Raw genomic sequence first — 115,343 nt, 5'->3', positions numbered from 1 at the left:
CTTCGGCCGAAGCAACCTGTCCTGCAATTGCTAAAACTGGTGCACCATCTGCTTTTGCATCATATAGTCCATTTAATAAGTGGACAGCACCCGGTCCAGCGATTGATAAGCAGACACCGAGTTTACCTGTTAGTTTGGCATCAGCCGCCGCTGAAAGTGCTGCCACTTCTTCATGTCTCGTTTGTATAAATTGTATTTGGCTTGATTCATGTCTAAGTTCTTCAATCAATTCGTTTATGCTGTCGCCGGGCATTCCATAAATATGTTTCACGCCCCACTCTTCCAGTAGCGCTGTTACTTCTTTTCCTGCGGTTCTTTGCGGCATGTGAGAAAACTCCTTTTTTCTTACTCCATACCACCGCATCCTTTTGATCAAACGTTTCAACTTGCTTTTGCTACTTTTTAAAATGATATGGAAGGGTCGCCACCACAATATCACGCTTCCATAATAGGCGGAATCTTAATAAAAAGGCAGATTGATTATGCAAAATGGTGTGCCATCTTTTTTTCGGGATAAATTGAGGCACGAGCACCATCACTTTATATTGATGCGCATTTGCTTTTGCCTCAATGGTTTCAAGAAATTTATCAAGCGGGTGAATGAGGCTTCGATAGGAAGAATGCAGCATCACAAGCCGTACACCGCTGTTTAGTTTTTCCCAATCCTCTTCAATTTTCTTATCCTTTTCTTTATCAAAGGATACATGAACCGCTATGACTTGATCTGACAAAGACCTTGCATATTGGACAGATTGTTCGACGACACGTGTTACACCTGCTATCGGTACGATGACCACATTCCCTTTAATCTCAACAGGCTCTGTTTCATTCAATAAACGCAGTTGTTCTCCAACAGACAGGTAATGCTTTTTAATGGAATGAAAGATAAATAGAACAATAGGCATGAAAACAAATACTGGCCATACGAGATGGAACTTGGTCAAAATGAGTATCATGAAAACTGTAAAAGAAATCAGTGCTCCGACTATATTGATTGGCATTTTCGTTTTCCAGCCCTGCGGTTTTTCTCGAATCCACTTCACACACATGCCGGTCTGCGACAGGGTAAATGGAATGAACACACCGACAGCATATAGCGGGATGAGGTGTTCTGTTTTCCCATCAAACAACCAAATGAGCAGCATAGAGGCTACGCCTAAAAAGATAATGCCATTGGAGTAACCAAGCCGATCTCCTCTTACAGTAAACATACGCGGCATATATTTATCCTTTGCTAAATTGACAGCCAATAAAGGAAAGGCTGAAAAGCCGGTATTTGCCGCTAATATTAAGATTAGCGCTGTGACAGCCTGAATCACGTAATAGAAAAACGTACGTCCAAAAGTGTCTGATGCAATTTGTGATACAACCGTTTCTTCTGGCTTTGGCGAGATGCCGAAACCAAACGCAAGCAATGTGACTCCCACAAATAAAACGGCTAGTAATCCACCCATCATCAATAATGTTCTTGCTGCATTTTGAGCAGCTGGTTTTTTAAAGGATGGAATGGTATTTGAAATGGCTTCTACTCCAGTCAGAGCAGAACAGCCAGATGAAAAAGCTTTTAATAACAGAAATAATGTAATGCCTTGTACGTGTGTGCCTACCGCTGCATGCTCAGGTGCTGGCGGTACGCCGCCTGTTAACAATTTAAATCCGCCGACTCCAATTAATATAAGGAGTGAAAATACAAACAAGTAGACAGGATAAGCCAAAATAGATGCCGATTCTGTCAATCCACGAAGGTTGAGCACCATAATCACGATGACCAATACAATTGAGATCAAGACATGATATGGATATAGTGCTGGAAAAGCCGATGTGATGGCATCAGTACCCGCTGATATGCTCACTGCTACAGTCAAAATATAGTCTACAAGCAATGATCCACCAGCGATCAATCCTTGTTTTTCACCTAGGTTTCTGCTAGAGACAACATATGCCCCTCCGCCTTCTGGATAAGCATAAATGATCTGGCGGTAAGATAGAATTAACGCCATTAAAAGAATTAATACGCAACCTGCAATCGGGAGTGAGTACCAAAATGCTGCTGCACTAACCACGGAAAGAACAATTAAAATTTGTTCTGTACCGTATGCAACTGATGACAATGCGTCTGATGACAATAATGCCAACGCTTTGATTTTTGATAGTTTTTGTTCTCCTGCTGCCTGTGATTTTAATGGTTTACCAATTAAAATACGCTTCATCAAACTGTACATGTGATGCCCGCTCCTTTAGTGTCAAACGATTTAAATTACAAAAGATGGATCGCCAAAAAGACACAGAGGCAATAGAATGCCCCTGTGCCTATTGTTTAGATCACAGGTTGGTCTTTGCTCTCTTTAACGCTTACGAGGTTAGCTGACGGATTCGGGCGCATGAGACTTTGCCCTACCTAAAAAGGATTCACCCCACGTGGTGCTTTCCACCACAATTGGTTCCCCCGCTCATCGAAATGATTCAGCGATTGGTCTTTTATAAAAGAGATCATACTCCCGTTTGACACCAAAGTAAAGAGATTTTTTCAAGGTCTTTTGACCGTTTATCACTCAGTTTTTTTGCGATTTTTTCGTACGAAATAAACAATCATCATCACCACAAAAATGATCAGTACAGCGATACACGCAAAGTAAATCCAAGACTCACCACCGCCTTGCTTTTTACCTTTTTTCAGATCATTTGTTGTGCTGCTGACTGTTTGGTGATTAGAGAACATCTCTTTGTTTTTGCTTTCTATTGCAACTGTTGCGGTCTCCGTATTTGTTTGAAGGAAACGTATCATATCATTTGAAACATCAGCGTCAGCTGCCGTCATTCCTGCAAAAACGGTCATGGTTTGTTCTTTATTCCATACAGATGGCTGCGTCCATACAATACGAGCTGTGGTTTCGTTGATCATGCCAAATGAGGATACATCATATTGACCCTTTTTCGCTGGAACGATGAGATCGTCTGCTTTTTCTTTTAAAAGAGAGAATGTCTGGATGCCCCCGATGAAAATGAGAGAGTTCTTTTTCAATTGTTCATTTGTCACATTCGATGCTTTGATCAAATGATATTGAGCAGCTTCCGGCTGACTAAATGATTCTGTCAGCATCGCCACTTGATTGATCGTTGCTTGCTTGATTTGATCTGGCATGATGATCAATGTGTTTCCTTGCTGTGTTTTTGAAGTGTAAGGAAGCGGCCATGCGGCTAAATCCGGTGTATCACTATTTGTTCCTTCTGGTATTTGAAGAGAGCTGTTCTTGTCAATGTAAATCCAGCCTTCTTCATCCGTATGTCTGCACGATTCCATGCTTTTAAAACCCGTTGTGACAAATTGCAAGTCCACATACTCGTTCTTTTGAAGTACTTGCGAGTCTACTGGAATGGACACATGATAGAATCCATTCTCATCTTTGTTTCCTAGTTTTGTTAACGGTATGTCGTGCGGTTCGTTATTGATCATCACTGTTAGACGTTCCGCTTTGTTCGCTGGATCCGATTTTTTAAATGATAGATTTAGTTTTGCACCTGATTTTTGTTGAGCGATTAATGCTTTCGGATAATAGTAGTGATCAGATGCCGTCTTTTTGGTTCCAACTGTGACATCATCTCCGCCAAAATCTATTAAACGAATATGATGCGATGGCTTAGAAGCATTAGCTGTCACCTTTTGCAGCAGCAGGTCGGTACCAGTGAGCTGACCCGTCAGTTCAGGTTGAGTCAGGACACTGATTTTTTCAGCAATTGTCCTTGGCTGTTCAGCAGAGACAAATAAAATGGGCTGTTCTTTTTTCTTTGCTGTCAGGGTTCTCACCGCTAACGTAAGTTGATTGCTTTCTGTTTTAATCCCCGCAGCTTGCTCGATCGATTTCATACGTCCTTTCCAGCTTCCTTTTGCTCCCACAGCAATGGTTGGATGCGCAATTTGCTTGAGGTCCTTTTCTTGAACGAGTTTGAGGTCTGCTAGACGGTCTTTGTTTTTCAACGTACGATAGATTTTCATAGCCGCTTCTAATTCAGCCGCTTCCGGTGTATTTGGAATCACAATATCTGTTTGTTCTTTCTGCTCACCTGATGGAATAAAAGGTGAAGGGAAGCTGTCTAACGTCACGTCTTTCGTTTGAGCTCCTTTAAACGCCAGCTCACTTTCAGGATATACTTTCAGCCAATTGGCAGGTGTCTCTTGGTTGATACACACACCTTCTTTTAACACACCATAAAATGCGAGCTGAATTTGATGAGATCCTTTTTTCAATTGCGCTTTGTTCAATTTGATTTGAATCGATTTTTTTTGGTTTTTCCCTGATACAGGGATTGTCTTTTCAATCTCTCCATCGATCATCACTGTGAAAGACGATGGCGAAATGAGTAATGGTGAAGCCTCTATATTTAATGTAAGAGTGCTAGACTCTACTTTTTCTTTCTCCATTTGATAGGAAAATTCAGTGCGGTCTTCTTGTCCATACAAGGTCACCACATCTTCTGATAGATGTTGCGTTTCTGTTTGACTTCCTTTTGATGAGCGAACCCAATCGTCTTTCACTTGTACTCGATTGGATTGCGCCATTGCTTGACTTGCCATGAAAAAAGGCTGAATAGCAAGGGATAGCGCTAATATAAAAATCATCCATTTGACCGATTTCAATTTGTCACCCGCTTTTCTTTTGTTGTTGATCGTAACGCTCCGTTTTGTACCATTTCACTTCTTGTTTCAATAATCGGCTCTTCACCTCTACATATAAGGAGTACACGACAAGCGCAATCCATACTTGAGAATAGGTGAAGTACATGAGGACCACAATGAGAATGTTTTGTTTGGTGAGCTCTGTTTTCTCAATACTTAATGTAATCATCACTTCTGTTAGAAAGAGGAAGAAGGCTAATCCCCACAGGATCAGTGCGACAGCCCCTACAGATAAGTGAAGGTCAACAAATAGGTTCACAATAAAGATGCCATTTGAGAGCAGAACACCGAAGAAAAATAAGAAATACGTAAAGAAGAAATAAAACAAATCGAAAATCATTCGTTTTCGTTTCAGCTTCATAAACTGCCTTAAAAATTTGAGTACAACATATTGATTCCCTCTAGCCCAGCGCGTTCTTTGCCGCCACCAGACCTTCCATGTCTCAGGCTCTTGTTCCCATGTGATCGCAGCTGGGAAAAATCGAATCACATATCCAAGGTTATACACACGGATCGTTAATTCGGTGTCCTCGGCCAAAGCTTGGACATCCCAGCCGCCGAGCTCTTCTAAAATGTGCCGGCGGATGGCGAAGTTGGTGCCTGGTATTGTCGCAATCCCAAACCACTTCCATCTCCCGCCCTGCGCCATCCATTGGAAGCAGATGGTCTCAATATTAATAAATTTGGTCAGCAAATTTTTGGCTGCATTGATCACTCTGAATTTCCCGACAACAGCGCCTGCTTTTGGGTCATTCAATAACCCAAGAACCAAATGATAGACAGCCTTTTGTTCCGGCATGTTATCTGCATCGTATACGCAAATCACTTCTCCTGTCGAAGCCTTCAAGCCTTCATTCAGTGCAGTGGATTTTCCCTTCCCTGCAAATGGCGGCTTTGTTTCAACCATATGGACATGATCATATTGCTCACTGAATGATTGCACAATATCTCCTGTGCGATCAGAGGAATTGTCATTAATCACAATGATTTCAAGGAGGTGTTTAGGATAAGATAGCTGGACCATCGCTTTTAACGTCTGCCGAATGACAACTTCTTCATTATGAGCAGGAATCAGGATACTGATGGTTGGCAGCTCTTTCCCTTGTTTTGTCCATTTAGGCAGCACTTTTTCATAGGTGAGGTAATGCTGAAAGCCGCCCTGCATGAGAAACATGTGGTATAGGAGCATAGTCCAAATCAGTAGTAATGAAAGATAAAATAAGACATCAGCCACCTAATTTTCTCTCCTTAAAAATTCGTTTTTTCATTGTCAGTCTTAAATACAATGTGTATAAAGCAAATGCCGCAATAAATAGCATCACCACGACTGTAAGAATTCGCAGCATATTTTCTATGCCGCTTCGTTTGACTGTTTTTGTTTCGGCTATGTCGGATTGCTCTACTTGAATATGTCCATTCCCTGATGTTTGGATTTTTACATGTGCAGTTTGGATCGTCTGTTTTGTTTTCTTTAAATCCAGCCATTCACTAGAAGGGATTGCCTCCATCTGTGTTATCAGCTCCTGTAATCCGGCTATTCCTGATTCTACATCATAGGACAGTCCGATTGCGGCTGATTGAAGATGCTGCATGGATTGAATCGTCTGTTCAGTTAAAACATTTGAATATTCTTGGTCAGACGCTGTCTCTACTGGTCGCTGAGGATATAGGGTCATTCCATGTAACATGGCAGGAGACGTCACCAGCGGCGGTGCACCGACTGTTTTCCAAGTGCGGTCTGACAGCTGCACCTGTCCAAATAGACTGGACACATGCCTTGAAATCACTTCATAACCTTGTTGAGATATGGTATCATGCGGCACCTCGAATGCAAGTGGATATAGACCTTGCTGGGCAAGAAGCTCGATGCCCTTTGTCAGTTTTTCTTCTGTATAGGCGGTTTCTTGCTGCTGATTCGATCTGGTATAACCATTAAAGTCTTTTTCATTTGGGAACTGACTTTTACTCCGTTTCTTCTCAGTTTTTTTGGGATCATTTGACGTGATGGACTGATCATACTTTGCATCCCAGAACTCAAAGCTCTGACCAGATTCCTCCGTTCGATACGTACGGCTAAAGCCATGAAGAATGATACTCGCTCCATTGCCTTGCAATTGTTTTAACACATTCACGAGCTTCGGGCGGTCACTCAGTGTGACTTCATCACCTGTTTCTCGATCCATCCAAACAGGAGTCACTGCGATCTGAAAAGGAATATGCCGTGCGGATACGTATTGTCCAAGTTCAAGCAGCTTCTTCTCGTCACTTGCTGGACTGATGTTCCCGAGCATTAAGTATTTTGTCGTCATTTGCACAGAAGTTGGCATGTATTTTTCTAGCACTTCTGCAAGAAGCTTGTTGTGCTGCACGACATCTAAGATTCCGATATATGCCGCACCTTCTTTTGTTTGAATCACAAATGGCAGATCAGATTGACGTTTCTTCACTAGAAATTCATTTTGCAAGTCTGCCCCTTGAACCGTTAACGCATTGATACTTCTTTCTAGCTGACGGTATGTCTGATCATGTGTATGTTTCATTTGACTGGTATGATCTTGTTTGTGAAAAGTAAGCTTGGAGAATGGGCGAAGCTGTTCCGCATTGTATCCAATGGCGATGAATTGCTGTGATTCGTTCAACGCACGAATGGTTTGTTTTGGCAAGGTTCTCTTTATTTCACCGAGATAAATGACTTGCTGAAATTCATTGATCCTCTTTTCAGCCAAATGTTCATCGGATACAATCGTCGTCTGTTTGGAAAAATGACCGGCGAGTAGATCCAGCATATGAACGGCTGCAGTCACTTCATCCGATTGTGTGGAATAAACGATCAGGGTATTTGGCTGCGTGACAAGAGCATCGGCTGAAGCCATGTGTTTCAACGAAAGAATCGAAAAAAGCGCGATCATCAAACAACATTTCATCAAAGAATTAAAGTTCATTCATCATCATCTCGTTTTCTAGTTCTTCTAAAAATTGCTCTGGCGTTCGATAATCCGAGCTGCTTGTTAAATGACAGACAAGAAATGTCAAGGTCACTTCACGACCGTTTAACAGGACATGCGGTTGCAGTTTATTCTTTAGCTTATCAAGGACAACTGACACGTTTTCTTCTGGTGTGTGAGTTAGCAGCAAGCCCATTCGCTCTTCGGATAATCGAAATTTCTTATCGGTTTCTCTTACGCTTTCGCGGATCTTGAGACTTAATTGCTGAAATAGGTGCTGCATTTCTTTTTCTCCATATAACGATTTGAATTCCGCTGCGTAATTCATATGAAGAAGAATAAAGACAAATGGCTGTTTGTACCGTTCTGCCCGTTTCATTTCCTCGGACAATTCGAGCTTCATCCGCTCAGCATTGTCAAATCCTGTTGTCGAGTCAATCGCCACAAATTGTTTGATGGCCTGCTTTTGTTGTTCAATGGTGTGACGCAGCATCTTGATCCGTTCATGCAAGCTTCCCGCTGAAATAGCGAAAAAAAGAAGTGCTACGCCCCAAATCACTACATCTTGCAATGTTTGATTTGAAAAAAGGGGATTTTCATGACCAAGCTCTGTAAAGAACATGGCGCTTCCTATAAAGAACAAAATAAGCAAGGTGAAAATTAATGCTGGTAGGATACCAAATAAAATACCGCAGCCTAACACGACAAATGTCAGTGCGATGATCATAAAGCTCTCCGCATCTTGTACGTTGAGATAGCCCATAAACAAAATAAGGCCTGCAAACGTGAGGAGCAGAGAATAGTACAAGCGATACGTGTTACTGAACAACCGATTCATTTAGAAGCTCCCTTTCTGCAATCAGAGGCAATAAGTTATCAAATGAGTGTGTGTCTTTTTCGTTCATATATCCTCCGTAATAAGGCTTGAGAGGATCTTGGGTTTGTAATTCTTTCATGCGGTGATAAACAGCCTTTGCAAATTCAAGCTCGTTTTGTTTAAGGGCATACAATAGGACAAGTGCATATACCGAAGGCGATTCATACGTCACAGATGGCTGCAATGTGCTCAGCTTATATCTCCCGTACAGTTTTCCTTCTTGTTTAAAAGTCGTTTTAAGCCATTTCATGATCGCAGACGTATTAACCTTTGCATGATGGGCATATAGAGCCGTATAGAGTTGATCGATCATATTGATTTCTCGATCAAACGAATAGGTTTTTTTCTTTATGTCATAGGATTTAGGAAAGAATCCTTTTTTTCTCGGTGCTTGTTTTAGAATGGCTAATTGGTTACTGGTCATTTGTTTCGTGAATATTTTGAGGGATTCCAATTCTTTGATTGCTTTTGGGTCTATATAAGAGAGTGTGATTGTGTGTGAAGTTCGATTTGTTGATGCATCATAATAATCGGACAATATGCCTTTGAACATGTTTTTTTCTTTTAACGCTTGAGCGATTTCTTTTGCTGTCGTTTGATACGCTGACTTCTTCCACAAACGATTTGCCTTTTGAAGTGCCGCCACTACACGTAAATCATCAACTAAAGCATTGGCCTTACTTTTTTGCTCAGATTCAATTTGCCAGCTGAGAAGATGATGGTCTAGTAAAAATTGATCTTGTAGAACACCCAACTGTTGGTCAAATAAATTTTGATCTTTTTTTCGAACAAGATAATCCATCCAAAGTCCGAGTGATTCAGATAAGTAGATGTGCTGCTCTGCAAAAGAGGTACGAATCAAGCCTTGATCTGTCATTAAGTGGTGAGTGATAAAATATTCTCCAGGCAATACAGGCTGTGGCGATACTGGATCAGCTGATTCTTTCTGCTGCTTCCAGGTACATCCGCCTAGTAGAATGACAATGAGTAAAACAATTGCTGTACGATATATGCGTGTATGCATTCGTGTCCCCTTTCAACTCCCCGTTCTCTAAGCATCTAACGATTTATTATAGAGCGTTTTTGTTTAAATTTAAATAAATATTTTATACCAAATTACGAGTCTTTTCGCATATTTATTCCCATTTTCAGAAAAACAATATGTCGATATGCTTGAGAACACTGAAAAACCCATGCGTTTCCGCACGGGTTTTTACACAACTATTGATCTAATTTTAGTTTCTTTAATTGTTCAGCTAGTGCATTATTAATTGGTTCTTCCACTTTCTTTTGTTTCTTCAAATATTTAGACACATCGTGCTTACTGGCTTTCTTTTGATTGGATTGAGATTTGCGTTTTTCGAAGACAGACAGTTTTTCTCTATGGCCGCACACACAAGCAAAGATTTTGCCATCGCCTTCTCCGCGCAGCTCGAGCTTTTTATGACAGTTCGGGCAGCGTGCGTTTGTTTTCTTCGCCACATTTTTACGATGGCCGCATTCCCGGTCCTGGCAAACAAGCATCGTTCCATGTTTTCCATTCACTTTCAGCATCAGTTTTCCGCAGTCTGGACAATGGGTGCCAGTGACATTGTCATGCTTAAAGGTCTGGTTCGTCTGTTTGATTTCAGATACGGCTTGTTTCGCATATAATTTCATTTCACTCATGAATTGAGAAGCTTTCAATTGCCCTTTTGCGATTTTAGAAAGCTTTTGTTCCCATTCCGCTGTTAACGCAGGAGACTTTAAGTCTTCAGGCACTAAAGAGAGCAGCTGCTTTCCTTTCGATGTGATGAAGATGTCTTTGCCCTTTTTCTCGATTAGGAAGCTATTGAACAGCTTTTCAATAATATCTGCTCTTGTTGCTACTGTCCCTAGACCACCTGTTTCACCAAGGGTTTTCACTAAGTCTTTTTCCTCTTTCTGCATAAATGCCGCTGGGTTTTCCATGGCAGATAATAGGGTCGCTTCATTAAAACGTGCAGGAGGTTTCGTTTCTCCTCTTGTTTCTTTCAGCTGTCGTACGTCTAGTGACTGTCCTTCTGAAAGCAGCGGCAATTGTTGATCCACCTCGGCTGATTCCTCTTCTTCATAGGAATCATCGTACACGGCTTTCCAGCCAGCTGATTGCACGATTTTCCCTTTTGCTGTGAACGTTTCACTGCCTATTTTGGCGATAACCGTTGTTTCTTCGTACTCAAAAGGATTCATGAGTACCGCAAGGAATCGTTTGGCAATAAGGTCATATAATTTACGCTCTTTATCACTTAATGCACCTGGATACAGCTCTTCCTCGGTTGGAATGATCGCATGGTGATCTGACACTTTTGCATCATTGACGAAGCCTTTGTGCGCTTTTACACCTGATTGTAAAATCCGGTTCACATGCTGCGCGTATGGTCTGACGTTCATTCCTTTTAATCGGTCTTTTAATGTGGGAACGATATCCGCTGAAATAAATCTTGAATCTGTACGTGGATATGTCACGAGCTTATGCTGCTCATACAATCGCTGAAGTGTAGATAATGTTTCTTTTGCTGAGAAGCCATAGCGTTTATGCGCATCACGCTGCAATTCAGTCAGATCGTACAGTCCCGGCGCAAAAGCTTTTTTCGCTGTTTTTTTCAACGCATCAACCACTGCTGGTTTTTCTTCGCATGCTGCCACGCGCTCTTTGATCACATTCTCTTGGAAGGTACGGTTTTGCTTTGTTTTGGCATCCTGCCAGGTCAAAGTCAGTCCATCTACTTGTGCAGTCAATCCATAGAACGGCTTCGGCTGAAATTGCTGAATGTCTTCTTCTCGTTTGGCGATCATGGCAATCGTTGGTGTTTGCACCCGTCCGCAGGAAAGCTGTGCATTGAACTTGGTTGTCAGCGCTCTTGTTGCGTTGATGCCGACAATCCAGTCTGCTTCTGCACGTGCAACTGCTGAGCGATACAGGTTATCGTATTCTCTGCCGTCTTTTAATCGTTTGAAGCCTTCTTGAATGGCTTTGTCCGTGACAGATGAGATCCATAGTCGTTTCAAGGGCTTTTTCACATGTGCTTTTTCAAGAATCCATCTTGCGACAAGCTCCCCTTCACGTCCAGCATCTGTTGCAATGACAATGTCTTTGACATCTTTTCTCGCAAGCTGCGCTTTCACTGCTTGGAATTGTTTGCCTGTCTTTTTCATCACCACAAGCTTAAGCGGCTCTGGAATGATTGGTAAATCCTCTAAACGCCAGGATTGAAATTCTTTTCCGTAGCCTTCTGGATCAGCCAGTGTGACCAAATGGCCAAGCGCCCATGTCACAATGTATTGATCTCCTTCTAAAAAACCATTTCCTTTTTTATGACACTTCAGCACACGCGCAAGGTCACGTCCTACTGAAGGTTTCTCTGCTAATACAACTGTTTTTGACACTAGATTTCACATCTCTTTCTTCTATCCATCCTTTTATTATAGCAGACGTGGAGATGCGGTTCTAATGACGGATTATTTCTTCAATCGTTTGATGATTTCGTTTGTGACTTCTTGTGTTTGATAGGGTCCGCCGATGTCCGCTGTTAAAAAGCCGTCTGCTGTGACTGATTCGATGGTGCTGAGAAGGTGCGTACCCAGCTCTTCTTCTCCGAAATGATCAAGCATCAGTTTAGCGGTCCAAATTTGACCGATTGGGTTGGCGATTCCTTTTCCCGCAATGTCTGGAGCTGATCCGTGTACAGGCTCAAACATGGATGGGTATTTGCCATTTACATTGATGTTGGCGGCAGGCGCTACGCCAATACTTCCCATAATGGCTGCCCCAAGATCTGTCAAAATATCACCAAACAAATTACTGGCCACAATCACATCGAATTTTTCTGGTCTTGTTACAAAGAAGGCTGAGAGCGCATCAATGTGCTGAGAGTCTGCTGCCACCTCTGGATAATCCTTTGCTACGTCTTGAAACACTTCATCCCAAAAAGGCATGGTATGAACGATGCCATTTGATTTTGTTGCACTCGTCACATGCTTTCGCCTTTTTTCTGCTAATTGAAAGGCAAAACGCATCGCACGCTCTGTCCCTTTTCTTGAGAACACCGCATTTTGAACAGCAAGCTGATCTTCCCCTTGATAAATACGGCCTCCAATTTCACTATATTCACCTTCACCGTTTTCTCTGACAACTAGAAGGTCGAAATCCTTTGGCTGAGCAAGCGGTGAACGTATACCATTCAGCTGTTTTGCAGGTCTAACGTTAATCACTTGCTCAAATTCACGTCTAATCTTAATGAGCAATCCCCAAAGCGATACGTGATCCGGCACTAAATTGGCATCTCCGACAGCCCCTAAGAAAATGCTGTTAAAGGCTTTCAGTTGATGTAATCCATCCTTTGGCATCATCTCGCCATGCTCTAAATAATATTCACAGCTCCACGGAAAATCCTGAAAGGTAAAAGACAGACCACCATGTAATTCTGACACCGCTTTCAATACTCGTATGGCTTCAGGTACAACTTCCTTCCCAACCCCGTCACCTGGTATCGCCGCAATTGAAACATGCTTCATTCATTTTTCCCCCTTCATTATCGGTCGACCGTCGACCACTTAAGCTTGAGTTTACTAGACCGTCCACGTTCTTTCAATGGACAAAAGGCGCTTTTTTGATCAAAGCGCCTGTTTATCCTGGAAAAGCATCGAGGGTTTCTGTTTCTTCCTCCCCGCATCTTTTTTATCTGAAAGCAGCAGTCCTCCTAAGGTCAGTGCCGTTCCAAGTACAGACATGAGGGTCAATCTCTCATGAAGAACGATCATTGAAATGACCATCGTAATAATAGGAACGCCATAAATATACACACTCGATTTCACCACACCGAGCGTTTTCACCGAAAAGCTCCATGTCAGAAAACAAATGGCAGATGCGAACAGGCCTAAAAACAGCAAGTGAAAGGCAAACGACGGATTCGTCAATCGCTCCCAGTCTAAACGAATCTTAAAATGCCAGATCAGGGGAAGCATCCAAAGCAAGCCGTAAAAAAAGACACGCCTCGTCACTTGAATGAGATGGTATCCATATTGATTGATCATTTTCGATAAAATAGAATAGAAGGCCCAGACAATGGTCGCCGTTAATGCTAGCGCATCACCGATTGGATTCAATTGGAACGTCGTCATTCCATTAAAGCTAATCAGTACAATTCCTGTCATCGCGATGAAAAAGCCTATGAAAAACCGGCGGTGCAAAGGCTCATCTTTCAATAAAAAATAAGCCAATAAAAATGAGAAGAATGGTACAACTGAGCTGATGACACCTGCATTCGAAGCGAACGTATAGGTGAGTGCGACATTTTCTAAAAAATAGTATAAGACCACACCGCATAATCCTGCGAGCGCAAACATCGCTTCATGCTTTTTACGCTGCACCTTCATGGTGACCGGGTAGATCATCATCAGAGCCAGATATCCAATAAAAAAGCGAAAAAATAATATTTCTGTTGGAGAAAAAGCCGTTAACAATATTTTGGTTGAGATAAAGGTCGAGCCCCATAGAAAAATAGTGAACATGGCCGCTAGATGACCAAGCAGCTGTTTATTTTTCATCTGCTGTTACCTGCTTTGCAAAAATTTGCTGATATTGCCCTGGGGTGAGCCCAATAAATTCTGAAAAGAAATGACTCAAGTGACTTTGATCAGAAAAACCAGCGGAGACTGCCGCATCTACAGGCTTCACTCCTTGGGCGAGAAGCTCCTTCGCATAGTTCACTCTCACTGTCTGTAAATAACGATACGGCGTGATCCCTCTGTACTTTGTAAAAGCACGAAGAAGGGAGTATTTGTTCATAGACACAAGCTCTCCTAAGTCGTCTAACGAAATATTTTCCGTGCGGTATGTTTCAATATATTGCTGTACAGCTTGGACTTTCTGTTCGGCGGCATGCGCTGCTGACGCTTTTTCCTCTGATGTATCAGCATAGGCTTCAATCAGCTGCTTCATAAAGAAATAAAACGTTTCCTGTTTATTCAAAGCTGGAGCTTCTTCTGTGATCATTTGATGAAGATCATATAATGGCTTTGTCAGTTCACTTTGTGAAAACACAGGGGCTTTAAAATGCGGCTTGTGCTGAAACATTTTCTCTATGACATCTGCTTCTATATTTAAACAACGATAATCTAGTGTCCTGTGATCAATCTGCTCGCATGCGTGATTGTCATATGGATTGAAAAGAAGGATGTCTCCCTTTTCAATGATGTATTCTTCATTTTGGCAGATCAAACGTCTTTGACCGTCCTCAATAAATCCAATCACATAGTATGTATGAAAATGATTCGGGAACTTTTGCATGATGCCATGAAAGCGATACGCCTCTATTTGCAAGTCCTGATCAAAATGTACCGTTCGTTCTTCTTGTGTTTTCATGTCGATCCCCTCTTTCACTGAACTGATCATTAGTGTAGCACACCCTTTTTCTCTTGAATTGTACGATATTGACTTTTCCGATGCAGGCTTGCCTAGAGGGAAAAACTTGGATAACATGAGACAAAAGATGATGTGTAAATGAGGGAATGACGGGATGAATTCATTCGAGATGGAAAGACCAGCACCATACCATATGCAATTTTATGAACAGCTGAAGCAAATGATATTTGATGGGCAGTTTCAGCCAGGGGAACGCATCAATGAGACACAGCTTGCCAAACAATTTGGTGTAAGCCGATCACCGGTTAGAGAGGCGATGAGGCTTTTAGAAAAAGATGAACTCTTGATCGCTGATCATCGGTCAGGCTACTCTGTCTATACGTTAACGGAAAAAGATGTCGAGGAGCTTTATCAAGTTCGAATCGCCCTAGAAACGCTAGCTGTTGAGCTTGCATGCAAGGAAGCCGCGCAAAGAGAGCTGGATGATATTGAGCAGGTCCTCAAGCAGGCAGACGGAGCAATCAAGCAGCAGCTGCCATCTAAAGAGATCGTCCAGTTACATGAAGCCTTTCATCAAAAAATTATTCTAGCGAGTCACAATCACCGCTTATGTAAACAATTGAATCATGTGAATGCACTCATTCATTTTTGCCGTATCTTTCATTTTAGCGGCGGAGCGCGTGCTGAAACGATTCAAAAAGAGCATGCTGCCATTTATTCTGAAATGAAAGAGCGCCGCTCCACAGAAGCCGTTCAAGCGATGACGAATCATTTGTTACATGATGTGATGCACTTAAAGCAAGTACTCTCTGAAACAAACAAGGATTAAGTGATTTTCCCTTTTTTCCATTTTTTAAGCATTACATGAACATATTTTGAATTTTTCGTAGATTTCAGCATGTCCAGACGATCTTTCGTTTATATTAGAAGATGAGAAACTAGCTCTTATACAGGAGGATTTGTATATGCATACAAGTATTAGCCGTCTTCGACAGGCGGGTTTTATTGAGGGTATGTCTCTTTTAACCCTTCTTTTAATTGCCATGCCTCTGAAATATTTTGCGGATATTCCGATGGCAGTCACCATTGTAGGCTCTCTTCATGGCGCATTGTTTGTCATCTATATGCTTGTTTTGGCATATGTGACTTTTAAAGTTCGCTGGCATTTGAAATGGTCCATCGCTGGTTTTTTTGCGGCGTTCATTCCTTTCGGCAACTTCGCCTATGATAAGGTGCTCCGCCAGTATGATACAAAAGCTTAATCAAAAAGGGCTAAAACGAATGTCGTTTTAGCCCTTTTTCTACACGCTGAATCCTTTTCATTAAACGGATCGCTTGCTGTGGTCCATTCACTGATTCTTTTTCCTGAATGAGGATCATACATTGCAAAATGGAGCTGCTGGTCTTTTGATACAGCACTCACCACTTGTTTTCCTTCATCAAATGTAAAAATTCGTTTGACGTCATACTCTGTTACTTTCCCATCCGACAAATCATCTTGGTAATGGTTCCACACCATGAAACTGATAATGATAGCTGGAATAAAGAAGACAATATATCGTAGAAAAATCACTGGTATTCTTTTCACTTGATCGCTTCCTTTCATGAGGTTCCTTTATCTTATACGTCAGTGCAGCGAAAATGTTCTATGCTAGAAGAATACCAATCCAGCCTTCCAGTTCCATATTTTACAAACTTTGTTGTTTGCGATAAAATCCAATCAGATTAAAAAAAGGAGTTTTTCTCATTGGATAAGCTATCTTCTATGCTTCTAGCGGCTTGGCTGCGTGTTCCACGTTGGTTCAAGCAATGGGTGCTCGTATCCATTTCCATTTTCTTTTTTTATATGTGTTTTGTAAAGGGCTGACTAGCTGGCATACCTTACCGCCCATCACTTTGCTTACGTGTGTCATTGCTTCCTTCTTCATTTGGATGTTGTGGCTAAAAGGTCAAAAAAATAAGTGAAATGGGGAAAATCATGAAAGAATCCATCAGTTATTTTGCTATCTCTTTTGTTCTGCAATGGGTTTGGTTTGGCATTGTGCACCCTGATAGAGGCGTGACACTCCTGGACATGTTCATCTTTTCTATTTTGTTTGCGGTGATGTTCTTTTTTATCCAGAAAATTTGGCGGTATCAGAAGAAAGGGCGAAGTGAGTGATCATGAAATTAACTCAATGAAAAAGGCTGCCAAATAGATGGCAGCCTTTTCCTTGCTCTTTTCATGCAAATAAATAATCAATGTGTGATCTCCGTTACGGAGTGTATGAATTAAGATTCGATCATATCAGTGTGTCATATGTGTTCCGAGTGAACCTACGTTTGAAAGTAAACGCCATGGAAGTTCTGGATAACAAGACAACGAAAGCCCTACCTCTCATTCGTCCTTACGGCTCCGAAGCCGTGCCAGTGTGAATTGTAAATCAAAACGTCTTTTTTCCACTCTTCCGCTTTTATAGGGGGCGGGTGCAGAAGGAAAAGAATAAGTTTGTTCGCTTTGACAGCGTCTCGTTCTTATCAAGTAGAAGCTCTATTGCTTCTCATTATGTCATAGAAAAAAGAAAGTTTACTTTCTTTATTTATTTGCTTATTTCAACACTTAATATAAAACTATAACACATTCCCCCAGCTTACGCAAGTGTTAAAGTGATAATTCTGCCGGCGTACGGCTTCCTTCATTCATGTAACGAATGGAGGTTGGATCAATCTTCAGAATCACTAGGTTCGGATCATCTTTTCCTTTAAACCATTTCTCCATCTCCTCAGACCAAAGGCGGTCGATCAGTTCTGGATCATCAGTTAATGTTGCGGTACCTGCGATTTCTGCATACGTGTCACCGAATCCTTCACCTGAATAACCAATGAGAATATGGACATTCGGGTTTTTTTCAATTTCGTCTGCTTTATGTGTTTCTTTGCTCGTTGGTGTATATAATGTCAGCCCTTCATGGAAAAAAGTCATGTAGCGGGTATGCGGCTTATCCTGTTCAACGGTCGCCAGTGTTCCGACCTTTTGTTCATCTAATAGGCTGAGTACCTTTTGTTTTAATTCTTCTTGTGACATATCGTTTCACTCCTTCAAATTTCATCCGTACTCTTAGGTTTCCACGACAATCCATTCATTAAACAAAGAAATGTGTTTTTCATAAAAAGAGATCTTCTGGCTGATGCTATAGAAAACAGGCTCAATGAAGGGAGAAGTTGAACATGCATCATGAAACGATGTTCCATTTGAGTTCACTTGTCATTGCGGCAGTTGTGGTGGGCATTATCGTATGGTCTGTCTTATCTGTGCAGAAGAATCGCAAGAAATACTAAACACACCGCCCAATCAATGCTGGGCGGTGGCGCTATTGATCATGTATTCATAAAGGAACCGCCGTTGACGTGAAGTGTTTGTCCTGTCATATAAGACGATTCGTCAGAAGCAAGCAGCACATAGCAGCCGACATGCTCTACAGGCTGTCCTGGTCTTCCCATTGGGGTTTCTGCCCCGAAGCTTTCCACACTATCCTCATCAAATGTAGATGGAATGAGCGGCGTCCAAATTGGACCTGGCGCTACACCGTTCACCCGAATCCCATCTTTCACAAGCGACTGTGCCATAGAACGCGTAAAGCCGTTGATGGCCCCTTTTGTCGCCGTATAATCAATCAGCACTTTGTTGCCTCGATATGGGTTAATGGATGTTGTATTAATAATTGTACTTCCCGGTTTTAAGTAATCCAGTGCTTTCTTCGTAAAATAAAAATAAGAATAGAAGTTGGTTCTAAAGGTTTGGTGAAGCTGTTCACTAGAAATATCTTGAATCCGTTCTTTCGGATGCTGTTCAGCCGCATTATTCACTAAAATATCTAATTGCCCAAAGGCTTCAACTGTTTTTTCTACCGCTTTCTCGCAAAAGGCTTCGTCACCGACATCTCCTGCAATCGTTAAACATTTAACGCCTTCCTGTTCTACGCGCTTTTGCGTATCCTTTGCATCCTCATGTTCATTTAAGTACACAATGGCGACGTGTGCACCTTCTTTTGCATAGGCAACAGATACAGCACGTCCAATTCCACTATCTCCGCCTGTAATCAGTGCGACTTTCCCTTTGAGCTTGCCAGATCCTTGATATGATTCATCCTCAAAGATCGGCGCAGGATTCATTTCTCTTTCACTGCCTGGCTGCTGATCCTGTGTTTGGCGCGGAATGCCATTTGTTAAGTATTCACGTAAATCCATGTGTAAGCTCCTCCTTGATTTGTTGATGTATCCTTTCATTACCACCTCTTTTTTTTACTCAAACATCCCTAAACTGCACAGATGCGTTTTGTAAATTGGCATGTTTCAAGATGGGAAAAATCGGTTACATGATCATTAAAAAGGAGCGTTCTCAAATGCTGTCAACCATTTCGAAAACCTTTAGCAGACCAAAAGGCTGGCTCGGAAGCATCGCAGGCTTCATTATGGCAAATGAAAATAAAGCATTGAATCAGTGGGCCATCCAGCACTTAGATCTGACAGATAGTGAAAACATTTTGGAAATCGGCTATGGGCCCGGCTACAGCATCAAACATATGCTTAAGCATTATGAAGATCTTCACATTGATGGTCTAGATGCCTCCGCCACCATGCAGGAGCAAGCACAGTCCCGCGTCAGCAAACGGTCAAAAGACAAACAGGTCCGGCTGTATGTAGGGAAAATCGAGAAAACACGCTTGCCCGGAGAGCAGTATGACAAAGTACTGTCTGTCAACAACTTTACGATTTGGGATGATCCAAAGACTGGCCTACTCAACCTTTATCACACGTTGAAACCAGGCGGAAAACTCGTCATTGTGATGCAGCCAAGAGAAAAAGGTGCTGATGCGAGCCGGACAAAAGAGATGGGTGAAAACATATTGAATGACTTACAGTTTGCGGGGTTTGACCATTTTTCTGTTGAGTATGAGGAAATTCGTCCAACACTTGCTGTCTGTGTCACAGCCAAAAAGCCGAGAAGCGAATAAGCTCTCGGCTTTTTTTCTTACCATTTTGCTTCTTTTACAAATTGATAGAACAGCTGATGCAATTTCTGTTCAATCTCTTCCTTTGATCCCTGTCCATAAAGCACCATGCTTTCCTCACTTTCAATGATGGATGAACTGATCAGACTAAACATTTCAGACCCTTCCTTGCCAAGCTTTTGCGGCGCCAGCATCATAAGCATTCGTGACATCATTTGCTGCCCGCCGTCCATGCTTTTCACCTCGTATGCCTGATCAAGATCGTAAATATGAAAGATTGGTTCCTTGATGAATTCATGCTTTAAATGAAAAAGAGCAAACTCGGTACCAGGTATGCCTAAACCGCCTTGCTGTTCACGTTCCAGTAAGCCGCTCGCTACATCATCCGCATGTGTGATAGATCCTTCTTCTTCAAGCTGACGAAGCAGCTGTCTGATTGTTGCCTCATGCTGCGGCAGCGTCTCTCTATTTTCGATGGTAAAATGGGACAAGATGCTGCGAATCACAGACATATAATTCGTCACCTGCTCTGCAACCGCCATCATATCAACCGTTTCTTGCACAGATTCTTTAACAGCTTCTTTTGTTCTTTTTTTCTCGATCATATAAGGGATCTTCCGTTTAATATGAGCTTTCACACGCATGGCGTCATCCTCGTTTAGGAGCGGACTGACCATGATGTAATCGATATGGTCATATGGGATCGGAACAGTCGATACAATCATGTCATAGCTCGATGCATCAATTTCCTTTAGCTCCATTAAGGAGGATAAATCGAATTTGGCGATCTCCGGTAATTCTTTTTTTAGCCGCGAGGCGAGCATTTTGGAGGAACCAATCCCGCTTGAACAAACGACTAGTGCATGAATGTTTGTTTCTTCTTTTTTGATTTCAAGCACTGAGCCAAAGTGAAGCACTATAAAGGCAATTTCATCCTCTGGAAATTCAATCTCTGGAAAGAAACGCTCGACTCCTTCTTCAATCGCCATGAACAGCAAAAAGTAGTCTTTTTTTATTTGTTGTGTGAGCGGATTATAGATTCTCATCTTTTCCTTTAAACGGTTCATGGCAGGTTCAAGATGAGACACGAGTCCCTCATACAATGAATCATTCTCATTTAAATGATAGCCGGTTTTATTTGAAATAAAATCAATGAGCTTCTTCGTTCTAATTGCAATATCCAGCTCGATTTCATCAATACGGTATTCTGCCCCAAAGCTGCGATTTGCACTGCGCAGGTGGATGGTCATATAACCGACCTCTGCTTCAGGGATCTCCACATTAAACATGCGCTCAAGTGCTCTTGCGATTCGCAGTGATGATTCAAATTCTTTCGTCCGCTTTAGTTCAAGCAGCTCTTCCTCTTCCATTCGAATGGTTTCACCAAGCTGAATCCGTTCAATGGCATAGGTTAAGTGAACGACAAGCGCAATATAGGCACTATCAGATAAGGAGAGTGACAGTCTATTTTTCAAATGAAAGAGCAGTCTTTCTACCTTAAGCAGCTGCCCTCTGCTGACAACGCCAAACACCTTTTCCGTCGCTTTCGTTCGATGTTTGATATTCATTTCAATTGTTTCTAAAAATAATTGAATATCGAGCCGGTCAACAATAAGGTTCCCGACAATCTTTCGTTTTGCTTCTTCCGGTCCTTTTAATTCAATGCCATACCCGCGTTTTCGGATCAGCTGCAAACCGTAAGGAGCGATCCACTCTGTCAGTTCATCTAAGTCATAGCTGATGGTCGCATTTGTTACCTGCAAATCGGCTGCGAGTGTATATAATTTCACCGGTTCCTTTGCTTCAAGCAGGGCACATAATATTAAGAGCTTCCGTTCGTCAGAGCTATATTCAATTTGATCCTCATTTGACATATGAGCAAGAAGCCGCTGTTTATCCTCCTGTTCACCGACTGCCTTCAAGCCTTTCCCCGGCTGTTTATCTAGTGAAAGATCATAATTCTTTAATATGGGCTTAATCGATTTTAGTTCTCTATGAATCGTTCTTGTACTCACCTGAACAGAATCGGCTATCTCACGAATGGTGACATAACGATTTTGCTGAATGATGTATTTGATGATCTTCTGTTCTCGTGCCGTTATGTACATGAAATGCCTCCTTCTGCAAAAATAGGTCTATTGTCACACCTTAATATAAAACGCTTTCAACAAACGATGCAATCTTAAGTTGATCTGACTTTGGCAAATGGACTGTGACAAAATTAAATACAACGTCCGATCATACGTTTCTCCAAAATGACGGTCCATGATCCTTTTGATGAAATTGAACCTTTTGTTCATGAAAAGGCAGTGAACCCCCAGCTTTTAAAGAATACGTCGGGTTGTATACTGGAGAGCCAAAGCAATAATCCATCGTTCCTTCCTCCGGGCGGAAGATGACGGTTCGCATCGTCCCAAACAGCTCCTCATAATTGTGCACAGTCAGACCATCTGGAAATTCTGTCTTGAACAGCTTAGCAAGAGAATCACTTGATCGTTGTTCTTCTAAAGCCTCCATTAACATGTCGTATCTGACAATAGAATGATGTTTGGTCATCCCTTTTCCTGTTTGATCAGCAATCGGATGATTTGTGGCTGCAATATAACCTGCCTCCGGTCTTCTGACCATTTTGCGACCATCAATGATTTCAATCACAGCCGCTTCTCCTTTTCGATCGGCAAGCATGAGGTGAACATTTGAGGCAACGGGCATTTCCTGAATAGAGTGAATGGCTTCCTCAACCGTTCTACAGTTTTCCAGAACAGATCGAATCACATGATACACTTGCAAGCCGGCAACTGCTGGCGGCTTTAAACCAGGTTCATTTCCAACCGGCGGACCACAAGCAGAGAATGTGACAGAAAGACCATGCTCATTCATCCCATCAGATCTGCCAAACAAGAGCAGCGACGAGCCTGTATGAGATGCCAAGCTCTTCACATGTGTCGTTACAAGACGCATATCATCAAATATCGGGGAGAAATCATAGTTACGCAGCATGACCGTTTGTTGACCGGCCGCCATATTCCCCTGCCTCACGCAGTGGGAACAGCCTGGCTGAAGATGAGATGAATAGAAAAAGGTCAAATAACGCTCATCTAATTGCAGTTCATCACAAAATCCAGCAATCTCTTCTTCTAACTGAGGAAGATGAGGGCGCATCAGCTGCTTCGTTTCCTTCACAGCCTCTTTTTCTAGCGGTTCTGTTCGAATATATTGTGTCTGTAGCAACGGGTTCTCCTTAAACCAGACAGCCTGCTGTTTTCCCACTTCATAAGCGGTTCCTGTCATTTCATGAAAATATGCACTGATTTCCTCCATGCCTGCACACCTCTTTCGCCTTCGTTTCTTTTATCATATCGAAACCGTCATTTATTGAAAAGGATGAAAAAAACTGCAACCCCAACGGATTACAGCTGTTTCCAGGATTGTTGAAACAATGCTTTTGCCATTGCTTCATATCCTTTATGGTTCGGATGAAATTGATCAATCGATAAGTAATCTCTTTCATGTCCCTCAAACGCCCGGTACACATCCACAACCTCTACATGCGGATTTGCAGCAAGCAAGCGAAGCTGATGATTGTATTGCTGAAGCCACCGCCCCGCTATTGGTATTTGTGGAAAAGGATTATATAAATTCATGAGATACACGCAATAGGGCTGCTGCCCTCTTTTGATATGAGCGATTTCTTGAATCATCTTGCTAAAATTCGCTTGGCAATGCAAGGTCGCTTGCAGCAATTTCTTTTCATCTTCACCCTCTTCATACTGCTGAACAGCTTGAACAAGGTCATTCCCGCAGCCTGTGATGGTGATGATGTCAGCTGGTGCAATAGCACGCCTCACATCAGATCGTTTGAACAGCTGTAAAATCTGATCCGTCGTTAACCCTGACTTTGCAAATACGGACAGCTCGACTGACGCCTGTGTCTTTTTTTCAAGCATCCATTGATACCGCTCAGCGAAGCCTCCGCCAAATAAACGTGCCCCCACTCCCACTGTTAAGGAATCTCCAATCGCAACATAGGATCGTCCCACTCTTATCCCTCACTCTCTCCTGCCTTCTCTTATATATACGAAATCGGAGAACAGATGCTTGTAGCAGATGGCTTAGGGGCATTCATCTTTTTTTTCATGAGACGTCTTTATAAACTCTTTACTTGCGAGATCGACTGTTTTTTTGTTCAATAGGAGTAGGTTTTTATGATGAAATCCGTATCTCCAAGCGTTTCAGAAAAATTTACAAACTTTTTATCTTGATTTCGAGACTTTATACCTTGACTTCAAACTACATTGTGATTACAATGAAAATATCAGTTTTTATGTAACTGTACTTGTTACATCTTTTTCGTAGCATTCCAATATGATTAAAGATGCCACATATTCAGTGTATCTTTGGGATACGCTAAAAAAATCACTGAAACAGAAAGGATTGAATGAACATGGCAAAAGTTTTATACATCACTGCACATCCGCATGATGAAACAGTTTCTTACAGTATGGCTACTGCTAAAGCATTTATCGAATCTTATAAGGAAGCAAACCCAAGTGACGAGGTTGTACATATCGATTTGTACAAAGAAAACATCCCTCACATTGATGCAGATGTATTCGCTGGCTGGGGCAAGCTGCAATCAGGTGCTGGCTTCGATACACTTTCAGCTGAAGAGCAAGCGAAAGTTGCTCGCCTAAACGAATTAAGCGATCAATTCGTTTCTGCTGACAAATATGTATTTGTTTCACCACTTTGGAACTTCTCATTCCCACCAGTTCTTAAAGCATACATCGACTCTGTTGCTGTAGCTGGTAAAACATTCAAATACACTGAGCAAGGTCCTGTTGGATTATTAACAGACAAAAAAGCTCTACACATCCAAGCACGTGGCGGATACTATTCTGAAGGTCCTGCTGCTGAACTTGAAGCAGGCCACCGTTACCTTGGTACAATTGCGAGCTTCTTCGGAATTCCTTCCTTCGAAGGTCTTATCGTTGAAGGTCACAATGCTGAACCTGCGAAAGCAGAGCAAATTAAAGCAGATGCGATCGAACGTGCAAAAGCTTTAGGAAAAACTTTCTAATAAACTGAACGCGAAAAGCCAATGATCTTAACGGTCATTGGCTTTTTATTTGTTTAGATGAAAGCCTAATTCTCTGGAGATACCGATCGCGGCTTTTTTGACCTGCTCAATTAAATATGGAAGGCGTTCCTTTTGATAGCCTGCTTCAAACCCTGCAATGCTAATACCTGCTGCGACTTCTCCAAGGTGATTGAAAATAGGGGCTCCAACCGCAGCGGTATAGTTTTCAAGCTCCGAATAGCTTAACGTATAGCCCCTTTCATTTGATTCATCCAGTATGTTTCGAAGAACCTCTTTATCTGTAATGGTCCCGATTCCGATTTTCCCTAGCTCAATCGAATCAATATAAGCGAGTCTCTCGCGCTCTGGTAAAAAGGAGAGAATACTTCTTGCACAAGCACCCGCATATAGGGGAGAGCGCCTGCCGACGGCGGTGTAGAGACGAACAGGCTGCGTCCCTTCGATTTTATCCACGTAAATGGCTTCGTCTCCTTCACGAACGATGAGCTGTACAGCTTCTCCCACTTCATCCCGCAAGCCTTCCATAAATGGTCTTGCAATTCTCCGAATATCAAGGCGGTCCGCCACAAGCTGACCGTATTCTAGAAACATCAGACCTAACCGATAAACACCTGAATCATGTTTTTCTAATAATCCCATATCGGCTAACGAGCTCGCCATGCGGTGCACAGACGTTTTCGGCATGCCGGAGAGCTCGATCATTTCATTTAACGTTAATTGGTCACGAGCGATAAACAGCCGCAAAATCTCCATTGATTTCACCACGGTTTTATTTGTATTTTGCATGTCCATCCCCTTTTCTAAACGAATGCTTCCAGCTTGATTCTGGCAGCCAGCTCCTTCAATTCTGCTTCTTGCTTAAATAGCGCCTGCTCTGCGTCCTGATGATCGATTCGCTTAAAATACAGATTCGCCCCAGGCATCGCTTGTGCAATGAGCGGCAGATCGACCGTCGCTACTTCTCCAATACGCGGGTATCCGCCTGTTGTTTGCCGATCTGCCAGCAGAATAATCGGCTGGCCGTCAGGAGGAATTTGAATAGAACCAAAGGCAACCGCTTCTGAAATCAATTCAAGCTTTTCTTTTAAATGAACCGGCTCCCCCTTCAAGCGGCAGCCCATGCGATCTGATTGAGGCGTGACTTGGTAAGGCTGTTCGAAAAAGGTGTGTTGAGATATTTCTTGAAAAAAAGAAAGGTGTCTCCCTGGCAGCACCCGAATCACGGGCGATTTCCGCAGCGGCAAAAAATGCGTATGACTTACAGTCCAATCGGGTGCGCTGTACGCCGCCTGTTTCACTTCGCTTTTGAGCCTATCAGACAATCGATCCGCTACGATTGAAGGCTTTCCAATGGACAGGACGTCTCCTTTTTCAAGCGGACGTCCGTTCAGTCCACCTATTCCTGCTCTCACATAGGTGCTTTTGCTCTGCATGACCGGCTCCACATCGAATCCACCTGCCACAGCAAGGTAAGCGCGGCAGCCTCTCTTACAAGGACCAAAGGTGATCGTGCTTCCTGATCGAACAAAGAGCGGCTTCCATAAAGGGGCTGGCTCTCCATCGATGTCGATTTCCACGTCAGCGCCAGTCACTGCAATAAGCTCATCCTTTTGACACGTCAACACAGGACCCGGCCCCATTAAAGTTATTTCCAGTACGGCTTCGTTTTCCTCGTTGCCTGTGAGAATGTTGGCAATTCTAAGTGAGAGCGGATCCATGCCGCCGCTCGTTAAGACGCCATACTTTTGATAGCCTTTCCGACCTTTATCTTGAATGGTTGTGAACATTCCTGACTTGATGACATGAATACTCAACGTTCTGCCTCCTTCATGCTGAAAAATTCCTTTTCAGACATTTGGACAAATCTGACCTCGTCCCCTGCTCTCAATAGACTTGGGACTTTCTCGTCTGGGTAAAAGAGTGGCAGCGGGGTTTGTCCAATGAGCTGCCAGCCGCCGGGTGTGGAAATGGGGTAAACGCCGGTCTGCTTTCCCGCAATGCCGACAGATCCTTTTGGAATGGACATTCTCGGTGTTTCCCTGCGCGGGGCTGCGATCTTTTCAGACAGCCCGCCTAAAAATGGAAACCCCGGGGCAAATCCAATCATATAAACAAGATACGTCCCTGCGGTGTGAATACGCACGACTTCCTCAGGTGTTAAACGATTGATCCGGGCGACTTCTTCTAAATCAGGTCCCACCTCTCCCCCGTAGCAGACTGGAATATCGACGATGCGGCGCTTCGACTGAACCCCCTCCTGCCATTTCTCTTCAAGAAGTGTTTCAATATAGTTTTTCACCCATTCATACGGAGACAAGTCCTTTTTTTGAAGGTGGGCAGATTGATGAACAGTATAAGGCTCGTAAAAAACAGTCAAGTTTGTAAAGGCTTGAACAGCTTCCACATATCCAGCAAATGGATGCTGCTCAATACACGAAAACAGCTGCACAACACGCTCATGAATCTCTTCACATATGTCTGCTCCTGCTTGGATAACGATCGCTGCATCTCCTAGCGGGTGGAAGGTGATAAAATCTTTTATCGTTGAAAATGCCACTTGAGGATCCCTCTCTTTCTAAAGCACACCGAGCTGTTGATCTCTTTGATCTGTGATGAACATATGCCCAGGTGCATGGGTAATCGCAATGTCTGGTTTTGTATGCATGACAATGGCCTGCGGCGTCACACCACATGCCCAAAACACCGGAACTTCTCCTTCTTTGATCACAGATGGTTCTCCAAAGTCCGGCTGATCCACATTGGCAATTCCAATCATCGCTGGGTCGCCTATATGGATGGGGCCGCCATGAACTGACGGGAATCTAGACGTCACTTGTACACTTCTTGTAATCTGATGCGCCGGAATGGGCCTCATGCTGACAACCATCGGGCCATGAAACACCCCTGCTCTTTCACAAGAGATATTCGTTTGATACATCGGAACGTTATGACCGTTTTCAATATGGCGAACAGGGATATCATTCAGCATGAGCGCATGCTCAAACGTAAAACTGCAACCGATGAGAAAGGCAACCATATCATCCTCCCAATAAGCAGAGATATCTGAAACCTCTTCTTGAAGAATCCCTTTTCGGTAAATACGGTATTTAGGAAAGTCCGTACGAATATCCGCTTGGGGTGCCGACCGTCTCGGCACTGGATCACCCGGCTCCAGTACATCAAGCAAGGGGCATGCAGCCGGATTGCGCTGACAAAACAAAAGAAAGTCAAAGGCAAGTTCCTTTTTAACGATCATTAAATTGGCTTGAGCATATCCCTCTGCTAAACCCGCCGTTGGTCCTGTGATTTCTTTTTTACGAATCAACTCTCTGATCTGTGAAGGCTCATATGTTTGATCAATACTCATTCAAATCAACTCCATAGTTTCGGGATTTCAGTCATAATGGTATATCCGCCCATCAAAGCCATGATGATGACAACCAATGCACCTGACGCTGTCAAAAAGAATGGATGACGGTAATCGCCGACAATTTCTTTCTTATAGGCCGCAACCAGCAAGGTGCCAAGTGCGAGAGGTAAAATCAATGCATTGATCGCCCCAACTAAAACTAATATGTTTACAGGTCGTCCGATCGTAATAAAACAAATAGTAGAGAGGGCAATAAAGCCGATGATAATGCCACGTTGATTTTGCTCAATTTTTGGCGAGAAGGTTTTAAAGAAAGAAACAGATGTGTAAGCCGCTCCAATAACCGATGTAATCGCCGCAGCCCACATAATGATCCCGAACATTTTATATCCAACATTTCCAGACGCTAACTGGAATACAGAAGCAGGCGGATTCGCTGGATCAATCTGTAAACCCTTTGAGACCACTCCTAGCACGGCTAAAAATAAAGCGACACGCATCACAGATGTAATCAGGATGCCGAAAACAGAGCTTTTTGTCACTTGAGGAAGTGCATCTTTCCCTTTAATTCCAGCATCCAATAGACGATGTCCGCCAGCAAAAACGATATAGCCGCCAACTGTCCCCCCGACAAGTGTCACAATCGATAGAATATCAATTTCTTCTGGGACAAATGTTCTGAGTGCTGCTTCCCCAACGGGCGGCGCTGTTGAAATCGCCACATACAGCATCAGGCCGATCATGACAAAGCCTGCTACCTGTGTGAAACGGTCCATCGCTTTTCCAGCCTCTTTGATCACAAAGATCAGAATGGCAATGACAGCACTGACCCCTGCTCCGATTCGCGGATCGACTCCGAAGATGACCTGAAAACCGAGACCAGCACCAGCGATATTTCCGATGTTAAAGGCAAGTCCCCCAATGACAATCAAAAAGGCCAGCACATAACCGAGCCCCGGCAGAACCATATTCGCAATATCCTGACCTCGCTTTTCTGACACGGCGATGATGCGCCATACATTCGTTTGTGCAAAAATATCCAACAAAATAGAGATGAGAATGACAAACCCAAAGCTAGCCGCAAGCTGCTGTGTAAAGACAGTCGTTTGTGTTAAAAATCCCGGTCCTATTGCGGACGTCGCCATTAAAAAGGCTGCGCCCATCAGCATAGAACGATTCCCCTTTGGTGCCTTCGTGTGCTTGACTTCCTCTTTTTTCATGCTGTTTCCCCCTTTGATGACGATTTTTATTGAAAGGCTTTGAGATGAATACTCGCTTCTTTTAGTTTTGATGTAATGATTTTGGCAAATTGAAGCGCATGGCTGCCGTCTCCGTGAATACAGACCGTATCTGCTTTAAGCGAAATGTCTTCCCCTTGAACGGTATGTACCTTCCCTTCTCTCACCATACGAACGACCTGCTGAACGGCCCGTTCATCATCTTCAATGAGTGCATGTGGTTCGCGGCGGGATGTCAGCGTCCCGTCTGCTTGATAGGTCCGATCAGAAAATACTTCATGAGCCACTTGAAGGCCAATTCTCTCACCTGCTAACGCAAGTTCACTGCCTGAGAGACCGAATAACACAAGACTTGGATCGACATGATACACAGCCTTTGCAATCGATTCAGATAATTCAGTATTTTTAGCCGCCATGTTGTAAAGGGCGCCGTGCGGCTTGACATGCTGCATCGTGCCGCCTTCTGCCTTGAGAAAGGCTGATAGAGCGCCAATTTGATAGACGACGAGATCATAGGCTTCCTCTGCCGAGATCGCCATTGGACGTCTGCCAAAGCCGACCAAATCTTGCAAACCTGGATGCGCACCAATTTGGACCCCTTTATCCAGCGCCATTCTGACCGTTTTTCTCATGACCGTTGGATCTCCTGCATGAAAACCGCAAGCAATGTTGGCTGACGTGACATATTCAAGAATTTGTTCGTCCGCACCGATTGTGTATTGACCAAAGCTTTCTCCCAAATCACAGTTGATATCTACTTGAAACATAGGATCCCTCCTTGTCGTTCCGAATAACGGAATATAAAGTCCGAATATTCGAATTTATATTGATTATATCAATTTTGGATAGATTGCACATGACATTGTCAGAAAACATAACAATAGAACTAGGAGAAATTAAAAAAGCGAGAGGATATCGCCTCTCGCTTTTTCATCATGTTCTTCATTTAGATAGCACCCAATGTTGGATGGCTTTTGCTACACCGTGTTCTGTGTTAGGAGCTGTAATCCAATCAGCGGCTTCTTTCACCACTTCTTGCGCATTTCCCATCGCAATTCCTAATCCGGCTTCTTGAATCATGGCCATATCATTTAGGCTGTCGCCAAGTGACATGACATTGTCCATCGTACAGCCAATGCGTTCTGCTACCTTTGCAAGAGCCGCAGCTTTGTTAATCCCTGCCGCATTGACTTCGATATTGGTCGGACTTGAATTTGTGATCTCTAGATGCTCATTTGCTTTCAATGTATTAAGTACTTCCTCACGAACGTCATCATCATGAATATCAAAGCCAAATTTCAACCATTCATGGTCATGAATTCGTTCTGGGAATTCACCTCTCCACACTTTCTCCACAGTGGAAGCCCAGTAATCGGTTTCGAACCTATTTTTTAGATCCCACATCATTTGGACGTGATCAGGATGCAGCAGATCTCGTTCGATCAGTTGGAAGTTTGAATCCCAGATTTCACTTCCATTTGCTGTCACAAGGTAAGAAGACAGCTTAAGCGGCTCAACCAGCTCTCGGCATGTCATCAGCGTCCGCCCTGTGCTAATGACCACATGGACCCCTTTTGCTTCAGCATCTTTAATGGCTTGTTTATTTTCCTCTGGAATGACGTGTTCACTGTTTAACAGCGTGCCATCCATATCAATGGCAATCAATCGGATGTCTTTCTTATCAGCTTGTATGGACAAATTGAGTACCCCACTTTGTATCATTTTTTGTAACTATCTTTATTTTAATATAAAGAGGAAGCTGGCACAAAGGGACGAGTTTGATCCCATAGAAAAAAGACCTTGTTACAGGTCTCTTTGCATTGGCTTAGCGTTCACACGCAATGCCGTCTTTATCACGGTCAAGTCGCATATTTTTTTGGTAAAGTGCTTTTGACACATACGGCTTGTACTTTGTTTTGCCGCCTTTGTTTTTCGTGTTTTTGCTTTTTGCCACGCCGCCTTTATAGACTTTGTTCAGTGCTTTGCAGTTTTTGTAGGACTTGACCGTTTTTGCATCTGCAGTGTGGGTGTCGACTTGTGTAAAGCTTAGTAAAAGACCTAATGACAAGACAGCCACCATGATTTTTTTCAACATGTATGATCCCCCTATTTTTTCTATTTTTACATTTTTATCATATGTCACCACTTTTTGTTTTTCAAGACTATTGTGCTTATAAAATAGATTTTTTTGGAATATAATATGCTTTATCTCCTATATGGTACAATGAGTGGGAAACCTTTCCGTTTTTGACACGTATATGAAGAGAGGAGTTTTTCACATGAAAATGAAATATACCATTCTATATGTAAACGATGTTGAGGCAAGTATTCATTTCTATCAACATGTACTTGGCTTTCCTATGAAACTCAGGGTTGAATCCTATGTTGAGTTTGATACTGGAGATGTGACATTGTCAATTAACTCACGTCAGGATGTCAAAGATGCACTTGGATTGCCTGTCCCTGAAGCAAATCAATCCTCTCAAACGTTTGAGATAGGGTTTGTTGTGGATGACGTGGATCAAACCATTGCATCAATGAAGGAAAAAGGGGTTCCGATCATCAAAGAACCTGCAAAGAAACCATGGGGTCAAACCGTCGCTTATGTCGCTGATCCTGATGGTCATTTCATTGAAATATGTGATGCCATCTCCTAATCTCCTTTGAAGGAAGTGAATCAGCATGAGAAAAAAACATGCCTTTTTCGCCGGAGTTTGCTCAATGATTGTGATTTGCAGTGCCGCTATTGTTTTGCAGCACCATGAGTGGATAGGGTGGATCAGTGGTGGAATCTCTATTATTGGCGTCATGATGTCTGGACTTCTAATGGGGGCTTGGACAAGCGGAGAAGAAACGCGGGCAGCCTATCATTCTGAAACAAAGGAACACCGCATGTGGCGTCTTGATACGGCTTTTCTTTTGATGATTTTTGCAGTTCCGCACATGGCTGCATCGGTCTTATATGTTTTGATGTAATCACTTGTTAAAGGAGTTAGCAATATGGCTGTTTTTGTCTTATTGATTGTATTCGGCTTTCCCATTATTTCCGTGCTGATTGGCATTTTTGGCACAATGCTCTTGAAGAATGTTTGGATGCCAACTTTGATTGTACTATTAGCAAGCATGATTCTCATGTTCACATATATTGACGGGAATAAATCCTTTCTCATTTGGGTCATCATCTACACCGTCTTTACGTTTATCGCCGCATGGATGACAAAGCGGTTTCGGTTCAAGTAAAAAAGAACAGTTTGCACTGTTCTTTCAGATTGTTGACAAAGGGCTAAAATGATGTTTATTTTAGCCTTTTGTCTTATTTTCAGCGTGATAGAAAACCTTTGCAGTCTAGGAAGGACGAGTACTGGCGCGGAGCGAATTTGACATTCGTGAGCACCGGCACGCAGACCTGACACCGAATGCGAGGGTTTGTCTATACGCTGAAAGAACAGTTTGCACTGTTCTTTTTTTGGTTCATATATCGGCGCACCATAGCTCAATTTCAATTTTCAGCTCAGGCCATCCTAAAGCTGATACATAAGCAACCGTCATTGATGGATAAGCTGTTTTAAAGATCGTATCCCACTGAGGATATAGATGATCCCAGTCGATTTCTTCCGTTGCCCATATATTGACCTTGATGACATGCTCTTCATTCAATCCTTCTGATTCAAGGATTTTTTTAATATTTTCAAATGTATTGGTTACTTGGTCGTTTAAACTTGATGGGACCTGTCCATCCATATCTGTTCCGACTTGACCCGATGTAACAAATAATCCCGCGCCCTTTGGTACTCTTGTGATATGACTATAGCTGCCAACGGGCTTCGGCATACTTTCTGGGTTTTTTCTCGTAATTTTTTCCATGTTATATCCCTCACTCACTTTGATTTTCCTGCTAGATTCTTCCTCATGTAGACAGACTTCACCAATTTCTATCTATTCTAAAAGAAAACAGCAGTGGAGTATCCATAGCCACAGGGTAAGAACATCAATATCTTCTTTTTCATGACCGAAACACTCCTTTTTATTGCGTGAGCAAGGTTTTGATTAACTATATAGTACCTGATACGAGACACACAGTCAAAATGATCTATAGACGATAACGCGCAATGTCTTGATTCAATCTCATGCTTAATTCATTAAGCCTTTCTGCTGCTTTTGCCACATTGGAGATGGCTGTCACTTGTTCATCTGTAGATGCTGTGATTTCTTCAATAGCAGCAGCATTTTCTTGAGAAATATGTGCCGCTCCATGCATCGCTTTTGTGATGAGATCGTTTTGCTCCAGCAATGCATTCAGCTCTTTTGCCATTGCGTCTGTTTCGACGATGGTTTGTGAAATCGACGCAGAGATGGCATTGAATTCATGTTCTGTGGCATGTACCGCTTTATCTAACTCAGCAAAACGATCCATTGTGCTCGACATCATACCGGCTGTTGCCGTCGTTTCTTCTTTAATGCCTTGTACCATTTGCTGAATTTGAACGGCTGATTGCTTTGTCTGCTCAGCTAAATTCCGCACTTCACTCGCCACAACCGAGAAGCCTTTGCCTTGCTCTCCTGCGCGTGCTGCTTCAATGCTTGCATTCAGCGCTAGTAAATTCGTCTCATTTGAAATGCTTTCAATCGTATCAGTGATTTTAGAGATATCCTGTACTTTTATACTTAACTGCTCGATTCCTGTTCTAATACCTTTAGACGCCTGAATTGATTGTTCATTTGATTGTTTTAATTGCTGAACAATTTGCTGGCCCTGCTGCGATGATTGACTCGATTGGTCAGAGATTCGTTTAATTTGGTCGCTTTGTTCTTTGACATTTTCGATGGATTGATTGAACTGGGTCATTTGTTGATTGGCTGCATCAAGGTCAGATGCCTGATGAAGCGTTCCGGTCGATATGTCGCCAATGGCTCGGCCAATTTCTTCACTGCTGGCTGAGGTTTCTTCAGATATCGCCGATAAATCTGTCGCTGATTCAACAAGCTGGCTGCTCGTTTCCTGTAGACCGCTCACAAGTGTCCTGAGTTCTTCTGACATATGATTAAAGCCTTTTGCCAGCTGTCCAATTTCATCTGTTGTTTCTTTTAAACTCGTGCGTTCAAGATTCCCCGCCGCAATTTCTTTTGAAGCAGCAGTGACTTGCTTGAGCAGTCTGACTTTTCCTCGAGCAGCTAAATAAAAGACGCCAAGACCGAGAAGAGCGACACCTGCTGTAATGAGCATCATATAGAGCTTCATCTGCTCTAATTCTTTATAAAATTCGTCCTGGAAGACGGCGATGCCGACACTCCAATTCCAGGGCGTGAACTGGCTCATATAGGCAAGCTTTTGCTTTTCTTCCCCGGTGGCATCGTCCTTATCTAAATAGGTCACATAGTGTGCATCTTCGCCTTCTGATTTGGCTCCAGCGACCATTTTTTCACGATTGGTCGTGTTATCTGGAATGACGCCAATGTCGTTGACAGGATGGACTTGAGAGGAATAATCTGCTCCATATGCGACGAGATAGCCTTCATTTTTATATATAAAATCTGATTTTTGAAATTGGTACCCTTTCCCGTTGTCATTTTTAGGCCCGCTCAAGTAAATACGGGCTTGTTCCTGCGCCTGTTCAAGCGTCAGTTCTTTTTTCTCTACACGATCATTCAACTGTTCAAGTGTGGCCATTGCTCCGCTGACGATGTGCTTTAAATCTGCTTTCCCCGCATCAATTAAGACATGTTTCGCTAACAAATACCCCGTTGTCCCAACAAGTCCGCCGGTTAAGATCGTGATCACGATAATGGCAGACATTAATTGAAAAAAGACACTTCTTGACGCAAACGTTTTCTTTTTCATATACAAATTCCCCCTTACATCATATATCGTCAAGCGGGGAAAACTATTAAAAAAGTCATAAAAAAATCCCTTTCACTCGTTGGAAAGGGATTTTCTGATTATCGAGCTGTTTCTTTCAGAATGGCTTGATAGAGATCGTCTGTTGGCGTGAGGCCACATACTTCTTCCAGCACATCTTCAATGCCTTTTTCTTTTCTTAATGCCTGCAAACGAACCGCTTCTTCGTCTTCGGCAAAGTCATAAGCGAGAGCTGCAGCGATACCTTTGATTAAGTACACTGGCTGTTTGATCTTTTTCGCTGGACCGATTAAACGGTCGTCTGCTCCCAGCTTTCTAAGAGGAGATCGTGCGACACGAGTGACTTCGTCGGAGATAAAAGCATTTTCGAATCGTTTGATGATTTTTTGAATATAGGCATCATGTTCTTCTTTCTGAAAGCCATATGTGTCGATTAAATAACTGCCTGTTTCATGAAGTGCTCCTTCAATAACTCGGCGAATCTCTGGTGTATCGACGGCTTCTTTAATCGTTTGAACGCCTTGCTGATACCCGACATAAGCAGCTAGTGCATGCCCTGTGTTGACAGTAAAGAGTTTGCGCTCAATATACGGCGTCAAATCTTGTACAAAGGTTGCTCCTTCAATCTGAGGAACGTCACCAATAAAGCCAGTCTCATCAATGACCCACTCGAAAAAAGGCTCGACTGATACTTTCAGAATGTCCTCATGGTGCTGAATCGGAACAATGCGGTCCACAGCAGCGTTTGGAAAACCAACTGTTTGTGACAACGCTTCTTGTTCCTCTTCTGTTAAATGAGAGAAAACGGCTTCTTTTAAATGAGAGCTGCCTCCAATCATATTTTCACATGCCACGATGTTGATGATATGGTCAGGTTTTTTCTCTTTTAATCCTTCAGCAATCGATGAAGCTATGATCTTCAAAACGGCTGGTCCAACAGCTGTTGTAATTAAATCGGCTGATGCGACGGCCTCTGTTAATGCCGCTGTGTCTTGTGCAGAATTGATCGCTCTCACTGGGCCGACTACTTCTTGTTTTTGACCCGGCGATGCGAGTTCAACCGTGTATTCTCCTCTTTCATTCAGCTCGTTGATGACCGCTTCATTTACATCGGTAAAGACAAGCTCAAAGCCTGATGTTTTTAACAAAGATCCGATAAACCCTCTGCCAATATTTCCTGCTCCAAAATGAAGTGCCTTCATGTTAGTTCACCTCGTTAAAGATGGCGATCAGTTCATCCTGATCCTTTGCATGGATGATGCGTTCTACATTTTCTTCTTCTGAACAGACAATCGCAATTTGAGAAAGAATATCGAGGTGTTCGTTGTTTTTACCAGCGATGCCAAAGACAACTTTGGCGATATTTCCTTCTCCGTATTCAACACCTTCTGGAATTTGAATGATGGAAATCCCAGAATGAAGGACAGCCGCTTTAGCATCCTCTGTTCCATGAGGAATCGCAATCCCGTTGCCCATAAATGTAGATGAGATATTTTCTCTTTCAAACATTTTGTCAACATAATCACTTGTGACATAGCCGTTTGCCACTAGGACCTCGCCCGCTTTTTTAATGGCTTCTTCTTTTGAGCCTGCTTGTTCGTTTAGAAAAATATTGTCTTTTGAAAGTACTTGTTTCATGAATGATCACACACCTTTTTTTAGAATGGAAAATCAGAAAAACAAACCAAAACGGGGAGTTCAATAAAGAAAAATTGAACTCAACCCGTTTCGTCATGTTATTTTTTCAATTTCTCAATCAGCTCATCGTATTTCGGGCTGTTTAAGAAATTATCAACTGAGATATGCACAGCGCCCGGCAGTTTCGCCTTGGCTCTGTCTGTTAAATCTTTATGAGTAAAGACCACATCGGCGTCATCTGGGATGTTGCTGATGGATGTGTTTGTCACATCAATATCAAGCTCTGCCTTTTTGACTTTATTCTTTAAGATGGATGCGCCCATCGCACTTGAGCCCATTCCTGCATCGCAGGCAAAGATGATTTTGTTCACGTCATCTGGATTGACATCACTTGGAGATGCTGCTTGCTCATTTGCTTCAGCATCTTCTTTTTGAGCTGTGAGAGCAGCAGCTGCTGCGCTTTTCTTCCCTTTCATGTCCTGCATCTTTTCTGTTGCTGCTGTTAGATCCTCATCAACAGCTTTTGAAGCCTTCAAAATCACAGAAGCGACAAGGAATGATACGACGGCTGCCACGACAACACCTGCAAGAACGGCAAGGTGTCCGCCTTTTGGTGACATCAGCATGAGGGCGATAATACTTCCTGGTGACGGCACAGCCTTTAATCCTGCATTTAACAGGGTAAAGGTCAGAACGCCGCTTGCTCCCCCTGCAATAACCGCCAAAATGAGCTTTGGTTTCATTAAGATGTACGGGAAGTAAATCTCATGAATTCCTCCTAAGAATTGAATGACAATCGCACCCGGTGCAGACTGTTTCGCATTTCCTCTACCAAAGAACATGTACGCAAGTAGAACACCTAACCCTGGTCCTGGGTTTGTTTCAAGCAAGAACAGAACGGACTGCCCTGTCTTTGCCGCTTGCTCCACCCCTAAAGGACCTAAAATTCCTTGGTTAATCGCATTGTTTAAGAACAAGACTTTCGCTGGTTCAATGAAAATACTTGCCAGCGGAAGCAAATGTGCATTCACAATGATATCTACACCAGCTGCAAGGGCTTTATTTAGACCAAGTACCACTGGGCCGATGGCGTAGAAGGCAATCGCGACAAGAATGGCACCTAGAATCCCTGCCGTAAAGTTATTCACAAGCATCTCAAAGCCCGATTTGATTCGATCTTTGAACAGCTGATCAATTTTCTTAATCAAGTAACCGCCAAGTGGTCCCATGATCATGGCACCTAAAAACATTGGAATGTCCGAACCGACAATGACCCCAATCGTCGCGGTTGCACCGAGTACCCCGCCTCGATGGTCGTATACGAGCTTACCGCCTGTGTAACCGATTAAGAGCGGCAGTAAGTAGTTGATCATTGGACCAACAAGTGAAGCTAATTGTTCATTTGGCAAATAGCCACTCGGAATGAACAATGCCGTAATGAGTCCCCAAGCGATAAATGCTCCAATATTCGGCATAATCATGCCGCTTAAATAGCTTCCAAAGCGCTGTACTTTTACGCGGAATCCGCTTTTTTCCTGCATCTATGAAAACTCCTTTCTTCTCTCCCTTTATTCAGGCCTTTATAGGTCAAAAGATATAATAACAAGTGTCAGTGGAGCCCTTAACCCTATCGTAAAACGCTTTCACTTTCCCTTCAATTGAAACTAAATGTCACTTTGTCACTTAGTGTGTGACAAAATTGAAATATGATGTGAATTCTCTGTCAGAGCATAGGACAAATGGAGTAAAAAGGTTGACGTGCCGTGGTTTTGATGCAAAATTCATTGTAATTTCACAACTTTCAAATAGTCACTTCTTGTTTCCTCTTCTTAAATCGACTAGGCTTATACATGATCAAACCTATTCAATCAAGAAATGTCTGCGCAGACATGACACAGAAAAAGTGAACCATCTTGCTGTTTGTTTCGTTTACCTTTTAGAGTGAGCGGCACAATAGGAGGAGCGGTTTTTTCTGTGACTCACAGTTTACTGCCGCTTTCTTTCTGATACATGAGACATTTTCATAGGTAGAAAGGCGGTTATACACTTGTTGAAACATAGTAAGTGGCTTCTGCTCCTTATCGTCATGTTCGCTTTTTTCATTCCAAAGGAAGCATTTGCTCACGCATACGTCGTCAGCTCAAATCCAGCGGCAAATGAAGAGCTTGATAAGCAGCCTCCTTCGGTCTCTATCACATTTAGTGAAGGAATCGAAAGCGGATTTCATGCCATTAAGGTGCTCAATGCAAAAGGTGATCGTGTGGATAAAGGAGATACGGTCATTAAAGATCAAAAAATCATGGAAGCTGCTTTAAAAAAGGATTTACCAAAAGGAATTTATACCATTCAGTGGAATGCGGTATCAGCAGACGGTCACTCTGTCTCTGGCATGATCCCGTTTAGTATTGGCAAAGCGGATGGCGGCTTTGACCAATTAGATCAAGGTCAAACGAATGAATCCATCGATGTTGCCTCGACCATTGATAAAGCCTTTCTTTATACGTCGTTTAGCTTATTTCTCGGGACCATTTTATTTGGACTGTTTTGGTTTAAAACAGCCATTTCTCCTGTATTAGTGAAACGAATGAAACGGCTTTTGACTTTGTCACTGATCATGATGGGCGGAGCACTCGTGTTCCAGCTGCCAATTCAAACAAAATCAGCGGCAGACGTGTCCTTTTTGGGGGCATTTCAACCATCGCTCTTACAAGAAACCATTGCGTCGACTTCTGGCGGCAGTTTGTGGATGATGCTCATGGTGTCATTTGTTCTTCTGACCATTTGGAGCATAGTCGCGATGAAAAAAGGGGTTTTTACTTCTTTTCGGGTATGGTTGTTTCCACTGCTCCTATTCGCAGTGCTTCTCTGGCTGAAAGCACAAATCGGACATCCAGCAGCAACCGATAATAAAATACTGACAACGTCACTTGATTTCATCCATCTCGTTTCTGCATCGATCTGGGTCGGTGGTTTAACAGCCATTGTGCTTTTATTGTTGAAGAAGCTGCCAAATGAAGATCAGCCGCTCATCCGAAATACATTAAATGCGTTTCACCCTTGGGCACTGCTCTCTGTTGGACTCATTGTGTTTTCAGGATTTGTGAATGCCATCTTCATTTTGCAATCGTTTGATGCTCTTTTCCAATCAGCGTACGGAAGAACCTTTTTAATCAAGCTTGGTTTATTTATCATGATGGGCCTTCTAGGACTTGTCCATTACTTGATGCTGAGATGGGAAAAGAAACAGAAACAAAACGTTTCGTTACGAGCTGAGTGGATCATCGGAATCGCCATTTTGTTATTAACGGCTGTGTTCACCAATATTCCGAGCCCTCCTCCGCCTGCACCTGAGCCATTCTTTGGCGCAAACCAGGTCGAGCATCGTGACATTGTGTCCATGAGCATTACCCCGAATGCCCCGGGGAAAAACACATTCGAGGTCGCATTTACGAAGAAGGATGGACAAACGATTACAGATATTCAATCTGTATCAGCCAAGATCCATAAAGTCGCCTTATTCGGGGAAGAGAAACCGAGTGAATTTCAGCTGAAACGATTAAAAAATGGTCATTTCTCTGCTGAAAACCTCTTGTTAAATGAAAAAGGTACTTGGAAAATTGAAATCCATGCGTTAACTGGTTCTTTTGAAAATATCGATACCACATTTATTAGAAGAAACTAAAAGGAGTTCATACCATATGAAAAAATACGTTAAAGCTTTATTACCAATGCTTCTCACTTCATTTTTATTGGCGATTCCTGTGAGTGCTCATGTCACAGTCAAGCCTGATACGTCTGCGACAAATGCGTGGGAAACCTATACGTTAAAAGTTCCTTCTGAGAGTGACAGTCCAACGACTAAGGTTGTCGTGACAATACCTAAAGGCGTAGAATTCCAGCAATATGAGCCAGTCCCTGGATGGAAAACGTCAACTGAAGAAAAAGATGGCAAGGTGACAAGAGTGACTTGGGAAGCAACGGGTAAAGGCGTGCTTGCCGGACAGTTCCAGCAATTCGTTTTTGTAGCGAAAAACCCTGAAAAAGCAGGTGAAGCTGCATGGGATGCATATCAATATTATAAGGATGGAACGGTCGTTGAATGGACAGGCGATAAAGATGCTGATAAGCCGCATTCGATCACAAACATTGTGGCATCTAATACGGTAACGGATTCACATGGACAAGAAAAACCAAAAGAAGAAAAGGCATCTGAAACAGCCTCCAACTCTTCCTCACCACTTGTAATAGGGTTGTCCATTGCTGCTCTAGTCGTAGCACTGATTGCGCTTGGGCTTGCTTTTAGAAAGAAATAATTGATTCGTAAGCGATCGTTTTCACGGAAACGATCGCTTTGTTTCTTTCCACCTTGAACACGAGATCATTTTTCCAACCTATTATTACCAATATAGGATTGAATAGGATGGTGACGCGTGCCATAATGAGACACATGACCACCTAGGAGGCTATGAGATGAACCATTTAATTATATTTGCTCATCCCCAGCAAAGCTTAAATCAAACCTTATTAGATCTTGTTGTCAGCACTCTTTTGAACAATGGTCATGAAGTGACTATTCGTGATGTCTATGCTCTTGGTTTTTCGCCAGAGCTAAGCATGTTGGAAAAGGCTGCGATCAAACGGGGTGATGTCCCAATTGCCATTCAAACAGAGCAGAAGCTGATTCAGCAAGCAGATGTCCTAACGTTTATTTTTCCCATTTGGTGGACAGGCTTACCCGCTATGCTAAAGGGCTATGTAGAACGCGTTTTTTCTGAGGGCTTCGCTTATCAAATCAATGAGCATGGGGCTATTGAAAACCTGCTTCGGCACAAAAAGGGTGTCATTATCAACACGCACGATGCTCCAAGGACCTTTCTTGACTCTAACCGGATCGTTTCCGCCTCCCATCGCATGACAACAGATACAGAAGTCTTCAATTTTATTGGTGTTGAGCCTGTTGAACGACTTTTGTTCAGCAGCATGGAGCAGGCACCAGCAGATTACATCCACGAAATTCTGAAAGAAACAAAAGAAACGGTGGAGCAGCTTTTTCCGCCGGCTGTTTAACATAAAAAAGACTGCCGAGATTCCTTCTTCGGACAGTCTTTTTCACGTTTATTCGTCTAAACCAATGGATACATATTTGGTTTCTAAATACGGTTCGATCCCTTCGATGCCGCCTTCACGGCCAATTCCGCTTTCTTTCATTCCTCCGAATGGTGCTTGAACAGCCGATGGGCCGCCATCATTCCAGCCGATTATCCCGTAATCAAGATTCTCTGAGATGTAGAGGCCGTTTCGATAATTCTCTGTAAAGAAATAAGCTGCAAGACCAAAAGGTGTATCGTTCGCTAATTCAATCGCTTCATCTAGCGTTTTGAACGTCGTAATCGGTGCCACTGGTCCAAAGGTTTCTTCATGCATGATGTTCATGGAAGGGTCTACATGTGTGAGAACCGTTGGCTGGACAAAATAATATGACTTGTCATCATCAAAATGCGTATCACCGCCGACAAGGATTTTCGCCCCTTTATCGACTGCATCTTGAATTTGGCTGACAATTTTATCAAAGCCGCGCTTGTTGATAATTGGGCCGATGGATGTGCCTTCTTCAAAGCCATTTCCCACTTTCAGCTTTTCTACTTCTTTGCTGAAGCCTTGAGCAAATGCTTCATGAATGTCTTCATGCACAATTAAGCGGTTGGCACAGACACAGGTTTGTCCTGCATTACGGAACTTAGACGCCACTGCTTGTTTGACAGCTAGTTCAAGATTGGCATCTTTGTCTACGATGAGCGGAGCATGACCGCCAAGCTCCATTGATACGTGCTTGACTGTACTCGCACTGTTTTTGATCAGATGCTTTCCGACTGGCGTTGAGCCTGTGAACGTGATTTTGCGAATCAATGGACTATCTGTGAATATTTCACCGACTTCTTTTCCATCTCCAACCACCCATTGCAGGGCATCCTCTGGAATTCCAGCTTCGTGGCCTAATTTCACAAGTTCAATAGCCGTCAGCGGCGTGTCTTCAGCAGGCTTCACAATAAACGTACAGCCCGCTGCAAGTGCTGGTGCAGCCTTTCTCGTGATCATGGCTGCTGGGAAATTCCACGGTGTAATGGCCGCAACAGGGCCCACTGGCTGCTTTGTGACAAAAAGGCGTTTGTTCGTCGTATGTGACGGAATGGTTCTGCCGTATATCCGTTTGGCTTCCTCTGCGTACCATTCAATGTATCCAGCCGCATAGACGATTTCGCCTAATGCTTCTTGATACGGCTTCCCGTTTTCTTCCGTGATGATTTTCGCGAGCCTTTCTTTATGTTCAATCATGAGATCAAACCACTTGCGAATGATATTGGCACGTTCATGCGCAGACGTTTTTGCCCATGCTTTGAATGCTTTATGTGAGCGGGTAATGGCGTCTTCGATCTGTTCTTTTGTATGCTGAGCAACTGAAGCAATTTCTTCTCCTGTTGCAGGATTATACACTTTGAGTTCGTTTGTCATGCTCTACCGTCTCCTTCGTTCTTGGATTCATTACATATAGTATATACCCAATGAGTGCCCAACCTAAAAGCAATATCCATTCAGCTGGCCATGATAAGGAGGCCGGCATTCCTGGAAAATAAAATGAAAGAAAAAGGAGACTCAGCCCGATAGCTAAAACGCCTGTCGTCCGCCAATACTTAATGCGGTATGGACGCTCAAGCTCTGGTTCTGCTTTTCGAAGTCTCATAAAGGCAATGGACACTATTAAGTACCCAACGATAATTCCGACACCGCCCGCATTGACAATCCACACGAGGGCAGGACGCCCTAGTAATGGAGCAAAAAAAGCCAAAGCACCAAGAAATAAAATGGCATTTGTCGGCGTTTTATACTTTGGATGAATATACGCAAACCATTTGGAAATCATGCCTCTTTCCGCCATCGCATATAGAATACGGCTTGCACCGATGATAAAAGCATTCCAGCTCGTCACAATTCCTGCTACACCGCCAATGACAAGCACTGTTCCAAACGCCTGATGACCGAGCAGCTCCACCATCGCATCTGCTGTCGCCAATGAAGAGGCTTCAAGCTGTCCTTTTGACAGCCCAGCAGCTACCCCAAAGACAATGAGCAGATAAAACACAACGGCACTCACGATGGAGATAATCAAAATTCTCCCGATAATTCTCTTCGGCGCATTGATCTCCGCCGCCACTTGCGGGATGACATCAAAACCAACGAATAAAAAGGGAATCATCACTAAAACCGCCATGAGACCGCCAACTCCGCCTTGAAACATCGGCTCAAGGTTTGCTAGATTTCCATTAAATGTTGCGCCGCCTAAAAGAAGAAAACCTGTCAGGATAATGGCCACTGTAAAAACAGATTGAAAAATAGCAGCTGGCTTGGCGCCAATGTAGTTCAGCGCTGTTAAAAATAAAGCACCACCAGATCCAATCAACACCCATGTGAAATAAACGTCCCATCCCCCTATATTCCATAGGAAGCCAACATGCTGTGTTGGAATGACATAATCAATAACTGTCGGCAAGGCAACAGCTTCAAACGTAATGACGGACACATAACCAAACAATACGCCCCATGCTGAGACGAACGCTGATTTCATCCCAAATGCCCGCTGGACAAAGACGAGCCCTCCTCCCGTCTCTGGAATGGCAGACGAAAGCTCAGCATACGTGAGTCCAATAAAGATGACGAGAATACCGCCGATGACAAAGGCGATGACACTGCCTAAAAATCCTGCTGTTAAAATCCAATCTCCCGAAAGTACAACCCAGCCCCATCCAAGCATTGCACCAATGGATAAAAACAGTACGTCAGACTGCGACATGGTTTTTGCCATTTGTTGTTTTTGCATACAACCATCCCCCTTTGTTGTTTAGCGTGCTTTGAAGGCGTCCTCGATGATCCCTAGTCCTTCATTCAGCAGCTCATCTGTGATGACAAGTGGTGTTAAGAAGCGAATAATATTCCCATTAATCCCTGCCGTTAATAAGAGCAGCCCGTGCTCATTTGCATATGCTGCAATCGCTGCGGCTGTTTTCTTATCTGGTGTACGCGTTTTTTGATCTTCCACAATTTCAATCGCCGCCATTGCCCCTAATCGGCGGACTTCTCCAATGAATGGATACGTTGTTCTCCAATCATTTGCTTTGTCCTCAATGACTTGTCCGATGTGCTCAGATCGTTGATTCAATTGTTCCGTTTCAATAATATCAAGAACCGCTAGTGCTGCCACACAGCCTAATGGACTTCCTGCATATGTCCCCCCAAGCTCACCTGGATCTGCCGCATCAAGCAGTTCTTTTCTGCCAATAACACCGCTTAGCGGCAATCCAGCCGCAAGAGATTTTGACACCGTGATTAAGTCCGGCACCACATCAAAGTGCTCAATCGCAAAGTATTTCCCTGTTCTCGCAAAGCCTGTTTGGATCTCATCTGCCACAAAGACAATCCCGTGCTGCTGACAGAATGAAGCAACGTGCTGTACAAAACGCTTCGATGGTACAATAAATCCGCCCTCCCCTTGGACTGGCTCCATGACCACACAAGCAACGGTTTCTGGTGCAACGGCTGCGACGAAGAATTGATTGAATTGATCAATGATGTACTCATCGTAGGCTGCATCGCTTAATCCTTCTGGCTTTTGATAGTAATAAGGGTACGGCGCTTGATACACCTCTGACGCAAATGGTCCGAACCCAAATTTATATGGCTTGACCTTGCTCGTCATGCTCATCGTCATATTCGTTCTGCCGTGAAAGCCTCTTGTAAACGACACAACGGCCTGTCTTTTCGTATATTTACGTGCAATTTTCACCGCATTTTCAACAGCTTCTGCACCTGAATTTAGGAAAATGGCTTTCTTGTCATGGCCGCCTGGTGTGAGGCGGCATAGCTTCTCTGCCAATTCAATATACGATTCGTACATCATGACGTTGAATCCTGGGTGAATCAGACTGTCTGCCTGTGCTTTGACGGCTTCTACAACCTTTGGATGTGAATGACCTACATTTAATGTACCGATAGCGCCTGCAAAATCGATAAAACGTTTCCCATCGATATCGAACAGCTCGGCTCCCTTCCCCTTCGCTGCAAGATGACGGTTGCCATTACTCACGCCTCTTGCGACGTATTGATCTCTTTTCCCCTGCCATTCTTCTGTTGAAAAACGGTTTGTTGTCGTTTGACTCATTGTCATCCATCCCCTTTATGTCTTTTTTATTATTCTGAATATTTTTTGGTATGATAGAAAGTACCAATATCATTTTTTTCATGGTACCAGAGAGGATGGAATGACGTGATGCTGACAATTCAACTAGATCAAACAGGGGCAAACGGATTTATTTATCATCAAATTTATACGAAAATTAAAGGTGAAATTTTAAATCGAAACCTTCAGCCGCACGATCAATTACCCTCTAAACGAGAGTTAGCCGATACATTAAACGTCAGCGTGAATTCAGTGAATGGCGCGTATCAGCAGCTGCTTGCTGAGGGATATTTATATTCGGTCGAACGCAAAGGTTTTTTTGTGGAATCATTAGAAACGTTTCATGAGTCAGGTCAGCTGAAACCCTCGTCCCTTCCAGCAGATTTAAAGGAGGAGCCGATTGCACGGGACGACTGGTATTCCTTTTCACATATCTCTGTTGATACAGCCAATTTTCCATTTAAAAGCTGGCTGAAAAGTGAACAAAAGGCGATCAGCCTCCATCAAGAAGCCTTTGGTGAGCTTCCGAATCCACAAGGTGTGTACGAGCTTCGGGAAACGATTGCCCGGTTGATCGGGCTTGCGCGAGGTGTCAAATGCTACCCAGAACAGCTCATTTTAAGCGCAGGCACGCAATCACTTATCCATTCTTTATCAAGCATTCTTCCAGCCGATCAAGTATACGGATTAGAAAACCCTGGCTATCGCCGGCTCTATCAAATGCTGAAAAACAATCATCACCGAATTGAAACGATTGGCATTGATCAAAAAGGGGTGCGGATGAGTGACATTCAGAAGAAAGAGCCGAATGTGTTGATCATTACCCCTTCACATCAGTTTCCGACTGGCGTCATCATGCCGATTTCACGGCGGATTCAGCTCTTAAACTGGGCAGCCGATCAGCCCGGCCGTTATATTATCGAGGATGATTATGACAGTGAATTCAAGTATGGTACAGACAGCATTCCAGCGCTGCAAAGTTTGGATCGATATGACAAAGTCATTTATATGGGGACCTTTTCAAAATCATTGCTGCCAGGCTTAAGACTAAGCTACATGGTGCTCCCGCAGCATTTATTGAGACGCTATAAGGAAGAACAGCACTTCTTCATTCAAACAGCCAGCCTTTTTACACAATACACCCTTCTTCATTTTATAAAAGATGGGGCGTATCAGCGGCATATTAAAAGAATGAATGGTTTATATGAGGAAAAACGGAAGCAGCTCATTGAAGAGCTCGACACGGTTTTTACTGACAATGTACGGATTATTGGGGAAAATGCTGGACTTCATTTTATCGCAGAGTTCCGCTCAAACCGCACGCAGCATGAGATTTTACAGCGAGCCAAAGAAAGAAAGCTGAAAATGTACGGGATGGACCGTTTTACCCTTGATGAGCAATTGCCGGGGCATCAGGAAGGCTTTGTTCCACTCGTCCTCGGCTTCTCTCATATGCGGCCAGAGGATATTGAGCCGGCGGTGAAAAGACTGTATGAGTCGATTTATGGGAAATAAAACAGCCAGCTGCTTTACTAGACAGCTGGCTTACCACCGCTCTTTATCTACGGCTAAAATGGATGACACGAGTCCAGGAAAAGCGGTCTCGATGTCTTCTTTTCTTAAAGAATAGTAGCGGTGTTTACCGTCCATTCTCACTTTCACGACGCCTGCCTCCCTCAGCACTTTGAAGTGGTGGGAAAGCGTGGATTTGGCAATATTCATCTCATACGTGCCGCATGTTCTCTCCCCTGCTTCTGCTAAGCAGCGGACAATTTCTAACCGGATTGGATCAGCCAATGCGTGCAGCACAGAAATCAGTCTCATGTCTTCTCGGGTTGGATGGATTGGATTATTCATACGTTAAATGTATCGTATTTTGTGCCAACATACAATCTCATTACTCGCCGATACATCCTTTGGAAACGACTATGACGATATAAAAGCTGTCTTGAAGGGAAGGAACTGTCTATCAAACAAATGTAGATTGGACCCATCAACTAACCGTCACAAAATATCAGCAAGTAGGTGTCATTCAGAAAACAGCTGCCAAGAATTTTGATCACGGCACAGCTTCCCGGTTGAAAAAAGGGACAGCTATTTACTCTGTAAAGGAGCGAAAAGACCTTTTGATCGTCGAACTTAACGGACAGATCATCATATATGCCGCACATGCGGAAGGATAAAATACCTGTCACATAGATAGGTATTTTTTAAGTTTCTTTTCTTGTCATGGGTCATTGGTTTTGTTATCATTGCAAAAGTGACCACTCGGTTTCCATTGTGACCATATGGTTTTACCGATTCGGAAAGGACTTATGAAGATGAACGAAAAGCAAGAAGAGATTTTGCGGGTTTCAAAGAAATTATTTTCTCAAAAAGGCTATATGAGTGTCTCCATGCAGTCAATTGCCGATGCCTGTAAAATATCAAAAGCGTCTATTTATAAACTGTTTGATTCAAAGGAAGCTCTTCTATTAGAACTGATTAAATACAATCAGCTGAAAATGAGAGAGATCTCGCGCATCATTCATTCAGAAACGACGCTGTCCAAAAAGGAAAAATTCACAAAGAAGATCAAACTTGAGCTTGAAGAGTTTAAAGAGAATCATAAATTTTTGAATATGCTGTCCTTTGAAGCTTTTTCGCAGCATTCGCCCATTGTCATTAAGCATTTACGTGAGACACGCTCCATTATCATGCAGCGGCACAGAGACATTATTTTAAGCACATATGGTGAATCTGTTGCGCCTTACGTCTGGGATCTTGTGATCGTCCTCAACGGATTAATGAGAGAATTCATCTTAATGCTGGCGATTGAGCGCAAGAACATCCAATTAGAAAATGCCGCCGAAATGATTATTGGCGTGATGGACCGTGTGTCGAAAAAGCCTTGCTCCATTGAGCCTGTGTTAACAGATCAGCTGATGGACTCTTATTTGCTTTCTTCACAGGACGAATATGATGAAGAAAAGCTTGTCATCTCGTCCTTAACGAAGATCAAACAAGAGCTTCACGCACTGCCAAACGGAGAAGAAAAGGACGATCTCCTCTCTGCGTTTGAGCTGCTGAGCCAAGAATTATCAAAGGACCAACCGAGAACCTTTTTAATCAGCTCATTGCTCGATTATTTAGGTAAAAACAGCGTTTTATCACAAAACGTGTCACAGCTGAAAAGCATCATTCTATAGATAAAGAAGGGATAACATGAACCAATCAACAACATCGTATAATCGATCTGTGATTGTGGGGATTTTCCTCGTTGGGGCATTCGTCGCGATTTTAAACCAAACGCTGCTCATTCCAGCGATCCCACATATCATGGAGGAATTCAATATTGATGTCAGCAAGGGACAGTGGCTCACCACAGCCTTTATGCTGACAAACGGGATTCTCATCCCGATCACGGCTTTCTTAATCGAGAAATTTTCAAGCCGTTCTTTAGTTTTAACGGCGCTTAGCATCTTTACAGCCGGTACAATTCTTGCTTCATTTGCAACGAATTTCCCTGTATTACTTGCAGCGCGTATTGTGCAGGCAGCCGGCGCAGGGATTTTAATGCCGCTGATGCAAACGATCTTTTTAACCATTTTCCCGAAAGAAAAGCGCGGGCAGGCGATGGGCATGGTCGGTCTTGTCATTTCGTTCGCACCAGCGCTTGGGCCGACACTTGGCGGCTGGATTGTTGATTCCTTCAGCTGGAAGTTCTTGTTCTATATTGTTCTGCCAATCGGTATCATTGATCTCATTCTTGCTTTCTTCTTAATGAAAAATGTAACGCAGCAAAGAGAGACACGTATTGATGTTTTATCAGTCATCTTGTCGTCCTTCGGTTTCGGTGGGCTGCTTTACGGATTTTCTAGTGTCGGAACATATGGCTGGACGAGTGCCACTGTCCTCATATCGCTGATTGTCGGCGCTGTGAGCTTGTTCTTCTTTATTCTGCGCCAGTCGAATTTGACAAGACCGATGCTTGAATTTGGTGTCTTTAAGTTTGCGATCTTTAGCTTAACGACCTTCCTTGGGATGCTTGTCTTTGCTTTATTGATTGGGACAGAGACGATTCTGCCGCTCTATACGCAAAATGTCAGAGGATTGTCTGCTCTTGATACAGGACTGATCTTATTGCCTGGTGCTCTCTTTATGGGGCTCCTCTCACCAATTATTGGACGGATTTTTGATAAAGTCGGTGGAAAAGGGCTGGCATTAGGCGGGTTTACGATACTTACTGTTACTACCCTGCCATTTATGCTGCTCACCCTTGATTCATCCATCGCCCTCATTACGGTCGCCTACACGCTTCGCTTAATCGGGGTTGGGATGATCATGATGCCGCTGACAACCGCAGGTATTAACTCTTTACCGCCTCATTTGATCCCGCATGGGACAGCGATGAATAACACGATGAGACAAATGGGCGGCTCCATTGGGACGGCTGTGCTTGTCTCCATCATGAGCAGTTCTGCTGCAAATGCAGAATTAGCCAGCCCATTAAAATCAGCCGTTCACGGCATGAACACATCATTTATCGTGTCTGGTTTGATTGCGGTCCTTGGACTCGTCCTCTCCTTTTTCTTAAAGGAAAAACGCGAGAATAAAGTGATGAAGCAGGAGCTATCTTCCTCCTCATCTTCTTCATAAGAAAAGAGCTCGGCATATTGCCGGCTCTTTTTTCATATACTCACGCTATATCGTCCTCTCCAAAAGGACATTTGTATTTACAGCGAAGAAAAACCTTGATAATTTAAAGAAAAGAGTTGATAATAGGAACTATTCAATTTGTGAGAAAATTTTTACTATAGGAGATGTATGCATTGAAGGTCGTTAAATTTGGTGGCAGTTCACTTGCATCTGGCAAGCAGCTGCAAAAGGTATTTGACATTGTAACAGCAGATCCAGCTCGAAAAGCAGTCGTTGTTTCCGCACCAGGAAAACGGCATTCAACGGATACGAAGGTCACCGATCTATTAATTAGCTGCGGTGAGCAATATTTACGTTTAGGCGAAGCACACGATTTACAGGAAGCCGTCATCGAACGGTATGCCTCCATTGCGGATGAACTCGGGTTAAGTCATGACGTGATTGACACCATCAGGCAAGATCTAGACGCCCTCTTACAGGCTGATACGTCTCATCCTGAGCGATATCTTGATGCCATCAAAGCAAGCGGTGAAGACAATAACGCAAAGCTCATTGCCGCCTATTTCCGCCATCAAGGTGTCGAAGCTCACTATGTGAATCCAAAGGAAGCTGGTTTATTTGTGAGCGATGAGCCTGGCCAAGCGCAAGTCCTTCCGGAGTCATATGATCATTTGTACAAATTAAGAGAGCGCTCTGGCATCATCATATTCCCTGGCTTTTTTGGCTTTAGCCTATTGGGAGATATTGTCACCTTTTCTCGCAGCGGCTCCGATATTACCGGTTCCATTTTAGCAAACGGTTTGAAAGCAGAAGTGTATGAAAACTTTACAGATGTGGATGCTGTTTACGCTGTTAATCCAACGATCGTTCATGAGCCGAAGGAGATTACAGAGCTGACGTACCGGGAAATGCGCGAGCTATCCTATGCTGGTTTTTCTGTGTTCCACGATGAAGCACTCATTCCAGCCTTCCGTGCAGGCATTCCAGTACAGATTAAAAACACCAATAATCCCTCGGCAAAAGGCACAAAAATTGTGAACCAGCGAGATCATACAAATGGACCAGTTGTCGGAATCGCCTCAGACAGCGGATTTTGCAGCATTTATATTAGCAAGTATTTGATGAACAGAGAAGTCGGTTTTGGACGTAAGGTGCTGCAAACGTTAGAGGAATATGGGCTTACGTATGAGCACGTTCCTTCTGGCATTGACGATATGAACATTATTTTAAGACAGGATCAGCTGGAGGAGCAGCATATTGAACAAGAGCTGCTCGACCGCTTGAAGCTCGTGCTTGATGCAGATGAGGTCGTGTTAGAGCCGAATCTCTCACTCATTATGGTTGTAGGAGAAGCGATGCGTCACAATGTTGGCACCACAGCAAGAGCAGCAGAGGCGCTGTCAAAAGCGAAGGTCAATATTGAAATGATCAATCAAGGCTCTTCAGAGGTCAGCATGATGTTTGGCGTCAAAGCGGCTCAAGAAAAAGAAGCCGTTCAAGCGTTGTATGAGGAATTTTTCTCTATGTCTACCGTCCCTGTCTCCCTTTAACCAGCAGACTGCCAGATCTCAGGATCGGCAGTCCTTTTTGTTCTCGCCCGATTCACATGGATTTGCGCATTAAAATATATCTATTTCTCGTTTCATTTTGTATGATAGAGACAAATCAACTATTGTTCCGGTCTATGATCGGAGCTACAAGGAGTCCTAAAACAATGCCTCGTCAACAACTATTAAAACAGTTTCGCAATTTTCATGATGCTTCTACGAGTATTTTAAACATGATGAGTCAATTCACTGATGTGAATACACTGTTTATTGCTAAAAACGATCAAACCACCAATCAGATTGTCAAGGTGCTAAATCATGACGAGCAGCTTCTTGAAGAAGGAGAAGAAATTCCTTACGAGAAGACATTTTGCAAGCTGGCGGTCGATCATCAGGATACGCTTGTGATCCCTGATATATCATTGGATGATCGTTCTAAATACTTAGAAGTCACGAAACGTCTTCAAGGCGGATCATTCATTGGCGTGCCGATTGATTTTACAGATGGTACGAACTACGGAACGATTTGCGGACTTGATCTAAGGCCGCAGCAATTCACAGAAGAACACGTGCATATGTTTGAAACGATGGCTTCTTTATTAAGCTACGTCCTCGAACTCGACCGTGCCAACCGGCAGATTCAGCAATTATCTGTACCGATCGTCCCAGTTGTTGACGGTGTCGCCGTGCTTCCTCTCCTAGGTGATATCGAAGAGACACGTGCTCAGCATATTTTAGAAACCATTTTACAGGAAAGCTACAGACTGTCGCTCTCTCATTTGGTCATTGATGTATCGGGAACAAAACGCCTGAATGAACAGAGCATTCAATATTTGGTCAGCTATGCACAAACGCTGAAACTTTTAGGAATTTCGGCTGTTTTAACAGGGATTAAACAAGATCTTGCTCTAAGTGCGATTCAGTCGAATATTTCATTTAAAGACATCACCATCCGGAAAGACTTGCCGCAGGCACTTGCTCATATTGGCTTGACGTTTACTAAAATGGAATAAGAAATGATACACAAAAAGGGCTAAATAAATTTTAGCCCTTTTCTTCTTTTTAAATCATGCCAGCAGCTGCAAATAAGAAGAATCGTTTCCGTCTTCAATAACTTGTAAAATCTGCTGTGCATGTGATGCGTCTGTGACACTGTTTAATTTTTGCATGATGTCTTCTTTCGATAGTGCATGGCCTGGTGCTCCCCGCGGAAGATCGACTCGTTTGCTAATGGTGGTGCCATCAGATAAGGTAAGCTTCACAATCGTAAAGCGACCTTTTGGGACAGCGTCTGGATGGGGTTCTGTCGTTTGATCATATTCTCTGCTCACCCGCTTCATCCATGTGCGCATGTCTGATGGAATGGTTTTTTTCGTAAAGGCATCCAGCGTAAGCGTCTGTCCAAATACGGCAAGTGCGATGACGTATTCGACACTGAATCGTCCTTCTTCGCCCGTCAAAGGTGTCCGCTCAATAAGCGCTGCATCTCCGCCAGGCGGGAATATGACCTCTGCTTGTTTCACCTGATCCGATAAGAAAGTATGCTCTTCCATTAAGGATAGAATCGCATCTGCTGCATGATGCGCTGCTGAGCAGAACGGGTATACTTTGAACCACAGCCCCGGCGAGACAATACGCCACGCTATACCATACTCCTCTAGTAAACGATTTTCCGCCAGCTCCTGATCTCCATAGAGAGAAAAGAAACCAAGCGTACCATCAAGAACCGATTCATTCCCGCCAAAACCTGAACAAGCTAAGTCCATAGACCAGACGGCTGTTTTAGCCGCTAAGCCGGCTTGTAATGGTTTCATATCAGAGCCGAACTGCTTTCTCATTCCGGCTGATTGCGCTCCGGCAAAGCCGATTGCCTTCGCCAGCTCTTCCTGCGAGACTTGTTTTAAATACCCAATGGCACATACTGCTGCAATGGCTCCGAGGGTTCCGGTATTATGCCAGCCCCGCTCATAATGCGCCTTGCCGATGGATTCGCCAAGCCTTGCCATCACTTCAACGCCTGTAATGTAGGCTGCTAAAAATCGATCACCATACCCTTTGCTGTCTGTCAGCTGTGAAAGCAATGCTGGGATGATCACCGCACTGGGATGTCCTCTCACATCTGAGTGCACATCATCATAATCAAGGGCGTGGATCAAGTAGCCGTTCAGCATGGCTGCGGCTTGACGGCTGACCTTCTTCCCTTGTCCAATGACAGGAATTTGAGCGGCTCCGCCTTCTTGTTCCACAAGCGCCATTAGCTTCTGTATACCTTCATCCTCTCTCGCAGCAAGCGCTGCTGCCGCAACGTCTAACAGACCATATCGAGCCATTTCAACGGACCGCTGATCTTGAAGCGGATCAGCTACAAGTACAGCCTCTGCCAGTTGTTTTGTTAGTTCCATGATCGTGACTCCAATGCCCGAACGGCAAGCTCGGAAAAGAAGGCAGCGGCAACTGGAAGTGCTTCTTCATTTAATGTAAACGCAGGGTGATGCCACTCCTTGGTACCACTAGTCCCCATCCATACAAAAAAGCCTGGAATGCGTTCTTGATAAAGGGCAAAATCTTCTCCGCCCGGTGACTGCTCTGCCTGAACTACTGTGAGATCCAGCGCATCTGCCGTTTCTTCGACCACCTTTGTCAAACGCTCGTCATTCAACACAGAAGGCAAATACGGATGCCATTTCACTTCGCCTTTTGCCCCAAACCCTTCTGCAATCCCGCTCACGATTTGTTTCATGAGATCTGGAATCATCGCTCTCACTTCAGGCTCAAACGTCCGAACGGTTCCTTCCATTTCAACATAATCAGGTATCACATTCCATGATGTACCGCCTTGAATGCGTGTGATGCTGACTACTGCATGATGCAATGAGCTGATGCGGCGGCTGACGATTTGCTGAAGAGCACTTGTGATCTGCCCGCTGATGGCAATCGGGTCCACCGTGTGATTCGGAATACCTGCATGGCCACCCGTTCCTTTAATATCGATTTCAAACCGGTCAACACTTGCCATTAATGCTTTTTCTCTAATACCAATGGTGCCTACTGGCAGATCAGGTTTGTTGTGCATACCAAAAATCGCATCCACTCCATCTAATACGCCTGCCTCTATGACGTGTTTCGCTCCTTGCGCGACTTCCTCAGCCGGCTGGAACAAAATGCGGACCGTTCCTTTCATCTCGTGTTTCCGCTCTTTTAATAAAAGAGCCGCTCCAAAGATGGAAGCCGTATGGAAATCATGACCGCATGCATGCATTTTCCCAGGTACCTTTGAGGAAAATGGTTCGCCAGATGCTTCTTCAATCGGAAGTGCATCAATATCGGCTCTTAGGGCAATCGTTGGTCCCTCTTGTTCTCCTTTGATTTCACAGACAATCCCTGTTTGAAGAGCTGGGATATCGAGTACAGTGATCCCTTCTTCTTCTAACCAGCCGCGCAGTTTCTTTGTCGTTTCATATTCTTCAAACGCCAGCTCTGGATGCTCATGAAGTGCTCGGCGAATGTTAATTAAACGTTTGTTTAAAGCTTCATTTCCTATTGATTTCACTGATACTCACCCCTCTAAAGAGTAAAAAGCAGCTTATGCTTCTTCAGCCGCTGCTTCTTTTTGGATAAATCGTTTTGTCCGTTCATTCTTCGTTTCATCAAATAACTCAGTTGGTGTGCCCTGTTCAATAATATGACCATCCGCCATGAAAATCACATGGTCTGCCACTTCTCTTGCAAACGCCATTTCATGTGTGACGATGATCATCGTTGTTTCTTGAATCGCAATGGATTTAATAACTTGAAGTACACCTGAGACAAGCTCTGGATCAAGCGCTGACGTTGGTTCATCGAGTAAAATGGCATGTGGATCAACCGCTAACGCACGGGCAATTCCAATTCGCTGCTGCTGTCCGCCAGATAACGTGACTGGATAGCTGTCAGCCTTTTGCTCTAATCCTACCTGCTTCAGCAGCTTCATCCCAATCTCATTTGCTTGCTGCTTCGTCATTTTTTTCGTCACAAGCAGTGATTCTGTGATGTTTTGCAGTGCTGTCTTGTTTTTAAATAGATTATAGTTTTGAAACACCATGGCCGTTTGTTGACGCAAATGATGGGCTTCTTTACGTGTATACTTGGACGCATCGAGCCTCGCATCGCCAATTTCAATCATGCCTTCATCTGGTATTTCTAATAAATTTAAGCAGCGCAGCAAGGTGGATTTACCGGAGCCAGAAGGTCCGATAATGGCCACAACCTGCCCTTTTTGCACATCGAGATTGATTCCGTCTAAGACGACAAGATCGCCGAATGATTTCTTCAAATTGGTGAGCTTGATCATGTCCACACCTCCTTAATTCCGGTAAGGTTTGCTGATTTTTCGTTCAAATAGGTCTTGAAGGAAGCTATAAATGATGGTCATAACCCAATACACAATCCCTACGGCTAAATAGGTTTCAAAGTATTTATAGTTCGCGGACGCAATCATCTTTCCTTGGGCAAACATTTCTGCCACCCCAATGGTAAAGGCAAGAGATGTTTCTTTTAAGAGACCGATAAAGGTATTCCCCGTCGCTGGAATCGCATTTCTGACTGCCTGCGGGAAAATAATTCTGACGTAAGACTGCCATCTTGTCATGCCGACAGATAGACATGCCTCTAGCTGCCCTTCATCTACAGAATTGAGGGCCGCTCTGAAAATTTCTGCTAAGTATGCTGAGTTTTTAATACTTAATCCGATAATGACCGCTGTTAGGGCATCCATTGAGGTCATCGCAGGGAATAGCTGCGGAAGACCAAAATAAATGAGAAAGAGCTGAACCAAGGTTGGAACCGCTCTGAAAAAAGAAATATACAGCTTGGCAAATTGGTATAAAACAGGTATCCGATTTTTCGTAATGAGAGCGAATACCACACCAATGATAATGGCAAATACCATGGAGACAATCGCCATGAAGATCGTTATCGGCAAGTATTGAATCAATGTCGGAAAAACCGTCACCATATACTGCCAATCAATTTTGTTCATGTCTGCTCTTCACCGCCGCTGTCGTTATTTTTTAATTGGCACCGTGACATCGTCTTTGAAATACTTCTCAGACAATTTCTTCAGTGTCCCGTCTTCTCTTAATTCTTTGATCGCTTTGTTAAATTCTTCTCTTAGCTTGTCATGCTTTTTATCTTTGGCAAATGGGTAGCCTACTTCTTCATACACAATTGGGTTGCCAACGATTTTGAGCGGCAGACCTGTTTTTTCAATTTGAGCAAGTAATACACTGCGTCCGTTGACATAAGCATCTACTCGGCCATTCGCCACTTCATTTAATACACCGTCTTGCGTTTCATATGTTTTAATATTGATTTTTTTGTCCGGGTCTTTGCTCTCTAGGTTTTTGGCGTGGTTAGAGCCAAGAACCGCCGCCACTGTTTTTCCTTTTAAATCATCAAGACCTTTGATGTCGTTGTTGTCCTTTTTCACGATGATTTGTGTTCCTGCGTAAGCGTACGTATCTGTAAAGTTAAACGTTTGTTTACGCTCATTTGTGACTGCGACTTGGTTTGAAACTGTATCCAGCTTACCAGATGTCAGCTGTCCCATCAGTCCGCTGAATTCACTCAACTGCCAGTCTAGTTTGTAGCCGAGTTTTTTTGCAATGGCTTCAGTTACTTCGACATCGAAGCCAACAAGCTTGCCATTGTCTTTATAAGCAAACGGATAGCTTTGTCCTGTGGCGCCTACTTTTAACACTTTTTCTTTGCCTTCACTCTGATTGTTGCCGCCGCAAGCTGCTAAAACTGCCAGCATTGCTGCAAATAGAACGACTAGCCACTTTTTGTTTTTCATGTTCGTAAACCCTTCTTTCTTCTTATAATTGTGTCATATCTGACCTTAGTTGTTTTTTAAAATAAACCGTGATGTGACCCTTGCCTAAATCCTTTTCTCCTGCTCTGACGTAGCCTTTGCGCTCATACATGTCCATGAGCCACGGATGCTTATCAGCTGTACCTAGAGATACGTATGGCACCTTCAGGGTATCCCTTAGCACTTCAGTTTCCACCCATTCCAGCAAGACAGAGCCTGTCCCTTTTTTGGCGGAAGGCTCTGAAGCAAACCACCAAATGTGAGGGACGCCGAACGGTCCTGGCTGCTCTCCCCAAGGCATACGGAGCGACAAGGTGGATAGAAGTTCTCCGTTTTCTTCCATCACATAGCAAAGATTCTTTTGTACATTTTTCTGCACGAGAGCGAAATCAGCATGTGCTGCTTGGAACTGGATGCCGAGCTCACGAATTGGCTCATAGGCTCTTGTTGTCAGTTCAAGCAGCGCCTCTATATCTGCCTCTGTTGCCAGACGAAATGTGTATCCCAACGTTAGTCACCTCACCCTTATGTCGTGTAGCGATTTTTTGGCTGTGTTAATCCTAGATTTTCTCGTAAGGTTTGTCCTGTATATTCTGTTTTGAATAGACCTCTTTCCTGAAGGATTGGGACGACGCGGTCTACGAACACATCCAGCCCTTCTGGCAAGAGCGGCGGCATGACGTTAAAGCCGTCTGCTGCTTCTTCATTGATCCATGTTTCCATCACATCTGCTAGCTGCTCTGGTGTGCCAATGAAAATATTATGACCACGAGAGCCGGCAACCGATTGATAGAGCTGGCGAATGGTCAGGTTATCCTTTCTCGCCATATTCATCACAAGATCAAAACGGCTTTTCACCGCATTTGACGTGCTTGGATCAATCTCTGGAAGCGGTCCGTCTAAAGGATACTGAGACAGATCAATCCCACCTAAGTAGTTTTGCAGAATGCTCAACCCAATCTCAGGAACAATCAGCTCCTGTAATTCTTCATATTTTGCTTTGGCTTCTTCCTCTGTATCAGCAATGATCGGGAAGATCCCCGGCATGATGCTGACGTCCTCTCTAGCACGACCAGCAGCCACTACTTTCTCCTTCAAGCTTTGATAAAATTCCTTCGCTTTTTCGAGATCGTTTTGTGCAGTGAAAATGAGTTCAGCTGTTTTCGCTGCAAGCTTTTGACCATCCTCGGATGATCCTGCTTGAATGATCACTGGCTGCCCTTGAGGCGTGCGTGATACGTTGAGAGGACCTCGTACTGAGAAGAACTCACCTTTATGCTGGAGCTCATGAAGCTTACTAGATTCGAAGAATTCTCCCGTTTCCTTGTTTCTGACAAGGGCGTCTTCTTCCCAAGAATCCCACAGACCTTTGACGACCTCGACGAACTCTTCTGCTCGTTCATACCGTTTATGGTGTGCTAAATGCTCTTCTCCGCTAAAGTTTTTCGCTGTTTCTTCAATAGAAGATGTGACCACATTCCATGCCGCTCTTCCGCCTGATAAATGATCAAGGGAGGCAAACTGTCTTGCAATATGGAAAGGCTCACTGTATGTAGTGGATGCTGTTGCTGCTAAACCAATTGATGAAGTAGACTCAGCAATGGAGGAAAGCAGGGTGAGCGGTTCAAATCTCGTCAATACATTCGGATGAGAGGTTTGGTTAATGGATAAGCTGTCAGCTAAAAAGAGCAAATCCAGCTTTCCTTCCTCTGCTTTTTTCGCTAATTGTTTAAAATAATCAAGGTTCATGGCTGCATCTGATACGGCGTTCGGATGTCTCCAAGAGGCAACATGATGTCCAGTTCCTGCGATGAATACGCCTAGCTTGAGCTTCCTTTTCGGCTGTGACACTTGTTCTTCATCCTTTCTATATCCTGCTGTATCAAACTGATGTCCTCAGAAGATACATTTTTCTGATTGAATTAATCGGTTTTATCAATAAAAAAAGGGCAAATGTTGCGAAAAATGAAAAATAATTATTACTATATGCCCTTTTTACAGGATTGTCAACCGCATTCTGAACCTCCAAAATTAGGGAATTCACCAGCTCATCATGGTGTATCGATTTCAATATTTCCGATGAGCCGGTCTGTGGTATGTGTCACCAATTGGCTGCGTTCCAGCATGTTATGGGCGATCACGGAATGAGTGGAAGATATGGTGCGGACGGCAATCGCTTTTTGAGGAGATAAATTAATGATGTTATTCCGCAGCACACGGGCTGAGGCGGCTTGATCGATAAAGATCGCCGTCGGCTGTCCGAACGAACGATTTAAATAAAAGCGGTTATCTCCAATTTGCGGTGAACCATTTTTAATATACATCACCACATATAAAGATGTTTCTTCAAAGGAATTATCTTTAATTTCTAATGGACCCGTCGTGCTGCTGTATAAGGCGTAATTTTGGTAGTGCTTAAAGCGATTCTGCCAGATGAAAGCCTTTGCATTCCCAGTGATACTGATCGTATACGAAGACGCAAGCTCTGGGTGTCCTTCTTGAATAAAATGGTTGCCATTGATTCCAGCTTCCCCTTCCTGCACCCATATCCCTCTGCTGAAATCTTTGAATTGATTGTGCTGGATCAGGATATTCGTTCCTCTCACCATCGCCCCATCGATCACCGAGTAGATTGTATTGTTTGAAAAGACGACGCTATCCGATTGATAGATACGCAGCGCTGCGCTTCTTTGCCCTGTATTCGTCCCCGATTCAATATGATTTCCTTCTATTAGAATACGATTCGCCATATAAACGGACACAGCCGCATCTTCAAATAGACTGATCTTATTTCCTGTAATGTGAACGCTGTCGCCCCTCACATCAATCCCTTTTTCAAATCCCTCAATCATATTGCCAATAATAATCACATTGTTTTCCGTTTGACCAAGAGAGACACCTAAGCTCGTAATTCCTGCTTTTGTAACGCCTCCTCCCACTGCACGGATCAAATTGTTGGCAATGATTGTTTCTGTGGCAAAGCCGTAGGAGATACTGCTGTCTGTATGATTGCCTTCAATGATGACACCATAGCCGTTGAAATTATAAATGGAACTTGCAGCACCACCTCTTACAATGTTGTTTCGAATTTGAATATTCAGCGGTTCCTCCATATTAACTGCGTTTTCTCCGTAGCCTTCAATATCAATACCCATTCTCGGCTCGACTCCGTTTACTCCTGCTCTCTCCAGCAGACAGTCCTCCACAATGACCCCATCACAGCCAGTAATCGAGATATTGTTTCGTCTTGAATCTGTGATGTGGCAGCCAGAAATATGAATAGATGAAGCAGGCGAGTACGATTCAGCTTGTGATAATAAACCGTGGGGACTTACAATGATGCCGTCTCCCGTACAATTCTTGATTTGCACACGATTCACTTCCACATGGGAGGCCCCTTCAATACATATCCCAAAGCCCCACTCATGGGTTTTTCGTTCAGGGGGAAGCGACTTGTACACATGCTCATGACGATCCCCTTCGATTCGCCCGCCTCTGATGGTCACATGCTGAACCTTTCCTATATAAAAGGCCGCATACCCCCACGAATCATTTGGTTTTACCTTAATCACGGCATCCGGCGCCATCTCAATGTACATATGACTTGGCACCCGTATGCCTGCACCTCGGAAAGGAAAAAATCGATCACCTCTGTACACTGCATCGATTACATACGTGCCGCTCGGCAGCCAGACGTGGGAATACCCCTGTGCTTTCGTCCATTCTAAGCATTCATTGAGCCTCGCTGTACAGTCCGTTTCCCCATCCGCAATCACACCAAAATCTTGTACATTGACAACAGGTTTTTTTAGATCAGATTCATTCAATTCCCCCAACCTAAATCCCTCCTTTTCACACAAGTCCTCTTGTCATCCTATGCATGTGTAAAAGGTTTGCTTGTACAATTCTTCAAATTTTAAGTAAATTTTCAGATATAACTTTCTGACCATTCTCACTTGAAAGAATGTTTCATTTTTTTGAGTCTTTACGCCTATTGAACTAACATTTTCCTGTTTTAGAATAGTTTTATATTGACACAAGAACTATACAAGAATATCATTTTTCTCATATCTCTTTTTTTAAGAAAGGATCTATGCCATGTCTACAATTGACCACGATAAAATTGTTAAAAGTGTTCCTCAAAAAGGGTTTTTTGGACATCCTAAAGGACTTTACACACTATTTTTCACTGAATTTTGGGAGCGTTTCTCTTATTACGGCATGCGTGCACTGCTTATTTACTATATGTACACAGAGGTGACAAAGGGCGGTCTTGGTTTTGATCAGACGACAGCCAATTCGATCATGTCTGTGTACGGTGCGCTTGTCTATATGTCAGGCATTATTGGAGGATGGCTCGCCGACCGGGTATTCGGTTCGTCCAGTACGGTCTTTTATGGCGGGGTTTTCATTATGCTTGGACATGTCATTTTAGCTTTGCCAAGCGGAGCAACAGCGCTCTTTATTAGTATGGGACTGATTATTATTGGGACGGGTCTTTTGAAGCCGAACGTTTCAAACATTGTTGGCGACCTGTATACCAAAACGGACCCTCGCAGGGATTCTGGCTTTAGTATTTTCTACATGGGCATCAACATGGGTGGTTTTATTTCCCCATTAATTGTCGGAACACTCGGTCAAAAAGTGAACTTCCACCTCGGATTCTCACTTGCTGCCGTTGGGATGCTTGTTGGTCTTATTACATTTGTGATCACGAAAAAACCGAACCTTGGTCTTGCCGGCACTTATGTGACAAATCCGTTATCAGCTGCTGAACGCAAGAACTTCAAAATTTTCGGAACATTGATCATCATTGTGCTTGCTGTTTTTGTCGTCATTGGCATTCAAACAGGCGCACTCACGATTAATCTATTCACTTGGTTTGTCAGTGTGCTTGGTGTGCTCATTCCGATTGTGTATTTCATCGTCATGTATTTCAGTAAAAAGACGAGCCCAGTGGAGCAATCCAGGGTTCTCGCTTATATTCCATTGTTCCTTGCTGCGGTGATGTTCTGGGCGATTCAAGAACAAGGCTCAAACATTTTAGCCACATATGCAGATCAACGAACAAACTTGAATTTCCTAGGGATGACACTTGCCTCTTCGTGGTTCCAATCATTGAACCCAATCTTTATTGTGCTGCTGTCTCCTGTGTTTGCTTGGTTGTGGATTAGACTTGGAAAGAAACAGCCGTCTACCCCGATTAAGTTCTCACTTGGCCTTCTATTTGCAGGATTATCCTTCATCATCATGATCATTCCTGCCTACATGTCTGGTCCCAATACACTTGTGAGCCCATTATGGCTCGTTCTGAGCTTCTTCCTCGTCGTGATCGGAGAGCTCTGCTTATCACCAGTTGGGCTGTCAGCGACAACAAAGCTTGCACCTGCTGCCTTCTCAGCGCAAACGATGAGCCTTTGGTTCCTTTCAAATGCGATGGCACAGGCGATCAATGCGCAAGTGGTCAAACTGTTTGATAAAGTGCCAGAAACCGTCTATTTCGGTATCATCGGATTGCTTGCCATCGTTTTATGCGGTGTGATGCTGCTCTTAACACCAGTGATTAAGAAAGCGATGAAAGGTATTCATTAAATGAAAAAAGAAGCCTCCCGATTGGGTTGGCTTCTTTTTCATCGTTTAAAACCGAATCTCATCATCTCCATGGATTTGCAGCTTAAGCGGTTCACTTTTCGCCTGATGCTTTTTCACATAGCGGTGATAGACGACATACCCAATGATCATGAGAGGGACGCCGACATATAACCCAATGCGCTGTTCCTTATCAAAGGCAAGGCTGATTAAAACGATTGTGTTGAGTGTAATCGCAATAATTGGCAGAACCGGATAGAGAGGGGTTTTAAATTTTAAGTTTTCCAGCTTTCCGCCTGCTTTAAGATATCTTCTGCGGAAAAGCATCTGTGATAATGTAATGGTGATCCAGCCAGTCTGGGCACTCATGCCGGCAATGGACACGATCCAGGCAAATACTGTTTTCTCTGCAAAGAACCCGGATAATAGCGAAATCCCTGTAAACAGGAACGTGAGCAGTAAGGCATTCATCGGAATACCGCGCTGATTCACGCGTCTAAATGCTTTTCCTGCCATTCCTTCCTTCGATAAGGAATACAGCATTCTCGTCGATGCATACAAGCCAGAGTTGGCAACAGATAATAAAGCGATGATAATGACAAAGTTCATGATGTCTGCCGCAAAAGGAATTCCCGTTCTCTCAAATACAGTAACAAATGGACTTTGCAGCACACTCGCTTCCTTCCAAGGCACCATACCCGCTAAGACGAAGATTGATAAGACGAAAAAGACGAGTGTACGCCAAACAGTCTGATGAATCGAACGAGGAACGGTTTTCTCAGGGTTTTCACTTTCTCCTGCTGCAATCCCGATCAGCTCTGTTCCTTGGAATGAAAAGTTCACGGTGATCATCGTGACCACAACGGCGAGCAATCCATTTGGAAACAAACCATCACTCACAAAATGACTGAAGTAAGGGGCAGGTTCTCCGCTCGTTGTTTCAATAAAACCAAACATCGCCGCTCCGCCTACACCTATAAAGAGTAAAATCGCAATAATCTTAATGGTTGAAAAGAAAAACTCCGACTCCCCGAACGCTTTCGCCGATCGGGCATTTAATAAGAAAAGACACAGTCCAAATATGAGACACCAAATCCACACATCCACTTGCGGGAGCCAGCGCCTCATCAGCTGTCCTGCTGATAAGAATTCTAGGGCGACCGTTGCCGCCCAGCCAAGCCAATAAATCCAGCCGACAGCAAAACCCGCTGCAGGGCTGACAAATTTCGTCGCATACGTATGAAACGACCCCGACACAGGAAGTGCGACCGACAACTCTCCAAGACACAGCATGGTTAAATACATAATCAATCCGCCCACAATATAAGAAAGAACGGCTCCAACTGGCCCTGCTTGTCCAATCGTATAGCCCGTTCCTAAGAAAAAGCCTGTCCCAATGACACCGCCAAGTGAAATCATAAATAAATGGCGGGAGGTCATCGCCCTTTTCAGTTGTTCGGGCTGATTTTGTCCAACATCCACAATGATGCCCTCCTTCTTCTAAGATGCTCAGTTATCAAAACATGTCTCCATGTGATCCATTCAATTTTCAAAACAACCTACTAATTATACATCTTTTATAATAAATATTCTTCCTTCTATGGTCACTGTCACAAAGTCTTTATTTTAGTAATGTTCGCACAAATAAAAGATGAAGGGCTTTGTAGACGATAGAGGTTTGAAAGAAATGGGTTGCGGGCATAAAGTTGGTGAGATTCGCTCAAGCTAGTTTCAAATGCTTTACTTTTAGGTTGCTTCTCTGTAAGATCATATGTTGTAAATACCAACAAGAAAAGTGGGGAATAAAATGAAAAAAATGTTCTTTGCCATTATTTTAGGCGCTTGTGTTGCATTGATCACGGCATGTGGATCTGGTGCAAGCGACAACGCGAATAAACAATCTGGGTCTAAGGAATCAGGCGACCTTTGGAAATCCATTCAGGATAAAGGTGTTCTGACGATCGGAACAGAGGGTACTTATGCTCCTTTCACATTCCATGACAAAAAGACAGATAAATTAACTGGCTACGATGTAGAAGTCATCACAGAAGTAGCAAAACGTCTTGACTTAAAACCAGAATTCAAAGAAACACAATGGGACAGCATGTTTGCTGGACTGAATTCAAAACGTTTTGACGTGGTAGCGAACCAAGTTGGTAAAACTGGACGTGAAAATCAATACGAGTTCTCTGATAAATACACAACGTCTCAAGCCATTGTTGTGACAAAATCAGATAACAACGACATCAAGAAACTATCTGATGTAAAAGGCAAAAAAGCAGCACAATCATTAACGAGTAACTACAATAAGCTAGCAACAGATGCTGGTGCTAAAATTGAAGGCGTTGAAGGTCTTGCACAATCGATTCAATTGATTCAGCAAGGACGTGCTGATCTGACGTTCAATGACAAGCTGGCTGTATTGAATTACTTGAAAACAAGCGGGAATAAAAACCTAAAAGTTGCATTTGAAACAGGAGATCCTCAAGAAACTTACTTTGCATTCAGAAAAGGCAGCGGCGAAGTCGTTGACAAAGTGAATGGCGCATTAAAAGAAATGAAAAAAGACGGTACACTCGCAAAGATTTCTAAGAAATGGTTTGGTGAAGATGTTACAAAGTAATACCCTGGGAGTCGTCATTCCTTGGGATCTTCTTCAGCAATCTTTTTGGCCAATGGTGATGCAGGGGATTTATTATACAATTCCCCTCGCCATCATTGCCTTTATCATTGGTATTTTTATCGCGCTTGTGACAGCTCTTGCTAGAATGTCTAAAATCAAAGCCCTCAGATGGATTTTTTCCATCTATGTGTCGGCCGTTCGCGGAACGCCGCTTTTTGTGCAATTGTTTATTATTTTCTATTTCTTTCCGACATTTAATATCACACTGGATCCATATCCAAGTGCCATTATTGCTTTTTCATTAAACGTAGGTGCGTATGCGTCGGAAATTATCCGTGCATCCGTCCTGTCTGTTCCAAAAGGACAATGGGAAGCTGGTTATTCCATCGGGATGACGCATCGTAAAACACTCGTCCGCGTCATTTTACCGCAGGCTGTGCGTGTATCGATTCCGCCGCTATCTAATTCATTCATTAGTTTGGTGAAGGATACATCTCTTGCCTCCCAAATCCTCGTGGCAGAGCTTTTCCGTAAGTCTCAGGAAATTGCTGCAGCGAACTTGGATCAGATATTGTTCATTTATATGGAAGCAGCCCTGATCTATTGGGTATTCTGCTTCATTCTATCGCTCGTTCAGCATCAAATTGAAAAACGACTTGATCGATATGTCGCAAGGTAAGGAGGGAACGACATGCTAACAGTCAAAGGTCTAAAGAAATCCTTTGGTGAAAATGAGATTTTAAAGTCAATAGATTTTACAATCAACAAAGGGCAGGTTGTGGCCATTCTCGGTCCATCAGGTTCAGGAAAAACAACGATGCTTCGCTGTTTAAATGCACTTGAAACACCAAATGGCGGCTCCTTTTCCTTCGATGATTTCTCGATTGATTTTTCGAAAAAAAATAAATCAGCTGACCTGCTGAAGCTTCGCCGGAAATCGGGAATGGTGTTTCAGGATTATCACCTGTTCCCACACCGCACAGTGCTTGAAAATGTGATGGAAGGTCCTGTTCAAGTACAGCGCCGTCCGAAGGAAACGGTTCGAAAAGAAGCCATCCAGCTCTTGCAAAAGGTCGGTCTTGAAGATAGAAAAGATCTGTATCCATTCCAGCTGTCAGGCGGTCAAAAGCAGCGTGTCGGGATTGCCCGTGCACTTGCCATTCAGCCAGAGCTCATGCTTTTTGATGAACCAACCTCTGCACTTGACCCTGAGCTTGTCGGGGAAGTCTTAAAGGTCATGAAGGATCTAGCGAAAGAAGGCTGGACCATGGCAGTGGTCACACATGAAATTAAGTTTGCCCAAGAAGTGGCAGACGAAGTGATTTTTATTGATGGCGGCGTCATCGTCGAACAAGGCCCTCCGGAAGAAATCTTCAAACGACCGAAGGAAGAACGAACAAAACAATTCTTAAACCGGATTTTGAATCCAGTATGATGAAAAAAGGCTGTTCTCACGTGATGAGAGCAGCCTTTTTTCATATTTTTAAAAGTAAGCGATTACAATTGAGCAAAGCCATTTAAAGGGGCGTGGGAGTATGTTACGATTGAATTCGAGTGTTTAAGAAAGAAGGGAATGCTTTTGAAGCGGGAACATCTTTTACGTTGGTTTTTTTATTTTGTTGGATTGATCGTACTAGCTTTTGGATTATCGCTGACAGTGAAAGGAAAGATTCTTGGGATTGGTCCTTGGGACGCTTTCCACTACGGACTGTTTCAGCACTTTGGACTCACGATTGGACAGTGGTCCATCATTATTGGTGCACTGATTGTGACACTGACTTCTGTTTTTACGAAATCATTTCCAAAGATCGGCGCATTACTGAACATGGTGCTGATTGGCGTGTTTATAGATTTCTTTAATGCGGTATTGCCTGCACCACATGGGTATTTACCCGCTTTATATGTGTTTATTACAGGCGTTGTGGTATCAGGGTATGGTGTTGGCATTTATGTCTCAGCCAATCTTGGCGCCGGGCCAAGAGATTCATTAATGCTGCTCATCTCAGCGAAAACAGGATTGAACGTGCAGTGGGTTCGAAATGGCATTGAGTTAACAGTGCTTTTATTTGCATGGATGCTCGGCGGACCGATTGGCATTGGCACGATTCTGACTGCTATTTTTACAGGTATCGTCCTTCGTTTCTCCTTGCCGCAGTCTACACGGCTCCTGCAGCTGCTTATTACTAAAACAGCAGAGAAACCTGTTCAAACGCTTATCAGATAAGAACAAGCCATTCTACAAAAAGAATGGCTTTTCTTGTGCTGAAATAAATAAACAGATTTTTCTTATATTCATAAGATGAAATAAGCCTACATCTGTCATTTTAGGCTTTCAGTGAAAAGGAGGCCTGTTTCCCTTTTTCCCAGCGCTCTCCAATGTTACAATCAATGTAAAAAATTGAGGTTCGTTATGAAGATATTTGCTATCCAATTACTACACTTAGATGAAATAGGTGCACGACAACAAATCGATTGCCTGAAACCCTTTGTATCACCTGCAAAGCGTGCTGCGGCTGAGCGCTTTCGTTTTTTGGTCGATGCAAGAAGGACCCTGTTAGGTGAGGTGCTGGTTCGTCAAATGATCCATGATATGTACGATCTGCCTATTGATCAAATCGTTTTTGCAACAGAGGGCAACGGCAAGCCTTTCGTCCGGCACATTCCTTCTTTTCACTTTAATCTTTCTCACTCTGGTGATTGGGTCGTATGTGCAATAGATGATGCACCTGTAGGTATTGATATTGAGGAGATCAAACCGATTGATCTAGCGATTGCTAAACGATTTTTTTCAGCAGATGAGTATGAGGATTTACTTTCACAACCGGCAGAACGGCAGGAAGCCTACTTCTTTCATTTATGGTCAATGAAGGAGGCCTTTATCAAGCTGACTGGAAAGGGATTATCTTATGGTCTTTCGTCCTTTACAGCCCGTCTGTCAGAGGATGGACTGGCGACGTTGATATTACCTGATCATGAAGCGCCCTGCTTTGTTCAAACATACTCACTCGATCCTGCCTACCAAATGGCGGTGTGCACACGAAAGCCTGCTGCGGCTGAAAGTGTTGAGATACTCTCTTGCAGAGATGTGCTGTCCCGCCTTTAATATCGCCCAATTTGCTGAAATGCTGTCTTTAGCAAATCGACTCCACGTGTGATTTGCTCTTCTTTCACATGCCAGATGTTCAGCTGAAGAATGGGGTCTTTTTGATGGGTTGACAGGTAATGGCGGTCGATTGACTGAATGGAAACAGATGCCTTTTTTAGGTGCTGAATGAGCTGATTCATCGGAATCGACCGATCGACACGTACATGTGTATGAGTAGCTGGCCCCTCTTCTCCCAGTTGATAAGCGATTTGATCATTTTTCAGACAAGTCACCAGCTGTTTGGATCGGTTGTGATAGGTTGTCTGCATTCTTTCTCGATGCCGTTCAAACATCCCACTTTTTAAATATATTTCTAAGGCTGCCTGTGACAGCATGGAGCTGTCGATGTCAATGAGCCGTTTGTGTTCACTAAAAGGTCCAATCAGTTCCTCAGGTAAAACGACTGCTCCTGTTCGAAGTCCCGGAAAGATAATTTTGGAGAAGCTCTTTAAATAAATGACCTTACCCGCCTGATCGTATGAATAGATCGGGTCTCTTTTTGCGTCGAATTCTAAATCGGCTATATAATCATCTTCAACGATATAGACATCATATTTCTCAGCAAGAGCTGCAATCGCTCTTTTCTCCTGTTTTGACAAGCTCGTTCCAAGCGGGTTTTGAAACCTTGGCATCGTATAGAAAAAACGAATCTCCTCTTCTCGAAAGATACGCTCCAATTCCTGAAGATCAATTCCCTTTTCCGTCCGCTGAATCCCCCGCACGGGCAGTTGATTTTTCTCTAAATATTGGAGGTATAGGTGATAGCCAGGCTGTTCGACTAGTATGGTCTGTTTTCCATTCGGAAAAGGGATGGTGCTTAAAATGGATAACGCCAGCTGAATACCAGAGGTCATGACGATCTGTTCTGGATTTGCAAATACTTGATAATCCATTAATCGCTTAGAAATGACTGGCAGCAGCGATGGTAAGCCGTTGGCTGTGCCATAAATAAACAAGTCATTTTGATACAAATCAATCGCTTGGTTGATGCAGTGCTGAAAATCGACATATGGAAACACAACGGGATCAGGTGCAGATGAAGCAAAATCAATCCATGTGCTGTCCTGTTTACCCGCTGACTGCTTCGTTTTCACGACATAATAGCCGCTTCTTTCTACAGAATACAGCAGATGTTCACGTTCTAATGTGTCCAGTGCTTTGATGACAGTGCTTTTACTCACTCCATATTGAGCCGCTAAATGACGAATGGAAGGGATCTTCATGCCAGCACTGTATTCACCAGACGCCATTTTCTCTTTTAAGCTGAGAATAAGCTGATCATATTTCCTCACACCGCTTCCTCCTTGTACCGGTACAGATATCATGTTCTCTTATTGTACACCTTAGATGATCCGATTACGATAGAAGAACAGAACCGGTCAATTCAACTGAAGCATGCATGCTCGTGTAAGGAGTCAAGTTGTGAACATTTCAAAACAGAAAGCGTATGCTGCCGCGATAGGCTACGCCACGATTATTGGTTTTTCATTTTTGTTTGTCAAAATTGCATTAGAATCAGCAAACCCGATCGATTTATTGGCACACCGCTTTACGATTTCTTTTGCAGCCGCACTATTGCTGTATCCATTTTTACGAAAGAAGAACCGCTTCTCCATTCAATGGCGTGACCTTCTCTACATCGTACCGTTTTCCTTGCTTTACCCTGTGTTGTTTTTTGCTTTTCAAGTATGGGGGCTGATGTATACTTCTTCGTCAGAGGCTGGTATTATTCAGGCAACGATTCCCATTCTGACGATGGTGCTGGCCGCGTGGTTTTTAAAGGAACGCGCGACATGGATACAAGTACTGTTTACCCTTCTTTCTGTGTGCGGGGTGATGCTTCTCTTTGTCATGAAGGGAATTGATGTAAAGCATTCACACATGATCGGCTATGTGCTGATATTGCTTTCAGCCTTATCCTCCAGTGCATATAGTGTATTTGCCCGGGTGATTACACGGCGCTTCCATGTGATTGAACTCACCTTCGTGATGACATTCTTTGGGTTTGTCTTCTTCAATGCCGCTGCGCTCATTCGGCATTCGGTCAACGGGACAATGCCGCAATTTTTCAGCCCGTTTACACAAGCATCCTTTGTATGGTCAATGCTCTTTTTAGGCATTCTTTCTTCACTTCTCACGGCATATTTATCCAACTATGCCCTCTCTCAGCTTGAAGCGGCAAAGGTCAGCATCTTTAACAATTTATCTGCGTTTATTACGGTCGCCGCTGGGGTTCTCATTTTACATGAAACAATCGATTGGTATCATCTCATCGGAGGTGTGCTGGTCATTGGCGGAGTGATTGGCGGGAATGTAGTGAAGAAGCGGAATTCATAAGAAAAAGCGGTCTCTCAAACGAGGACCGCTTTTTTTTAATGTCTGATGAAGTGTTGTTTGGCAGCAAGGTCAATCACATGTCTCATCTGTTCTGCGAAGTGCTCGAGGTGTGTGTTGATGTACATGTGGCCTCCATCGAAGTTGGTGCGTTTGATGGTCTTTGCCCATGGCAGCCAGCCGTTTGCATCTTGCATGCATTTTTCATCTTGTGTTCCATTGAATAAATAAACGGGTGTTTCGATGACGGATTGATCTTTGTGCTGGAAGGTTTCCAGCGCCTGATAGTCTGCACGTAAGGACGGCGTAAAGTAATCCATCATTGGTTTGTTCTCTAATAATTCCTTTGGAATCCCGCCCATTTCGGCAATATGCTGAACAAATGCTTCATTGGATAAATGGGTCAGGATCTGCCGTTTTGTTTGCGGCGGCTGAATGGCCGAGATCACAACTGCTGCAGGATAGACCCCTTCCTTTTCTAGCAGCTGCGTCAGTCTATACACGACAAGTCCTCCCATGGAATGTCCGAACAGGATAAATGGGCGGTTCAGGTTGCCTGTAAGCCCTTCTTTGTACAGCTCAGCCAATTGGTCAATGCTCGTTTCGAGCGGCATGAGATTGGTTCCATGCCCTGGGGGCTCTGCTGCTGTTACTTCGGCAGAGCCTTTTAGCTGTTCAAAAAGTGGACGGTACGAGGCGGAATAACCGCCTGCAAAAGGAAAACAAATAAGCTGAATAAGGTCTGATTTTTTTTCAAAGGTTTTAAATAACTGATTCATACGTCCTTACCCCTTTATAATCGTTTGAAGAATCCGTGCCAGTTCATCTGCCTGCGGCCTTTTCATCATGGTGACATGGTCTCCTTTGATGTGATAATACGAGCACGACCCTTTCGTATAAGCCTCCCAGTCTGAGAACTTCTTCTGGAAATCGATGGCGTGATCACTGCTTTGTACAATATAAAACGGCACAGGGAATGGTTCTTTTTCTAATTCAATGGCTTGTGACATGATCGTATTATGCGTTTGCATTTGCAAATATTTATCTAAATATTGATCATTCATAAATTGATGAACCACTTCATCCTTTTCTGCCTCTTTGAGTATTGTCTGTTTCACTTCTTGGAAGCTCAGCCCTTGTAATGCTTCTGGCTGGATGCCGACGAGATTTCCCATTCCAAGGACAAGCGCAAGCATTTTCACTTCTTCTTCGTTCATATCGGCATGGAGCGCCTGATCTGCCTCATCTCTTAGCACTGGCACCGTATCTAAAATGATCAATCCTTTCGGCGCTTTTCCTGCATGGCAGAGCCGCTGATTCATTCCGTAGGCAAGATGCCCGCCCATTGAATGCCCTGCTAGATAGTCAATGCCTGGTCGATAGAAGGTCTCAATGGCTTCAATAAAAATGGTGACAAGCTCTGTGTAATGAAGGAATTGCGGTTCTTCATCCTCATATAAGCCAGGAGACTGCATGGCATAAACAGCGCCTTGATGTGTCATCAGCTTAGCAACATCGATATAGCCCATGACCGTTCCACCGGCAGGCGGTGCAAAGAATATTCTCGGTTCAGCTGGATCGCCTTTTTTCAGCTCAATCACATAGTCCTTCGGAGACCTTTCGACATGCTCCCCGGCCTCTGGAATTGCGTCCACATGTGCGGCTAGCTGCGCAGGTGCTGGATGCATGAAAATCCATTTTGGATCAACACGAATCCCCTTTTCTTTTAATTTGGCAACAGCCTGGATACTCATAATCGAATCGCCGCCTAAATCAAAGAAGGAGTCATGCATGCCTACTTGTTTGACACCAAGCACTTCCTTGAAAGCTGTGACAATTTGTTCCTGCGTTTCGGTGACTGGTTTGTCATCCCCCTGGGAAAGAGAGATCGTTTCTGTCGGCTCTGGCAGTGCTTTTTGATCAACCTTTCCGTTCGTTGTGACTGGCATTTCGTCCATTACAATAAAGTAACTTGGAATCATGTAGCCTGGCAGGCTTTCCTGCAAAAATGCTTTCCAGCCCGGAACAGGATTCTCCCCGTCTGTGACAAGGTAGGCTGCCAGCCGTTTAGAGCTGCCATACGTTTTGGCGATGACTGTACATTCCTTTACTTGCGGATGCTTGAGGAGAGCTGTTTCAATTTCCCCACATTCAATCCGGTAGCCTCTAATTTTCACGAGGTTGTCTTTTCGGCCGAGATATTCAATGGTGCCATCTGAGCGCCATGTACCAAGATCACCTGAACGATACAGCTTGTCTCCCTCTAGTTCAGGAAATGGATTGTCAATAAAACGCTCCTGCGTCCGCTCTGGATCATGAAGGTAGCCTTTTGCCAGCCCTGTTCCGCCGATATAGATTTCTCCTTTGACGCCTGCTGGCACTGGGTTGAGCGCTTCATCTAGTATGACGACAGTTGAGTTCGATACCGGGACACCAATTGGAACTGATCTTGCACCCTCTGGCATGTGCGTGACTTGATGTGTTGCTGCTAAGGTCGTGTTTTCTGTTGGACCGTAAGCATTGATGAGCACACCCTCCATATGTGGGAGTACCTTTCGTGCATGCTCACTAGACATCGCTTCTCCGCCAACAAGTAATGTGCGGTAGCCTGCTACACTTTTTGGATCGTGCTCCACCAGCCGATTGAATAATGCGGTTGGCAGACAGTTGGCTGTCACTTGATGCGTTTTGATCAACCGTGATAATTCATCCATATTCAGTGCGGCATATTTTGGGATCAGAATCAGCTGACCGCCATTCAGCAGCATTCCCCATAATTCAAATGTAAAGGCATCAAAAGCATAGTTTGAGAGCTGAAGCATCTTGTCATCTGGACCTAGTTCAATATAGTTTGTTTCTCTAACAAGGCGGACAACTCCTGCATGGGGGAGCATCACGCCTTTTGGTGTACCTGTAGAGCCTGATGTGTAGTTGACATAGGCCAGCTGGTCTTCCCCTATGATCGATTGTTCTCTTTGATACACTGCATCTGTTTCTGGTAACGGCTTGTCCATGTTAATCTTTGTACCTGTAAAGTCTACTAGACGATTCGCAAAATGAGACTGAGTGATGATCACATCACTTTGCGTATCGCGAACGATGAGGCGGATGCGTGCATCTGGATATTCAGGTGACATCGGAACATACGCAGCACCAGACTTGACGATACCTAGCACCGAGACAATCATGTCAAAGGAACGATCAAAAAGCATCGGTACCAGTGAACCTGGTCCAACTCCTTTAGACTGCAAGTAAGCAGCAAGCTGTGTCGCCTTCTCATCCAACTCTTGATACGTCATGTGCTCTTCCAAATAGGACAAGGCAATACGGTGCGGATCACGCTGCACCTGTTCTTCAAACAGCTCTTGAAGGGTCCGTTTTGGATATGATGTAGCCGTTTGGTTTTTTCCTATGATCATGGCGGCCTGTTCCGCTTTGTCCATTAAGCAATAGTCAGAAAATGTACGTTCAGGCTGAGCCGTCATACCATCTAGCAGATGAAGATAATAAATCATATAACGATGGATGGTCTCTTGATCAAATAAATCTGTATTGTATTCCACATGGATCGACAGCTGATCTCCCTGTTCAAATACATGCAGGGTGAGATCAAATTTAGACACTGTATGATGGACCATCACATGTTCACTTGTCAGCCCTTTGAGCTTTACATTGAGCGAATCTGTTACATACCCTATGGCCACTTGGAAAATAGGCGATCGACTTAAATCTCTATCCAACGAAAGATCATCGACAAGCTTGTCAAATGGATAACGCTGATGCTCAAATGCTTTTAACGTCATCTCTTTCACGTTTTCCATGACATCAGCAAATGTATCTGCTGTGGAGATATCCTGCCTCAGCGCAAGTGTATTCACAAACATCCCAACGAGCTTCTCTGATTGTTTGGCATCTCGCCCTGCGATCGGCGAGCCAATGATGATATCTGTCTGTCCGGACAGCTTGTGAAGCAGGACGTAGTACGCTGACAGCATCGTCATGAACAGCGTTGTGCCCTGCTGCTTGGACAAAGCCTGCAAACGGCGGATAAGCGGTTCTTCCAAGACGATTTGCTCTGTAGCGCCGTTAAATGTTTGAACCGGCGGACGAGGGCGGTCAAACGGCAGCTCTAGCACTGGAAGTTCACCTTGTAAGGTATCGAGCCAATAGGTTTGGTCTGCTTGATGATGCGTTAGTTGCTCATTTTCCCAATGAACATAATCTGTCCATTCGATTTCCAGCGCCGGGAGCTGCGGCGATTCATCTGAAAGAAGCCCGTCATATGCCACTTCTAACTCCTGAATGAGCAGGCTGAGCGACCATGCATCTGAAATGATGTGGTGCTGCGCGCAAAGAAGATAAAATTCCTCATTGCCCATATCCACAATCGTCCACTGTGAAAGAGGTCCTCTTTCTAAATCATAGACGCGGTTTGCCTCTTGCTGGATAAGCTGCTTGAGTCTTCTCGTTCTCGTTTTTTCATTAAATAATGAGAAATTCGCAACTGTGACGGATGGCGGAAGGTCTTCACGTATCAGTTGAACTGGCTTGCCGCCAAGCGATTTAAATGTTGCACGCAGTGCTTCATGACGTTTCGTTAAGAGACCAATCGCTTTTGTTAACGCTTGAATGTGCAGTTGTCCTGTCAGCTTCCAAGCACCTAATATATTGTAATGATGGCTCTTTTCTAATGTGGATAAGAACCAAATGCGCTTCTGAGCATGTGACAGCTCATAGCTTGTTCGCTTTTCAAGCTTTGGAATCTTGGCTTCCTGAACAGCCGGTGCCCCTTTGATGTCATCAACCATTTGCGCCAGATGGGCCAAATGCTTACTTTCAAATAATATTTTTAAAGGCGCCTTGATTGAACATTCATGATTGATCCGAGAAATAGTTTGAGTCGCCTTTAATGAATGCCCGCCAAGGTCAAAGAATTGATCCTCTTTGTACACACGATCTACGTCTAAAATGTCCTCCCATATGGCAGCAAGAATTTGCTCTGTTTTCGTTTCTGGCAATTGCTTCTCAAGGGGTTGTCCATTTTTGTGCTGATTCAGCTTGAGGGCTTCATGATCAATGGAGCCATCTTGTTTTTTCGGTATTTCTTGTACTTGCTGAATATCCCAGTCACCTTTTGTTACGCCTGCGATATCTTCAACATGCACTTCTGTGCCAGGCTGAACCGTGTAAAAAAGCTTTTTCTCAAAAGTCGGTATTGGTGCTGGCTGAAGATACTCAGCAATTTCTGGATTGGCTCCGTCTAGGCCGATAAATAGATGCGCTTCATTCAGCCGGGCACCTAGACATAATGAATGGAGACCTTGCTTCTTTCCAATCAATTGAAATCCCTTGCGGACGGTTAGCGCTGCGCCGGTATGTCCCTTAGACAAACCAAGATTATCCCACATGCTGAAGTTCAACGAAATCGCCCGTCTTCCTTCTTGAAAGGTAAGAGTGTGCGCAAGTCCATCTAACAAGCTGTTGGCTGCAGAGTATGCCCCGAATGTTGTGCCGCCAAAAAAGCCATTCACCGATCCAAAAAAGACGAGTGGTACTGCCGGGTCATGCTTGAAGGCTTCCTGCAGGACAAACGCTCCGTCTGCTTTCCCTGACAGCTCCTTTGTGAAATCCTCTTCTGACGTATGAGCCAATGCATACTTATCCGTATGCTGAAAATGCTCTGACACATTGCCAGCCCCAGCTAAATGCAGCACGCCCCGGATGGATTGACCAAAGTGTTTTTCTGCTTTGTAAATCGCCCGCTCGACGTCAGCTAAATTGGTCACATCCGCTCGTACATAGATGACATCACCGAGGCCTTTTAGCTGTGAGAACGCCTCTTTCTTTTCCAGGCTGTCTTCCAGAGAAGTCCTTCCAATCAATACGAGCTTTAGTCCAAATTGGAGCATCTGCTTAGACAGCTCAAATCCAATACCGCCAAGACCTCCAGTCAGCAAATAAAGACCTTCATATTCTAAAAACCCTTCTGTTTGAGGTGCTTTCATCATATTGACTTTTTCCAGCTTTGGTACGAACCTGTGCCCGTTTCGGTATGACACCTCTGCTTTTATATGAATCGCTGACAGCTCTTCAGCAATGTGCTTTGCATCCTGTTCCACACGCTCCGCTTCAATATCAATATGGGACACCTCTGCTCCTTCCCATTCTTGCGGGATGGTTTTTAATAAACCAGCGAGCGACGTTTTCTCCACATGAAGATCGTCTTCAGGGCTTACAAATTGACCACCCTTTGTCACTACGACAAGCCGGATCGGCTCTTTGTTTTCTTGCCTCCACGCTTGATACAAGTACAAAATAGATTGATTGGTACTCGCATGCATTTCTTTGAACTGCGCAGGCTCAACGATGGCTTCTTTGTCTGTCACATTCCACAGGTGGAGCACCTGCCCGGTCTTTAATTCATCTGCTTCAAGTGCTGCAGCGAGCCTGACATAATCCCCCTTGATTCTCGGATTCATCTGGTACATCCCTTTGGACAAACGCAAAAATTCACGCCCTTTTTTCACAGAAACATAGGGCTGATTTCTTTGTTCAAATTGTGCGTAAAGTGATTGGTACAGCCCTTTTTCATCCTCGAAAACGAGTACATGATCAGCAGAAGGCTGAGACGGACCAATATGCTCCTTTGCCCAAATGCGTTTGAAAAACCAATCTGGGAGTGTTTGTTCATTTTCAGAAGCAAGATCCAGTGCCCTTTCAATGTCACGGAATACTCCCTCTTTTAGCGCTGCACCTAACTGGGCACGTTGGATTTTCCCACTCTCTGTTTTCGGAAATTGGTCTTTTTTCACCGGAATGATGTGATCAGGCTCTATCCCGATTTTTCGGATGATGGCCTCTCTAATCTGCTGAATCATCGTGATTTGTTCCTCTATTGAATCTTTTTGCGAGACAAAAAAGACGGCAAGCGTGTCGTTGCTTGATTCGGGATTGTAAATGCCGTACGCAGCGGCAAAGGTGACTTCAACCCCGTCCACCTCTTCCACAACCGCTTCAATTTCGTAATTCAAATAGTTGGCTCCGTTGATGACGATGATGTCCTTTTCTCGACCTGTCAGAACAAGACGCCCTTCATGAATAAATCCTAAATCCCCCGTGTGAAACCAGCCATTTTCCGCAAATACCTCTTGATTGGCTTCCTCATTTTGATCATAGCCCATCATAATCGTTGGACTCTTCACCTGTAAGCGTCCGACCTGATCTTCTGGCAGCACATGATGATGTTCATCTACAATCCGAATCCATACAGACGGAATAGGTACGCCGACTTCTGTAAACGTCATCTTGTGCGGATGATCTTGCGTCACGTATTGAATTTCACCTGTTAACGAGGTCTGATCAATCGTCAGCTGTCCATCCTGATCATCATGCCGCATGAATTTCTTTGATTGAACAATGGCTGAGGATGTTTCAGACATGCCGTACGCCGGCACCATCGCATGGCGGCTTAATCCATGCTCACCCATGATATGCATGAAGCGCTGCGTCACTTTTGGAACAACCGCTTCGGCTGCATTCATAATATAAGTCAGTGTGGAGAGATCCCAGCTCCCCTTGCGAATGTCGTCCTCATATTCATTCATCATAGCAAAAGCAAAATTCGGTGCCCATGTCCTTGTGACGCCGTATGTTTCTACCCAATCCAGCCACACCATCGGCCGCTCGATAAATTGATCGATGGATGGACTAATCTGCTGGCAGCCAAGGTAGACGTCATGCACATGAAACATGACAATGCCTCCTACATGATCAAGCGGCATCCAGTTAAGCGACACATCCTCATGCGTAAAGCCATTTGTCTGCTCAAAGGAGATGATCCGAGATAAAATACTTTGATGGTTGTGACGGATACACTTAGGCACACCCGTACTTCCTGAAGACAGCAGCTGAAGCACAGGCTCATCCGGCTCTGGCTCATAATGCTGTTCATCCGGTTCACACGTAAGCAATGTTTCTACTGTTAAAATTGGTATTTCTTTTGCCTCAAATGTCTCACGCAGCCCAGCAATGTCTTCAGCACTTGCTTCATTTGTAATAATAAACGGTTCATTTTGCAGCTGAAACACGCCCTTGAGCTTGTTCACTCCTTGATTCATCTCATCATAAACAGGCGGCACAGAGACTGGAGTCGGAATGATGCCACCGAGAATACAGCCCCAAAACACGGTGATGAAATCGTGATGATCTTTTAATTGAAGTAACACTTGATCGCCGTTTGTCAGCCCTGCTTTCCTTAAACCAGACAGAACCCGTTCTGCGTTTGTGAGTAACTCAGGGTAGGTTTGGGTCAATGTGCGCCCGCCTTCTTTGATATAGGTCACCCCGCGGTCAGGTGACATAAAGGCTGATCGAATCAACACCTCTGTCAGTGTGACAGGTGTGCCTGGTTTTTTGTTGACATCCCCGCCATACACAAGTGCGGGCGGCTTTTCATGAGCGGATGCTTGCTTTGTTTCGCCCGCTTCATCCTTCGAAATCGATTCGTTCCCTTGTGCACGCTGCCGATTAGGAAACAGGTCATCTAGGTGATAAGGCATTTGTTTTTCTGTCTGACTTTCAATGAGAGTGGCCGCGTCCTCCACTCCATCTATGGCTTTCGTACGCTCTTCTATCTTTCTTAAACCTTCTTCATCTATGATGTCAATCGAAAGCAATGCTTCTGTATCGATGGCTCCACTTTCTGCCCTTGGCAAGGAAGGCAATAAGACGAGAGCGGCTGGTACTTCATGGGGATGAAGCGGGCCTTTCATCAAGTCCTCTCTTGTCAGCGAAGGGTCCTTCGCCTGTGCAAATAGCACAAGCGAGAGGCTGCCTTCTTGATTTTTCTTAGGGATTAACACACATTCCTTTAGCGGAAAATGAAGCATCATGACCTCTTCTAATGCTTTCAGATCGATTCGTTTTCCGTTGATTCTTACGATATGATTTGCTGTATGTCCTTTTCGTCTACTAACTAACATCGTTCTTCTCCTCCTACATCCAATCCAAAATCTGAATCTTATTTTTTTCAGTCCAAACGCCGACATCCCCTGTCGGATAGAGGTATTCGCCTGTTTGATGTTTGAATGGATGCGGAATTTTATGCGTCTCCATCCAATCGGCAAGCTCCCCGCAAAGTGCTTTGATATCCTTCGCGCCGATAAAAATATCTCCAGAAAATCCTACCGGCATGAGCTGATGCTCTTCGCTTAGCACAAATATTTCCGTCTCACAGGAAGGATCGTGCACACATGAGTAGACCTCTTCTTGATCTGGGTACAGCACGCTGACTTGTGCGTTTTTCGACCAATCGGTGATCATCCGCTCTTTTTCTTCATTTGTCACCATCGTGAAATCAGAGAGTGGTGTCTCCACTTGCTCTGTCATGGCTTCAAGTGTGTGGATCAGCTGCTGCATCAGCGATTGTATTTGTTTTTCTGTATATTGATTGAAGCGGTATGTGACCCGAAGCTCCAGCGTATCTCCTGGGACAGCCACAAGGGTCAGGTCATAGTTTGTTTCTTCATGACTTGCAATGTCTAATATCCGTACACCATACGGCTCTACAGATTCAATCGGATAGTTTTCAAACACGACAATGCTGTTAAACAATGATTCTCCATTCGGGATTTGGGTCATCTGCTGAATATCTGGCAGTACGGTATACTCGAATTCTCGCATGTGAAAAACCGTTTCCTGCGTCTGTGCCAGCAGCTCGGCAATGGTCCTGTCTGGTGTGATCGGCAAACGGAGCGGCAAGGTGTTAATAAAGAGCCCTGTCATGCTTTCAACCTCTGGTAAGTCCGCCGGCCGCCCAGATACTGTGACACCGAACACGACATCCTCTGAGCCTGAATGAAGGTGCAAGAGCAGCCCCCATGCCGCCTGTATCAGTGTGCTCATCGTGACCTTCTGTGTGCCTGTCATCTTCTCCAGCTTCTGCTGCATTTCAGGCGTCAGTTTGATACTAAATTGATCAATACCTGCTCCTTCATTCGAAGTCTGCTCTCCGTCCCCAGGAAGTGGTGTGGCTTCCTTCACTCCTGACATATAATGTTTCCAGAACTCTTGCGCCCTCTCTTGATCCTGCTTTTGCAGCCACTCAATAAAATCTTTATATGGACGCACAGCCAGAAGGTTCATCTCTCGTTCATCCACAAGAGAGCGATACATTGAAAAGGATTCCTCAATCAAGCCGAACAGGCTCCAGCCATCGATTAAAATATGATGAAAGCTAAAAACAAACGTGCATGTTTTCTCGTCACGATGGAATAAAGCGATACGAATGAGCGGTTCAGCCGCATCCTCTAATTTGAAATCCTTTGAACGATCGGATTGTAAATAACGCTCAATGGTTTTCTTCTGATCCGTTTCACTCAGGTGGCGCACATCGTGCTGAGTGTGGTGAATGCTTCCTTCTGATTGAATCAATTGGACAGGCTCCTTTAGCCCCTCCCAAGCAAATCTTGTCCGCAAAATCGAATGACGTTCTACAAGCAGATTCCATGCTTTTTCATAGGCTTCGCCGTCCGTTAAGCCTTCGAGCGTCATATGCACCTGACCAAAATAAGCCTGTGACGCTTGATCTAACAGTGCATGAAACAGCATCCCTTGCTGCATCGGAGATAGTGGATATACATCCACTACATGATCTGGAAGCTCATCTATTTGCTTTTGCGTCAGCTGAACCATTGGAAAATCAGATGGCGTAAAGCCGCCTTTTGTCTCTATACAATGCGTCAGAATGTCCTCCATTTTTTCTTTGAACCGTTCAGGTAACTGGCGCACCTCTTCCTCCTGAAGCAGTTCACGATTGATCATAAAATTCATCTGAAGCTGACCACTGACAACGTATCCGTACACATCGATTAAATGCTGTCTTTCTGCTTTTGGATCATGTACATGTCCATTTCGTTCATCTGCTAAATACAGATTTGCTTCACCATCTATTTGATCTAGCTGTCCAAGGTAATTAAAGCTCATCTGCGGCGCTGCCGTTTTGAGTAAGCGAGATGCTGTCATGTATTGAAGCAAGCCATAGCCGATCCCCTTTTGCGGCACAGCTCTTAAGGTTTCTTTGACATCTTTGATTTGTCTCTCCACATCGGTTTGAATAAAAGGAATAAAAATAGGATAAGAGCTTGTAAACCAGCCGACTGTCCGTGACAAATCCATCTGTTCAAATAAATCCTCGCGTCCGTGTCCTTCTAACGTGATCAATATTGGCTTTCCAACGGCTTGCGCAAGTCCTGATAAAAGTAAATCGTTGACCTCAGTTCGGTACGCTTGTGATGCGTGCCTTAGTAAAATGTCTGTTTGATCCTTCGTCAATTGAACAGTCAGGATCTCTGCATGTTCTTCTATATTGAAAAGCGCAGGTGTTTGAAAAGGAGAACCTTCTTCCTCTTGATCCATGATCTTTTGCCAAAAAGGAACCTGCTCTTGTAATTGATCGGTTTGTGCATATTCATAGAGTGCATCTGCCCACTGCTGATAGGAAGCGGTTTTCTTTGCAAGTGTGATCTCCTGCCCTGCTGCAAGCTGCTTCAATCCATTTAATAGATCTTCCTGTATGATGCGCCACGATATTCCATCCATCACAAGATGGTGGGCTGCGATAAAGAGTTCAGACGTACGATCACTTGTCTGAAAAAGAATGGCTTTGATCACTTCTCCCCGCTCTAATGACAATGTTCCTTGACAAGCGCTTGTCTCCAAGCGAATTTGCTCCAGCGCTTCCTCATGAGAAACATCCGTCAAATCAAAGAATGTGACACAAGGGGTGATGCCAGGCGCACGAATGGTTTGAATCCATGTGCCGTCTGCTGCTTTTGTATAAATGGCTCTCAGCATATCGTGATGGTCGACAAGCTTTGAGAGAACCTGTGACAACTGTTCGGCTTGTACGGATAGCTTGAATTCAATATGCGCTGATAGATTCCAATAATCTTGGTTTGTCATCGATTGCTCAAGGAACCAAGATTGGATTGGAAGCAGTCGAACATCTCCTGTAACAGGCGATTGATCATAGGACACAGACACATCCGCTTTTTTCATTACGCGTGCCAGCTGCGAAATGGTCTGTTTTTCAAATACATCTCTTGGCTGAATGATGTAGCCTTCCTGTGCTAGACGTGCCACCATTTGTATGACAATAATGGAATCTCCGCCTAGCTCAAAGTAGTTATCATGTACACTAATTGAAGGAGTGCCAAGAAGCTGAGTCCACACTTTTTCCAGCACTCGTTCTTCCTCACTGAGTGCCTTATCTGCTGGTTTGTCCACTTCTTCCTGTCTCCACTCTGGCGGCGGGAGACGCTTTTGGTCTACCTTGCCGTTTGGCGTGAGCGGCAGTTCCTCTAGCTCTATGAATAGGCTTGGCACCATATAATCTGGCAGCATGTCTTTCAAGGCGCCGCGAATGTCTTGCTGAGTCCATGCACCTTTTTGGACAAAATAACCGATGAGCCGCTTATGACCACTTTCGTGCTGATGCGGAATGACAGCACATTCTATGATGTCTTCAAAACTCAGCATAGCGGCTTCAATTTCTCCGCATTCGAGGCGGTGTCCGCGTATTTTCACTTGATGATCGATTCTTCCAAGGCAGTCGATAATACCATTTGGGAGCCAGCGGCCCATATCGCCTGTTTTATATAAACGCGCTCCTTTTTGGAAAGGATGCGGGATAAATGATTGCGATGTTTTTTCTTCATCTCCAAGGTAACCGAGTGCCAGCCCTGTTCCGCCAACGTAGATCTCTCCAATAACACCCTGCGGAACCGGCTGCAGCTGGTCGTCTAATACATAGGCTTGTGAATAAGCAATTGGCTGACCGATAGGAACTGTCGCCTGCCCTTCGTCTAATGAGCGAATGTGATGCACACAGGAGAACGTCGTATTCTCAGTTGGTCCATAGCCGTTTAAAAGCCCTTCAGGTAAATACGGCAGTGCCTTGCGGATATGAGCAGCTGAGAGCGCATCACCACCGACTAATAATGCATCAAACCCAGATAAAGCTTCTGGATGTTCCTCTGTTAACCGGTTGAACAGCGGCACCGTCAGAAATCCTGTTGTGATCTTGTATGATGTCAGCGTGTCAGCCAGCGTATCCATTGATAAAATCGTATTTCGATCGGCCAGGATCAGCCTTCCCCCATTTAGCAGGGCTCCCCATATTTCATACGTAAAGGCATCAAAGGAGAAGCTGGCGATTTGTAAAATGCGCGTATGTTCATCAAGGGTGACATAATCTGTTTCACAAACAAGCCGGATGACTGCTTGATGCGGGATCAAAACCCCTTTCGGCTGTCCAGTTGATCCTGACGTGTAATTGATATAAGCGAGTCCATCAGGTTTTAGGGCAGCAGGTATGAGTTCTGCTTCTGATAAAAACTCTTCATATCCCTCATCAAGACAAATGAGTTCGGTTTGGCTGATGGACACCTTTTTGAGCCATTCATTTTTTGTCAGTAACAGCTTAATACCTGTATCCCTCAGCATATAATCAATCCGTGTATCTGGATATTCAGGATCAATTGGCACGTAGGCGCCTCCTGCTTTCACAATCGCCAGCACCCCAAGAATCATTTGAGGCGACCTGTCGATGAGCAGCCCTACTGGTTCATGCGGCGTCACACCTCGCTGTTGCAGAGAAGCAGCAAGCCGGTCGACTTTCTCTTGTAACACACGATACGTCCACTGCTCTCCCCCGAATTCGAGAGCAATGGCATCGGGTGACTTTCTCACCTGCGCTTCAAACCGTTCCGTGATGAGAAGCGGGCCTGCAGGCTGATTGGTTTTACCGCTCCATTCATAGAGCAGCTGATGCTTTTCTTTCTCTGGCAGGTAATTCATTTGTCTGATCGGCTGTGCTGGATTTTCACAAATACACGCAAGCAGATGCTCGTAGTACCGAAGGAACCGATCCATCGCGTCGTCAGAAAATAAGTCCACATCATACTCCAGTTTTAATTGAAGACCCTCCGCCCCTTCAAAAACAAACAGGGATAGATCAAATTTGGCGGTATCGTTATCTTCAATGGCTAAAACGGATGTCGCCTCCCCCATCGGAGAAGCTTCAAGCGGCAGGTTTTGCAAAACGAACATGACCTGAAACAGCGGCTGCTTGCCAGCCTCACGTACAATATTCAGCTCATCTACGACCATCTCAAACGGCACATCCTGATGCGCATAGGCGCCCATTGTTGTTTCTTTCACCCGCTCTAATAGTTCAGTGAAAGCAGGATTCCCGCTATGATCGATCCGAAGTGCCAGCGTATTTACGAAAAATCCGATGAGATGCTCCATCTCCGTCCGATTTCTCCCAGCAATGACTGATCCAATCACAAACTCATCCTGTGAAGACAATCGATGCAGCAAGGTAGAAAAGGCAGTCAGTAACGTCATATAAAGGGTGCTGTCTGTCTTTTTAGAAAGGGCAGCCAGCTGCTCAGACAGCGACTTCGACAAGTGGTATTTTTTCGTTTTTCCCTTGTAGGATTGAACGGCTGGCCGCGGGTAGTCATACGGCAAAACCAAATCTTCTACAGGAACCGCAAATTGCTCCTTCCAATAGGAAAGCTGCTTATGCAGCGTCTCTCCAGTCAAATACTCCTTCTGCCATAGTGCGTAATCCGCATATTGAATTGGCAGCGGCGAAAGATCAGGCGCTCTCTTGTCAATCATCGCTGTATACCACTCAGACAGCTCTCTTGCGGCAATCCCAATCGACCAGCCATCTGACACAATGTGGTGAATGGACATCAGCAGCAAATGATCTGTTTCCGACAGCCGAATCAGTTTCACTCGAAAGAGCGGATCATGTTCTAAGCGGAAAGGTGTGCCCGCCTCTCTTTTTGCCCATTCAGCCGCTTTTTGTTCTCTTTCTTTCTGTGCTGTCAGATCTGATAGATCCACCACTTCAAGCTCTGGAAGAGTCATATGCTCATGTATGATCTGCACTGGTTCATCGCCGCTCATGGTAAAGGAAGTTCTGAGCGATTCATGCCTTTGCACCATTTGCTGCAGACTCCTCTGAAGCACCTTCACATCTAAAGGTCCATTCATCCGAAAGGAAATTGTATTATTATAAAATGGCAGATCGGGCTGTAATTGATAGAGAAACCACTGTCTTTGCTGGGCATAAGACATCGGAATCTCTTGATCCTTTTCCATTTTCCGCACCTGTACCGCTTCATCCACTTTTGCATGCGAATCGATCCATTCCGCTAATTCCCCAAGTCTCGTATGCTCAAAAAGAACAGCGAGCGGCACGTCAAATCCCATTCTTTGTCTCACCGCAGACAGCATTTGCGTTGCCTTGAGCGAATGACCCCCGAGTAGAAAGAAATGATCACCGCAGCTGACATTTGAGACATCAAGCAGCTCGGACCAAATGTTTGCCAAAAGTTTCTCCGTCTCCGTTTGAGGCGCTCTGTCCTCTGCCTCCTGTCCACTTTCCTCAATGAATGCTTTGAAATACGCTTCATCCGGCATGCCATCCTCTGATTCTTTCCAGTATTCCTCAGGAAATAGATGTACGGAATATTCACCAGATAGATGAGACTGCAAACACGTATAAATGGACTGATACAGCCGTTCTTCAATAGCCTTTGTTTTGTCGGTTTTAAAAAAGACATACATGGCTTGCTCTGTTTGCCTCTCCGCTTGGCTCATTTCTTGAATGTCCTGCTTTGACCGATCTAATCCCATATAAATGAGTGGCGCATCTGTCATCAAACATGCCAGCATTGTCTGGAAGCCCGCCCGCTTCGGAATCGGGAGATAGCCTCTTTCTTTTAACATGCCTTTGATCATCGAACCCTCGCTCATGCCGACCTCATCCCACATGCTAAAGCTAAAGCAATACGGCTTCACTGTAGATGTCAGCCTTTGATAATGAGCAAATTGTTCAACGAACTCATTGGCAGCGCAATAAGCGCCGACGGTCATCCCGCCCTTTAACGTTCGTGCTGACGAGCTAGATAAAAATAAGACGTTCTGCCGTTTAGAAGCCGCTTCATGAAGCGCAATCGTGCCATATACCTTCGCTTCGTACATCGCATGTAAGGACGCAGACGTCATGTCAGCAAGCAGCTCCTCTTGAATGATGCCAGCGAAATGAATCACGCCATGCAGCCTTTTTCCTTGAGCCGCCTCTTGTCTTGAGATGAGCGCTTCAATGTCTTTTGCGTCCGTCATGTCCACTTCTTCATAAAAAACTGTGCCGCCATGGTCTTTCGCTTGTTTCTCAAGTGAGGTCAAAACGTCTTGCTGCTCCGCAGATAAAGCCTTTCGTGCTTTTCTTCCAAGCAGCACAAGATGCGCTTGATAGGACGTCAGAAGGTGTTCACTCAGCATCCGCCCAATGCCGCCAAGCCCTCCTGTCATCACGTAAAGCCCAGATGATTCAAATGGCGGTTTCTTCCTCTTTTGATCTTTTTCCAGATGCAGCGGTGATAAAAGAGGAATATAACGAACACCTTCGCGGTAAGCAGCGATATGATGGCTTGTGTCATGTGTAAGCTCTGTCATGATCGCTGATGCATGAGAACGGTCAGCCGGTTCTGTTAGAGAAAAATCAAGACATCGCACCTTGATAAACGGCCATTCATGCTGTACAGCTGTCATCAATCCTGTTGTCGTTGCTTTTTCCACATGATGCGTTTGATCTTCTGGCAAATTCATCGCATGAGCTGAGACAAAGGTGATCTCTACAGGTTCCTCATAGGCGGCAATCGCTTTTGTTACATATAATGCACTCATGCTGCCAGTTTTCTGCGCTTCCTTCGCCATTGCCGCTTGAAGTGTGTCTTCCTTGTTTGTGTAGTTCCAAAGGTGAATGATTTGTTTCACCGAAACGCCATACGAACGGAGCGTCTCAAAGAGTTGTTCGTAGTCTGACGGCCGATTCGGGTGGATGATGAAGTGAGTATGTGTGAGTTGTGTGAATGCTTGACCCGGTTCAACCGTAATATAGGTTTGTTCATTGTTTGAGAGGGATCTCAATTGATCTGCCAGCCCTAATGCATCTGCAAAGATCACCATGTCCCCTGCTGTTTGCTTTTCAGTTTCATGAAGCGGAGCAGGTGTCCACTTCTTTTGATAACTCCAATCAGGCAAGGTGTGTTCATTTTCAAGTCTGATGTCCAGTTCCTTGATGATTTCGTCGAATTCACCTTCCTGCCACCTTGTCTTGAGCTGTGCCCTTTCTATTTTTCCAGAGCTTGTTTTCGGAAAGGCATGCTTCTGGACAGGGATAACCTTTGATGCAGACAGACCCATTTTTGTCGCAATATGGGTTTTAATGTGCTGGCTAGCCCTCATGATATAAGCAGGCTCATACAGCTTCGGTGTAAAAAAGAGAATCAGTTCATCGGATGCAGATGCCTCCATCCGAACGGAGCAAGCAGCCACAAAGCTCGTTTCTACGCCTGGTACTTCCTCTGCCATGGCTTCAATCTCATAGTTGTGATAATTTTTCCCGTTGATGATGATCATGTCTTTTTCTCTACCGGTTAATGTCAGCCTTCCTTCGTGCAGAAAACCTAAATCACCCGTGTGAAACCAGCCCTCTGTTTGAAAAACCTCTTGATTCGCTTCGTCATTCTTGTAATAGCCCTTCATCGTCGTCGGCCCTTTGATTTGCACGCTGCCAATGTGATCTTCGGGAAGAAGCTCATGCTGATGGTTGACGATACGAATCGTGATACCCGGAATCGGTTTCCCCAGCTCTGTAAAGCTGACGGTTCCTGTCTCACGTGCCTCCGCTGGTCTTAGCTGCTCTGTCAGCGACGTTTCCTCAAAGGTCAGAACCCCGCTGTTTTCATCTCCCCGCTCAATCGCAAAAGAGAAGACAACGGCTGATGAGATTTCAGACATGCCGAAAGCCGGTCTGAGAACGTCTCCCTTTAAGCCGTGCGGAGCGAGCAGGTGTAAAAACCGGTGAATTGTCTTCGGTACGACCGCTTCTGCCCCATTGATCATACACGTCATGGCAGAAAGATCCCAGGATCCTGAAGAAATGTCTTTCTCATAATCATTGATCATCGCAAATGCGAAGTTAGGTGCCCACGTCTTCGTTGCACGATAGCGGTCCATCCAGTCAAGCCAGCGCAGCGGCTGAGCGATGAAGTCATCTGTCCTTGCCCGAATCTGTTCACAGCCTGTGTACACATTGACAAGGTGGAACATCACAATGCCGCCAATATGATCTAATGGCATCCAGTCTAACGAGACATCCTCTTGTGTAAACTGATTGGCTGCCACTGTCCCTTTGACATTCGCCAGCACACTTCTATGAGAATGCTCTACGCATTTAGGCATCCCCGTACTTCCAGACGTTAAGATAAAAAAGACTGAATCATCAGGCGTGACTGGATGTGCTTCTAGATCTCTTTCTAAAGTGAGCATCGGTTCAACGGCTGCCACACGTAATTGATCTGTATGCCACAGTAAAGCTAAGCCTTGCACCTCATCAATCAGCGAGTCATCCGTGAGAATGAGCGGGTGCTCCAGCAGGTTCCAAGCGTGATGAAGCTTCTTCACTGAGGCATTCATTTCCCGATAGGTCGGGGCTGCCGATACAAGTGTTGGGACAAATCCGCCTAACACACATGCCCAAAAGGCCGTGACCATCGCATGATTCGATGAAAATTGAAAGAAGACAGGATCACCTGGCTCAAGCCCTAGTGCCCTTAAACCCGTCAGAACCCGTTCGGCATCCTCCTTTAACTGTGCGTAGGATTGCGTGAGTTCATTTTCACTATTGATGATATAAGTCAGCCCGTTTGTCGTTTTGGCTGCCTCAGTTAGAGCGTCCTGCAAGGTTTGAGCTCCTGCACTAACATCTATATCCCCCCCATAGGAAATGGCTGGGGGCATGTCCGCTAAAGCAGACGAAGCCATTTGCGTCTGTATCCATTCAACTGCGGCCTCCTGCTCCATGTGATGGTCGAGAAATAAATGAGAGAGGTGATATGGCCGAGGTCGAATGGTTTTTTCACGAGAAAAAACAGCGAAGCGTTCGATTTCGTTGGTTTGTAAAATGGTTTTCTGTACATCTTGTAAAATCGTATCCATTGATTCATGTACATTCGATTGATTAATGGTTGATGGTTTCATATGAGTTCCTTTCCTTTTTTGTCAGGCAGGGCTGCCAGAGTGCACCCCCTGCCTAATCTAAAGTTTACAAGACTGCTTCTCTATTTTTATGATGGACTATCTTTTGGATCAGCTGTGCATTTTGAGCGGCACATTCTTTGTTTTTGAACATGTCAGCGTGCTGACCATAGCCTTGGTATTGTCGATAAGCGCCGGTCGTCGCAGCTTCCCAATTTTCCATCCAGTCTGGTATCGCAATTTGCTCTTCGGATTGGATGAAGTCAATGTCTGCTTGTATCTCTCCTTGATTCACCCCCTTAACAAAAGTTTCATAGTAGGCCCTCGTTTTTTGAGCAAGCGCGTCTTGGATGAGCTCCGCTTGTGCTAGTTCACTTTGCTGCGACTGATGGACGATCGCTGCTATATCGTCATCAATGGATCGTCCTTCTAAATCACTTTCTCCTATTTTCTTATAGGAATCGATCATGATGACCTTTTCGACGGTCCGCCCTGCTTGTTCGAGCGATTGAACAAGCTCAAAGGCTAGGTAGCACCCGCCAGAGTATCCCATCAAAGTCAGCGGTCCTTCAGGCTGAAGGTGCTGGATATGCTGAACATATTGCGAAATTCGATGATCGGCTTCAATAAAGTCAAAGGCGATCAAACGAACACCATCAAGCGTTTTTGCGGCTTCCTGATAAATAAATCCATAGCCTGGTAATGGCGGGAGAGCAAAGACTGTTGGCGTTTGAGATTCATTGAATACAAGATAGCCTTCGGCTTCCTGATCCTGCTGTTGAATATAACGGCTGATTGCTTCAATGGTAGGCGTCTCAAACAGCAAGTGAATGGGCACCTGAACATCGAATTCCTTCGACACCTTGGATAAAAGCGACATCGCTTTTAATGAATGCCCGCCAAGCTCAAAGAAATGGTCATCTGTGCTGATATCATCTCTTTCAAGCACTTCCCTCCACATCACAAGCAACTTTTGTTCTACCTCATTTACTGGAAGCTTCACATGGCGGTTTCCTTGAGGCGCCTCTGGCTTTGGCAGCTGACGTTTATCAACCTTTCCATTTGGCGTAAGCGGCATTTTCTCAAGTCTGATCAGCTCATGAGGCTGCATGTAAGCCGGAAGTTTTTCCTTCAGCCCTGACTTGATCACATCGAGTTTGTTCTTCCACTCCTCCTCACACGTCATATAGGCGAGCAGCCTTGTATGCTGCGTGTTATGCTGATCAGCTATAAGGGCAGCTTGCTTTACGCCTGGATGCATGAGAAGGTGGGCTTCAATTTCTGTCAGCTCAATTCGATGACCGCGAATTTTCACCTGATCATCCACTCTGCCTGCATACTCAATCAAACCGTCTGCTCGAAAATAAGCCAAGTCTCCCGTACGATACAGCCTTTCTCCCGCAGCAAATGGATGGGCGATAAAGGCTTGTTTTGTCAGATCAGGACGATTCAAATACCCCTTCGCAAGCCCTTTTCCACTCAGGCATAGTTCTCCGACCATTCCAATCGGCTGAAGCTGTCCGTGCGGGCTCAATATATAAGCACCCGTCTGGTTGAGCGGCTTTCCGATTGGAATCGAACGCGTCTCTACCGGCAGAGCCTCATCTACTGGATAATAGGTGGCGAAGACCGTTGATTCGGTTGGACCGTAGACATTGATCAGTCTGTCTTTCCCCATGACATCAAAGGCTTTCCTCACATGCTGTACCGATGCCCGCTCTCCTCCGAACAGCACCTTGCGCACACTGCGCATCCAGTCGGTTTCTTCATCAACGAGGAGATTAAATAATGCAGTCGGAACAAACATGACAGAAATGCTTTCTCTTTTAATCAGCCCCGTCAGCTCGCCCATGTCTAAAATGGTCTCTTTTTTCGGCAGGACAAGCTTCGCTCCGTTTAAAAGTGCGCCATACACATCAAATGTAAAGCCATCAAATACGCTGTTGGATAGTGACAGCAGTGTATCTGTTTCTGAAATGGTTAAGTAGTTCGTATTTTTGACCACCCGGGCAATATTGGAATGGGTCGTCATGATGCCTTTTGGCTGACCTGTTGTACCAGATGTATACATGATGTAAGCCGTATCGTGTAAGCCTGCTTCTAGCAGAAGATTCTCTGAGCTCATCAGTGAAATTTCCTGATCATCCGCAAACAGATACGTACCATCAAACGCAAGTGCCTTCGCCTGACCGATAAAGGATGAGTGAGTCAGAAGATGCGTTGCCCCGCTGTCTTTAAGCATGTATTGAATGCGGCTTTCTGGATAATCGGGATCAATTGGCACATAGATTGCGCCTGCTTTTAAGACAGCCAGCAGGCTGACAATAAGTTCAGGCGTGCGGTCGGCTAAAATGGCGATGACCGTTTGATGCGTGACCCCATTTTTTTGCAAATGCCTTGCCAATCGATTGGCTTGTTCATTCAGCTCCGCATATGTCATCGTGTGCTCACCTGCTGATAATGCCACTGCATTCGGCTGTTTGCGGACATTATGCTCAAACCATTTCGACAAATACAGCTGGTCATGCTCAAGCTCAGGCGCATTCCATTCCTCAAGAATCAGCTGCTTTTCCTGTTTCGTGACGAGTGTAAGTGTATGAACCGATTGATCGGGATGCTTGATCGCCTCGTTCATCAATAGACTCAGCTGCTCCTTTAACCGGTGGACAAATTGAGGATCAAATGCTTTTTGGTTAAAGGCCAGCTTCAATTGCAATTGTTCTCCTGGTGATGCCAGCAAATTGAGATCATAGTTCGATTTTTCATATACATTCATGTTTTCCACAGTAAACCCTAATCGCGCCTCTTGCTCGTCCTTCTTTGCGGCTGGGACGTTTTCAAACACGACAATATGATCAATGAGTGGCTGCTGACCTGTCTTTGCCTGAATATCATAAATCGGAATATATTGGTGCGGCTCGGCTGCAAGAGACTGCTGCTGAGTCTCTGATAGAAGAGAACGGAATGTCATGTCATCTGTCAGCTGAATTCTTCTTGGGATGACATTGATGAACAAGCCAACCATTCTGTCAACACCAGCCAAATCTGCCGGACGTCCCGACACAACCGTGCCAAACAACACATCATTTGAACGCTGATATCTGCTCAACAGAATTGACCACACCGATTGAAGCACGCTGCTTAACGTGGCATTTTGCTGCAACGCTAACTCTGATAAAGCAGCCGTTTCTTCTTTGCTCATCGACCATTCCATTTCGCCTAATTCATGTTCATTCGTTTGTTTTCTCTGTTCTTTAAAGGTTGATTGTCCATCAAACCCGGCCAATGATTGCTGCCAATATTGAAGTGATGCTTGTTTATCTTGTTTTTCCAGCCATTGAATATATTCTTTGTATGGTTTAACCGGTTCCAGCTTGTAAGGGGCGTCATGCAAAAGTGCATGATAAATTGCAAATAACTCCTGCACCACAAGCCCAAAGCACCAGCCATCAAGGAGGATATGGTGATAGCTCCATATCCAGCGATAGCTGGCAGGGCCCGTTTGGAAAACGGATGCCCGCATGAGAGAATCCTTCGAGAGATCAAATCCTCTCAGCTGATCCTGTTGTTTAAATGTCTCAATACGTACAAGCTGTTCGTCTTTAGAAAGATCCTGCATGTCCACCACATCAAGCGTAAAAGGGCGTTTCTTCAGCACAACTTGGACAGGACGCTTCACTTTTTCGTGGAGAAATACGGTACGAAAAATATCGTACCGCTCCACGATGACATTCATGCTTTTCTCAAGTAAGTCATGACGCAGTGTGCCCTTTACGTTCATATCCATTTGCTCTACATAAAAGCCCTTTTCTTGATGATGGAGGGTATGAAACAGCATTCCTTCTTGCATCGGTGACAGATAATACATGTCTTGAACTTGATCCCTTTTAAATGAACTCATCTATTTCATCCTCCCTTCCCGTTTGTATGACTGATCTCGTGTTGTTAGGTCAATTTTTCCTCAAGCATGTCAAAAATGTCGTCCATTTCATCCATTTCAAGATCAGCCGCAGAGAAGTCACTTGGCGTAAATTCTCTTTCGTGCTGCGCTAAACAATGGGTAATGATGGATTGGATTTTTTCTTTCAACAATGCCATGAACTGCTGTATCGTTTGTTCTTCATATTCATCTGTACAATAGGAACACGACAACATGAATCGATTGTGTTGAACAAGACCACTGAGGTTCAGCTTATAGACAGCTTCTGAATCAGGGCTTGCTTGTCGTCCCATATCATAGGTGGACGGTCCAAAGAGTTCTGTCGTCACTTCCTGATCGATCTGCCCAAGATAGTTCAAGCTGATTTCAGGATGTACGTGCTGTCCTGACGGCTCAGTGGCTGTCATGTATTTCAAAATCCCGTAGCCAATTCCTTTATTTGGCACACGCCGCAGCATCTCTTTCGTTCCTTTAATAGCATCAGCTATGGTCTGATCCGGCTTTGCTTCAAGAACAACTGGATACATACTCGTAAACCAGCCAACCGTACGGGAGACATCCAGCCCTGATAAAATATCCTCTCTTCCATGACCTTCAAGCTGCACATGTACATGGGACTTCCCTGTCCACTCCTGAACGGCAAGCCCGAGAGCACATAGAAGAATATCGTTCATTTCCGTTGTGTACGGTAGATGAATATCGGTTAAGAGATGCTCGGTTTCGGACTCTGAAAGCTGCATCTGTACTGCTTTTGTTTGAGCAACTTTTCTTTTCGTTACTTCATGATCAACAGGTAAAGTGGTCAATGGCAGAGTGTCAATCTCTGTCCAGTACTCACTTTGGCTTTTTAACGGCTTGGACTGTGCGTATCGTTCGATTGCCTCTGCCCATTCTTTAAAGGAATGGGTTTTTGGCGGAAGGACGAGCGTTTGTCCTTGAGCTGCCTGCTGATAAAGAGACATAAAATCCTCTAGTAAAATTCGGCATGAGACACCGTCAATGACAAGATGGTGTGTCACGATGAGTAAGTGATCGCCATCTTTTGCACGGAAACAAATCACTTTCATGAGCGGACCTGTTTCGAGGTTCAGCTGACGCTGATACTCGTTGGCATATGTGGAAATGGCCTTTTTCACGTCGTGCTCTTTAGAGACATCATGAGAAATAATCGCAATCGATTCCGTGAGCTCCCGCTGATTGTATTGCAGAATGTCATCATGCTCCTGCCTGTATACCATACGCAGTGCATCATGATGTGAAAGTAATTTCTGCATCACTTGTTCTGTAATCGAAAGGTCAAATCCGTTTGGCGCATGAAGCATCATCGAGAGATTCCAATGGTGCTGGTCACTGAATGCTCGCTCAAAGAACCAGCGTTGAATGGGAGTCAAAATGACTTCCCCTTCAACTGGTGATTGGTCGGCTGTCATTTGATCAGCTTCTTCAATATATGGGCGGAGCTCCGCAATCGTTGGATATTGGAACAATAGCTTCATATCAAGCTTCCAGCCCGCTTGCGTGAGTCTGCTTGCCATTTGGATGCCTTTAATTGAGTCTCCACCAAGGAAGAAGAAGTGGTCGTGAATGCCGACTTGGCTCACGCCAAGGACATCTGCCCAAATACCGCAAAGCAGTGTTTCAACTTCGTCTCTTGGGGCTTCGTATGCCGTTTGGTTTGCTTCCATGTCAGGTGCTGGCAACGCTTTTAGATCGACTTTGCCATTTGCCGTCATTGGCAGTTGGTCGAGATGGATGATCCATGATGGCACCATATAGTCTGGCAACGTGCGTTTTAGACTTTCTTTGAGATCTGTCGTTTCTTCATCCGTGATGACATAAGCGGCAAGGGCATCTTGATCGCTGGCATCTTTGACCGTTGTCACGACTGCTTCTTTGACTTCCACCAGCGCAAGGAGCTGCGCCTCAACTTCTGACAGTTCAATACGGAAGCCTCGGATGTTGACCTGATGGTCTTTTCTGCCGAGGTAAATCAGCTCACCATCCTCTGTCCATTTCACTAAGTCGCCTGTACGGTACATGCGCTCGCCTGGATAAAATGGATCTGGGACAAATCGTTTCTCTGTTTCCTCTGGAAGATTCCAGTACCCTCTTGCCAGTCCTTTTCCTGCGATCACAAGCTCACCCGGTACGCCTGGCGGCGAGAGGTCGTATAACGAATCCATGATGTAAAAACGTGTATTGGCAATCGCTGTTCCGATTGGAAGTGTGTCTTGATCTGGGTTGATGATCCCGCTTGTCGCCACGACTGTGTTTTCTGTTGGGCCATAGTTATTGACGAGTTTATATGGAACAGGCTTTACCTGTTTCAGCTTGTCGCCGCCAGTCAGTAGGTAGCGCAGTGAATGATTGTCCATTGACATAAATTGCTCGCATAACTGAGTTGGCAGGAACGCAATGGTGATCCCTTTTTCATTGAAATACGTATTGAGCTTGATCATATCGAGACGAATCGCTTCATCGATGATGTGCAACTCTGCGCCGGCGATCCATGACGGGAACATTTCCCAAATGGAGGCGTCAAAGCCAAAGCCGGCATATTTGGCGGTTCGATCCGCATTTGTCACTTGGAAGGCATCATTATGCCAGAAAGCAAGATTGACAAGGGACTGGTGCTCGACCATGACACCCTTCGGCTGTCCAGTCGTTCCCGATGTGTAAATCATATAGGCGAGATCTGTTGGTTTCATATGAACCTGAATTTCTTGTGCTTCTCCTTCTACGGCATCTTCTATTTGCAGAACATGACCTGTGAAAGAAGTTGGTGCAGTCAGTCCTTTTTGCATCAGAAGCACCTCTGCCCCGCAGTCATCTAGCATGTACGCAATACGCTGAGCCGGATAATCCGCATCAATTGGAACGAATGCCGCACCTGCCTTGAGAACTCCAAGGACGGCTGCCGTCATGTCAAGCGATGGACGGGTGAGAATGCCGGCGCGGTCTCCTGGTTTTGTACCGCTTGAGATAAGTCTTGAAGCAACTACATTCGCCCGGCTGTTGAGCTCTTCATACGTCCAGCTCGTTCCGCAGAAAGTCGCCGCTTTTTGTAGGGGTGCCTCATGTACCTTGGCCTCAATCAGTGCATGGACCGTTTGATCTGACGGGACGTCTAGGACAGGACCTGACCATTCATTGATCAGTTCTCGTTTTTCCTCTTCAGTTAAGATCGATAGCGTTGAAATTGGCTGATTGAGCTTAGCCAGCATTTCGTCTATGATTTGTTCAAAATATTGACTCCAACGCTGAATGGTCTTCTTTTTAAACAGTGCCGCTGCATACTCAAAACGCAGGCCCACTTGGTCTTTTTCTTCAAATACACCGAGCGTTACATCAAATTTTGCTTGAACTGTTTCTTGCTGTTTTTGCGAAAGCTTGAGTCCATCCAGATCCGGTAACGTCAGGTCTCGGTCATCCGTTGTCAGCATCACACTAAACAATGGATTGCGGCTCGTGTCTGTCGGAAGATCTAACTGTGCCACCAATTCCTCAAACGGGAAATCTTGATGTTCATAGGCTGATAGGCTGCAATCTTTCATTTTTTCAAGCAATTGTGCTGTCGTTTCCTCCAGCTGCACTTCATGTCGAAGAGCCAGTGTATTCACAAACATGCCCGGAACCCGTTCGATTGAAGCATGCGTACGTCCTGCTGTCACAGCGCCTATAACGATATCTGTCTGCCCAGTTAATTTGGAAAGGAAAATGGCAAATGCCGTTTGCATGACCATGTTCAAGCTCACACCTTTTTCAGCCATGAGCGTTTTAATGGACTGCACCTTTTCAGCAGATAACCATCTATCGACTCGGTCTCCTTCAAATGACTGAACATGAGGGCGTGGAAAATCAAGTGGCAGCGCCAAATCTTCAGGCGGCTGAGCGTATTGCTCCAGCCAATATTGACGCTGTTTCTCGAGCAGCGCTTGCTGCTTTTCTTCCTGCTGCCATACCGCATAATCCTTGTAGTGCAGCTGAACTGGCGGTAATGTCTTTTTCTCATACAACTCTGCCAATTCTTGAATGAGCAGACTGCGTGTGACACCATCTGCGATGATATGGTGCATATCCATCATGAACACATATTCTTCATTAGAAAGCTTCGCCACCTTTGCCCTCATTAATGGTGCTTGATGTAATGAGAATGGGGTGATGAATGCGTCTATGACAGGCTGTTCATGACCTCTCTCTACTTCAACAACCTCTAACGTAAACGGCATTCGGCGATAGACTTTTTGAACTGGTACGCCGTCAATTTCTACAAAGGCTGTCCGCAATGATTCATGTCGTTCGATCAAGGCTTGCAGCGCTTCTTCTAGCAGCTTCACATCAAGGCTGCCTTCCATCATCAAAACAGCTGGCATATGGTAAGTAACTGCTTCTGGATGCAGCTGCTGTAACACATACATCCGCTTTTGAGCGGAAGAGACAGGATAGAAATCTTGCTTTTCCGCCGGATGAATGGATGTGATGTCCGAAGAATCCACTTCTTCCAAATAGGCTGCCATCGACCGTATCGTCGGCTTTTCAAAAAGGACTTTGAGCGGCACATGCTTGTTCAGCTTGGCTTGCACCTTCGCAATGAGCACCATGCCCTTGAGAGAATGACCTCCCAATTCAAAGAAGTGATCATGAACACCTATTTGTTCAACCCCAAGTACTTCTGACCAAATGTCACACAGCGACTGCTCAAGTGCCGTTTCTGGTGCTGCATGCACCGCGCGGTTCATATGCACCTCGTGCGGAAGCGGCAGAGACTTCGCATCTACCTTTCCGTTTTGTGTGAGCGGAATGTGGTCGACTTTGACAAAGTACGTTGGAATCATATAATCCGGCAGTGTCTCCGCAAGCTTTTCTCTAAACGTCAGTGTTCCAATTGGTTCAGGCGCTGCGTAATAGAGTGCAAGCTCCGGTAAACGGGACATGTGAATTACTTTGACATACACCTCTTGAATGGATAATCGTGCACGCGCGGCATGCTCAATTTCCTGTTTCTCAATACGATAACCGCGGATTTTCACTTGATCATCTATTCTTCCGAGAAACTCAATGTCTCCATTTGCATGCTGTCTGACCAAATCCCCTGTGCGATACATTCGCTCCTGAGGATAATATGGATTTTCAAGAAAACGCTCTGCTGTTAATTCAGGCTGATTCAAATACCCTCTCGATACACCTTCCCCCGATATATAAAGCTCTCCAGGTGCGCCATAAGGGACAAGGCGCTGCTGACGATTGAGTGCGAGCGCTCTTGTGTGAGCAATTGGCTGCCCGATCACAGAGCGATCCTTCAAAGCTTCCAGCTCTTGCGGTGTGATCAGCTTGGTCACAGTCCCAATAGTTGTCTCTGTCGGGCCATAGTGGTTCATCACTGCCACACATGGGTGCTGCTCCATAAACGTTTCAACATCCTCAGAGACAATCGGTTCCCCTCCAAGTATCACAAGGCGTAAAGCATTAAATGCATGATCCTTCGAATCTGCCATCATATGAAATAAGGATGGTGTCATTTTGATATACGTCAGCTCTTGTTCATCAATCAAACGCATGAGACGCACCGGGTCTGTATACACATCTTCACGAGGCACATAGAGTGTCCCCCCTGCTTTTAAAACAGGGAAAATGCTTGTGTAACCGAGATCGTATGCATAAGAAGAAAGCAGTGCCGTCCGATCGCATTCTTGCAATGTCACCTCATTTGTCAGCCAGTTGACATAGTGTGATAGATTACGATGCGTGAGCTGTACACCCTTCGGCTTCCCTGTTGTACCAGATGTGTATATTACATAAGCGAGCTGATCGGCTGAGCCTTCCGGCAGATCTAGCGAGCGGCTTTGCTGCACTGCTTTTTCAACCTGCATGACCTGAATCGACTTGTTGTGTTGATAGGAACCTGCAAGAGACTCATTTGTCACGATCACTTGTGCACCTGAATCTTCTAATGTGTAGCGGATACGTTCCGCAGGGAAGGCCGGATCAATTGGCACAAATGCACCACCTGCTTTCATCACACCAAGCATTGAGACGATGACATAGACAGAGCGGTCAAGAATCAGCGCTACAGTCTTTTCTTTTTCGACGCCTCGTATCTTCAATTCACTGCCAAGCACATTTGCCATGTCTTCCAGCTCGCGATAAGTGAGCTTCCGTTGATCATCCATCACCGCAATGGCATCTGGTGTTTCCTTTGCCTGACGCGAAAATTGGACATGGAAGGGCTCATGACGATTCGATTGCACTTCGTCTTTTTTCTCCAATCGCTCTATTTGCTCATGCTGATCAAGGATACGGAGCAAGCCGATCTGTTCATCCGGGTGTTGGACCGCTTCACGAATAATCGCTAGAAGATGAGTTCCGAATCTGCGGACCGTCTCTTCTTTAAATAATGCCGCTGCATAGTCAAAGCTCAGCTTTAATGCTCCCTTTCGTTCAAATGCTTCTAGAGACAAGTCAAATTTGACAGAGTGATGCTGAATGGCATAAGGCGAAATGTGCAGATCGCCGAGCTTTAGCGCCGGAACCTCCATGTTCTGCATGTTAAATGACACGCTAAAGAGCGGGCTTCGGGTTGTATCACGATCTAGCGGAAGACGTGCAATTAACTCTTCGAGCGGATAGCTTTGATGAGCAAAAGCGTCAACACTCGTTTCTTTTATTTCTTCAAGCAGCTGTAAAAATGTTTTCGTTTGTTCTGGTTTTCCGCGCATCGCAACGGTGTTGATAAACATCCCCGGCATGTCCTGTATATCAGGGTGTGTCCGTCCTGCAACAGGGGAACCAACGATGATATCTTCCTGGCCGCTATAGGTGGCAAGTAGCACTTGAAAAGCAGATAACAAGAACATGTACATGGTCGTATCTGTTTTCTGAAGCAATTCATGAATCCGCTGAGTTGTCGCTTGATCACAACCAAACATGAATCGTCCCCCGGAAAAATCACGTTCCGCTGGACGCGGATAATCAGTTGGCAGCTCTAATACCGGCAAGTCCCCTTCGAATTGCTTCAACCAATATGCTTCATGCTCCTTCTGTTTCTCCGTCTCTTCTTCACTTAACTGCCAGACAGCGTAATCTTTATAATGAATGGCTCTTTCTGCAAGAGCTTCTCCATCATAGGCCTTCGCCAAATCTTGAATGAACGTCTTCATGGAGCTGCCATCTGTAATGAGATGATGTGCTTCCAAGACGAGAAGATGACGGTTCTCACTGACCTTCAACAACTGAGCTCGCAATAGAGGCGCAGCTGTTAAATCAAATGGTGTTTGACGTTCAGAAAGGAATGCCTCCGCCTCTTCTTCTTTGATGTCATGAACGGGAAGGTCAAATGCAGTCCATTCATTCACCCTTTGGACGATGTCTTCTCCATTTATATGAAAACTCGTTCTTAAGATTTCATGCGTTTGGATCAACTGATCAAACGCTGATCTGAGCCGCTGATATTCGAGTGTCCCTTCAAGCGTTAAGACGATCGGAATATGATAATTCGTGCTGTCAGGTTCGAGTGTCTGCAAAATGTATAAACGGCGCTGAGCTGGTGATACCGGATATTCTTCCGCCTGCTCTGCTGGTAAAATAGGATGCCCCGTTTCTTCTTGACCGTCCTGATCGATGTACGCCGCTAATGAACGAATTGTCGGCTTCTCAAAAATCACTTGAATCGGCACTTCCTTTTGAAGCACCTCTTGAATTTTCGCGGACATCATCATCGCTTTGAGAGAGTGCCCGCCAGCCATGAAGAAATGTTCATCTACTCCTACCGTTTTCCCAAGGAGCTCCTCCCAAATTTGAGCAAGTGCCTTTTCCGTCTCCGTCTCAGGCGGAATGATTTCCTTTTCATCCCGATGCGCGTCCGGCTTTGGTAAAGCTTTTCGATCTACCTTCCCGTTCGACGTGAGCGTAAAAGCATCCAGCTTCATCACATGGTGCGGCACCATATAAGCTGGCAGCTCTTGATTGAATAAATCCCGCGCCTCTTCTTCTGTCATTGTCCCTGTGAAGTAAGCGGTGATTTCCTTTTCACCTGAGGAAAACGAATGGACAAGCACAACCGCATCATCTATGCCCGCTTCTTGCTGAAGCACTGTTTCAATTTCACCAAGCTCAATACGGAAGCCTCGAATTTTCACCTGATCATCTGTCCGGCCGAGGAATTCGATCTGGCCACCCGCGCCATATCTAGCCAAATCTCCTGTTCGATATAAACGGCCTGACGGCTTAAAAGGATTTGCCATGAACACTTGATTGGTCAAATCTGGACGATGGAGATACCCTCTTGCGACACCATCTCCGCCAACATACAGCTCTCCTGGCGCTCCAATTGGCTGCAATCTTTGATCATCATCTAAAATATAAGCCGACGAATGGTTGATCGGCTGGCCAATTGGGATCGGCCCCGTTTCATCTCCTCTTACTTCGTAAATGGTCGAGATGGTTGTATTTTCTGTTGGGCCATAGGCATTCAGTAAGACAAGTGCTGGATGATGCTGTTTCACAAGCTCCGCACTCTTCACATTGATGACGTCACCGCCTGTAATTAATGTGGTTAATCCTTTGAACATTTGCGGCCGCTGCTGAGCGAGCTGATTAAATAATCCAGTTGTTAAAAAGAGCGCCGTCAACTGATGTGTTTGGATAAATTGTTCGAATCGATGGATATCCAATAAAGTATCACGGTCAACAGGATAAAGCGTCGCCCCATTTAGCAGCGTGGTAAATATCTCAAAGGTAATAGCATCAAAGCTAACGGCCCCTGTATGCGCCATACGATCCGACTTGGTCAAGCCTAATTTCTCCTGAGAGCAAGCTAATCTCACAATGTGCTGATGCTCAATTTGAACCCCTTTGGGCTGTCCAGTTGATCCCGATGTATACATGATATACGCCAATTGAGATGGAGACGTCCGGGCTGATAAATCCACGTGTGAGCGATGAGGCATGCTGGTCACATGCACAGCCTTGATATGTTCATCAACTGGCGGCTGATTGTCAGCATGAAGCAAAATGGATGCGCCGCTGTCTTCAAGCATCCATCGGATTCTCTCCTCAGGCTGGGAAGGATCAATCGGCACATAAGCAGCCCCTGCGTGCAGAACTGCTAAAATGGCAATCACCGCATCTGCTGATCGGTTCATATACACCGCGACAGCATCCCCCGGCTGTACGCCGTTTTCAACAAGACTGCCGGCTAAACGACGGATTTCTTGTCCAAGCTCCTCGTACGTGAATGTTCGATCGCCTTCAACTAATGCCAGATGGTCAGGCTGCGCCTTCATACGTTCATTAAGCAGCTCAGGAATAGACAGATGCTTCGGATAATCTCGCTCTGTCTGATTCCACGCTTCAATCTGCTGCTTCTCCTCTTCTGTGATACATGTCACTTCATGAAGGCGTACATCAGGGTTCTGGATGATTTGCTTCATGAGATTGGTCAGATGTTTTGATATGTTTTCAATGATCTTTTCTTCAAAAGCTATGGCGTTGTATTTGATTTTCAATGTCCACGTTTCACCTGGATAAACAAGGACATTTAGGTCGAAATTCGTTTGTTCAAATCCGTCCTTTACATCAATGGAAAAACCAAGCCGTGCAGACATGGTATCACCAGACAGCTCCTGATCTAAAGGATAGTTCTCAAACCCAACCAAATGATCAAAGAGCTGCCCTCCAGCAGCTGTCTTTTGCTGAATGTCATAAAGCGGCATAAAATCATAGCTTTCCGCTTCCAGTGCATGCTGCTGAACCTTTTGAAACAGCTGTTTGAACGTCTGCCCCTGATCCAATGTCACCCGAACGGGTATCGTATTGATAAACAGCCCTGCCATGCGCTCAATCCCAGATACACTAGGAGGTCTGCCTGATACAACGGTTCCGAATGTCACATCATCTGCTGCATGATAGGTGCCTAAAAGAACGGACCAGACCGCTTGGAACAAGTTCGGTGCCGTCACTTGGCTTTGTCTTGCCACATCTTGAATGGCTTGTACCGTATGAGCATCCCATGTAAACGTCCATTCCTGATGGTCGTATTGTCCGTTCGATTCTTTTTGCTGCAGCAGTCCTTGATGTTGAACAGCGCCATCTAGACGCTTCTTCCAATAACTTTCCGCTTCTTGTTTATTTTGCTTTCCAAGCCACTGGATATAATCTGCATAAGGCTTACCCTGTGAGCGATCCGGCGTTCGACCGTTCCGATAAAATTCATAGTAATGAAACAGTTTTTTCATTAAAACACCCATGGACCAACCGTCCATGATGATGTGATGGTTGCTCCAAATCAGATGCCAATTTGTTTCATTTAGTTGAAAAACAGCGACCTTCAATAATAGATCATTCGTTAAGTGAAATCCTTGCTTTCTCACTTGCTTTTTATATTGACCCAATGCCTTTTGCTGCTCTTGATGATTCAGATGAGATAGATTCTCTCGATACACATCTAGATGACGTTCAGCCAGTACAACCTGACGAGGCTTTTGCAATTGTTGATAGACAAAGGCTGTACGGAGAATGTCATATGTCCGTATGAGCTCATTGAGACTTTTTTCAAAAAGAGCGAGATCAAACTCTCCGCTTATTCCAAGCTCAAGCTGTGTGAAATAAGAGGAGGAATTAGGATCTAGCATGGCATGATACAGCATGCCCTCCTGCATGGGTGTTAAAGGATATACCTTTTGAATCTTCTGCTTGCTCATAAGTCCACCTCTTCGTTTGCTTAAAATATATCCATTAGCTTTTCAAGTTCATCCATGGTGAGATCTTCATCCCCTACATCACTAGGTGTCATCTGGGTTTCCTCCTGTGATACGCAATGTGAGATCAGCGCCTTCACACTCTTTTCAAGGAGATTCTTGAATTGTTCCATCGTACCTTCTTCAAATTCAAGATGATGATAAGAAATTGTCACATGGAGCATTGCTTGTTCTACGAAACCAACAATATCAAGTGCATGAGGCTTCTCTGATTCAGGGCTCAGCGATTGTCCTGGATGCCACGTTGAGCGGCTTAACTCAACGCCGATCTGTTCATCAAACTGACCAAGATAGTTAAAGCTGATATCTGGTGTGACATCAAATGAGATATCGTCCTTCATCTTGTCAGGGGTTAAATATTTTAATATGCCATAGCCGATTCCCTTGTTCGGAATGTGCCTGAGTTCCTCTTTTAAATGCTTGATCTGATAAGAAAGATCGTCTGCATGCGACATATCCAGTAACACAGGGTACATGCTTGTAAACCAGCCGATGGTCCGTGATACATCGACCCCAGGGAGGATTTCCTCTCTTCCGTGTCCTTCAAGATGAATAAAGTGTCTCTCTTCACCTGTCCACTCTTTCATGGACAATCCTAATGCTGTCAGCAAAATATCATTGATGTCTGTTTGGTATGCTTCATGTACATCAGTCAGCAGACTGCGTGTTTCCTTCTCAGACAATGTAAAGCGAATGGTCTGAGTATGAAGCATCCGTTGATCCTCCGTCACATGATCCTTTTGAAGCGGTGTAACGGAATGTCCAAGTACCTTTTTCCAATAAGCTCTTTCCGATAGCAGTTCATCTGACATCGCGTATTCCGTCAGCTTCTGGGCATATTCTTGGAAGGAGTGTGTTTTTTCAGGAAGTGTCAGGTCTTCCCCCCGCTTCGACTGTTCATAAAGAGCGATAAAATCTTCAAGGAAAATACGCCATGACACACCATCGATGACAAGATGGTGTACAGCGAGCAATAAATGATCCCCTTGATCTGTTCGGAAAATGGCTGGCTTCACTAAAGGTCCCTCCGCCAGCGATATACTCGCCTGCACTTCATTTGCAAGCTTTTCTACCTGCTGAATTTGCTGCGACAGTTCTCCTTGTACTTCCATCACATCAACAGCCACCATGTTTTCCTCAATTCTTCGATGACGCTGGATCATGCGCCCTTCTTCAAGCTGATACACCATTCGCAAGGCATCATGATGGATCATCAGCTGCTCCAACACTTGCTGAACGATGGCTTCATCCAAGCCATTTAGCGCATGGAGCATAACCGATTGGTTCCAATGGTGCTGACTCGTAAAGTTTCGCTCAAAGAACCAGCGCTGAATCGGTGTGAAAATGACTTCCCCTTCAACTGGTGATTGGTCGGCTGTCATTTGATCAGCTTCTTCAATATATGGGCGGAGCTCCGCAATCGTTGGATATTGGAACAATAGCTTCATATCAAGCTTCCAGCCCGCTTGTGTGAGTCTGCTTGCCATTTGAATGCCTTTAATCGAATCTCCGCCAAGGAAGAAGAAGTGATCGTGAATGCCGACTTGGCTCACGCCAAGCACGTCTTCCCAAATGCCGCATAGAAGCGTTTCGACTTCGTCTCTTGGCGCTTCGTATGCCGTTTGGTTTGCTTCCATATCAGGCGCTGGCAATGCTTTCAGATCGACTTTGCCATTTGCCGTCATCGGCAGTTGGTCTAGCTTGATGATCCATGAAGGCACCATATAGTCTGGCAACGTGCGTTTTAAGCTTTCTTTGAGATCTGTCGTTTCTTCATCCGTGATGACATAAGCGGCAAGGGCATCTTGATCGCTGGCATCTTTGACCGTTGTCACGACTGCTTCTTTGACTTCCACCAGCGCAAGGAGCTGCGCCTCAACTTCTGACAGTTCAATACGGAAACCGCGGATGTTGACCTGATGGTCTTTTCTGCCGAGGTAAATCAGCTCACCATCCTCTGTCCATTTCACTAAGTCGCCTGTACGGTACATGCGCTCGCCTGGATAAAATGGATCTGGGACAAATCGTTTCTCTGTTTCCTCTGGAAGATTCCAGTACCCTCTTGCCAGTCCTTTTCCTGCGATCACAAGCTCACCCGGTACGCCTGGCGGCGAGAGGTCGTATAACGAATCCATGATGTAAAAACGTGTATTGGCAATCGCTGTTCCGATTGGAAGTGTGTCTTGATCTGGGTTGATGATCCCGCTTGTCGCCACGACTGTGTTTTCTGTTGGGCCATAGTTATTGACGAGTTTATATGGAACAGGCTTTACCTGTTTCAGCTTGTCGCCGCCAGTCAGTAGGTAGCGCAGTGAATGATTGTCCATTGACATAAATTGCTCGCATAACTGAGTTGGCAGGAACGCAATGGTGATCCCTTTTTCATTGAAATACGTATTGAGCTTGATCATATCGAGACGAATCGCTTCATCGATGATGTGCAACTCTGCGCCGGCGATCCATGACGGGAACATTTCCCAAATGGAGGCGTCAAAGCCAAAGCCGGCATATTTGGCGGTTCGATCCGCATTTGTCACTTGGAAGGCATCATTATGCCAGAAAGCAAGATTGACAAGGGACTGGTGCTCGACCATGACACCCTTCGGCTGTCCAGTCGTTCCCGATGTGTAAATCATATAGGCGAGATCTGTTGGTTTCATATGAACCTGAATCTCTTTTGCTTCGCCTTCTACCGCATATTCTATCAGCAAGACATGACCTGCAAAGGAAGTTGGTGCAGTCAGTCCTTTTTGCATCAGAAGTATCTCTGCCCCGCAGTCTTCCATCATGTAAGCAATACGCTGATCAGGATAATCCGCATCAATTGGAACGAATGCCGCACCTGTCTTGAGAACTCCAAGGACAGCGGCCGTCATATCAAGCGATGGGCGGGTGAGAATACCGACGCGATCTCCTGGTTTTGTACCGCTTGAGATAAGTCTTGAAGCAACTACATTCGCCCGGCTGTTGAGCTCTTCATACGTCCAGCTCGTTCCGCAGAAGGTCGCCGCTTTTTGTAGGGGTGCCTCATGTACCTTGGCCTCAATCAGTGCATGGACCGTTTGATCTGACGGGACGTCTAGGACAGGTCCTGACCATTCGCTGAGCAGTTTTTGCTGCTGCTTTGGTGATAATAGCTGCATTTGATCTAACGATTGATCTGGCGCTGATACCATTTGTTCCAACAGATGAAGGAAATATTCCTTCCACTTTTCAATCGACGACTGTTGATAGATAGAAGAATTAAAATCAAACACAAGCTCAATATGATCAGCCGATTCGTTTCCAGTTAAGGTCAAATCAAATTTGGCGATGTTCTCTTCGAATGGCTGTGGAACAATGTGAAGTCCATCCATCGTTAAGTCACGGATATCCGCATTTTCCATTGAGAACACCACATCAAAGATGGGATGACGGCTAGTGTCTCGAACCGTTTGCACTTGGTCTACCAATTCTTCAAATGGGTACAGCTGATGCTCATTTACCTCTAACACAAGCTGGTGTACATTTGACGCAAATTCTGCAGCTGTCTGATGTCCTGCTGGCTTGGTTCTAAGTGCCAGCGTATTCACAAACATACCGATGACAGATTGAATATCAGGATGAGTTCTGCCTACAATCGGAGAACCGATGATGATATCTTCTTGTCTCGAAAGTTTGCTTAAAAGGGTACTGTAGCAAGTGAGCAGGACTGTATACGTCGTACTGTTTAGCGCTCTGACCAGCTCATCCAATTTCGCTTTAAGCGGCCCATCGATTGTAAAGGAGACACGCTCTCCTGCGAATGTTTGCACTTTTGGTCTTGGCAGGTCTTCCGGCAGTGCCAGTACAGGTAGCTCTCCTTGTAATTGCTCCAGCCAAAACGCCTCTTCAGCTCTTTTTTGTGCAGCAAACGTCTCACTTTTTGACCAAACCGCATAATCCTTATATTGAACAGGTAATTCCTCTAGTTTGTCTCCTCGATACAAGGCTGAAAGCTCCTCAATTAAAATGCCAACAGATGCGCCATCTGAAATGATATGATGCATATCAATCAGTAAATAATGGACATTTACGGAAACAGAAACTAGACCTACTCTGAGTAAAGGCGCCTTTCCTACATCAAATGGACGGATAAAGTCATTCATCAATTCCTGTATGTCTCGTCCGTTCCCTTCGATTTTTTCAATGTCTGCAGAGATATTTGTTTCAATCCGCTGAACAGGTTCATTCTGAACGAAATCAAAGCTCGTTCGGAATGCTTCATGACGATGGACAAGCTGTTCAATCGCCTTTTCAAATCGTTTTTCATCAAAGGTCCCTTCCAGCTTTAAAGCAGCCGGCATATGATAGCTTTGCTCCGCATCGGTCATTTTCTCCAATACAAACAGTCTTTTCTGAGCAGATGTCACTGGATAATAGGCTGCCTCTTCGGCGATCTCCACTCGCTTAATTTCCGTTTGATCCGCTTGATCAACCGCCAAGGCAAACGCCTCTAATGTTGGGGATTCAAATAAAGACTTCAAAGTGAGCTCCACGTGCATCTCTTCATACAGCCTGTTCAGCATTTTCATGCCGCGCAGCGAATGGCCACCGCATTCAAAGAAATGATCGTCCCTGCCGATTCTCGGCACTTCAAGAACTTCCTCCCAAATGCGCGCTACGTGATGCTCTGTTTCGGTTTGAGGAGGGATGTACTCATTTACCCCCTGCTCACTTAGGTCAGGCACCGGTAAGGCGCGCCTATCTACCTTGCCGTTATTCGTCAGCGGAAGCTCGTCTAATTGCATGAAGAACGACGGCATCATATACACAGGCAGTTCACGTCCTGCTTGCTCGCGCAAATCAGTTAATGAGACAGACCCTTCTGCTGTAAAATACGCACATAATGTATCATTTGGAGCTGCAATGACGACGGCTTCCTTCAATTGCGGTTGTCGCAGCAGCTGATGCTCAATTTCTCCAAGTTCAATACGCTGACCTCGAATCTTCACTTGATGATCAATCCGTCCAATGAATTCAATCTCTCCATTTGACAGCCAGCGTGCAAGATCACCCGTTTTATACATGACCTCCCCAGGGCGGAAAGGATTTTCCACAAATTTTTCGCTTGTGAGTTCTGGCTGCCCATAATATCCTTTCACCAGTCCATCACCAGCGACACATAGCTCTCCCGCAACACCCGGCGGCTGCACATGTCCAAATTCATCTACAATGTAAACAGCCGTTTGACTCACTGGCTTTCCAATTGGAATGGATAACGCCTGCTTCTCAATGTGATTCACTGAATAATACGTAGTGAAAATCGTGCTTTCAGAAGGACCGTACATATGAACAAGCTTGCCTTCCCCCACCGTTTCAAGTGCAGTCATGACATGAGGCACGGAAGCTCGCTCTCCGCCAAACAGAACTTTTCTGACGTTCTTCAGGCTGTCTTTTTTCATATCGATGAGTAAGTGAAAAAGAGCTGTCGTGATCATTAAAATACTGACTTTTTCCTTCTCAATCGCTCCAGAAAGCTCATTCATATTTAAGATATGGTCCTTTGGCAGAACAATCAGTTTCGCTCCGTTTAATAAAGCACCAAACACATCAAACATAAAAGCATCAAATACATAGTTTGATAGACTCATCACCGTGTCTTCATGATGAATGGTAAGATAATTTGATTGCTTCACCGTTCTCAAAATATTCCGGTGTGTCACCATATTTCCTTTCGGCTTGCCAGTTGTACCAGATGTATAGGTCAAATTCGCCAAGTCCTCAGGTAAAATAGGTATGTCTATATTGCTGTCTGACTGCTGAACAATCAGTTGATCTTCTGTTTCGACGACGGTTCCCTCAAAAGAAGCGAGTATCGAACGTTGGCGCAGCACCTGGTGTGTCAGTAAAAATTGTGCACCGCTATCTGTCAAAAAGTGCTTCACGCGCTCATCAGGGAAATCAGGATCAATTGGTACATAGACGCCGCCCGCCTTAAGTACAGCTAGAACAGAGAGTACCATTTCATTGGATCGTTCAAAGAATAAGGCCGCTTTCATCCCTCTTTCAAACCCATGTTCACGCAAATAATGAGCCAGCTGGTTCACTCGGTCATTCAGTTCTTGGTAAGAAAGAATGTCACCTTCACATTGGAGTGCAGACTTATGACCATGCTCCTGCACCTGTGCTTCAAACTGCGTCACAATGGTTTCTTCTGCCGGATAAGGCGTCGGTAACGGATTCCACAGATTCAGTTGAGCTTCCGCTTCCTGTTGAGACAGTAATCGATAGGATCGAATCGCTTCCTCCGGCGATTGGACCATCTGCTCCAGCAAATACATAAAATGATGTAGCATTTGCTCGGCTGTACTTCGTTTAAATAGCGCCGTACTGTAATCGAGGACAAAGGATAAACCTTGATCTGACTCCATCGCTTGCAGCGTTAAATCAAACTTTGCAATATGGAAATTGGTTTCTTCAATTTCAACTTGCATCTCTCCAATATGCTGGGCTGCTCCATGATCTGGCATGAGTGTAAAAACGGTATCGAATAAAGGATGACGGCTAAAATCTCTTGGTATATTCAGCTTTTCAAGCAGCCGTTCAAATGGATATTGCTGATGCTCAAATGCATGCATAGTCTTTTCCTTAACTTGCTCGATCAACTGCGACATGGTTCCATTCGGATCAACCTCTGACCGCAAAGCAAGTGTCTGGACAAACATGCCGATCATGTCATCCAGGTCTGCATGCACACGCCCTGCCGCAGGTGTTCCAACCACGAATTCCTTTTGACCCGTGTACTTCGCAAGCAATGTATAGTAAGCAGAAAGCAGAACCGTATACAGTGTCGTGTGGTGATTTGCCGCAAGCTCCTGCAATTGTTCCTTTAACGTTTCATCTATTTCTTTGATCACACGGTCCCCTGCAAAAGACTGGACCGCTGGGCGTTGATAATCGGTCAACAGCTGTAAAGCAGGAAGATCACCCGAAAATTCCTGCAGCCAGAATGCCTCTTCTTTTTGAAAATCTTGTTGTTCTTGCCAAACAGCATAATCTTGATATTGAAGCTTCAATGGTGCTTTGACCGATCCCTCGTAAGCATCTGACAGCTCACGCAGCATTAAATCAATCGAAAGACCATCTGAGATGAGATGATGCATATCGAAAAAGAGCAGGTGCTCCTGATCATGTAATGACTTCAAGCCAATACGAAGAAGTGGTGCACACTCAAGGTCAAAAGGTCTGACAAATTGCTGCATATTTTCTTCCATCGTGCCGCCTGTCAGCTGCTCTATTTGAAATGCCACTGATGGAGCTACCTGCTGACATGGAACACCTTTCAACGTATGAAAAGAAGTACGCAGCATATCATGACGTGTGATGAGTCTTTCAAAGGCTTCAGTCAGCTTCTCTCGCTGCAATGTTCCTTTTAACCTCACAACAGCTGGCATATGGTATGCGGTGCTTTGCTCCAATTGACTCACCATATAAACGCGCTGCTGTGGAGGTGACAATGGATAATGGTCTGCTACCGGCGCTTTTGGTATCACCGTTTCAGAAGATGTTTCCGCTTGCTCAATGTAGGCAGCCAAAGCGGCAATGGTCTGCTGTTCAAATAAAATGGAGAGCGGCACTTCCACCTGAAAGTCTCGCTGAACATGTGTGAGTACTGTCATCGCTTTAAGTGAATGACCACCTCGCTCGAAGAAAGAATCATATACACCAATCTTCTCTTGACCAAGGATTTCTTCCCACAAACGTACAAGCTTCGTTTCGAGATCGTTTCTAGGTGCAGCATATACAGCATGAACTGCTTTGTCGCCTTTTAAAGCAGCAAGTGCACGACGATCGACTTTGCCGCTGACTGTGAGTGGAAATGCATCGAGCTCTTTGAAATAGAGCGGCATCATGTAAGCTGGAAGCTGATGTTTGATAGCGGCTTGCAGCATGTCAACTGACACACCTTCTTGACGAGCTTGATAGTAAGCACTTAACGCCTTTCCCCCGTCCACTTCATCAACCACAAGTACGACAGCTTGATCGACTCCATCTACCTGCTCCATCACTGCTTCAATTTCGCCTGTTTCTATGCGGTAACCCCTTATTTTTACTTGATCATCCATTCTGCCAAGATAATCAATCGTGCCATCCGGAAGCCATCTGACTAGATCCCCCGTTCGATACATCCGCTCGTGTGGAGAAAACGGATCTGCCGTGAATACCTTCTCCGTTAATTCAGGCTGATTCACATAGCCTCGTCCAACACCTATCCCTGCAATGCATAGCTCTCCAATAGCCCCCTGCACCTGTAATTGATCATGGTCATTTAAAATATAAAGACGGTGATGACCGAGTGGTTTTCCGATCGACACATAACGCTGCTGTTCAGATGATTCGCGCAGCTCACTTAGTTCCAGACGATGAACCGCCGCATCGACACACGTCTCAGTCGGACCATACACATTCCACAAAGTAAAATCAGGCTCACTCATACGAACCGCTTCGATAAGAGAGTGTGCTGCTTTCGCAGGCAATGCTTCTCCCCCAATCAACATGTGTGTCAATGACAGCCCGTCCAAATCCGCTGCAAGTAAAAGCTGCACATGCGCCGGTGTTCCGTCTGCTGCTTCAATTTGATGTTTTTTATAATAAGCCGCTAATTGAACACCATTTCTCGTCGTTTCTCGCGGGATGATATGAAGCGTATGCCCAAATAAAAGAGCAGCAAAGATTTGTTTCACCGATGCATCAAAATGGAATGGTGCAAGAAGCGCCATTTGAAGCTCACTCGCCCCTTGATAAATCTCATGATGCAAGGCATGGACCAAATGATGCAGCTGAAGATGCTCAATCATGACGCCTTTCGGCTTTCCAGTCGTACCTGATGTATAAATCATGTAAGCCAAATCCTCAGGTGCCGACTGATTTACAAGCTCAGGCAGCAGACCATCATCTAATTCGATTTGCTGCTGAACGACCATTTTTTCCGAGAGGGCACGGTATGTTGAAACGAACGATTCCTCTGTTAACACAATGGAAGCACCAGAATCCTCCACAATATATTGAATGCGCTCCTCAGGTAATGCCGGATCAATCGGTACATACGCCCCGCCAGCCTTTAATATGCCGAAGATCGCCACCATAGCATCTGCCTTCCGATCCATTAGGACAGCAACAGGCACATCACGCGAGACACCTTTCATTTGTAAAAACCGCGCCAGCTTTTCTGCCTTTTGATACAGCTCTCCATAAGTAAATGCTCCATTTTCCGCTACAACGGCTGTCCGCTCTGCATACTTATTTGCTGTCTCATCAAACATGTGGTGAACCGGTTTTTCAGCTGGTTTTTCAAACGGGATTCTCTCAGATAGTTGCAGCAGTTCCTTTTGTTCATCTGATGGAAGTAAAGGAAGTGTCCCGATCAGCTGGTCAGGCTGAGAGACCGCCGCCTCTAGTATGATCAAAAATCGATCAAACATCTTACTGATTTCTTCTTCGGTGAATACATCTGTACGGTAGTCCAAATCAAT

The 115,343-nt window shown here is 44.6% G+C and carries 72 protein-coding genes and 1 riboswitch (1 of these 73 running past the window's edge); of the genes, 22 read left to right on the top strand and 50 right to left on the bottom strand.

From position 1 onward, the window contains the following. From MHH26_RS00360 to MHH26_RS00310, 11 genes are all read right to left on the bottom strand, one after another. Positions 1–325, bottom strand: the 5' end (the start) of a protein-coding gene (locus tag MHH26_RS00360; RefSeq protein WP_340971728.1) for a pyruvate oxidase. Its footprint begins 1,397 nt before the window's first position; 325 of the gene's 1,722 nt are visible here — the first part of the coding sequence; it begins with the start codon at positions 323–325; its stop codon lies beyond the left edge, outside the window. Between the two features lie 70 nt (positions 326–395). Beyond that, positions 396–2,222, bottom strand: a complete 1,827-nt coding sequence (locus tag MHH26_RS00355) for an APC family permease (RefSeq protein WP_340971725.1) — start codon at positions 2,220–2,222, stop codon at positions 396–398. Positions 2,223–2,334: 112 nt separating this feature from the next. Further along, positions 2,335–2,479: riboswitch (cyclic di-AMP (ydaO/yuaA leader) on the bottom strand. A 69-nt stretch (positions 2,480–2,548) separates the two neighbouring features. Next, positions 2,549–4,636, bottom strand: coding sequence for a cellulose biosynthesis cyclic di-GMP-binding regulatory protein BcsB (locus MHH26_RS00350; RefSeq protein ID WP_340971722.1), 2,088 nt, complete (start codon positions 4,634–4,636; stop codon positions 2,549–2,551). A gap of 4 nt (positions 4,637–4,640) precedes the next feature. Continuing rightward, the gene (locus tag MHH26_RS00345; protein ID WP_427847078.1) at positions 4,641–5,864 is read right to left on the bottom strand and encodes a glycosyltransferase family 2 protein; all 1,224 of its coding nucleotides are present in this window, start codon (positions 5,862–5,864) and stop codon (positions 4,641–4,643) included. A 37-nt stretch (positions 5,865–5,901) separates the two neighbouring features. Beyond that, positions 5,902–7,617, bottom strand: a complete 1,716-nt coding sequence (locus MHH26_RS00340) for a DUF2334 domain-containing protein (protein ID WP_340971719.1) — start codon at positions 7,615–7,617, stop codon at positions 5,902–5,904. Further along, positions 7,607–8,458 (bottom strand): GGDEF domain-containing protein, encoded by an 852-nt coding sequence (locus MHH26_RS00335; RefSeq protein ID WP_340971717.1) that lies wholly within the window; start codon positions 8,456–8,458, stop codon positions 7,607–7,609. Before MHH26_RS00335 ends, MHH26_RS00340 begins: the two co-directional genes overlap by 11 nt. Beyond that, a complete protein-coding gene (locus tag MHH26_RS00330) occupies positions 8,439–9,521 on the bottom strand; it encodes a glycosyl hydrolase family 8 (RefSeq protein ID WP_307499072.1) in 1,083 nt (360 codons plus the stop codon). Before MHH26_RS00330 ends, MHH26_RS00335 begins: the two co-directional genes overlap by 20 nt. A 197-nt stretch (positions 9,522–9,718) precedes the next feature. Further along, positions 9,719–11,905, bottom strand: coding sequence for a DNA topoisomerase III (locus MHH26_RS00325; protein ID WP_340971713.1), 2,187 nt, complete (start codon positions 11,903–11,905; stop codon positions 9,719–9,721). Between the two features lie 72 nt (positions 11,906–11,977). Continuing rightward, a complete protein-coding gene (locus MHH26_RS00320; RefSeq protein ID WP_307499070.1) occupies positions 11,978–13,033 on the bottom strand; it encodes a tartrate dehydrogenase in 1,056 nt (351 codons plus the stop codon). 99 nt (positions 13,034–13,132) lie between these two features. After that, on the bottom strand, positions 13,133–14,065 hold the full coding sequence (locus MHH26_RS00315; RefSeq protein ID WP_334750813.1) for a DMT family transporter: 933 nt from the start codon (positions 14,063–14,065) through the stop codon (positions 13,133–13,135). Continuing rightward, entirely contained in the window at positions 14,055–14,882 is an 828-nt protein-coding gene (locus MHH26_RS00310) for an AraC family transcriptional regulator (protein WP_307499068.1), read from the bottom strand. The genes MHH26_RS00315 and MHH26_RS00310 overlap by 11 nt, the downstream gene beginning before the upstream one ends. A 154-nt stretch (positions 14,883–15,036) precedes the next feature. Between MHH26_RS00310 and MHH26_RS00305 the strand changes: the two genes are divergently transcribed. Together MHH26_RS00305 and MHH26_RS00300 are read left to right on the top strand one after the other, a co-directional pair. Continuing rightward, positions 15,037–15,711 carry a GntR family transcriptional regulator gene (locus MHH26_RS00305; RefSeq protein WP_340971709.1) on the top strand — a complete coding sequence of 225 codons (675 nt, stop codon included), beginning with the start codon at positions 15,037–15,039 and terminating at the stop codon, positions 15,709–15,711. A 136-nt stretch (positions 15,712–15,847) separates the two neighbouring features. Further along, the gene (locus MHH26_RS00300; protein ID WP_034664017.1) at positions 15,848–16,144 is read left to right on the top strand and encodes a DUF3817 domain-containing protein; all 297 of its coding nucleotides are present in this window, start codon (positions 15,848–15,850) and stop codon (positions 16,142–16,144) included. Here the strand turns inward: MHH26_RS00300 and MHH26_RS00295 are convergent. The 3 genes from MHH26_RS00295 to MHH26_RS00285 form a co-directional block, all read right to left on the bottom strand. After that, on the bottom strand, positions 16,141–16,470 hold the full coding sequence (locus MHH26_RS00295; RefSeq protein ID WP_340971706.1) for a hypothetical protein: 330 nt from the start codon (positions 16,468–16,470) through the stop codon (positions 16,141–16,143). The genes MHH26_RS00300 and MHH26_RS00295 overlap by 4 nt on opposite strands. 1,053 nt (positions 16,471–17,523) lie before the next feature. Further along, the gene (locus MHH26_RS00290; RefSeq protein WP_012008953.1) at positions 17,524–17,946 is read right to left on the bottom strand and encodes a pyridoxamine 5'-phosphate oxidase family protein; all 423 of its coding nucleotides are present in this window, start codon (positions 17,944–17,946) and stop codon (positions 17,524–17,526) included. A gap of 293 nt (positions 17,947–18,239) precedes the next feature. Beyond that, positions 18,240–19,109, bottom strand: coding sequence for an SDR family oxidoreductase (locus MHH26_RS00285; protein ID WP_034664026.1), 870 nt, complete (start codon positions 19,107–19,109; stop codon positions 18,240–18,242). 155 nt (positions 19,110–19,264) lie between these two features. Between MHH26_RS00285 and MHH26_RS00280 the strand changes: the two genes are divergently transcribed. Then, complete coding sequence (locus MHH26_RS00280) at positions 19,265–19,876, top strand: class I SAM-dependent methyltransferase (protein WP_060595568.1); 612 nt, start codon at positions 19,265–19,267, stop codon at positions 19,874–19,876. Positions 19,877–19,893: 17 nt separating this feature from the next. On the opposite strand, the gene MHH26_RS00275 is transcribed toward MHH26_RS00280, so the two are convergent. The 3 genes from MHH26_RS00275 to MHH26_RS00265 form a co-directional block, all read right to left on the bottom strand. Beyond that, complete coding sequence (locus tag MHH26_RS00275; RefSeq protein WP_340971702.1) at positions 19,894–21,981, bottom strand: BglG family transcription antiterminator; 2,088 nt, start codon at positions 21,979–21,981, stop codon at positions 19,894–19,896. 130 nt (positions 21,982–22,111) lie between these two features. Continuing rightward, complete coding sequence (locus MHH26_RS00270) at positions 22,112–23,194, bottom strand: C45 family peptidase (protein ID WP_340971699.1); 1,083 nt, start codon at positions 23,192–23,194, stop codon at positions 22,112–22,114. Positions 23,195–23,283: 89 nt separating this feature from the next. Next, a complete protein-coding gene (locus MHH26_RS00265) occupies positions 23,284–23,913 on the bottom strand; it encodes a GDSL-type esterase/lipase family protein (RefSeq protein ID WP_340971697.1) in 630 nt (209 codons plus the stop codon). Between the two features lie 404 nt (positions 23,914–24,317). Here MHH26_RS00265 and MHH26_RS00260 point away from each other — a divergent pair, with 404 nt between their 5' ends. Next, positions 24,318–24,953: an FMN-dependent NADH-azoreductase gene (locus MHH26_RS00260; RefSeq protein ID WP_034283819.1), complete on the top strand. Its 636-nt coding sequence runs from the start codon at positions 24,318–24,320 to the stop codon at positions 24,951–24,953. Positions 24,954–24,998: 45 nt separating this feature from the next. On the opposite strand, the gene MHH26_RS00255 is transcribed toward MHH26_RS00260, so the two are convergent. The 8 genes from MHH26_RS00255 to MHH26_RS00220 all read right to left on the bottom strand — a co-directional run bounded on the left by MHH26_RS00255 (position 24,999) and on the right by MHH26_RS00220 (position 31,677). After that, the gene (locus MHH26_RS00255) at positions 24,999–25,760 is read right to left on the bottom strand and encodes an IclR family transcriptional regulator (protein WP_340971694.1); all 762 of its coding nucleotides are present in this window, start codon (positions 25,758–25,760) and stop codon (positions 24,999–25,001) included. Positions 25,761–25,774: 14 nt separating this feature from the next. Continuing rightward, entirely contained in the window at positions 25,775–26,788 is a 1,014-nt protein-coding gene (locus tag MHH26_RS00250) for a 5-oxoprolinase subunit C family protein (RefSeq protein WP_034664037.1), read from the bottom strand. After that, positions 26,785–27,531, bottom strand: coding sequence for a 5-oxoprolinase subunit PxpB (gene pxpB / locus MHH26_RS00245; RefSeq protein ID WP_340971691.1), 747 nt, complete (start codon positions 27,529–27,531; stop codon positions 26,785–26,787). The genes MHH26_RS00250 and pxpB overlap by 4 nt, the downstream gene beginning before the upstream one ends. A gap of 18 nt (positions 27,532–27,549) precedes the next feature. Next, a complete protein-coding gene (locus tag MHH26_RS00240) occupies positions 27,550–28,341 on the bottom strand; it encodes a putative hydro-lyase (protein WP_106043456.1) in 792 nt (263 codons plus the stop codon). Between the two features lie 5 nt (positions 28,342–28,346). After that, a complete protein-coding gene (locus MHH26_RS00235) occupies positions 28,347–29,564 on the bottom strand; it encodes an NRAMP family divalent metal transporter (RefSeq protein WP_066031313.1) in 1,218 nt (405 codons plus the stop codon). Positions 29,565–29,590: 26 nt separating this feature from the next. Beyond that, on the bottom strand, positions 29,591–30,349 hold the full coding sequence (locus MHH26_RS00230; protein ID WP_334750799.1) for a LamB/YcsF family protein: 759 nt from the start codon (positions 30,347–30,349) through the stop codon (positions 29,591–29,593). A 175-nt stretch (positions 30,350–30,524) separates the two neighbouring features. Beyond that, a complete protein-coding gene (locus MHH26_RS00225) occupies positions 30,525–31,304 on the bottom strand; it encodes a Cof-type HAD-IIB family hydrolase (protein ID WP_370876201.1) in 780 nt (259 codons plus the stop codon). Between the two features lie 103 nt (positions 31,305–31,407). Further along, positions 31,408–31,677 carry an excalibur calcium-binding domain-containing protein gene (locus MHH26_RS00220; RefSeq protein ID WP_080769491.1) on the bottom strand — a complete coding sequence of 90 codons (270 nt, stop codon included), beginning with the start codon at positions 31,675–31,677 and terminating at the stop codon, positions 31,408–31,410. 184 nt (positions 31,678–31,861) lie between these two features. On the opposite strand from MHH26_RS00220, the gene MHH26_RS00215 reads away from it, so the two are divergent. From MHH26_RS00215 to MHH26_RS00205, 3 genes are read left to right on the top strand one after another with little or no spacing between them, the layout of a single operon-like run. Next, on the top strand, positions 31,862–32,239 hold the full coding sequence (locus tag MHH26_RS00215) for a VOC family protein (RefSeq protein ID WP_066031314.1): 378 nt from the start codon (positions 31,862–31,864) through the stop codon (positions 32,237–32,239). A 25-nt stretch (positions 32,240–32,264) separates the two neighbouring features. After that, the gene (locus MHH26_RS00210; protein WP_334750798.1) at positions 32,265–32,558 is read left to right on the top strand and encodes a DUF5316 domain-containing protein; all 294 of its coding nucleotides are present in this window, start codon (positions 32,265–32,267) and stop codon (positions 32,556–32,558) included. Between the two features lie 24 nt (positions 32,559–32,582). Continuing rightward, positions 32,583–32,822: a DUF2651 family protein gene (locus MHH26_RS00205; RefSeq protein WP_340971686.1), complete on the top strand. Its 240-nt coding sequence runs from the start codon at positions 32,583–32,585 to the stop codon at positions 32,820–32,822. 231 nt (positions 32,823–33,053) lie between these two features. Here MHH26_RS00205 and MHH26_RS00200 read toward each other — a convergent pair whose 3' ends face one another. The 5 genes from MHH26_RS00200 to MHH26_RS00180 all read right to left on the bottom strand — a co-directional run bounded on the left by MHH26_RS00200 (position 33,054) and on the right by MHH26_RS00180 (position 38,618). Next, complete coding sequence (locus MHH26_RS00200) at positions 33,054–33,446, bottom strand: RidA family protein (RefSeq protein ID WP_060595555.1); 393 nt, start codon at positions 33,444–33,446, stop codon at positions 33,054–33,056. A 226-nt stretch (positions 33,447–33,672) separates the two neighbouring features. After that, positions 33,673–35,421, bottom strand: coding sequence for a methyl-accepting chemotaxis protein (locus MHH26_RS00195; protein ID WP_334750796.1), 1,749 nt, complete (start codon positions 35,419–35,421; stop codon positions 33,673–33,675). Between the two features lie 98 nt (positions 35,422–35,519). Beyond that, positions 35,520–36,641 (bottom strand): mannitol-1-phosphate 5-dehydrogenase, encoded by a 1,122-nt coding sequence (locus MHH26_RS00190; RefSeq protein WP_340971683.1) that lies wholly within the window; start codon positions 36,639–36,641, stop codon positions 35,520–35,522. 1 nt (position 36,642) lies between these two features. Beyond that, positions 36,643–37,077, bottom strand: a complete 435-nt coding sequence (locus tag MHH26_RS00185; protein ID WP_034664060.1) for a PTS sugar transporter subunit IIA — start codon at positions 37,075–37,077, stop codon at positions 36,643–36,645. Between the two features lie 98 nt (positions 37,078–37,175). Then, on the bottom strand, positions 37,176–38,618 hold the full coding sequence (locus MHH26_RS00180; protein WP_034664061.1) for a PTS mannitol transporter subunit IICB: 1,443 nt from the start codon (positions 38,616–38,618) through the stop codon (positions 37,176–37,178). A 506-nt stretch (positions 38,619–39,124) separates the two neighbouring features. On the opposite strand from MHH26_RS00180, the gene MHH26_RS00175 reads away from it, so the two are divergent. The 3 genes from MHH26_RS00175 to MHH26_RS00165 all read left to right on the top strand — a co-directional run bounded on the left by MHH26_RS00175 (position 39,125) and on the right by MHH26_RS00165 (position 42,144). Then, on the top strand, positions 39,125–40,759 hold the full coding sequence (locus MHH26_RS00175) for a copper resistance CopC/CopD family protein (protein WP_340971680.1): 1,635 nt from the start codon (positions 39,125–39,127) through the stop codon (positions 40,757–40,759). Between the two features lie 16 nt (positions 40,760–40,775). Then, a complete protein-coding gene (locus MHH26_RS00170; protein ID WP_340971677.1) occupies positions 40,776–41,390 on the top strand; it encodes a YcnI family copper-binding membrane protein in 615 nt (204 codons plus the stop codon). Between the two features lie 157 nt (positions 41,391–41,547). Further along, positions 41,548–42,144, top strand: a complete 597-nt coding sequence (locus MHH26_RS00165; protein WP_334750792.1) for an NAD(P)H-dependent oxidoreductase — start codon at positions 41,548–41,550, stop codon at positions 42,142–42,144. A 48-nt stretch (positions 42,145–42,192) separates the two neighbouring features. On the opposite strand, the gene MHH26_RS00160 is transcribed toward MHH26_RS00165, so the two are convergent. Genes MHH26_RS00160 through gabT form a run of 3 tightly spaced genes read right to left on the bottom strand, consistent with a single transcriptional unit; the run spans position 42,193 to position 46,288 of the window. Then, positions 42,193–43,587: an NAD-dependent succinate-semialdehyde dehydrogenase gene (locus MHH26_RS00160; protein ID WP_340971674.1), complete on the bottom strand. Its 1,395-nt coding sequence runs from the start codon at positions 43,585–43,587 to the stop codon at positions 42,193–42,195. After that, a complete protein-coding gene (locus MHH26_RS00155) occupies positions 43,562–44,950 on the bottom strand; it encodes an APC family permease (RefSeq protein WP_340971671.1) in 1,389 nt (462 codons plus the stop codon). The genes MHH26_RS00160 and MHH26_RS00155 overlap by 26 nt, the downstream gene beginning before the upstream one ends. A 21-nt stretch (positions 44,951–44,971) precedes the next feature. Continuing rightward, entirely contained in the window at positions 44,972–46,288 is a 1,317-nt protein-coding gene (gene gabT, locus MHH26_RS00150; protein ID WP_340971669.1) for a 4-aminobutyrate--2-oxoglutarate transaminase, read from the bottom strand. A gap of 108 nt (positions 46,289–46,396) precedes the next feature. Here gabT and gabR point away from each other — a divergent pair, with 108 nt between their 5' ends. Next, positions 46,397–47,821 (top strand): MocR-like transcriptional regulator GabR, encoded by a 1,425-nt coding sequence (gene gabR, locus MHH26_RS00145; RefSeq protein WP_340971667.1) that lies wholly within the window; start codon positions 46,397–46,399, stop codon positions 47,819–47,821. A 30-nt stretch (positions 47,822–47,851) separates the two neighbouring features. Here the strand turns inward: gabR and MHH26_RS00140 are convergent, their stop codons facing one another. Further along, positions 47,852–48,163 (bottom strand): ArsR/SmtB family transcription factor, encoded by a 312-nt coding sequence (locus MHH26_RS00140; RefSeq protein WP_340971665.1) that lies wholly within the window; start codon positions 48,161–48,163, stop codon positions 47,852–47,854. A 464-nt stretch (positions 48,164–48,627) separates the two neighbouring features. Here MHH26_RS00140 and MHH26_RS00135 point away from each other — a divergent pair, with 464 nt between their 5' ends. The 4 genes from MHH26_RS00135 to MHH26_RS00120 all read left to right on the top strand — a co-directional run bounded on the left by MHH26_RS00135 (position 48,628) and on the right by MHH26_RS00120 (position 53,504). After that, the gene (locus MHH26_RS00135; RefSeq protein WP_334750787.1) at positions 48,628–49,494 is read left to right on the top strand and encodes a TetR/AcrR family transcriptional regulator; all 867 of its coding nucleotides are present in this window, start codon (positions 48,628–48,630) and stop codon (positions 49,492–49,494) included. Positions 49,495–49,510: 16 nt separating this feature from the next. Next, complete coding sequence (locus MHH26_RS00130) at positions 49,511–50,944, top strand: MDR family MFS transporter (RefSeq protein WP_034664086.1); 1,434 nt, start codon at positions 49,511–49,513, stop codon at positions 50,942–50,944. Between the two features lie 173 nt (positions 50,945–51,117). Next, positions 51,118–52,494, top strand: coding sequence for an aspartate kinase (locus MHH26_RS00125; protein WP_340971661.1), 1,377 nt, complete (start codon positions 51,118–51,120; stop codon positions 52,492–52,494). Between the two features lie 164 nt (positions 52,495–52,658). Further along, on the top strand, positions 52,659–53,504 hold the full coding sequence (locus MHH26_RS00120; RefSeq protein WP_034664090.1) for a GAF domain-containing protein: 846 nt from the start codon (positions 52,659–52,661) through the stop codon (positions 53,502–53,504). A gap of 54 nt (positions 53,505–53,558) precedes the next feature. Here the strand turns inward: MHH26_RS00120 and MHH26_RS00115 are convergent, their stop codons facing one another. The 8 genes from MHH26_RS00115 to MHH26_RS00080 all read right to left on the bottom strand — a co-directional run bounded on the left by MHH26_RS00115 (position 53,559) and on the right by MHH26_RS00080 (position 62,178). Next, the gene (locus MHH26_RS00115; protein WP_340971659.1) at positions 53,559–54,893 is read right to left on the bottom strand and encodes an MmgE/PrpD family protein; all 1,335 of its coding nucleotides are present in this window, start codon (positions 54,891–54,893) and stop codon (positions 53,559–53,561) included. Beyond that, positions 54,884–56,032, bottom strand: coding sequence for an amidohydrolase (locus tag MHH26_RS00110; protein ID WP_340973772.1), 1,149 nt, complete (start codon positions 56,030–56,032; stop codon positions 54,884–54,886). Before MHH26_RS00110 ends, MHH26_RS00115 begins: the two co-directional genes overlap by 10 nt. Before the next feature lie 42 nt (positions 56,033–56,074). Next, complete coding sequence (locus tag MHH26_RS00105) at positions 56,075–56,821, bottom strand: amino acid ABC transporter ATP-binding protein (RefSeq protein ID WP_340971655.1); 747 nt, start codon at positions 56,819–56,821, stop codon at positions 56,075–56,077. Positions 56,822–56,833: 12 nt separating this feature from the next. After that, positions 56,834–57,508 (bottom strand): amino acid ABC transporter permease, encoded by a 675-nt coding sequence (locus tag MHH26_RS00100; protein ID WP_060595532.1) that lies wholly within the window; start codon positions 57,506–57,508, stop codon positions 56,834–56,836. Positions 57,509–57,532: 24 nt separating this feature from the next. Next, positions 57,533–58,324 carry an amino acid ABC transporter substrate-binding protein gene (locus MHH26_RS00095; RefSeq protein ID WP_106043427.1) on the bottom strand — a complete coding sequence of 264 codons (792 nt, stop codon included), beginning with the start codon at positions 58,322–58,324 and terminating at the stop codon, positions 57,533–57,535. A gap of 22 nt (positions 58,325–58,346) precedes the next feature. Continuing rightward, positions 58,347–58,850: a GNAT family N-acetyltransferase gene (locus tag MHH26_RS00090; RefSeq protein WP_095285964.1), complete on the bottom strand. Its 504-nt coding sequence runs from the start codon at positions 58,848–58,850 to the stop codon at positions 58,347–58,349. Positions 58,851–58,867: 17 nt separating this feature from the next. Then, positions 58,868–60,193: an LLM class flavin-dependent oxidoreductase gene (locus tag MHH26_RS00085; protein WP_034664103.1), complete on the bottom strand. Its 1,326-nt coding sequence runs from the start codon at positions 60,191–60,193 to the stop codon at positions 58,868–58,870. Between the two features lie 200 nt (positions 60,194–60,393). Beyond that, on the bottom strand, positions 60,394–62,178 hold the full coding sequence (locus MHH26_RS00080; protein WP_340971650.1) for a right-handed parallel beta-helix repeat-containing protein: 1,785 nt from the start codon (positions 62,176–62,178) through the stop codon (positions 60,394–60,396). A 262-nt stretch (positions 62,179–62,440) separates the two neighbouring features. Here MHH26_RS00080 and MHH26_RS00075 point away from each other — a divergent pair, with 262 nt between their 5' ends. Next, a complete protein-coding gene (locus MHH26_RS00075; protein WP_334750782.1) occupies positions 62,441–63,934 on the top strand; it encodes a peptide MFS transporter in 1,494 nt (497 codons plus the stop codon). Between the two features lie 45 nt (positions 63,935–63,979). Here the strand turns inward: MHH26_RS00075 and MHH26_RS00070 are convergent, their stop codons facing one another. Further along, entirely contained in the window at positions 63,980–65,413 is a 1,434-nt protein-coding gene (locus MHH26_RS00070; protein WP_034664109.1) for an amino acid permease, read from the bottom strand. A gap of 325 nt (positions 65,414–65,738) precedes the next feature. On the opposite strand from MHH26_RS00070, the gene tcyA reads away from it, so the two are divergent. The 5 genes from tcyA to MHH26_RS00045 all read left to right on the top strand — a co-directional run bounded on the left by tcyA (position 65,739) and on the right by MHH26_RS00045 (position 69,657). Continuing rightward, positions 65,739–66,554, top strand: a complete 816-nt coding sequence (gene tcyA / locus MHH26_RS00065; RefSeq protein ID WP_106043419.1) for a cystine ABC transporter substrate-binding lipoprotein TcyA — start codon at positions 65,739–65,741, stop codon at positions 66,552–66,554. Then, positions 66,541–67,233, top strand: a complete 693-nt coding sequence (locus MHH26_RS00060; protein ID WP_034325166.1) for an amino acid ABC transporter permease — start codon at positions 66,541–66,543, stop codon at positions 67,231–67,233. The genes tcyA and MHH26_RS00060 overlap by 14 nt, the downstream gene beginning before the upstream one ends. 12 nt (positions 67,234–67,245) lie before the next feature. Continuing rightward, complete coding sequence (locus MHH26_RS00055; protein ID WP_340971645.1) at positions 67,246–67,989, top strand: amino acid ABC transporter ATP-binding protein; 744 nt, start codon at positions 67,246–67,248, stop codon at positions 67,987–67,989. 144 nt (positions 67,990–68,133) lie between these two features. Next, complete coding sequence (locus MHH26_RS00050) at positions 68,134–68,778, top strand: YczE/YyaS/YitT family protein (RefSeq protein WP_034664112.1); 645 nt, start codon at positions 68,134–68,136, stop codon at positions 68,776–68,778. Between the two features lie 186 nt (positions 68,779–68,964). Beyond that, positions 68,965–69,657: a 4'-phosphopantetheinyl transferase family protein gene (locus MHH26_RS00045; protein WP_034664114.1), complete on the top strand. Its 693-nt coding sequence runs from the start codon at positions 68,965–68,967 to the stop codon at positions 69,655–69,657. On the opposite strand, the gene MHH26_RS00040 is transcribed toward MHH26_RS00045, so the two are convergent. Next, positions 69,654–70,991 (bottom strand): aminotransferase-like domain-containing protein, encoded by a 1,338-nt coding sequence (locus MHH26_RS00040; protein ID WP_340971641.1) that lies wholly within the window; start codon positions 70,989–70,991, stop codon positions 69,654–69,656. The genes MHH26_RS00045 and MHH26_RS00040 overlap by 4 nt on opposite strands. Positions 70,992–71,121: 130 nt before the next feature. Here MHH26_RS00040 and MHH26_RS00035 point away from each other — a divergent pair, with 130 nt between their 5' ends. Next, complete coding sequence (locus MHH26_RS00035; protein ID WP_060595524.1) at positions 71,122–72,036, top strand: DMT family transporter; 915 nt, start codon at positions 71,122–71,124, stop codon at positions 72,034–72,036. A gap of 35 nt (positions 72,037–72,071) precedes the next feature. Here MHH26_RS00035 and MHH26_RS00030 read toward each other — a convergent pair whose 3' ends face one another. From MHH26_RS00030 to MHH26_RS00005, 6 genes are all read right to left on the bottom strand, one after another. After that, positions 72,072–72,812, bottom strand: a complete 741-nt coding sequence (locus tag MHH26_RS00030) for a thioesterase II family protein (protein WP_106031584.1) — start codon at positions 72,810–72,812, stop codon at positions 72,072–72,074. A gap of 6 nt (positions 72,813–72,818) precedes the next feature. After that, on the bottom strand, positions 72,819–81,014 hold the full coding sequence (locus MHH26_RS00025; protein ID WP_340971638.1) for an amino acid adenylation domain-containing protein: 8,196 nt from the start codon (positions 81,012–81,014) through the stop codon (positions 72,819–72,821). A gap of 13 nt (positions 81,015–81,027) precedes the next feature. After that, entirely contained in the window at positions 81,028–91,158 is a 10,131-nt protein-coding gene (locus MHH26_RS00020; RefSeq protein WP_340971636.1) for a non-ribosomal peptide synthetase, read from the bottom strand. 64 nt (positions 91,159–91,222) lie between these two features. Next, positions 91,223–95,056: a non-ribosomal peptide synthetase gene (locus MHH26_RS00015; RefSeq protein ID WP_340971634.1), complete on the bottom strand. Its 3,834-nt coding sequence runs from the start codon at positions 95,054–95,056 to the stop codon at positions 91,223–91,225. 44 nt (positions 95,057–95,100) lie between these two features. Continuing rightward, a complete protein-coding gene (locus MHH26_RS00010) occupies positions 95,101–105,792 on the bottom strand; it encodes a non-ribosomal peptide synthetase (RefSeq protein WP_340971631.1) in 10,692 nt (3,563 codons plus the stop codon). A gap of 20 nt (positions 105,793–105,812) precedes the next feature. After that, a partial coding sequence (locus MHH26_RS00005) for an amino acid adenylation domain-containing protein (protein WP_445661623.1) occupies positions 105,813–115,343 on the bottom strand: 9,531 nt, incomplete at its 5' end.

Origin of the sequence: Bacillus sp. FSL K6-2839 (assembly GCF_038003365.1) — a bacterium.
GTDB lineage: Bacteria > Bacillota > Bacilli > Bacillales > Bacillaceae > Bacillus.
The sequence above is the reverse complement of the archived record's forward strand: the minus strand, read 5'-3'. Positions and strand labels throughout refer to the sequence as shown.

Excerpts from the sequence above, each read along its gene's own strand:
- MHH26_RS00355 (WP_340971725.1), bottom strand. The coding sequence starts at position 2,222 with ATGTACAGTTTGATGAAGCGTATTTTAATTGGTAAACCATTAAAATCA.
- MHH26_RS00345 (WP_427847078.1), bottom strand. The coding sequence starts at position 5,864 with ATGCTCCTATACCACATGTTTCTCATGCAGGGCGGCTTTCAGCATTAC.
- MHH26_RS00340 (WP_340971719.1), bottom strand. The coding sequence starts at position 7,617 with ATGAACTTTAATTCTTTGATGAAATGTTGTTTGATGATCGCGCTTTTT.
- MHH26_RS00335 (WP_340971717.1), bottom strand. The coding sequence starts at position 8,458 with ATGAATCGGTTGTTCAGTAACACGTATCGCTTGTACTATTCTCTGCTC.
- MHH26_RS00330 (WP_307499072.1), bottom strand. The coding sequence starts at position 9,521 with ATGCATACACGCATATATCGTACAGCAATTGTTTTACTCATTGTCATT.
- MHH26_RS00320 (WP_307499070.1), bottom strand. The coding sequence starts at position 13,033 with ATGAAGCATGTTTCAATTGCGGCGATACCAGGTGACGGGGTTGGGAAG.
- MHH26_RS00315 (WP_334750813.1), bottom strand. The coding sequence starts at position 14,065 with ATGAAAAATAAACAGCTGCTTGGTCATCTAGCGGCCATGTTCACTATT.
- MHH26_RS00310 (WP_307499068.1), bottom strand. The coding sequence starts at position 14,882 with ATGAAAACACAAGAAGAACGAACGGTACATTTTGATCAGGACTTGCAA.
- MHH26_RS00305 (WP_340971709.1), top strand. The coding sequence starts at position 15,037 with ATGAATTCATTCGAGATGGAAAGACCAGCACCATACCATATGCAATTT.
- MHH26_RS00300 (WP_034664017.1), top strand. The coding sequence starts at position 15,848 with ATGCATACAAGTATTAGCCGTCTTCGACAGGCGGGTTTTATTGAGGGT.
- MHH26_RS00290 (WP_012008953.1), bottom strand. The coding sequence starts at position 17,946 with ATGTCACAAGAAGAATTAAAACAAAAGGTACTCAGCCTATTAGATGAA.
- MHH26_RS00285 (WP_034664026.1), bottom strand. The coding sequence starts at position 19,109 with ATGGATTTACGTGAATACTTAACAAATGGCATTCCGCGCCAAACACAG.
- MHH26_RS00280 (WP_060595568.1), top strand. The coding sequence starts at position 19,265 with ATGCTGTCAACCATTTCGAAAACCTTTAGCAGACCAAAAGGCTGGCTC.
- MHH26_RS00275 (WP_340971702.1), bottom strand. The coding sequence starts at position 21,981 with ATGTACATAACGGCACGAGAACAGAAGATCATCAAATACATCATTCAG.
- MHH26_RS00270 (WP_340971699.1), bottom strand. The coding sequence starts at position 23,194 with ATGGAGGAAATCAGTGCATATTTTCATGAAATGACAGGAACCGCTTAT.
- MHH26_RS00260 (WP_034283819.1), top strand. The coding sequence starts at position 24,318 with ATGGCAAAAGTTTTATACATCACTGCACATCCGCATGATGAAACAGTT.
- MHH26_RS00255 (WP_340971694.1), bottom strand. The coding sequence starts at position 25,760 with ATGCAAAATACAAATAAAACCGTGGTGAAATCAATGGAGATTTTGCGG.
- MHH26_RS00240 (WP_106043456.1), bottom strand. The coding sequence starts at position 28,341 with ATGAGTATTGATCAAACATATGAGCCTTCACAGATCAGAGAGTTGATT.
- MHH26_RS00235 (WP_066031313.1), bottom strand. The coding sequence starts at position 29,564 with ATGAAAAAAGAGGAAGTCAAGCACACGAAGGCACCAAAGGGGAATCGT.
- MHH26_RS00230 (WP_334750799.1), bottom strand. The coding sequence starts at position 30,349 with ATGTTTCAAGTAGATATCAACTGTGATTTGGGAGAAAGCTTTGGTCAA.
- MHH26_RS00225 (WP_370876201.1), bottom strand. The coding sequence starts at position 31,304 with ATGATACAAAGTGGGGTACTCAATTTGTCCATACAAGCTGATAAGAAA.
- MHH26_RS00220 (WP_080769491.1), bottom strand. The coding sequence starts at position 31,677 with ATGTTGAAAAAAATCATGGTGGCTGTCTTGTCATTAGGTCTTTTACTA.
- MHH26_RS00215 (WP_066031314.1), top strand. The coding sequence starts at position 31,862 with ATGAAAATGAAATATACCATTCTATATGTAAACGATGTTGAGGCAAGT.
- MHH26_RS00210 (WP_334750798.1), top strand. The coding sequence starts at position 32,265 with ATGAGAAAAAAACATGCCTTTTTCGCCGGAGTTTGCTCAATGATTGTG.
- MHH26_RS00205 (WP_340971686.1), top strand. The coding sequence starts at position 32,583 with ATGGCTGTTTTTGTCTTATTGATTGTATTCGGCTTTCCCATTATTTCC.
- MHH26_RS00200 (WP_060595555.1), bottom strand. The coding sequence starts at position 33,446 with ATGGAAAAAATTACGAGAAAAAACCCAGAAAGTATGCCGAAGCCCGTT.
- MHH26_RS00195 (WP_334750796.1), bottom strand. The coding sequence starts at position 35,421 with ATGAAAAAGAAAACGTTTGCGTCAAGAAGTGTCTTTTTTCAATTAATG.
- MHH26_RS00190 (WP_340971683.1), bottom strand. The coding sequence starts at position 36,641 with ATGAAGGCACTTCATTTTGGAGCAGGAAATATTGGCAGAGGGTTTATC.
- MHH26_RS00185 (WP_034664060.1), bottom strand. The coding sequence starts at position 37,077 with ATGAAACAAGTACTTTCAAAAGACAATATTTTTCTAAACGAACAAGCA.
- MHH26_RS00180 (WP_034664061.1), bottom strand. The coding sequence starts at position 38,618 with ATGCAGGAAAAAAGCGGATTCCGCGTAAAAGTACAGCGCTTTGGAAGC.
- MHH26_RS00170 (WP_340971677.1), top strand. The coding sequence starts at position 40,776 with ATGAAAAAATACGTTAAAGCTTTATTACCAATGCTTCTCACTTCATTT.
- MHH26_RS00165 (WP_334750792.1), top strand. The coding sequence starts at position 41,548 with ATGAACCATTTAATTATATTTGCTCATCCCCAGCAAAGCTTAAATCAA.
- MHH26_RS00160 (WP_340971674.1), bottom strand. The coding sequence starts at position 43,587 with ATGACAAACGAACTCAAAGTGTATAATCCTGCAACAGGAGAAGAAATT.
- MHH26_RS00155 (WP_340971671.1), bottom strand. The coding sequence starts at position 44,950 with ATGCAAAAACAACAAATGGCAAAAACCATGTCGCAGTCTGACGTACTG.
- gabT (WP_340971669.1), bottom strand. The coding sequence starts at position 46,288 with ATGAGTCAAACGACAACAAACCGTTTTTCAACAGAAGAATGGCAGGGG.
- gabR (WP_340971667.1), top strand. The coding sequence starts at position 46,397 with ATGCTGACAATTCAACTAGATCAAACAGGGGCAAACGGATTTATTTAT.
- MHH26_RS00140 (WP_340971665.1), bottom strand. The coding sequence starts at position 48,163 with ATGAATAATCCAATCCATCCAACCCGAGAAGACATGAGACTGATTTCT.
- MHH26_RS00135 (WP_334750787.1), top strand. The coding sequence starts at position 48,628 with ATGAACGAAAAGCAAGAAGAGATTTTGCGGGTTTCAAAGAAATTATTT.
- MHH26_RS00130 (WP_034664086.1), top strand. The coding sequence starts at position 49,511 with ATGAACCAATCAACAACATCGTATAATCGATCTGTGATTGTGGGGATT.
- MHH26_RS00120 (WP_034664090.1), top strand. The coding sequence starts at position 52,659 with ATGCCTCGTCAACAACTATTAAAACAGTTTCGCAATTTTCATGATGCT.
- MHH26_RS00115 (WP_340971659.1), bottom strand. The coding sequence starts at position 54,893 with ATGGAACTAACAAAACAACTGGCAGAGGCTGTACTTGTAGCTGATCCG.
- MHH26_RS00105 (WP_340971655.1), bottom strand. The coding sequence starts at position 56,821 with ATGATCAAGCTCACCAATTTGAAGAAATCATTCGGCGATCTTGTCGTC.
- MHH26_RS00100 (WP_060595532.1), bottom strand. The coding sequence starts at position 57,508 with ATGAACAAAATTGATTGGCAGTATATGGTGACGGTTTTTCCGACATTG.
- MHH26_RS00095 (WP_106043427.1), bottom strand. The coding sequence starts at position 58,324 with ATGAAAAACAAAAAGTGGCTAGTCGTTCTATTTGCAGCAATGCTGGCA.
- MHH26_RS00075 (WP_334750782.1), top strand. The coding sequence starts at position 62,441 with ATGTCTACAATTGACCACGATAAAATTGTTAAAAGTGTTCCTCAAAAA.
- tcyA (WP_106043419.1), top strand. The coding sequence starts at position 65,739 with ATGAAAAAAATGTTCTTTGCCATTATTTTAGGCGCTTGTGTTGCATTG.
- MHH26_RS00060 (WP_034325166.1), top strand. The coding sequence starts at position 66,541 with ATGTTACAAAGTAATACCCTGGGAGTCGTCATTCCTTGGGATCTTCTT.
- MHH26_RS00055 (WP_340971645.1), top strand. The coding sequence starts at position 67,246 with ATGCTAACAGTCAAAGGTCTAAAGAAATCCTTTGGTGAAAATGAGATT.
- MHH26_RS00045 (WP_034664114.1), top strand. The coding sequence starts at position 68,965 with ATGAAGATATTTGCTATCCAATTACTACACTTAGATGAAATAGGTGCA.
- MHH26_RS00030 (WP_106031584.1), bottom strand. The coding sequence starts at position 72,812 with ATGAATCAGTTATTTAAAACCTTTGAAAAAAAATCAGACCTTATTCAG.
- MHH26_RS00025 (WP_340971638.1), bottom strand. The coding sequence starts at position 81,014 with ATGTTAGTTAGTAGACGAAAAGGACATACAGCAAATCATATCGTAAGA.
- MHH26_RS00020 (WP_340971636.1), bottom strand. The coding sequence starts at position 91,158 with ATGAAACCATCAACCATTAATCAATCGAATGTACATGAATCAATGGAT.
- MHH26_RS00015 (WP_340971634.1), bottom strand. The coding sequence starts at position 95,056 with ATGAGTTCATTTAAAAGGGATCAAGTTCAAGACATGTATTATCTGTCA.
- MHH26_RS00010 (WP_340971631.1), bottom strand. The coding sequence starts at position 105,792 with ATGAGCAAGCAGAAGATTCAAAAGGTATATCCTTTAACACCCATGCAG.